This window comes from Acetobacter papayae, from assembly GCF_047721125.1.
Lineage (GTDB): Bacteria > Pseudomonadota > Alphaproteobacteria > Acetobacterales > Acetobacteraceae > Acetobacter > Acetobacter papayae.
This window is the reverse complement of the sequence record NZ_JBDNWF010000001.1, coordinates 87,621-179,007: the sequence shown is the minus strand read 5'-3', so window position 1 is coordinate 179,007 and position 91,387 is coordinate 87,621. Positions and strand designations below refer to the sequence as shown.

The window sequence follows — 91,387 nt, the reverse complement described above, 5'->3', positions numbered from 1 at the left end:
ACGAGGTTTTTCTTTTCTTCCTTCCTGACGGAGCGGAAGCCAAAATCCGTTTCTTCCGCCATTACGTCGGCAGAAACAGGGGAGGGCGCATGAGAGTTGTCGGTCATGGGTTTCCTCTATACCCTGCTTTGTAGCCATGCCGGAACTCCCTGAAGTCGAAACGGTGATGCGCGGCATGTCCAATGCGCTGCAAAACCGTGTCATCCAACACGCAACCGTCCATCGCCATGACCTGAGATGGCGGATTCCCGCCAGTTTTTCGCAAACTGTCAGTGGTCGCCGTATTATGGGCTTCCGGCGACGGGGGAAGTATATTCTTGTCCGACTGTCGGGCGAGGTCTCGATCCTGCTGCATCTAGGCATGTCAGGTAAGATCGTTCTCGATTCTGAATCCACCCCCGCGCCGCACGAACATGTGACCTTTCTCATGCACGAAGGCGACCGCGTGGCTTATGTCGACCCCCGGCGTTTCGGCGCGCTGGGACTGGTGGAAACAGCCGCAGAGGACACACACCCGCTATTATGCGGCATGGGGCCGGAACCTCTGGAGCCACAGTTTACCACCGCCACACTGCTGGCAGCCTGTGCAGACCGCAAGGCACCACTCAAATCAGTGCTGCTGGACCAGAAAATCGTAGCGGGACTTGGCAACATCTATGTGGCCGAAGCCCTCTACCGGGCTGACCTGCACCCGGCATTACCGGCAGCCTCCCTCACGCGCCCTGCGGCGGGCAAGCTGGTGCGGGCCATACGCGCGGTCCTTAATGAAGCGGTGGAGGCCGGTGGGTCCAGTCTACGTGATTATGTCCGCCCCGAAGGAGATATGGGGTATTTCCAGCACGCATGGCGGGTATACGGGCGCGCAGGCGAACCCTGTCCACGCTGCCCCGGCCCACCTGCATGCGCGGGCGTGGAACGCATGACCCAGTCAGGCCGCTCAAGTTTCTTCTGTCCACGTCATCAGAAAAGCGGATGAAAGTGTGCTGGCGCACCGAACACGCTTGACGTGACATGCCTGCCTGCATTACAGAGCCGCTTACTCTTGTGGCCGACATGATTGGCCGCCTTCTTTTATATTCAGTGCTGGACAGAACAGAAACTCATGGCGAACATCGCTTCGGCGCGTAAGCGCATCAGACAGACCGCGAAGCGGACTGCACGCAACACGGCCCGTAAATCCCGCATGCGTACCTTCATCAAGAAGGTTGAGACGGCAATCGCCGCTGGCGACCATGACAGCGCGCGTGAAGCCCTGCGCGTTGCACAGCCTGAAATCCAGCGCGCCGCCACCAAGGGTGTGATCCACCACAACACCGTGGCACGCAAGATTTCTCGCCTGTCCGCTCGCGTGAAGGCTCTGGCAACCGCCTGAACCAACATGGCGGGCCAATAGGCCGGCATGCTTGAGATGCACAGCAAAGCCGAATCATCACATGATGATTCGGCTTTGTTTTTTCTCAAACACCCTTGGGCGAATTCTCCCCCAAAAGGGGCCAGTTTTTCGTTGCCCGAGGCTGCACCGCCGCCTATTCTGGCTGAATGTTTTTTCGGTTACAGGGACACTCCGCGCTGGCGTGGCCGCGCTGGTAAATACCCCCCAGAACCGTTGACCTGAACACCGCGCCGCAACCGGCGTGTTCTATCACCCTTGAACACGCGCGGGATTCGCGCCCCTTACACTGCTCGGGAGCAAAAATGACAATCGGGGTGGACGATGACGAAAGCGCCTTTTCCGGACTGCACAGTGGCGAAGGACTTGAGGAATCGTGGCTGCGTATCTGCGCCCGCCTGAAGGATGAGGTTGGTGAAGTCGAATACCGGACATGGCTGACCAAAATTGCCCTTGGCCCTGTCGATGGTGACGAAATCACGCTGCTGCTGCCAACCCGCTTCCTGCGCGACTGGGTGCGTAGCCAGTATGGTGACCGGCTGAGCGACCTGTGGCACCAGGAAGTGCCTTTCCTGCGCCGGGTTGAGCTACAGGTTACCCGTGCGGGCGACCCGGCAGCCCCCACACCGCCCGCAACCCACCTCAGCTCCCCGGCGCAGCCCGAAGACAGCGCCCCCGCGCGCCCGGCCGCACCGGATAACCGTAGTGATCTGGTAACCGCACTCGACAGCCGCTTTACCTTCGATACCTTCGTGGTGGGTAAACCGAACGAGTTCGCCTATGCCTGCGCCCGGCGCGTGGCCGAAAAGCCTTCCAGTGCGGGCTTTAACCCGCTCTTTCTTTACGGCGGCGTCGGCCTAGGCAAAACGCATCTGATGCATGCCATCGGCACGGAACTGCTCAAAACCGGGCAGGTCTCGGTGGCCTATATGTCGGCCGAAAAGTTCATGTACCGCTTTATCGCGGCCATTCGCTCGCAATCCACCATCGAGTTCAAAGAACAGCTCCGCTCCGTTGACGTGCTGATGATCGACGATCTTCAGTTCCTCATCGGCAAGGACAATACGCAGGAAGAGTTCTTCCACACGTTTAACGCGCTGGTGGATGCGGGGCGCCAGATCGTTGTCTCTGCCGACAAGTCCCCCTCTGATCTCTCAGGGCTGGAAGACAGGCTACGCACACGACTGGGCTGCGGCATGGTGGCGGATATTCATGCCACCACGTTTGAACTGCGTATTTCCATTCTTGAATCCAAGGCAGCATCGTCTGGTGTGGTCGTGCCCGCCAAGGTGCTGGAATTTCTGGCGCATAAAATCACATCCAACGTCCGTGAACTGGAAGGCGCGCTTAACCGGCTGATCGCCCATGCCAATCTGTTCGGCCGCCCCGTGACGCTTGAAGCCACGCAGGATGTGCTGCACGACCTTCTCAAGGCGCATGACCGGCGCGTGACCATTGAGGAAATCCAGAAGAAGGTTGCCGAGCACTGGAATATCCGCCTGACCGACATGTCCTCCGCACGGCGCGCGCGCAATGTCGCCCGCCCGCGTCAGGTCGCCATGTATCTGGCCAAGCAGCTTACCAGCCGCTCCCTGCCTGAAATCGGTCGCAAATTCGGTAATCGTGACCATACCACCGTCATGCACGCCGTCAGCCGCGTGAGTGAACTGATGGAGCGCGATGCGGCTTTTGCGGAAGATGTGGAACTGCTGCGCAGAATGCTGGAAAGCTGAAAAAAACTTCGCCCCCTCAGGGGGATTGACTGATTATTGCCGACTGTTACTTTTTTGTGGGATGATGCCGCGCGCTCCAGCCAGAGAGCGCGCCTATGTGCAGGGAACGAGAACCAGATGAAATTTTCGGCGGAGCGCACGACGCTGCTCAAGGCATTGGCTCATATCCAGAGTGTTGCGGAAAAGCGCAACACCATCCCCATTCTGGCCAATGTTCTTATTCAGGCGGCGCAAGGGCAGCTCAGCCTCAAAGCCACAGATATGGAAATCGAGGTTGTGGAGCACGTGCCGGCCAGTGTCAGCCGGGAAGGGGCCACAACGGCTCCCGCCGCCGTGCTGTACGAAATCGTGCGCAAACTCCCCGATGGTGTAGCCGTTGAGCTGGACCAGAACGGCGAGGACGGCCAGCTTAACCTGCGCGCCGGGCGCTACGCCACACGCCTGAACGTGCTGGGAGTGGATGATTTTCCGTCCATGGGGGCAGGGGACTTCCCGCATAGCTTCAATCTGGCTTCCGCCACTCTGCGCGGGTTGATCGACCGGACCCGCTTTGCCATTTCAACCGAAGAAACGCGCTATTACCTGAACGGCATTTACCTGCATGCCACAGATGTCGAGGGCGAAGCCCTGCTGCGTGCGGTGGCAACAGATGGGCACCGTCTGGCCCGCGTGCAGGCACCGCTGCCCGCCGGGGCTTCGGGCATTCCCGGCGTTATCATCCCGCGCAAGACCGTTAGCGAACTGCGCAAGCTGCTTGACGAGGCCCCGGAAGAAATCGCCGTAGCCCTGTCCGAAACGCGCATCCAGTTCACGGTCGGGGCGGTTGTTCTGACGTCGAAGCTGATCGATGGCACCTTCCCCGAGTATGAGCGAGTTATCCCGCGCAACAACAACCGCGTACTGCGCGTGGGCAAAAAAGATTTCTCCGATGCCGTGGCCCGTGTGGCGGCCATCAGTCAGGAACGCTCACGCCCGGTCAAACTGGCGCTGGAACCCGGCCTGCTGACCCTGTCTGCCTCCAGTGCGGAGCAGGGCATGGCTAAGGAAGAACTGGACGATAACCGGATTTCCTATACGGCTGAAGCGCTCGAAATCGGCTTTCAGGCACGTTACCTCAACGATGTGACGGATCAGGTTGAAAAAGAAGTCGAGTTCGTTTTTGCCGATAGTGCATCCCCCACCATCGTGCGTGATGTGGATAGCCCGGCAGCACTCTACGTGCTCATGCCCATGCGCGTGTAAGCCTGAAACGACACAGCACACCCCATATGAGCACCAGCCCATCCATTTCCCATGAATGGGCTGGTGCATTCGGGTTCAAGACCAGCGGAAAAGCAGGGCCATGCCAAGGCTCCTGAAACTGGCACTTACGCAATTCCGCAATTATGAACGCCTGACATGGCAACCCGATAGCGCCCTTCTGGTGCTCACCGGCACCAATGGCAGCGGCAAAACTAACCTTCTTGAAGCCATATCCCTTCTCTCGCCGGGACGCGGGCTCCGCGCAGCGCCCCTTGCCCAGCTCGGTCGCAATGGCAGCGAGGCATGGGGAGTATCCGCCAGTTTTGAAATTGATGGCAGCCCGGTTGAAATCGGCACGGGCGCGCAAGCTGGAGCAGACGGCTCACGCCGCAGCTTTCTGTTCAATGGCAGACAGAGCCGCAGTGCCGCCGGGTGGGAGGAGGCTCCATCTGCCGTATGGATTACTCCACAGATGGACCGGCTATTCAGCGAAGGGGCATCGGGCCGCAGGCGTTTTCTGGACAGGCTGGTCATAGCCGTAACCCCTCAGCACGCGCGCGAACTCGCTGCATATGACCGCGCCATGAGCCAGCGCAACCGCCTACTCCAGACCCGGTTTGGCGAACAGTCCTGGCTGGGCGCGCTGGAAGCCACCATGGCGCAACATGCCGTGGCCGTAGCAGCCGCGCGCAATGATGTGGTGTATCTTCTCTCACACTACGCCAGCACGGCACTAGGCGCTTTCCCGGCTATACAACTGCGCATGGACTGCCCGATCAGCGACAGGCTTTTGCAACACCCCGCCCTTGCGGTGGAAGACTGGCTCCGCACCCGGCTGGAAAGCCTTCGCGATCAGGACCGCACGCGCGGGCGCACAACGTCTGGCGTGCACCGGAGCGATTTCGTGCTCTCGGACCATCAATCAGGCCAACAAGCGGCACTGGCTAGCACTGGCCAGCAGAAAGCCCTGCTACTAGGGGTTATTCTGGCTCACGCACGTCTGGTGGAAGACCGACGCAATGCAGCGCCCCTGCTGCTGCTGGATGAACCCCTTGTGCATCTGGATGCCGGACGCCGCGCAACCCTGCTCGAAAGTGTGCGCAGCTTCCGCACAACAGTCATTCTGACGGGCACGGACGTAGAACCATTCGCCGAGCTGAAATCCCATGCTCGTTTCAGCGTTCTGCATCAGGGCGCTTTTTTGCCAAGCTGAACAAAAACACGCCGTATGTGCTGGTCGCCACTGACTGCGCGCGGTATAAGATTTTGCAGGTTTCTGTTCTTTCCTTACGGAGCGTACCGTTCTTATGTCAGATGTCTCTCAGCCTATGCCAGCAGCAGTTTCAGACGATTACGATGCTGCCTCGATCTCCGTGCTGAAGGGACTGGATGCGGTTCGTAAGCGTCCGGGCATGTATATCGGCGATACCGACGACGGCTCTGGCCTGCACCACATGGCGTTTGAAATCATTGATAACGCAGTGGATGAGGCGCAGGCCGGTTTTGCCTCCCGCTGTGTTCTGACCCTGAATGCCGATGGCAGCGTAAGCGTACGGGACAACGGGCGCGGCATTCCCACCGACATGCACCCCGAGGAAGGCATAAGCGCAGCAGAGGTCGTGCTTACGCGCCTGCATGCGGGCGGCAAGTTCAACCAGAACTCCTACAAGGTTTCCGGCGGCCTGCACGGCGTGGGTGCCGCGGTGGTCAATGCCCTGTCCGAATGGATGGATGTGCGGATCTGGCGCAACGGGCAGGAGCATTTTATCCGCTTCACCCATGGTGAGCGTGTAGCCCCGCTTGAAGTCGTTGGCGCGTCGAGCGAAGAAACCGGCACGGAAGTGACCTTCAAGCCCAGCGGCGAGACCTTTCCCCGCACCGAGTTCGATTTTGCCATCCTCGAACGTCGTCTTCGCGAACTGGCCTTCCTGAACTCAGGGCTTGAAATCATCCTGCGCGATGCACGCACGGCCACCGTGCGCGAAGAGATTTTCCATTACGAAGGCGGGCTGGAAGCCTTTGTGAACTGGCTCGACCGTTCACGCACATCGCTGATCACCCCGCCCGTTACCGGCAGCCTTGAAAATGCTGAAAACGGCATCAAGGTTGAGTTCGCGCTGAGCTGGAACGACAGCTTTCATGAAACCATGCTGTGTTTCACCAACAATATCCCCCAGCGTGACGGTGGCGCCCATCTGGCAGGCTTCCGGCAGGCCCTGACCCGCGTTGTCGGAAAATATGCTGAAAGTCTTGCCAAAAAAGACGCTCAGTCCCTGCAGGGCGAAGACATGCGCGAAGGCCTGACGGCTGTGCTGTCGGTCAAGGTACCCGACCCCAAATTCTCGTCACAGACCAAGGACAAGCTGGTTTCTTCCGAGGTTCAGCCGGTCGTTCATTCCGCCGTGGCCGATATTATCGGCCACTGGTTTGAAACCCACCCCAAAGAAGCCAAGACCGTCATCTCCAAGGTGCTGGACGCCGCCTCCGCCCGTGAGGCCGCCCGCAAGGCACGCGAACTTACCCGCCGCAAAGGCGTGCTGGACGTGTCCTCCCTACCGGGCAAGCTGGCGGACTGTCAGGCCCGCGACCCTTCCAAGGCCGAACTCTTTCTGGTCGAGGGTGATTCCGCAGGCGGAACCGCCAAGCAGGGACGTGACAGGCGCTTTCAGGCCATTCTGCCGCTTAAGGGCAAGATCCTGAATGTGGAACGGGCACGCTTCGACAGAATGCTCGGCTCGGCGGAAATTGGCACCCTGATTACGGCTCTGGGCACAGGTATTGGCCGGGGCGAGCCAGAACAGGGTGGTTTTTCCATCGAAAAGCTCCGCTACCACCGTATCGTCATCATGACCGATGCTGACGTGGACGGCTCGCATATCCGCACCCTGTTGCTGACGTTCTTTTTCCGGCAGATGCCCGAACTCATCGAGCGCGGCTATCTGTACATTGCCCAGCCGCCTCTCTACCGTGCCAAGCGCGGCAATGATGAAACCTACCTGAAGGACGATGCAGCCCTTGAACGCTACCTGCTCGACAAGGCGCTGAACGGGTTCAGTTTCGTTTACTCCAGCGGGCGCACCGTTGCAGGCGATACGCTTGAGGCCGATATTCCCTTTATCCGGCAGGCCAGTCAGGTCATCAACCGTCTTGCGGGCCGTATCCCGGCTTGGATTGTAGAGCAGGCAGCCCTTGCCGGTGCGCTCAATGCCGATCTCTCCATCCTTCAACCTCGCGTTGCCACCCTGCAGGAACGGCTGGACGCTGCATCCCCCGAAGGGGAAAAAGGCTGGAAAGTCACAGCCAGCGCCGACGGGCTTGAGCTGGCCCGCAATGTGCGCGGTGTTGGGGAAATGTACCGCATCGACCCCACAGCCCTTGGCAGTGCGGATGCCCGCTGGCTCAGCGCACAGAGCGACAGACTGCACGAAGACTTTGCCAATGGTGTGCGCCTGAAATCAGAAACGGTGGAGCACGCCCTGTCTGGCCCCGCCGAGCTTTTTGCACGCCTGCTCTCGCAGGGGCGGCGCGGTCTGGCGATCAACCGCTTCAAAGGGCTGGGCGAAATGAACGATGAACAGCTGTGGGAAACCACGCTGGACCCATCCATGCGCACCCTGTTGCAGGTTCGCGTTGGTGATCTGGAAGAAGCGGGAGATGTCTTCACAACCCTGATGGGCGACGTGGTGGAACCCCGCCGTGACTTTATTGTTGGTAACGCCCTCAAGGTGGCCAATCTGGACGTCTAAAACGTAAAAGGCCCGCCTCTTATAAAGGCGGGCCTTTTACAAAAAACCTTATGCGGACAGAAACCGCCACCACCTGATTAATCAGGTGGTGGATTTTATCAGGTCATCAATCTGCCTGAAACGCTGCAAAAGAGCGGGCATGCTGGCTAGCGGCAGCATGTTAGGCCCATCGCTAGGCGCATGGTCCGGGTCCTGATGGGTTTCGATAAACAGGGCGGCGACACCAACTGCCAGTGCCGCCCGCGCAACAACCGGGGCAAATTCACGCTGACCGCCTGAAGCGCCGCCAAGCCCACCCGGCTGCTGCACCGAATGCGTGGCGTCAAACACCACCGGGTAACCATCCTGCGCCATAATCGGCAGGCCACGCATATCATTGACCAGCGTATTATAGCCAAAACTTGTACCGCGTTCGCACAGCATAATGTTGCGGTTGCCCGTAGCAGCAATTTTTGCCGCTACATGGGCCATATCCCACGGGGCCAGAAACTGGCCTTTCTTGACATTGATCGCAGCACCAGTTTCCCCCGCCGCGATCAGCAGATCGGTCTGCCTGCACAAAAACGCCGGGATTTGCAGCACGTCGACAGCCTGCGCCACCTGTGCGCACTGCTCAGGAGCGTGCACGTCCGTCAGCACCGGAATACCGTAGGTTTCGCGCACGCGGGCAAGGATATCCAGCCCGTCACGCAGGCCAATGCCCCGCTGACTGCTCAGGCTGGTGCGGTTGGCCTTGTCGTAAGAGCTTTTATAGATCAGGCCGATACCGAGGCTTTCGCACTGTTCTTTCAGTGCTGCTGCGGTTTCCAGCGCGTGCACGGCGGATTCAATCTGGCATGGTCCTGCAATCAGCACAAAAGGCTGATCGTTGCCAATGAGCAGATTGCCGACCTTTACGGGCTGGCCGACAGGAGCTGTCATACCAGACGCGCTTTGTTGAGAGATGCCCCCACAAAACCGGCAAACAGCGGATGCGGCGCAAACGGACGGGACTTCAGTTCAGGATGATACTGCACCGCCACAAACCACGGGTGATCGGTATATTCCACAACTTCAGGCAGAATCCCGTCAGGGGAAAGGCCGGAGAACTTCAGACCGGTCTTTTCAAGCTGTTCGCGGTAATGGATATTCACCTCATACCGATGCCGATGACGCTCACGGATAGCGGTGGCACCATATACCTCGGCTGCCCGGGTGCCAGGCACCAGCGCTGCGGGATAAGCACCCAGACGCATGGTGCCACCCAATTCACCACCTTCGCTCCGGCGCAGGCGCTCATTGCCACGTGCCCATTCCGTCATCAGGCCAACAAGGGGTTCATCCGTGCGGCCGAACTCGGTTGACGAGGCATCGGGTAGGCCAGCAAGATTTCTTGCGCATTCAATAACCGCCATCTGCATGCCAAAGCAGATACCAAGGAAGGGAATACCCTTTTCACGCGCAAAGCGAATGGCCTCGATCTTGCCCTGTGAGCCTCGCTCACCAAAGCCGCCGGGCACGAGAACACCATGGACATCGCCCAGAGTTTCTTCCAGCAGGGCCGGGTTTTTCTCGATTTTTTCAGAATCGATCCACTGCAGCGTCACCTTGACCCGGTGGGCAATCCCACCGTGTAGCAGCGCTTCGTTCAGCGATTTGTAGCTATCGAGCAACGCTGTGTATTTGCCGACGACTGCAATACGCACTTCGCTTTCAGGGTGGCGGATAGCATCGACAACGCGGCGCCAGTTTTCGAGGTCGGGCTCGTCCTGATACGGCAGGCCAAAGTAACGCAGCACCTCGTTATCCATGCCTTCGGCATGATAGGAGAGGGGGCAGGCGTAAATCGTATCGACATCGCGGGCAGCGATAACAGCTTCAGGCCGGACGTTACAGAAGCTGGCGATCTTGCGCCTTTCCGTGGGCGGAATGGGCCTGTCACACCGGCAGAGCAGGATCTGGGGCTGGATCCCCACATTCTGCAGTTCCTTGACCGAATGCTGTGTGGGTTTTGTTTTCAGCTCACCTGCCGATGCAATCCAGGGCAGGAGCGTCAGATGCACAACCATAGTCTGGTCCGTGCCCAGATCATTACGCAACTGACGGATGGCCTCAAGGAAAGGCAGGCTTTCAATATCACCCACCGTGCCGCCGATTTCGACCAGAACAAAGTCCAGATCATCGGTATTGGCGACGACGATATCCTTGATGGCATCGGTAATATGCGGAATGACCTGCACGGTCGCGCCCAGATAATCCCCCCGGCGCTCACGCAGGATCACATCGGAATAGATCCGCCCCGTGGTGGTATTATCCTCCTTGCTGGCATTCACTCCGGTAAAGCGCTCGTAATGCCCCAGATCCAGATCGGTCTCGGCGCCATCTTCGGTCACGAACACTTCACCATGCTGGTAAGGGCTCATGGTGCCGGGGTCCACGTTCAGGTAGGGATCAAGCTTGCGCAGACGCACCTTGTAACCTCGCGCCTGCAGCAGGGCGCCCAGAGCGGCGGATGCGATCCCTTTTCCCAGAGAGGACACCACGCCACCGGTAATAAAGACAAAACGTGTCATGAGCGAACTTCCTACACGGACAGGAGTGGGTGGATAATGGCAAACGAGATTTGGCCCCCACATGCACGGATGCACACGGAGACCAGAACCGATAGACTTATACCCCACCCGTGCCAGCAGGTGGAGCACATGTTCAAGACTTCAGGGCTTGGGCGCTGCCGGTGCGGGCTGCGGTGCAGAGACCGCACCCTGCGGCGGCTGCGCCAGAATATCATGCCCGACACCACTCACGCCACCGCGGTAGAGCAGGGCGAGTGTCAGGGATAGCAGCATGAACAGCCCAGCCAGCACAGCGGTGGTGCGGGTCAGCAGGTTGGCAGTACCACGACCGGACATGAATGCCCCCATGCCCTGGCTGCTGCCAATACCCAGACCGCCCCCTTCGCTGCGCTGAATCAGCACAACGCCAATCAGAGCTACGGTGACACAGAAATGCAGGATCAGCAGGGCTGTAGTCATATCAGGTTCCAGATTCAGTGCAGCGGGTCAGGAGGCCGAAGCCGCGCCCACGATGGAGAGAAACGCATCCGCGTCCAGGCTGGCGCCACCGACCAGAGCGCCCGCCACCTCGGGAATGGACAGGATGGACGGCGCGTTCCCCGCGTTTACGGACCCTCCATACAGGATTTTGACAGCTTTTCCAGTCTCTCCGAACTGACGAAGCAACTCAGCACGCAAGAAAGCCATTGTCTGGGCGATCTGCTCCTCTGTTGCAGCCCGTCCCGAACCAATGGCCCAGACCGGCTCATAGGCCAGAACACCGCTAAAGCCTGCGGGCAGAGAGCCTTCGATTTGCCAGCCCAGAACATCCTCATGCTGCCCGGCATCACGCTGTTCAGCCGTTTCACCAATACAGATGACAGGCACCAGCCCCGCAGCGATGGCAGCTACGGCTTTTTCCCGCACTGTTTCATCGAGTTCGGCATGACCCTGCCGCCGCTCGGAATGGCCGAGGATGACATACGACACCCCAAGATCCGCCAGCATGGGGGCCGAGACATCACCCGTATAAGCTCCGCTGACAGCCTGATGGCAGTCCTGCGCGCCAAGGCCGATGGCTGAGCCTGCTAGCAGGTCAGCCACGGGAGCAAGCTGCGTAAAGGGCGGGCAGATCACCACGTCAGCACTACCCTGCGGCAGCCGGTCAACAAGGCTCGCCACCAGTGACTGTGCGGCCTGCCGTGTGCCATTCATTTTCCAGTTGCCGACGATCATCTGCCTGCTCATACCCTGCTCCCTGTCGCGCGTTAATTCAGCCATGTCTGTCGTTGCGCCTATCTGTGACATCCGCACAAATGCACGGGCCACGCTGAGGCTATCCCTGACAGAACAGGCCATGAACCACAACCGCCGCATCCTGCGCCACGGTTATGGCTGGTCAAGCGCCACGCCTGCGCTTATGGTGCCGCGCCTGAATATGATAATGGCATAGTGTTTGACAAGCGGTGGATCCCCGAGGCGATGATTTCCTACCTGCGGCGAGTTTTTGTTGAATCGTGGCTGGGCCGTGTGACCGCAGCCTTTGTCTTCCTTGCCTTTGTCGGCTGGGGTGCGGGCGATGTCGTCGGCCATCTGGGTGAAGGCCCCGATGTCGCGGCCCGTGTCGGTAAGCAGACCGTCACTGCGGGGGCACTGGCCTCCGCCCTGCAGGCTGAACTGCCCGCAGCGGCGCGCCAGGCCGGGATGAGCGATCCTTCTCAGCTTTCGCCCATCATGCGCCGCCAGATGGCGCTGCAGATTCTCCAGCGCCTGACTGGCCGGGCCGAGGTGCTGGACGCCGCACGGACAATGGGCCTGATTGTCCCCAACTCAGCCGTGCGGGATGAAATTTTCTCGCTCCCCAATTTCAAAGGGCCAAACGGGCAGTTTGACCGCGCGACCTTCAATACTGTTCTTCAGGAACGCCACCTGAGCGAAGAGCATGTGATCCAGCTTGTGCGCGATGACCTGACAGTCCGCGCTGTCCTGCTGCCCATGGCCGAAGGCGCAAGCGTGCCGGACATCATGCTCCAGCGCTTCATCACCTTTGGTGCGCGCACGCATGTGGTGGATTTCATCCGCGTGCCGTTCGCTGCACAGCCAACACTCCCCGCACCAGATGAGGCAGCGCTTCGCCGCTATTACGCCAACCATCCGTGGCTATTCCGCGTACCGGAACTGCGCCACGCCCGGATTGTCGTCCTGTCACCCCAGACCGTTTCGGATACGCTGACGCTGGACGAAAACCGGATCAAGCAGATCTATGATGAGCAGGCCAGCCGTTTCAACGCACCTGAATCGCGTGATGTTCAGCTCATTACCTTCCCGACACAGGAACAGGCACAGAGCGTCAGCACCGCATGGGCTGCATCCGGTGACTGGGCTGCCGCCCAGAAAGCGGCAGGCAACGCCGCTTCGGTGGAAATGCCGGGCACGCGCGCGGCCGCCATTCCTTCCGAAATCCTGCGCACAGCTATTTTCAGCGCTCCGGCAGACAGCGTCAGCAGCCCTGTGAAAACAGAAGCAGGGTGGGCGGTTTTCCGGGTTTCGAACATCAAACCGGCTCAGGTCACGCCTTTTGCCACAGCGCGCGAGCAGATTCTTGATGAATACCGCAAGGCCGCCACACCTTCGGCCATCAGCGAACGCCTGCGGCCTCTGCAAGATGCAATCGCAGCCAAAGGGCTTGATGCCATTCCCGACACGCTGGGGGCTGCCGCCATTTCCGGCACGCTCAACGCGCAGGGCCTGACAGCCGAAGGCACACCCGCACCGATTCCGGCATCAGGCCCCCTGCGCAATGCGATCATTCATCAGGTTTTTGCCCAGAAGGAAGGAGCTCCTCCGTTCCTGAGCGAAGGGCCTGATAATAGCTGGTTTGCCGTGGCCGTGGATACAGTCAAGCCATCCGCCCCGCTGAGCTTCGAGGAAGCCCGCCCGCAGGTTCTCGCCGCATGGCAGGCTGAAAACCGCCGTCACGCGGCCGATCTGGCGGCTACCGCACTCTATACGGCCGCCAAGGCCAAAGGGGCTCTGGGCACAACGGCTATCGCCGGTGCGCAGACTACCCGCGGCGCTTCGTTTGCTCTGGCTGCACCCAACAAGAACATCCCCGCTGAACTCATGACGGCCCTGCCGAACATGAAGCCCGGTCAGGCATTCATGGCGGAAGACGACAATGCATTTTTTGTCGCCGTCGTCACGCGGGTGTTCGTACCCAACCCGCCGGCACCCGAGCAGGCCATCAGCAAACTGCGTGCGAGCCTCTCTCAGGCTGTGGGGGAAGATATCGCGGCAAGCTATATCAATGCCCTGTCGCGCAACACTCCGCCCCGCGTCATTCAAACGGGCGTTAACACCGCTCTGTCGGAAGCCGGGTTTGGCGGCAACACACCATGACCATGAAGCTCCATTCCTCCGACTCTCCATCACGCAAGGCGTGCGAGGCGGCTTGGCATAATGGTCAGGCTTCGGTGGTGTTCTCGGTTGAGGCAGCGGATCTGCTGACGCCGGTTTCCGCCTATATCCGTCTGACACACCTGCATGCCGGGGCAGGGCGGCACAGCCTGCTGCTTGAAAGCGTGGAAGGCGGCATATCCCGTGGCCGCTATTCCGTTATAGCGCTGATGCCAGACCTGATCTGGACCTGCCATAATGGCTGCGTGAGTGTAGAAGCCGATGGCCACACTACTACAGCGGTTGAGCGCCCTCTGGACAGCCTGCGCCAGCTCATTCAGGAAACCCAGCTTACCCTGCAGCCGGGGCTCCCCCCCATGATTGCGGGACTGTTCGGGTATCTTGGTTACGACATGGTGCGGCAGATGGAGCATCTGCCAGACGCCCCGCCTGATGACCTGAACCTACCCGAAGCCGTGCTGATGCGGCCCGGCCTGTTTGCCGTTTTTGATACAGTCACCGACGAGCTTATTCTGGCAGCCCCCGTGCGCCCTGCGGCAGGTGAAACCTGTGGCACCGCATGGGATCGCGCGCATGCCCTGCTGGCCCGCGCGCGCAACTGTCTGGCAGGGGCATTGCCCACACAGCCGCCAACACCTGATGTGCCACCTTACCGCGAGCCGGTTTCAACCTTCACGCATGACGAGTTCTGTGATTCCGTAAGGAAAATACAGGACTATATCGCGGCAGGTGACGCTTTTCAGGTCGTACCCAGCCAACGCTTTTCCACGGCGTTTCCGCTGCCATCCCTCGACCTTTACCGGGCGTTACGGCGGATCAACCCGGCTCCGTTCCTGTTCCATCTTGATTTTGGCGGCTTTTCGCTCGTTGGCTCATCACCCGAAATTCTGGTGCGTCTGCGCGCAGGTAAAATGACGGTTCGCCCTCTGGCAGGCACACGCCCACGCGGCGAGACCGCAGAAGAAGACCAGCAGCTTGAGCAGGACCTTCTGGCCGACGAAAAGGAAATAGCCGAGCATCTGATGCTCATCGACCTTGGGCGCAACGATGTGGGCAGGGTCAGCCAGCCGGGATCGGTCGCGGTCACGGAACGGTTCGTCATTGAGCGTTTCAGCCACGTCATGCACATTTCCTCCAACGTGGAAGGCACGCTGCGGCCAGAGCTTGATGCGCTCGACGCCCTTGTGGCAGCTTTCCCGGCCGGAACCCTGACCGGGGCACCTAAAATCCGCGCCATGGAAATTATTGACGAAATCGAGCGCACGCGCCGCGCCACCTATGCTGGCTGTATCGGCTACTTCGGGGCCGGTGGCGACATGGATACCTGTATCGGCCTGCGCATGGCGGTTATCAAGGATGGTGCAATCCACGTACAGGCTGGCTGCGGCGTGGTGGCGGATAGCCACCCCGAAAGCGAATACGAAGAAACCCGCCACAAGGCACGAGCCGTTTTCAGGGCTGCGCAAACCGCCATGGAGCAGGCGCGCGAAGAGGCGGGCAGGGGATAATACCTCGCCCGTTTCGTGTTAATTGACCGCGGCAGTTTAAAAGGCCATCATTTCACCATGATCCTTCTGATCGACAATTACGATAGTTTTACCTTCAACCTTGTCCATTATCTGGGCGAGCTGGGGGAGACGTGTGACGTTGTTCGCAATGACGCCCTGAGCCCCCATGAAGCCCTTGCCCTGAACCCGCAGGCCATCGTTCTTTCCCCCGGCCCGTGCTCCCCCAACGAGGCTGGAATCTGCTGTGACCTGATTGCTGCTGCCGCTGGCAAAGTGCCTGTTTTCGGTGTCTGCCTTGGGCATCAGGCAATAGGGCAGGTTTTCGGTGCCGAGGTCGTGCGCGCCCCCACCCCCATGCATGGTAAGATCAGCCCTGTCTATCACGAGGGCAAGGACGTGTTCGCGGGCCTTCCCAGTCCTTTCAAGGCCACGCGCTATCATAGCCTGACACTGGAACCCGCCAGCATTCCCCCGCATCTGGAAGTCACTGCGTGGACGGAAGATGGCGTGATCATGGGTGTGCGACACCGTGAACTCCCGATATCAGGCGTGCAGTTCCACCCCGAGAGCATTGCCTCTGAATATGGGCATGACCTGCTCCGTAATTTTCTGACCATCGCCCGGGAATGGAATGCCGGACAGGCTCATGTCTGACATTCTGAGCGAGGTTACGGCTGACAGCCACGCCCTGTTTACGGCAGTGCTTGAACGGCTGGCCAAACGAGAATCCCTCAGCGCTACACAGGCCGAAGAGGCTTTTGGCGTAATCATGGACGGCGCGGTGTCATCCGAACGCATTGCCGCCTTTCTGATGGCATTGCGTGTGCGTGGAGAAACGCCCGACGAACTGCTGGGGGCCGTAACCGCCCTGCGGCAGCGCATGAACGCGGTGCCAGACCTACCAGACAACACCGTGGATGTCTGCGGCACGGGGGGGGACAATTACGGGACGCTGAATGTGTCCACCGCTGTTGCTTTTGTTCTAGCGGCTCTGGGCATTCCTGTCGCCAAGCATGGCAACCGGGCGGTTTCATCGCTTTCCGGTGCATCGGATGTGCTGGGTGCGCTTGGCGTACCCCTTCTGGCGGACGCCGCATCCCTTCGTAGCCAGATGCAGTCACATCGAGCCATTTTCCTTGCCGCCCCCAACCATCACCCAGCCATGCGGCATGCGGCGCAGGCACGCAAGGCGCTGGGGCTGCCCACTCTGTTCAACCTTGTTGGCCCGCTGGTAAACCCCGCCGGGGTCCGGCGGCAACTGGTAGGGGTGTTTTCTCCTTCATGGCTACGGCCCGTGGTGGATGTGCTGGGCAGACTGGGTTCCGAACGAGTATGGGCCGTATGCGGCCTGCCGCGCATAGGCCATGGCGGCATTGATGAAATGACGCTGGCTGGCCCCACGCAGGTTGAAGCCCTTGAAAATGGGCGTGCTTATTCCTTTGCGGTTGAGCCGGAAATGGCGGGGCTTGCATACGCGCCAGTGAGTGCCATACAAGGAGGAAACGCACAGCATAACGCGCAAGCGCTTGATGAGCTGTTGCGTGGTGCGCATGGGGCTTACCGGGACACCGTCCTGTTAAACGCGGCCTGCGCCCTTCATGTCGCGGGGCGCATCAGCCTTCTGCACGAAGGGCGGCTTGACCCGCATGCGCTGAAAAATGGTGTGGCGGAAGCCGCGCGCTCGCTGGATAACGGGGCCGCTCTGGCGGTTCTTGATGGGTTACGCGCGGCCGGGTCTGCCGCTCGGCCCGAAAGATAAACAGGACAATCATGAGCGATACACCCAACACGTCCACGGTTGCACCTTCAGACGCCGTTTGCGCCGCCGGAGCCGACGAACTGCCTGATGTTCTGGCCCGTATCTGCGCCAGAACGAAACTGGAAGTCGAACACCGCTCCACCCTGCTGCCCCTGAAGGAAATTTCAGCGAAGGTGCAGGAGCAGAAAGACGCACCCCGTGGCTTTGGACGCGCCCTGAAAGAAAAAGCCGCAGACCGCGCCGTGGGGCTTATCGCCGAAATCAAGAAGGCTTCTCCTTCGGCGGGCATCCTTCAGGAACATTACGACCCGGCTCAGGTCGCACGTAGCTACGAGCAGGCCGGGGCTGCCTGCCTGTCGGTTCTGACGGAAAGCTCATGCTTTCATGGCTCGAATGACGACCTGATCACAGCACGAGCCGCCTGCGCGCTGCCTGTCCTGCGCAAGGATTTCATTCTCGACCCGTGGCAGGTTTATGAAAGCCGCCTGATCGGTGCTGACTGCATCCTGCTGATCATGAGTATCCTGAGCGACGAAAAAGCGCTGGAACTGGTTGACCACGCCAAAGGGCTGGACATGGACGTTCTGGTAGAAGTTCATGACGAGGAAGAACTGAACCGCGCTCTGGCGCTGGATACTTTCCTGATCGGCATCAACAACCGCAATCTCAAGACACTGGTGACGGATATCAACACCACCAGCCAGCTTGCGCCGCTGGTGCCGCCTGACAGGATCATCATCTCGGAAAGTGGCATCAAGACCCATGCCGAAATCGAGCAGCTTTCCGCACAGGGCGTAACAGGTTTTCTCGTTGGGGAATCCCTGCTGCGTCAGCCCGACCCCGGAGAGGCCGCGCGCAAGCTTCTGGGCACGGACTGACATGACACAGGCACGGCTGACGCATCTGGACATGGCTGGCCATGCCCGGATGGTGGACGTTTCCGCCAAGCCCGCAACACATCGCAAGGCCGTGGCGTGCGGGGAGATTCTCATGGCCTCCCGCACGCTGGACATGATCCAGTCGGGCGATATGCCCAAGGGCGATGTGTACGCGACAGCGCGTATAGCGGGGATCATGGCGGCCAAGAAAACCGCCGATCTTATCCCATTATGTCACCCTCTGAGCCTGAGCAGCATCAGCGTGGATTTTGCTGCTGGGAATGACAAGGTCGTGATTACCGCCGTTGTTACAACAACGGGGGCGACAGGTGTGGAAATAGAAGCGTTGACGGCTGTGTCAGTCGCAGCACTAACCTTGTATGACATGTGCAAGGCAGTGGATCGCGGCATGCAGATCGACAACATCAGGCTGTTGCACAAAAGCGGGGGACAGTCAGGAGAATATAACGCCAAATAAAGGCGCGGCCCAAGAACCGGATTTTCATGCACTTAACAAAGACGCAGGATAAAATGTCTGTCTTCTCCCAATCAAAGCCAGGTGTCGCATTAAATGGTTGAGTATAGTTAAGGACTCCATTCATGGGTACAACAGACAAACAGGTGGGCAAAGCGGGCCGCAATGAGCCCTCTCTGACCCGCGACCAGTTCATGCAGGCTTACCATGACATGCTGCTGATCCGCCGTTTCGAGGAAAAGGCCGGGCAGCTTTACGGCATGAGCCTCATCGGTGGTTTCTGCCATCTCTACATCGGGCAGGAAGCCGTTGTGACCGGCATCCAGATGTGCCTGCGCGATGGTGACAAGCTCATCACCTCCTACCGCGACCACGGACAGATGCTTGCCGCAGGCATGGAGCCGCGAGGCGTCATGGCGGAGCTGACCGGCCGCGCCACGGGATATTCCCATGGCAAGGGTGGCTCCATGCACATGTTCTCCCGTGAGAAGAATTTCTACGGCGGACACGGCATCGTGGGTGCACAGGTTGCGCTGGGCATCGGGCTTGCCTTCGCCAACAAATACCGCGGAACGGATGAAGTCGCCGTTGCGTATTTTGGGGATGGTGCAGCCAATCAGGGGCAGGTTTACGAAAGCTTCAACCTTGCAGCGCTGCACAAGCTGCCCTGTCTCTTCGTGCTTGAAAACAACCGTTACGGCATGGGCACCTCGGTCGAGCGCGCTTCTGCCTGGCACGAGTTCTACAAGAACGGCGAACCCTGGGGCATTCCCGGCAGGCAGGTGGACGGTATGGACGTTGCCGCCGTGCATGAAGCCGCCGCCGAAGCCGTGGCGCATTGCCGTGCAGGGAAGGGGCCTTTCCTGCTGGAAATGATGACCTACCGCTACCGTGGCCACTCCATGTCAGATCCGGCCAAATACCGTACGCGTGAAGAGGTTGAAAACGTTCGCAAGCACCACGACCCGATCGAACACGTCAAGCATATCCTTCTGGAAGCCGGGGTGGAAGAAGCTGCCCTGAAAGCCATGGATACCGAGATCAAGGCCATCGTCAACGACGCCGCGGACTTTGCACAGACAAGCCCGGAACCTGATCCTTCTGAACTGTTCACGGACGTTGTGCTGGAGGCCTGAAAGATCATGGCGACTGAAATTCTGATGCCCGCGCTTTCCCCCACCATGACGGAAGGAAAGCTTTCACGCTGGGTGAAAAAGGAAGGAGACACGGTCTCCGGCGGCGATATTCTGGCCGAAATCGAAACCGACAAGGCTACGATGGAAGTCGAGGCGATTGAAGACGGCGTGCTCGGCCGTATTCTGGTGCCCGAAGGCACCGAAGGGGTTGCGGTCAACACGCCTATCGCCGTTCTGGTGGAAGAAGGCGAGGCCGTGCCGGATCAGGCAGGCCAGACGGCACCCGCAGCCACACAGGCAGCGCCCGCCGCGGTACAGCCTGTATCGGCAACACCTGCTGCTGCGGCGCAGGCTCCCCTAAGCTTTGTTTCGCATGAAGACAAGGACTGGGGCCCCACACAGGAAATTACCGTGCGCGAAGCGCTGCGTGACGCCATGGCGGCGGAACTGCGCCGCGATGGTGATGTCTTCCTGCTGGGTGAGGAAGTTGCCGAATATCAGGGTGCCTACAAAATCTCGCAGGGGCTTTTGCAGGAATTCGGTGAGAAGCGCGTCATTGACATGCCCATTACCGAACACGGTTTTACAGGCATGGCCGTTGGCGCAGCCCTGACCGGGCTGAAACCCATTGTCGAGTTCATGACCATGAACTTCGCCATGCAGGCGATCGACCATATCATCAACTCGGCAGCCAAGACGCTCTACATGTCTGGCGGGCAGATGGGTTGCCCCATCGTTTTCCGTGGCCCCAATGGTGCCGCCGCGCGCGTGGGTGCCCAGCACTCGCAGTGCTACGGAAGCTGGTATGCGCATGTGCCTGGCCTCAAGGTTGTCGCCCCATGGTCGGCAGCAGATGCCAAAGGCCTGCTGCGTGCCGCCATTCGTGACCCCAACCCGGTTGTGGTGCTCGAAAACGAAATCCTGTACGGCCACAAATTCCCATGCCCGGTGGATGAAGACTTCATCCTGCCTATTGGCAAGGCGAAGATCGAACGGCCCGGCAAGGATGTGACGATCGTATCCTTCTCCATCGCGGTGGGGATCGCTCTGGAAGCTGCCGAGCTTCTGGCGGCGGAAGGCATCGAGGCCGAAGTCATCAACCTGCGCAGTCTCCGCCCGCTGGATACCGCAACCATTGTCGAGAGCGTCCGCAAGACCGGCCGCCTTGTGACGGTGGAAGAAGGCTGGCCGTTCGCGGGAATTGGCTCCGAGGTTGCCATGCAGGTAATCGAGCATGCGTTTGACTGGCTGGATGCGCCGCCCGCACGCGTTGCTGGTGTGGATGTACCCATGCCGTTTGCCGCCAATCTGGAAAAACTGGCGCTGCCACAGCCCGAGCACGTCGTCAAAGCCGTGCGCGGCCTGATCTGAGAGGCTGAGACGATGGCAACTGAAATTCTCATGCCAGCCCTTTCCCCCACCATGACGGAAGGCAAGCTGGCGCGGTGGGTCAAGAAAGAAGGCGACACCGTTGCATCAGGCGATGTGTTGGCGGAAATCGAAACCGACAAGGCGACGATGGAAGTCGAAGCCATTGAGGAAGGGATTTTAGGCCGCATTCTGGTGCCCGAAGGGGCCGAAGGGGTCGCGGTCAACACGCCTATCGCCATTCTGGTGGAAGAAGGCGAGGCCGTTCCGGCTGAAGGGGCGCTCAAGTCTTCGGCCCCCACGGCTCCTGCTGTGCAGAACAGCCCGGTGGCCCCTCAGGTACCAGCCCCCACGCCTGCGGCGCCCGCACCGGTAGCCGCCAAGGCTGCAACCGGCGCTCGTATCGTGGCGTCCCCGCTCGCACGGCGTATTGCCCGACAGAAGGGGCTCGACCTTGCGAACATCAAGGGCTCCGGCCCTAATGGCCGTATCGTCAAGCGGGATGTGGAAAACGCCCAGAACGCACCCAAGGCTGAAGCCGCTGCACCTGCCGCTGCCCTGCCTGCTTCGGGTAGCAGCCGTCTGGTGCCGCACACCACCATGCGCAAGGTCATTGCCCGCAGGCTGACTGAATCCAAGGCCAATGTCCCACATTTCTATGTTTCCATAGATGTGGAACTGGACGCCCTTATGGCGCTGCGTGCCCAGCTTAACGCACTGGAGGAAGGCGAGGGGGAAGACGGCGTCAAGCTCTCCGTCAATGACATGCTCATCAAGGCTTCGGCTGTAGCACTCAAAAAGGTGCCCACGGTTAATGCCTACTACACCGAAGAAGGTATACTCCTGCATGAGGATGCCGATATCTCCGTCGCGGTGTCTCTTGATGACGGGCTGATTACCCCGATTGTCCGCAAGGCCGATGCCAAGAGTCTGCGCGAGATCAGTCAGGAAGCCAAGTCGCTGATCAGCCGCGCCCGTGCAGGCAAACTCAAACCGGAAGAGTTTCAGGGCGGCACGTTCTCGATCTCGAACATGGGCATGTATGGCGTCAAGGACTTTGCCGCCATCGTCAACCCGCCGCAGGCCGCGATCCTTGCCATTGCCGCAGGTCGTAAACAGCCTGTCGTATCGGGCAACGAGATCAAGATCGCAACGGTCATGACCGTGACCCTGTCGGTTGATCATCGTGCCGTTGACGGCGCAACCGCCGCACAATGGCTGAACGCGTTCCGCACGGCTGTGCAGTCGCCCCTGTCTCTTGTGCTTTAACCAGCACGTAGCGGAGAATCTGATACCATGAGCCAGACCGATTTTGACCTGGTTGTTATCGGTGGCGGCCCCGGCGGCTATGTGGCTGCGCTGCGCGCCGCACAGCTTGGCCTGTCCACTGCTGTGGTTGAAGCCAACCACCTTGGGGGCATCTGCCTGAACTGGGGCTGTATCCCCACCAAGGCGCTGCTGCGCGCCTCGGAAATCAATCATCTACTGCATGACCTTGATGGCTACGGCTTCAAGGCCGAAGCGGTAAGCTTTGATTTTAAAAAAATTGTTGCCCGCTCCCGCGCTGTATCCAAGCAGCTTTCATCGGGGGTTTCGCACCTGCTCAAGAAAGCCAAAGTCCCTGTTTTTGAAGGATTTGGCAAACTCGATGGCGTAACAGCCAACGGCAGGCGCAAGGTGCTGGTCAGCAAGAAAGACGGCGCGCCCCAGACCCTGAACGCCAAGAACGTTATTCTGGCGACAGGGGCCAGAGCCCGTATCCTGCCGGGGCTTGAGCCGGACGGACAGTTTATCTGGTCCTACCGCGAAGCCCTTGTGCCGGAAGCAATGCCCAAGCGCCTGCTGGTCATCGGCTCGGGGGCCATCGGCACGGAATTTGCCTCGTTTTACCGCAACATGGGCGCGGCAGTGACTTTGGTTGAAGTCGCCCCGCGTATCCTGCCTGTGGAAGATGAGGAAATCAGTGCCATTGCCCATAAAGAGTTTGAAAAACAGGGCATAAGGATACTCACCAACGCCAAGATTGGCTCCCCGCAGAAAGGGGCCGATAGTGTCAGCATCACGGTAGAAGCGGGCGGAAAAACCGAAACCATCACGGTGGACAAGATTATTTCCGCCGTTGGTATTGTGGGAAATGTCGAAAACATCGGCCTTGAAGGCACCAAGATCAAGGTTGACCGCACCCATGTCGTAACCGATGCGCTCTGCCGCACGGGCGAGGCCGGGGTGTATGCCATTGGCGATCTCGCAGGCGCACCATGGCTGGCACACAAGGCCAGCCACGAAGCCGTCATGTGTGTTGAGGCCATTGCCGGGAAAACCGTGCATCCTATTGATGTTACAAAAATTCCCGGCTGCACCTATTGCCGCCCGCAAATTGCATCGGTTGGTTATACGGAAGCCCGCGCCAAAGAAGCCGGATACAAGGTGCGTGTGGGCAAATTCCCGCTGCTGGCCAACGGTAAGGCTCTGGCCATGGGGGAACCCACCGGCCTGATCAAGACCGTGTTTGACGATGCAACGGGCGAATTGCTGGGTGCGCACATGATCGGTGCGGAAGTAACGGAAATGATTCAGGGTTATGTCATCGCCCGCACGGGCGAACTGACGGAAGCGGAACTGTCGGAAACGATTTTCCCACACCCCACCATTTCTGAATCCATGCACGAGGCCGTGCTGGCCGCTTATGGTGGCGCACTGCACTTTTAGTCACACGCCAGACCCGCATGGGCGCATCTCCCGCGCCTGTGATGGCGGCAGGCCCCAACTCCGGGGTTTGCCGCCTTGACGGGGCAGGTGGGGCGTTCCAGTTCTGTAAGGCTATTGTTCAAGATTGGGCAGGACCATGCCAACGCGCGTCATAATCGATCACCGTAAAAAAGACGTAGTCAAACTGCGCCACCCGGAAAAGGCACATCGGCCTGATAACCCGATTGCCCGCAAGCCTGAGTGGATCCGCGTCAAGGCGCCCAATCACCCGACCTATCATGAAACCCGCGCCCTCATGCGTGACAACAAGCTTGTCACCGTCTGCGAGGAAGCCGCGTGCCCTAATATCGGGGAATGCTGGTCGCAACGGCATGCCACCATGATGATCATGGGGGAAATCTGCACGCGGGCCTGCGCGTTCTGCAATGTCAGCACCGGTATGCCACTACCTCTGGATACGGATGAGCCCAACCGCGTGGCCGAAGCCGTAGCCCGGCTGGGCCTGCGCCATGTGGTGATAACCTCGGTGGACAGAGACGATCTGGCCGATGGTGGGGCTGCGCATTTCGCGGCCGTAATCAAGGCCATTCGCGCAGCGGCCCCCGAGACGACCATAGAAATCCTGACCCCTGATTTTTTACGCAAAAACAAGGCACTGGAAGTCGTTGTTGAAGCACGGCCAGATGTCTTCAACCACAATCTGGAAACCGTGCCCCGGCTTTATCCCACAATCAGGCCCGGTGCGCGTTACTATCAGTCGCTCAGGCTGCTCGACCGCGTGAAACAGCTTGATCCGTCCATTTTCACCAAATCCGGCCTGATGCTGGGGCTGGGGGAAGAGAAAATGGAACTCGCACAGGTCATGGACGACCTGCGTGTGGCGGATGTGGACTTCATCACCATGGGGCAGTATCTGCAACCAACGGTCAAACATGCGCCGGTTGCACGGTTTGTTACGCCGGACGAATTTGAGGACTATGGTGGTATGGCGCGGGTAAAGGGCTTCCTTCAGGTTAGTTCCAGTCCGCTTACCCGCTCATCCTACCATGCGGACAGCGATTTCGCTGCCCTGCGCGAGGCACGCGCCGCACGCCTGAAGGAGATGCGATAATGCCTAAACACGCAGAAAAGCGTGTTCTGTCTTACCAGCCAGAGCAGATTTTCGATCTGGTAGCCGATGTCGGCCGTTACCCCGAATTTCTGCCCTGGTGCACGGCCGCCAGGGTGCGGACGCAAACTGCCTCCGAACTTGTGGCTGACCTGACTATCGGGTTTGGCCCTTTTCGCGAGAGCTTCACGTCGCGCGTCACACTTGAACGCCCCGGCACCATTACTGTGCGGTATGAAAAGGGGCCGTTTCGTTACCTGCGCAATGTCTGGCGCTTCAGCCCCGACCCACAGGGCTGCCTTGTCGAATTTTTTGTCGATTTCGAATTCAGCTCCCGCATTCTGCAAATGGCCATTGGCGTCGTCTTTACAGAAGCCACACGGCTGATGGTTTCGGCCTTCATCAAACGGGCGCGTGATATTTACGGGCCGCCGCAGAGTGCTATGGTTGGCTCATCCATACCGGACAGCAAGCCCGCGACCTGAAACCGCGAAGGGAAGCCCCTCATGCGTGTCGTATCAGCCCTAACACCGGCTCTGTTCGCCGTGCTGGCCTACGCAGCTCCGGCGCATGCCGTCCCTGATCCCGCGCCTTATCCTGCTGCACAGCAGAACAGCCCGTGTGGAAAGGAAGAAAGGGCGGATAATGAAACAGACGCCCTGAACTGTCGAAGCCTTGACCATATTCAGGCCAGACTGGCCGCCATGGCGCAGGCACGTGCACCGCAAGGCAGCGTCATTGCCGCGGGCACCGGTATGGTGGCACCTGAAAGTATCACTACACCCCAGCTACCCGGCACAGGGCATTGGCATTCCAGTTCAGAGCGTCCCTGAAAGACAGTCGGCCACCATAGTCAGAGCATAGCGTGCCGCCTGCAGGCGGATTTGCTCCCGTGAGCCCGGAAAAACCTGTTTTGTCGCTTTCGCTGTGGCGTTTTTCCTGTCAGCCACGGCAAACCAGACCAGCCCTACGGGCTTTGCGGCGCTGCCGCCGCCGGGACCGGCAATACCTGAAATAGCAACACTCAGCCGCGCCAGTCTGGCAGCAGACAGTGCCCCATGCGCCATGGCCAGCACGGTCGGCTCACTCACAGCACCATGCCGCGACAGCGTTTCATCAGACACCCCTAACAGGGCCTGCTTCATGGTATTGGAGTAAGTCACCAGCCCGCCTTCCGTCATATCGGAAGAACCGGGAAAATGTGTGAGAGCGGACACCACCAGCCCGCCCGTACAGCTTTCTGCCGTTACCACCCGCGCCGCAGCCGCACGCAACAGCCCCAGAACCCGCTCGGCCTCCAGCAGCATCGCCGCATGGAGCGTTGCCTCGTCAGCAAGAGGGACTGGGAGGTGGGGATCATGCATTATTTGCGCACCGTCCGCAGGTATGGCAGCGCCCTAAAGGCTTTCACGCAAGCAGCGGCCATTACCCCGGCCACGATATCATCCCCCATAATGCCAACCGCATCATGTCGCCTGTCCAGTGTGCCGACCGGGCCGGGTTTGGTAATGTCAAACAGGCGGAACAGGCCGAAAGCCAACAGAGGCAGAAACCACGCATGCCCGGATGCGGGAGAAGCTTCCGCTGGCTGCGCCGCAGCTTCCTTGTCGTCAGCCGGAAGGCAGCCGAGCAGCGCCAGCCACATACCGGCCACTTCATCAATAACAATCCAACCGTGATCCTCGCCATCTCCCGCACGATTGGCCGCCCACCAGCCCACAACACTTGCCGCCACAGCCGAAGAGGCCAGCAGGCGCGGACGTTTGAGCATGGGAATACCCAGAACAAGAGCGGCAAAAGACCCCACGGTGCCGGGAGCACGGGGCGACAGTCCACACCCACCAAACGTGGCGATAAAGCGTGCCGGTGTCATTGGTTCTCTCCCATAGCTCTGTAAATAATCATGTTTTCCCATACGCGTTGAACGTAGTTCCGGGTTTCCGCCAGCGGAATGCTTTCAATCCAGTCAAGCATCACATCATCCTTGGCGCCATCGCTTGCCGGGTTGCCCATTGTACCAAGCCAGCGCCCCAGACGCCCCGGCCCACCATTATAAGCGGCGGCAAGATAAGGCACGACAGGCCCGAAGCGCCCCTGAATATGCTCAAGATACGCAACACCCAGCCGAATGTTGCTCATGGGGTCATGCAACCCTGTTGCACTGGCGGCGGAAGGGGCCAGCCCAGCCTGCCGGGTCATGTCCGCCGCCGTGGAAGGTTTAAGCTGCATCAGGCCAATGGCGTTGGAAATACTGACCGCATCGGGATTGAAGCTGCTCTCCTGCCGGATAAGGCCCGGCACCAGCCCTGCAGGAAGCCCGTTCTCGGGAATGGAGTAGGGATCTGGCCAGCCTGTGGGTAGCAAAATGCCATCGCGCCCGGCCTTGCGGGCAGCGGTTACGGCAATGTCAGGCAGGCCAAGCCGCTGGGCAAGAGCCGAAAGCCCACGCAGGGCCGTATCCCCAGAAGTCTGGCCTGCGAGCATGAGCAGAAAATCGCGCGCATGGGGCCTATCCCCCCATGAAACCAGCAGGGCTGCGGCCTGCGCCAGTTCGTTCGCATCCAGCGCCTGATCCTCGACGCCACCAGTCAGAGCCAGTTCATGCAGGCCGCGCCGGGTAATATTGGCCACGTAAGAGGGCTTGAGCAGGGCCTGATCCTGCCCTTCCAACTGCGCACCTGCCAACTGGCCATAAAAAGTGGAAGGGAAAGCGGCTGCCTGCTTCAGTGTTGCACGGTATTCACCGTCATTACCGGCCTGCTCATACGCACGGGCCAGCCAGTATAATCCCCGGCTTTTGCTGATAAGCGAGGAAGACTGCGCCAGAGGCTGAAAAAACGCCACTGCGCGGGGGGCATCATGCCCGAAGCGCAGGGCAATCCACCCGCACAGAAACAGGGAATCCAGCCGTCCCGTACCACCAATAACCGGATCATTCGCAACGGTCAGGGCATCAGACGCGCGCCCGGTTTGCAGGAGCTCACGCGCCAGTGCTTCACGCTCGCGCCAAAACTGGGCAGGCGGGGCGGCCTGTTCTGCTGCATTGCCTGTCGCTGCCCATAGAGCCACGGCTTCATCATAACGTTGCTGCTGACGTAGCCAGCGTGCGTGATCGAGAAACAGAAAACTGTCAGCCGCAACCGATGCAGGCAGCGCGTCTGCCTGTTCCTGCGCATCGGCTGCATTGGTACGAAAAGCCAGACGTGCACGGGCCAGAGCCTGCCTGTCAGCCGCCAGATAGGGTAATGTCCTCCGCGCGGCTTCTGTCAGACCGGCTCGCTCCTCACGGTCAAATCGTATCCATGAAGCCGCCGGGGTCAGCGCAGCGGGAAACTGGACCGTAAGCAGGCGGGCAGGGGTCGCTGCATCGTTACCGTTCTGCCATGCACGTGCGGCTTCATCTGTCAGACGGGCGGCCAGATCAGGAACCTGCTGCGCGCAATACGCCAGCGCAGACGCCGTGTTCAGGCTCTGGCTACTACATACACCCCGCACAATGGCCGGGTTCGATTCCAAAAGCAGAGCCTGCTCCATACGCGCACTGATCAGCGACCGGCGTGGCCATACCGGGCCATTGGCCAGAAAATCCGCATAATCCTGCACACTGGCCCGATCCGGCCCAACCAGCCGGAGCCAGAAATGCAGGCGGTCCGTCAGGCTGCCACTTGTCGCTCCAGCCGTTGGTACGGAGAGATCAAGCTCTGGGGCAGCGTAAAGATCGTCCCCATCAGCCGCCGGCGCCGGATCATCCGCCGCCACCGCCAATACGGGGGCACCCAGAAAAGCGACGGTCAGGCCAATAGCAGCCCAGCCCCGCCAGCATGCGGCACGCAAACATGTCATGCTCAGACGTCACCCTGTTTCCTGTTCGGGCGCAAGATACTGTGCATCCCGATACGTGTCAGTGCCCGATATGGCCCCAGATCTCGCCACCGCCTTTGACAATCAGTTCCAGCGCAACACCCAGAACAATGAGCAGGCCAACCCACGCAATCCATTTATAACGCTCAAGCAGGCGGGCGATCAGCGATGCGGCAAGCCCCATCAGCAGCACGGAAAGGGCCAGCCCCATAACCAGAATACCCGGATGTTCGCGCGCAGCCCCCGCCACGGCCAGCACATTGTCCAGGCTCATGGATAGGTCGGCTATCACGATCCGCGTAATCGCCTTGCCCAAACCACCGGGAGTGGGGCCATCAGTCCCATGCGCGCCGGCATTGTCGTGCATTTCGCGGTACATCCGCCAGCATACCCACAGCAGCAGTAATCCGCCCGCCAGTGTCAGCCCGACAATGGCCAGCAGCCTGACCGCCACCAGCGCCAGCAGAATACGGATAACGGCAGCAAACCCCACCCCGATAAAGATGGCCTTCTGCCGTTCCTGCGGGGTGAGCGAACGCACCGCCATGCCGATAACAACCGCGTTATCTCCGGCAAGGGTCACATCAATCAGAACAACCTGCAAAAATGCGATAACAGCGGGCAGGCTAACAGATTGCAAAAGACCTGACACGGCGGCTCCAATTCGTGATTTTTGGGTGCAAATCCGCACCTCAAGAACAGAGAAATCCGGCAAGCAGGCGAAAAAGTCAAAGTTTTCCGCTTTGATGGCAGACGCCCGCACGGAAATCCGCTAGAGAGGCGCCACCGTTTGGACCTTCATGTTCTGATAGTAAGGAAACACGCGTTATGGTGCCGCGCTATACCCGCCCCGTCATGGCCGCCATCTGGTCACCCGAAAACCGTTACCGCATCTGGTTCGAAATCGAGGCGCTCGCCTGCGAAGCCATGGCGGAATACGGCACGGTTCCCAAAGATGCCGCCAAGGTTGTGCGCGAGAAGGGCAACGCCGCCATGGCCGCCTTTTCCGAGGCCGACCTCGCCCGGATCGACGAGATCGAGGCCGAAACCCGCCACGATGTCATTGCCTTCCTGACATGGCTGGCTGAAAAAGTCGGGCCGGAAAGCCGCTTCGTGCATCTGGGCATGACCTCGTCCGATGTGCTGGATACCTGTCTGTCCGTGCAGCTTGTGCAAGCTACCGACCTGCTGCTCAAGGATCTGGATGACGTTCTGGCCGCACTCAAGGCCCGCGCGTTTGAACACAAGCACACGCTCACCATCGGGCGCAGCCACGGCATTCATGCCGAGCCGACCTCTTTCGGCCTGAAGCTGGCCGGGCATTACGCCGAATTTGCCCGCAACCGCCAGCGCCTTGAAACCGCACGGGCCGAAATCGCAACCTGCGCCATTTCCGGTGCCGTTGGCACCTATGCCCATCTCGACCCGCGGGTTGAATCCTTTGTGGCCGAACGGCTGGGCCTGCAGGCCGAGACCGTTTCCACGCAGGTTATCCCGCGCGACCGTCATGCTGCCTTCTTCTGCGCTCTGGCGGTTATTGCCAGCGGCATCGAGCGCCTGGCTACGGAAGTCCGCCACCTCCAGCGCTCCGAAGTGCGTGAGGCCGAAGAATTCTTCCATCCGGGGCAGAAGGGCTCTTCGGCCATGCCCCACAAGCGCAACCCGGTGCTGACCGAAAACCTGACCGGTCTTGCGCGCCTTGTGCGCTCGGCCGTCATTCCCGCGCTGGAAAACGTGGCCCTGTGGCACGAGCGTGACATCAGCCACTCCTCGGTTGAGCGCAACATCTGCCCCGATGCCACAATCGGGCTGGACTTCGCACTCGCACGCCTGTCGGGCATGATGTCCAAACTGGTGGTTTACCCCGACCGCATGGCCGCCAACATCGAAAGCCTCGGTGGGGTTGTCCATTCCGGTGAAGTGCTGCTGGCACTCGCCAAGGCCGGACTGTCGCGCGAGGACGCCTACCGGATCGTGCAGCGCAACGCCATGGAAACATGGACGAAGCTCGGCACCCCCGAAGGCAAGACCTTCCGCCAGAATCTGGATGCGGATACCGAAATTTCGGGCCGTGTCAGCGCCGATGTGCTGGATGCCGCCATGGACAGCCGCCAGCACCTGCGTGCGATCGACGCACAGTACGAAAAAATCTTTGGTGAAACCGGGCCGCAACACTAAACACGGCACAGGCACCGCGCGGCGTATCGCCCGCGCGGTAATCCTGCTATGAAAGCCGGACGCACTTCCAGCATACCGCCACGGCGGGTTTTTCATATCTTCCAGTCGGCCCCGGCCGGTCTGGTCTGACACGACAGGTAAGGATCATCATGGCCCGCCGCAGGCAGCTTTATGAAGGTAAAGCAAAAATCCTTTTTGAAGGCCCCGAGCCGGGCACGCTTGTGCAGTATTTCAAGGATGACGCCACGGCCGGAAACGGCGCAAAAAGCGGCGTTATTACCGGCAAGGGCGTGCTGAACAACCGTATCAGCGAACATCTGATGCTGCGCCTGCAGGAAATCGGTATTCCCACGCATTTCATCCGGCGTATCAACATGCGTGAGCAGTTGGTCAAGGAAGTCGAAATCATTCCGCTGGAAGTGGTGGTACGCAATATTGCTGCAGGCAGCATTTCAAAGCGGTTCGGCATTCCCGAAGGGCAGCGCCTGCCTCGCCCCATCGTTGAATTCTATTACAAGAACGACGAACTGGGCGACCCTCTGGTGTCGGAAGATCATATTATCGCTTTCGGCTGGGCCTGTGCACATGACATGGAAGACATTACGGGCATGGCCATGCGCGTGAACGACTTCCTGTGCGGCCTGTTCAGCGGCATTGGTATCCAGCTTGTCGATTTCAAGCTGGAATTCGGCCGCTGCTGGGAAGGTGAGGAAATGCGGATTGTGTTGGCGGACGAAATTTCGCCCGACAACTGCCGCCTGTGGGACACCCAGACCAACGAAAAACTGGATAAGGACCGCTTCCGCCGTGACCTCGGCAATGTCAAGGAAGCGTATCAGGAAGTGGCGCGCCGCATGGGAATTCTGCCCGAAAACGGGGCAGGGGGCGACATGAGAGGCCCGGAAACGGTACAGTAAAAGCCGCGAGCGGCAACGGGAGCGAAGAATGAAGGTACGTGTGACCGTCATGCTGAAAGACGGTGTTCTGGATCCGCAGGGCAAGGCCATTGGCCATGCGCTGCATACCCTTGGCTTTGGCAACGCTCAGGATGTGCGCGTAGGCAAGGTGATCGAGCTTGATCTGCAGGGTAGCACTGCGGAAGACGCCCGCAAAACAGCTGAAGATATGGCAAAAAACCTGCTGGCCAATCTGGTTATCGAAGATTACGCCATCGAGGTGACCGCATGAAGCGGCTTGCCCTGTTCTGCCTGACAGGCGCCCTCGCCAGCCCGCTGGCGGTCCCGACCCTGTTCCATGAGCAGGCCAGGGCACAACGTATAACCCCCATGCAGACAGACAGCTTTGCCCGCATCTGCTCGCGCCCGACCGGGCACAGCCTGTGCGATGCGTATCTGAGCGGTCTGGCTGATGGTGCAACGCTTTCTAAACTCAACAGCAGTGCCGCGGGTGATGCCAATGCAGCCGCCGCGTTCTGTGTTCCTGTATCGGAAACGACCGCATCCATCCGCGGCAAGGTTCTGATCTGGCTGAAAGCCCATACCGATGCCCTGTCCCACCCAGTGGGCGAGAGCGTTTTCAAGGCTTTGCATGACACCTATCCGTGCGGGGCAAAACCATGAAAGCTGCTATTGTCGTCTTTCCCGGCACTAACCGTGAACGGGATATGGCCCTTGCACTCAAACGCGTAACCGGCTCGGTCCCGCGCATGATCTGGCACCACGAGACCGACCTCTCGGGGCTTGATCTGGTAGTTCTGCCGGGTGGTTTCAGCTATGGCGATTACCTGCGCTGCGGTGCCATGGCGGCCCATTCGCCCGTCATGGGTGCGGTGCGTGCGTTCGCGGCCAAAGGTGGGCATATTCTTGGGGTGTGCAACGGCTTTCAGATCCTGACTGAATCTGGGTTGCTGCCAGGCGCACTCCTGCGCAACGCCAATCTGCGCTTCCTGTCGCAGGACTGCTACCTGCGGGTTGAAAACGCACAGACCCCCTTTACCCGGCTCTGGACGAAGGGCGATGTATTCCGCACGCCACTCGCCCATGGCGACGGCAACTATACTGCCGACGCGGCAACGCTTGAACGTCTGGAAGGCGAAGGCCGTGTGGCATTCCGCTACGCAAGCGCCACGGGGCATGTGCAGGCCGATGACGTGGCCAGCAACCCCAATGGCAGCCTCAACAGCATTGCCGGCGTTCTGAGCGAAAACAATCGTATCTGCGGCATGATGCCCCACCCGGAGGATCTGGTTGATCCGCTCATGGGCGGTGAGGATGGTCTGCCTCTGTTTAAAGGTCTGGTGGAGGCCGTAGTCCGGTGAATAAACCCGCAACCGTTGATGTCGCCCTTGCTCGTGAATTTGGCCTGACAGCCGAGGAATACGGGCGTGTGCTCACAATCATGGGCCGTACCCCAACACTGACCGAACTGGGTGTGTTCTCGGTCATGTGGTCGGAACACTGCTCCTATAAATCGTCACGCAAGTGGCTGCGCAACCTGCCGACCACCGCCCCGTGGGTTATCCATGGGCCGGGTGAAAACGCAGGTGTTGTCGATATCGGTCAGGGTTATGCCGCCATCTTCAAGATGGAAAGCCATAACCACCCGTCCTTTATCGAACCCTACCAGGGTGCCGCCACAGGCGTTGGGGGTATCCTGCGCGATGTGTTCACCATGGGGGCGCGCCCTGTCGCAAACCTGAACGCCCTGCGCTTTGGTAGCCCCGAAAACCCTGTCACACGTCGCATCATTGATGGCGTGGTGCGCGGCATTGGCGGTTATGGCAACTGCGTGGGTGTGCCCACAGTCGGGGGGGAAATCAACTTCCACCCGGCTTATGATGGCAATCCGCTTGTAAATGCCATGACGGTGGGCATTGCGCGTACGGACAAGATCTTCCTCTCCGCTGCTGCGGGTGTGGGCAATCCTGTCGTGTATGTCGGCTCACGCACGGGCCGCGATGGTATCCATGGCGCCACCATGTCTTCCGCCGAATTTGATGAAGATGCGCTGTCCAAGCGCCCCACCGTGCAGGTTGGTGACCCCTTCATTGAAAAACTGCTGATCGAAGCCTGCCTGGAACTGATGGCAACCGATGCTATCGTCGCCATTCAGGATATGGGTGCGGCGGGCCTTACGTCCTCTTCCGTTGAAATGGCGGGCAAGGGTGGTGTGGGTATCGACCTTGATCTGGACGCAGTGCCCCAGCGCGAACCCGGCATGACAGCCTATGAAATGATGCTGTCGGAAAGCCAGGAACGGATGCTGATGGTGCTCCGCCCGGATCGCACGGACGTAGCCCGCAAAATCTTTGAAAAATGGGAACTCGACTTCGCCATCATCGGCCATCTGACCGAAACCGGTCACATTGTCGTGCGCCATAACGGGCAGGTGGAAGCCGATATTCCGCTGGCCCCGCTGGCGGATCAGGCCCCGATATACGACCGCCCGGCAATAGCCCCCGTGCCCCCCGCACCGCTGGAACCCGTACACGCGCCGCTGTCGCTGGACGCCATGCTTCTTGAGCTTGTCGCCTCGCCCGATCTGTGCTCGCGCTCATGGGTGTGGAACCAGTATGACAGCACCGTAGGCGGGCAGACCGTGCGCCGCCCCGGTGCGGCTGATGCCGCAATTGTGCGGGTGGATGACACGGAAATCGCTCTGGCCGTCACCACGGACTGCACACCACGCTACTGTCAGGCAGACCCGAAAACGGGTGGTGCGCAGGCCGTTGCCGAAGCATGGCGCAATATCACGGCCACGGGCGCACGCCCTCTGGCCGTGACGGATAACCTGAACTTCGCCAACCCCGAAAAGCCCGAGATCATGGGGCAGTTCATCGCCGCGATCGAAGGCATGGCGGAAGCCTGCACCGTGCTCGACTTCCCGGTCGTGAGCGGCAATGTCTCGCTCTATAACGAGACCCGCAACCCTGACGGCTCCACCACCGCCATTCTGCCCACACCGGCTATTGGTGGCCTTGGCGTTCTGGAAAATGCGGCGCAAGCAATCGGGCTTGGCATGCAGGATGGCAAGGATGTGGTTCTACTAGGGGCAACACAGGGAGCGCTCGGGCAGTCCATCTGGCTGCGTGAAATCCTTGGCCGTGAAGATGGCCCGCCACCACCTGTCGATCTGGCGGCCGAACGCCGCAATGGTGACTTTGTCCGCACGGAAATCCTGTCCGGTGCCATTACCGCGTGCCATGACCTTGCCGATGGCGGTATTCTGGTTGGCCTTGCGGAAATGACCATGGCGGGCGATGTCGGTTGCGTAATCGACAGCCCGGATTCTGGTATCCGCCCCGAAGCCTTCTGGTTTGGTGAGGATCAGGCCCGTTATCTGGCCTGTGTGGATGATGGCGCGGCCCTGTGCGCCCGTGCGGCAGCGGCAGGTATTCCTGCACGAATTATTGCCCGTTCCGGCGGCAAGGATTTGATTTTGCCGAGCGGCGTCACCATATCCATCGCACGACTAAAAAACGCGCATGAAACATTTTTTCCTGCACTGATGGACGCCCGTTAAGGCAGGAAAAACAGAAGGGGGAGAGGCAACATGGCAATGAGTGCCACGGAGCTGGAAACATACATCCGCGCGGCGTTCCCGGATGCTCAGGTCAAGATTGATGACCTTGCGGGCGACGGCGATCACTACGCGTGCAGCATTGTCAGCGAGGCATTCCGGGGCTTGCCCCGTGTGCGGCAGCACCAGCTCGTTTATGATTCCTTACAGGGCCATATGGGCGACAAGCTCCACGCCCTGGCACTCAAGACAGCCACTCCCTGACCCATTCGGGTTTACCCCTTGCAAGGACATGACCAATGACTGATTCCGCTACACAGGCAATCCAGCAGGAAATCGACAGCAACCCGGTTATGCTGTTCATGAAAGGCGATGCCGACTTCCCGCAATGCGGTTTTTCGGCCCGTGTCGTTCAGATCCTCAACCATCTGGGTGTGCCGTTCAAAACCGCGAATGTTCTGGCTGATCCCTCCATCCGTCAGGGTATCAAGGATTTCTCCAACTGGCCGACCATTCCCCAGCTTTACGTCAAGGGTGAGTTTATCGGCGGCTGCGATATCGTAACGGAAATGTTCCAGAGCGGTGAACTGCAGACCCTTCTGGCAGAAAAAAACATCGCCTGTAACGCATCTGCCTGATTTTCAGGTTGTCATGCACACTCCGGCCTGTATAGTTTCACACAGATCGTGAAAATGGGATAAGGCCGGAGTAATGACGCGGTTTGTGTTGGGGCGTGTATCACTTGTGCTCTGCGGTATGGCGGTTGCTGCTTTTGGCTTTCAGCCCGCTGCACGCGCACAGAGAGTTATTTCCGACCTTGAAGCCAGCAAGCTAACATTTGCAGCGCTAACAGCACCGCCGCCCGTTTTTCATGCTCACGCACATACTGCCCATCATGGTGTATCGTCCCATTCCGTAACTCTTGCTCATGCGGGCAAAGTTCATGGCATGGTTCATCTTGTCAGCTATCATGCTCCCAAGCATGCCGTGCACGTCAAAAAGACCCATCACCGCACCTGATTACGGTTACGGTTTAATCCTGTATGCGATTCTGCGGCTCACGATCACATTTGCCGCAGAATATCTTCGACCCACTCCATAGTCCCGGCACTGTCCATCGCTATCAGGTCAAACCTGAGTTCCTCGTAATGCCATGCGCCATTACGCTGGAGCAGACATTCAGCCGCCCTGTACAGCCGTCTGGATTGCACGGGTGACAGACAGGCCAGAGCTTCTGCCATTGTCTGACGTTTCTTCACCTCAATAAACGCCAGAATACCAGCACAATCCGCCACGATATCGACCTCTCCACGAGGTGTACGGGCGCGGCGCAGCAGAATACGCCAGCCTCGGGCCTCCAGCATGGCGCAGGCCTTACTTTCAGCTTCAATGCCATCCTGCTGGGCCTGCACACCGCGCGCGCGCCGAGCGGGCGAAACCGCTTTGCGTTGTCCCTGTACATGATACATGGTGTTTGTTGCTTTTCCTGCCGAGCGGAAGTCCCGATCAAACGCCATGCTATCCGTTTTTTCCCATCCCCTACTGCTTCTCGCCCTGATGATACTCCAGCTTGTGCTGGTCGCAACTGTTGTTCTGCACATCCTGCTGACCAAACGTGACACGGCATCGGCCATAGGGTGGATGGGCATCTGCATGCTCATGCCCATTCTGGGTTCGGTGCTGTATGTCATGTTCGGCATCAACCGCGTAACGCGTCTGGCGCGTAAGCTGGTTGGCACGCGCTCGGGCGGGCGGCCCGGCATTTCACGGCTTTCCTCATGGAACCGCGAACTGGAAGGACAGTTCGCGCCATTGGCACTCATGGTGGGCAAACTGACCACCCGCCCCCTTGTCTGCGGCAACACCATCACCTGCCTGCATGATGGCGATGGCGCTTATCCGCCCATGATCCGCGCTATCGAAAATGCGAGCAAAAGCGTCATATTGTGCTCCTATATTTTTCGCGATGACCAGACAGGGCAGGCATTCGCCAAAGCTCTGGCAGACGCACATGCACGTGGCGTGTGTGTGCGCGTACTGGTTGACGGTATTGGCAGTGGGTATTTTCTTTCCCCCATTTACCACCGCCTGAGACGGGCAGGGGTGCCCTGTGCGCGCTTCATGCATTCCGTCTGGCCGTGGCGCATGCCGTTTCTCAACCTGCGTAATCACCGTAAAATTCTGGTCGTCGATGGCCATATCGGCTTCATGGGCGGGCTGAACATCGCGGATGAAAACCGCGTATCCCGCAAGCCCCGGAACCCTGTATCTGACACACATTTCATGATCGAAGGCCCAGCGGTACATCAGTTGGCTGCAACAGCCGCATGGGACTGGTATTTTACCACCCATGAAACACTGGATGCTGACCTGTTCAGCGAAGCCCCCAGCGGCAAGGGCGAAACACTAGCGCGTATTGTTACGGCTGGGCCGGATACGGATCTGGAAAAAATCGAATACACCATGTTGCAGGCCATTACTCTGGCGCGACGCAGTGTACGCTTGATGACCCCCTATTTTCTGGCGGGCGAACGTTTTCTTTCAGAACTGGAACTGGCAGCCTTGCGGGGTGTGCAGGTAGATATTGTCATTCCCGAACGCAGTAACCATCGTGTCCTTGACTGGGCCTGTGCAGCCAATATTGCCCCCTTGCTGCATTCGGGCGCGCGTATATGGCTGGCAGCGGCACCTTTCAACCACTCCAAGCTGATGGTCGTGGACAAGGCGTGGTCTTTCTTTGGCAGTTCCAATCTTGATATCCGCAGCCTGCGGCTGAACTTCGAAATCAATATGGAAGCCTACGATACCTCTCTGGCCGATAGTCTGGATACGTTCATTAACAGCCACCAGAACCGCAGGCTCACCCATTATGATTTGGACAACCGCTACAAGCTGGAAATAGTACGCGACGCCTTTGCCCGCCTGTTCATGCCCTATCTGTAAGAGCTGTAATACGGGCAGCCCCTTCTGCCTGAGCCGGCTGAAGCATGACCGCAATGGGCCTGTGATCCGAGGCAAAAACCGGCAGAACCCGTGAGCCAAGGCAAATCATGCCTTCGGTCAGGCAGCGATCGATCCTGATCGGCAGAACCTCGGCCATGTTATGCGTGGGCGCTTTTGGCCCCACATCCCGAAAGCCCGGCACCAGCGTTGGCCCCACCAGATTGAAATCACCCAGAATGGCGCAGGGTGCTGTTAGCAGAGATGCCACTCTGCGTAACTGCCGCCGGTTCAGCACCTGCCCATGGGAAAGATGCACATTGGCCAAAGAAAACTGTCTGTATTCGATAATCTGTGCATGCCGTTTGACCATCACCCCCGAAGGGATTGTGCAAGCCCGCGGCGGCCGGCTGAAAGGCTGGCGGCTCCAGCAGGCCAGACCATGAATGCGACCGGGCAGAGGCGCGCGGCTATAATGTCCGCCCACCAGTAGCGGCAGGGCATCAATCTCGACTGTGGCTTCCTGCATGAGCAGGATATCGGGATTTTCACGCGTGATCAGGGCCGCCACATCGTGAACGGTGGCACCAGTCCTGCGCAGCAAATTCCAGCTTATGACTTTAAGCGCAGCCCCTTCATACCCGGGGTTCTGGCGCGCGCGACGGCGCTGCGCCCATTCTACAAGATTTACAAGCCTGCGTTTCATGGAGCGGTATTCCTCCTGCCGTCAGCCGACAGCAGCAGCAGCGCATCCCTGGCGGCGAATTCCATTGTGACGGAAAAGCCAATGGCCAACAGGATAGGGCCAAGGAAAATGCCAACCCCGCCAAAAGCCAGAATGCCCCCGATCACGCCCAGAACAGTCAACAGATAAGGCAGCTTGGACCCCCGTACGATAAAAAGCGGCCGAATGACATGATCCGCCCCGGACACAAATATAATGCCGTAAAGCAGCAGCAGAATACCATGTCCCGGATGATGTGCCACCAGCAGCCAGATCGCGGCAGGCCCCCAGACCAGAGGCGCGCCGACCGGAAACACGGCAAGAAACGCGGCAAGAATACCCAATACCACCGGCTCCCCCACGCCTGTCATCCACAGTCCTATGCCGGTCAGTATCCCCTGAATGATGGCGGTACCCAGAATACCATAAACCGTGCCGCGCACCGTGCTGCCCACAATATGCAGGTAACGCCCTGCCTGTGGGCCTGCTATGCGCAGGATAACCGCCTGAAGCGTGTCCCAGAGCACGGAGCCGCCAATCCAGAAAAAGAATGAAATGAACAGCGCCATGACAAGATGCAAGGCCCCGTTGGCAAACTGCATCAGCACACCCAGCAGGGACTGGATGATGCTGCCCGCATAGGGCCGGAACTCTTCGGCAAAGGCGTTGACGTTCTGCTCCCACAAGGCCCAGCGATGACTGATTTCAGCGCCAAAAACCGGCAGGGTGGCGAGCCAGTGGGGCAGGGGCGGCAGGTGGTTGATTTCCCCCACCAGCGCCATCAACTGGGCGGCCAGCCTTGGCCCGGTGGAAAAGCTGGCCGATGCCAGTGCAGCCAGCGGCAGCACAACCCCCACAGCACACAGGCAGGTCATGACCAGACTGGCGGCACTCGCCCCCATGCGCCTACGCAAGTGCTGGAACAGTGGCCATGTCGTATAGGTCAACACCCCAGCCCATAGCAGTGCTGAGGAAAACGGTGCCAGAACAAGCACACAGCCATACCCGACGGCCCCCAGCAGCAGGAATCGCAGGACATGTTCTGTTGTTATGATCCGTTCATTCGCCATGACAGTTACTAAAGCACGGCACCTCAAAGACCGCCAGCATGGCAAGAAAGCCGGTTCACGCCTGCGGTGGATCATCTTATGGTGCGAACACCCGAAACAGGAAAACGGTTACAGGCTGGCCATGTCCCTTCTCGTTCAGGCGGATGAACTCGCAACCCTGCTCCGCTCACCCACGCCGCCGGTCGTGTTTGACGCCACAGCCCTCCTGCCCGGAGAAGGGGGAAACCCCGCCGAGCGTTTCCTGCATGAACATATTGCGGGCAGCCTGTATTTCGATATCAATATTTTTTCCGACCTGCAGGGCCTGTTCCCACACACCGTGCCGTCCGCCGCGCGTTATGCCAGCCTGATGGGAGCGCTGGGTGTCGCGCGGACAGACCCTGTCGTTTTTTACGATCAGGGCAACACCGCCTCGGCCTGTCGGGCATGGTGGCTGGTCACGCTGTTCGGCCATGACACCGTGCACATCCTTGATGGCGGCTTGCCCGCATGGCTCAGGGCTGGCCTGCCGGTTTCAGACAGACCCACCCCACCGCGCCCTGCCACCCGCTATCATGCCCACACGCATTACAGCCGCATAGCCGGGCTGGGCGACATGTGCACGATCGTGGCGACTGGCGAGCGGCCCATTCTGGATGCACGGAGCGAAGCACGTTTTTACGGCACAGCCCCCGAGCCCCGGCCCGGCGTCCGCTCCGGGCATATGCCAGGTGCGCATTGCCTGCCTTATAAAACAGTGCTGGACGGGCAGGGGCATTTCCTGCCGCGACAGGCCATACAGGCCCTTTTCCAACAAATGGGTCTCAAGCCGCAGGACAGGCCCGTAACCACCTGCGGTTCAGGCATGACAGCCTCAGTCCTGAGCGCTGCCCTGTCCCTTGCGGGATTAGAAAACAGCGCTCTCTATGATGGTTCATGGGCCGAATGGGGCAGCATGCCCGACCTGCCGGTTACCACCGAACGCACCCCCAACCAGTAAACACCACGGCAGAAACGGAGCATGAGACATGACTGATCAGAACAGGGTGGCCGAAGGCTGGCTCAAACTCGGCACGACCCTGTCCCACGCGGCACGGCCCACGCCGGATGAACGCGGCTGCTACGTCAACCCACCTGTCACGCGCGGCTCCACCGTTGTGTTTCCCTCGCTGGACGCCATGCAAAGGCAGGGTGCAGCGCGTTATGACCATGAGAGCATTTATGGTGCCATGGGCTCGCCCATCCAGCACGAGCTGGAAAAAGCGATCGCCACGCTAGAAGGCGGCACGGACTGCCAGATCGTCAGTTCCGGCCTTGCCGCATGCACGCTGCCGCTTCTGGCTTTTCTGAGCGCGGGCGACCACTGCCTGTTCTCGGACAGCGTTTACGGCCCCACACGCCGTTTTGCGGAAAACATACTGCGCCGTTTCGGGGTAGAGATTTCGTACTTCCCCCCCATGGCGGACGAAAAAGAGCTGGAAACGTTCATCACTCCCAGCACACGGGTGATTTTTACCGAAAGTCCCGGCAGCCACACCTTCGAGGTGCAGGACATCCCCATGCTGGCACGAGTTGCACACCGCAACGGGGCCAAGCTGTTCGTGGATAACACATGGGGATTTGGCATTTTTGCGCCGTTTGCCCATGGAGCCGACTTGTCCATTCAGGCCCTGACCAAATACCCGGCTGGCCATTCCGATGTCATTGCAGGCGCCATTACCGTTGCGGACCGCAAAACATGGGAACAACTGCGCGATACCGCTATCCAGACAGGACAGGTCGCCGGGCCGGATGACTGCTGGCTGACCCTGCGCGGCCTGCGCACCATGGGAGTCAGGCTGGCGCAACAGGCCCGCTCGGCCCTTGATCTGGCAATATGGCTGCAAGAACAGCCCGAAGTCGCTCAGGTTCTGCACCCGGCCCTGCCGGGCTGTCCGGGCCACGACCTGTGGGCGCGTGACTTTACCGGTGCGGGCTGCCTGTTCGGTGTTGTGCTGGAGCCCCGTTATACCGGGCAGGACATGGAGCGCATGATCAACAGCCTGCACCTGTTCGGGATCGGGGCCTCATGGGGTGGGTATGAAAGCCTCGTTCTGCCGACCACGGGTGGTATTCAGCGAGCATTCCCATCCCCCATGGGGCAGGCCTGTGCCTTCAGGCTTCAGATCGGGCTTGAACAGACCACCGATCTTATGGCGGATCTGAAGCAGGCCTTCACGCAGCTCCGCCGCGCCTGATACTCAGCCCTGAAGCCGCACCCGAAAGGTTGCGGCTTCAGCCACATGGCCGGGTTGTATCTCAACACTACCAGCCAGATCGGCAACCGTACGGGCCACGCGGGCCAGCCGCGTATATCCACGCGCCGAGAAGCGGAATTTTTCTGCAACCGACTGCGCCAGTTGCGCGGCATCTCCTGCCAGCCCAGTCTGCTCGATTGAAATTTCCGCGTTTTTACGCCCGTCCTGCCGCTGGTTTTGCATATCCCGCGCCGCCTCGACACGCTCACGCACCTGAGCGGTTGTTTCACCCACGGCATCGCGCATGTAGCCCAGCGGCTCATAAGGCTGCATACCCACATGCAGATCAATGCGGTCCAGCAGAGGGCCAGACAGCCGCGCCGCATAGTCCTGCCCACAGCGCGGTGCTTTACCGCACTCACGCGTGGCATCACCCAGATACCCGCAGCGACAGGGATTCATGGCCGCAACAAGCTGAAAACGGGCAGGGTATGCAACATGCGCTGCAGCCCGCGCTATGGTTACGCGCCCAGTTTCCAGCGGTTGCCGCAGGGCCTCCAGCGCGGCACGGGAAAACTCCGGCAGTTCGTCAAGAAACAGCACGCCCTGATCCGCCAGACTGATTTCCCCCGGCCGGGCACGGCTGCCACCACCGACCAGAGCCGGCAGGCTCGCGGAGTGATGCGGGTCACGATAGGGAGGACGAAAGAGCGGACGCCCCTCCACCAGCAATCCCGCGGCACTGTAAATGCGCGACACCTCGAGGCTTTCACGCGGGCTCAGGTCGGGCAGCAACCCGACAAGCCGTGCTGCGAGCATGGATTTCCCGGCACCCGGTGGGCCAGACAGCAAAAGCGAGTGGCCACCAGCCGCGGCAATTTCCAGCGCGCGCCGTCCTGTTTCCATGCCCCGCACATCCGCAAGGTCTGGCACATTCTGTTCGGGGGCGGGCAGTCGTGGTGTAAATACGGGAGAAGGCAATGGCTGCATGCCATTGAAATGGTTGATCAAGGCCAACAGGGTTGGTGCTGCCAGAATGGCAATGTCACCACCGCATAAAGCTTCCTCACCCTGTTGTGCGGGGCAGACAAGCCCCAGACCGAGGGCTGAGGCTTCAAGCGCTGCTGATAACACGCCAGATACCGGATTGATCCGCCCATCAAGCGACAGCTCACCCATGGCGGCATAACGCCCGGCTTCCTCTGCGGGCACAACTCCCATGGCAGCCAGCAGCGCCAGCGCAATCGGCAGATCAAAATGCGATCCTTCCTTGGGAAGGTCGGCTGGAACAAGATTGATAAGAATACGTTTGGCGGGCAATGCCAGCCCAATGGAGGTAAGGGCGGCCCTTACGCGCTCACGCGCTTCACCCACGGCCTTGTCAGGCAGACCCACCACCAGAAAGGCAGGCAGGCCACTGGCAACCTGCACTTCAACCCAGACGGGCCGCGCCTCTATGCCTGAAAAGGCAAAACTGCGGATACGGGCATTGATCAGTCCCGTACCCGCATTCATGTCTTATTTGCCCTTGTAGATCAGACGAGCGCGGATCGTGCCCTCTATCTCACGCAGGGAGTGGAGCAGACGGTCGTCCAGTTCGGTATCTCCAGCGGTATCGGCCTCGATCACGACATAACCGATTTCGCTATCGGTCTGGAGGAACTGCGCCGTCACGTTGCAGCCTGCCCGCAGGAAAACCTCGTTCAGCTTCATCATCATGCCCGGCACGCTGTGGTGCACATGCATGAAACGCGCGCCGCGCGGGCTGGCGGGCAGCTGCACACCGGGGAAGTTGACCGCGCCGAAGGTCGAGCCGACATCGGAGTATTCGACCAGCTTGCGGGCCACTTCAACGCCGATACGCTCCTGCGCTTCCACCGTGGAACCGCCGATATGCGGGGAGAGAATGACATTTTCCAGCCCCATGATCGGGGTGGACAGACGATCCCCAGCGCCCTTGGGCTCCTTGGGGAACACGTCAATGGCCGCGCCGAGCAGATCACCACTTTTCAGCGCTTCGGCCAGAGCCTCCAGATCAACCACATTGCCACGGGCATTGTTGATCAGGAACGCGCCTTTTTTCATGGCGCGTATCTGGGCTGCACCCATCAGGTTGGCCGTTGTGGGCAACTGCGGCACATGCAGGCTGACCACGTCACTCTGGCCCAGAAGGTCTTCCAGCGTTTCCACCGGCTGGGCGTTACCGTGCACCAGCTTGTCCACTACATCGTAGTACAGAACCCGCATGCCGAAAGCTTCCGCCAGAACGGAAAGCTGTGAACCAATGGAGCCATAACCTACGATACCGAGCGTCTTGCCACGCACTTCCCAGCTATTGACGGCAGATTTGTTCCACTCCCCGGCATGGCACTCCACCGAACGCGGGAAAATGCGGCGCATGAGCATGACAATCTCGCCCATGACCAGTTCGGCCACCGAGCGGGTGTTGCTGAACGGTGCGTTGAACACCGGCACGCCATTGAGCCGTGCCGCGTCAAGATCCACCTGATTGGTGCCGATGCAGAAACACCCGATAGCCATGAGACGATCCGCCGATTCAATGACTTCTTTCGTCAGCTGCGTCCGTGAACGGATACCGACGATATGAACGCCTTCCAGCGCTTCACGCAGGGCGTCGCCTTCCAGAGCACCTTTCAGCCGCACAACGTTGTCGTACCCGCAGGCCTTGAGCAGTGCAACCGCACTGTCATGTACGCCTTCGAGCAGGAGAATACGGATCTTGTCCTTGGGGAGAGACAGGTGCGTGCTTGTGCTCATCTGGAATGACCAATAGCTGTTATGTCAAAGCGCAGGCCTATCGCAAATCACGGCGGATGAACAGAGGGGGCCATGTCGTAATGGCGAAATATCCGCCACAACACAGCCTCCACCCGCAGGCCAATGCAGGCTTTACGCGCCGGAACGCAACGCTTCGCACGCGGCAGCGTGCAGGGCAGGAGTGGCGGCCGCCAGCACCGTTCCATCTCCCTCAAACCGCAGATCAGAGCCATCCCAGCGGGTCATGACACCACCTGCTCCCTGCACGATCGGCACCAGCGCTCCCCAGTCCCACGGCTTCATGTCGCATTCGGCAATCAGGTCGAGCTGGCCGAGAGCGAGCAGACCATAGGCATAGCAGTCCCCCCCCCACGTCATACGCCGCGCGCGGGATTTGAGCGTTTTCCAACCATCATGCGGAGCGACTTCCAGCATTTCGGGAGAGGTGCAGGACAATTCCGCCTCACCAAGGCTGACATTGCGCGTGCCGACACGCCCCCCCAGCGAGGAGGTAAAAACCGTCTCGCGCCCGTTTACGCCCATCCAGCGCTCCTCCAGTATTGGCTGATCCAGCAGCCCCAGAAGCGGCTTGCCTTCATGGAAAAGAGCGATCAGTGTGCCAAAACTTGGCCGTCCCGTTACAAAGGCCCGTGTGCCGTCAATCGGGTCCAGCAGCCACTGATACGGGGCCTCGGGATTTGCCTGCCCGAATTCCTCGCCAAACACACCATGCTGCGGCAGACGCTCGGCCAGAATGGCGCGCATGACACGCTCGGCGCTGCGGTCAGCCACAGTCACGGGGCTTTCATCCCCCTTGCTTTCCACCGCAATACCCCTGCGGAACCACGGGCGCACCACGCAACGGACCGTATCGGCCAGAGCGTTGGCCACTTCGACGTAAAGATCGATTTCCTTGGTGGTCATGCTTTGATGTCCTGAAGAATTAGATAAGGGGGAGGCCGCCTCAGTCCGGTGGCTGACGGAGTGTTCGCAAATACGCAATAATATCGGCCCGCAAGGCTGGGTCTGTCAGGCCGTTCAGGGACATGCGGGTGCCCGGCGCAAAACGGTCAGGGCTACTCAGCCAGTCGGACAGTGTCTGTTCTGTCCACGTCCGGCCTGCGGCACTGTGGCGCAGGGCACCGGAATACGCATAACCCGGAGCGGATGCTATAGGCCTGCCCACCACACCAAAGAGGTTCGGCCCCGCGCCATCGCCGGCACCCGCTTTGAGTGCATGGCAGCCCCCACAAACCTGCTCCACCATGCGCGCACCGTGGCCCATATCGGCCCGTTCCAGATAAGGCGCGATATCAACGGCACCGTGGCCGGGCAGAACCATGGCCAGCCGGGCAGGGGTGGTATCAGGCACCAGACCACGGGCCACACCATAGGCGCCCGCCATCACCCCGACACTCAGCACCACCGCAACCGCGACCCTGTTCAGCCCCCTGCCATCCATGTTTGTAAAACGCCCCTCTGTTCACCCGTTGCGTTTGCCATACAGCTTTTCTAGAGTGCTGGCCGCCTTGTCTTCGGCTATAAGCCGCGCCACGTTCTGGAGCAAGCCGATGCCGTCCCCACCACTGACCATCATTCCCGCAAGACTGGCCTCCACCCGCCTACCGGGAAAACCACTGGCGGATATTGCCGGTCGCCCCATGATCGTACATGTGCTCGAAGCGGCACTACAGGCGCAGATTGGCCCAGTGATTGTCGCCGCGGCCGAGCAGGAAATCTGCGATGCAGTGACCCAGGCGGGCGGCACCGCTATCCTGACAGACCCAAATCTGCCTTCTGGATCGGATCGGGCATGGCAGGCGGCCTGCCTTGCAGACCCCGAAGGGCAGCACGATATCATTATCAACCTGCAAGGCGACCTGCCCACGTTTCCGCCCACAGCCCTGCGCGCCGTGCTGGGTGTCATGGATGATCCGGCCTTCGACCTCGGCACACTGGTAGCGCCTATAACCTCTGATGAGGAGCGCGATGCGCCGTCCGTCGTTAAGGTGGCCTGCTCTTTTGCTGCGGAGCAGAGCCACGCGCCGGGTCTGTATTTTTCACGCCAGCCCATTCCGTGGGGGGCTGGGCCGCTGTGGCACCATGTCGGGGTTTATGCTTGGCGGCGCACGGCACTGGCACGTTTTGTCAGTCTGCCGCCCTCCGGGCTTGAAATGCGCGAGAATCTCGAACAGTTAAGAGCTTTGGAAGCGGGCATGCGGATTGGCTGCACCCGTATGGATACGGCCCCTTTCGGGGTGGATACACCAGCAGACCTAGAGCGGGCGCGCCGCATGATCGGAGCACAAAAGTCATGACACAGCAGGTCATAGCCTTTCAGGGGACACCTGGAGCCTATTCAGACCTAGCGTGCCGCAACGCACGGCCCGGATGGCGCACCCTGCCGTGCCGCAGCTTTGCCGAAGCCATGGCCGCCGTGCATGAAGGCCGGGCGGAACAGGCCATGCTCGCCTGCGAAAACAGTCTGGCCGGGCGTGTGCCCGATATCCACTCGCTGCTCCCCGCATCGGGGCTGCATATCGTGGGCGAACACTTTCAGCGGGTCGAACATTGCCTATTGGTCGTGCCGGGCACCCGCATGGAGCAGATCCGCCGTATCCATACCCACCCCGTGGCCATGGATCAGATCCGCGTGCTCCTGCGCGATAACAACCTTATGCCTGTGCCTGAATTCGACACGGCAGGGGCAGCCGAACTGGTAGCTTTGTGGAAAAAACCCGAGGACGCCGCCGTGGCCTCAGCACTGGCGGCCGAACTTTACGGGCTTGAAATTCTCAAACGCAATGTTGAGGATGCAACCCACAACACCACCCGTTTCTATATCGCCTCACGCCAGCCAACACGCCCCCTCGTGCATGCCTCGCATGTCATGACCACACTAATTTTCAGTGTCCGCAACACGCCGGGGGCTCTGTACAAAGTGCTGGGAGGGTTCGCCACAAACGGGGTAAACATGACCCGTCTGGAAAGCTACATGGCAGGCGAGACATTCGCCGCCACACGCTTTCTGATGGACGTGGAAGGCCACCCCGAAGACGCCCATCTGGGCAAGGCTCTGGCCGAGCTTGAATTTTTCGCCAAAAGCGCCACTATTCTGGGCGTTTATGAACAGTCGCCCTTCCGTCACTCCACATCAGCCGAAGGACAGGACATGCCGCGTTCCTCACCGGAGGATGCCACTTCAGGATCGATTACAGCCCATGTCTGACACGTTCTTTTCCGGCTCCATTACGGCTCTCATTACGCCCATGAACCGGGATGGCAGCCTTGATTTCGTCTCCTTCGAAAAGTTTGCGGACTGGCAGATCCGCGAAGGGACGTCTGCCCTTTGCGCTGTGGGCACAACTGGCGAAAGCCCGACCCTGAGCCATACCGAGCACCATGCCGTGGTGGAACGTGCCATCAAGGTGGCTGCGGGGCGCGTACCGGTTATTGCCGGGGCCGGCTCCAACAGCACGGCCGAAGCAACCGATCTGGCAATCCATGCACAAAAAGCCGGGGCGGCTGCGGTGCTGGTTGTCGCGCCGTATTACAACAAGCCTACGCAGGAAGGGCTTTACCGCCACTTCATGACCATTGCGGACGCCATTTCCATACCGGTCATTCTGTACAACATACCCGGCCGTTCGATAGTCGATATCAGTGTCGAGACCATGGCGCGCCTTGCCAGACATGCGAACATTATCGGGGTGAAGGACGCCACGGCCAATCTGCTGCGCCCCCTCCAGCTCCGTCAGGCGCTCGACCGGCCTTTCAACCAGCTTTCGGGTGAAGACGGCACGGCCGTTGCGTTCCTCGCCTCCGGTGGTGATGGCTGCATCAGCGTGACCTCCAACATTGCCCCGGCACTCTGCGCCAACGTGCAGAGCGCATGGAAGGAAGGCCGCGTACAGGACGCCATGGCCATTCAGGACCGTCTGCTGCCCCTGCATGACGCCATGTTCTGCGAGAGCAATCCGGCTCCTGCCAAATACGCCGCCAGCCTGCTCGGCCTTGCGGGCGAGACCTGCCGCCTGCCGCTGGCACCGCTGACAGAGCCTTCACGCGAAAAGGTGCGGGCAGCCCTTGTCGCTACGGGCCTGCTTGACTGATCATGTCGCAAAAATCTGGTAAAACCGCTAAAAGCTCCATGATTTCGCACGGCATGGTTGCCCAGAACCGCAAGGCGCGGTTCAACTACGCCATTCAGGAAACCATAGAGGCCGGGCTTGTGCTCAAAGGCCCCGAAGTCAAAAGCCTGCGCCTTGGGCGCGCCACGATTAGCGAAGCCTTTGCTGGTGAGCGTGATGGAGAACTATGGCTGTTCAACAGCTATATCCCCGAATATCAGGGTGGCGTGCTCTCGCGTTTTGATAGCCGCGCACCGCGCAAGCTCCTGATGCACCGCAAGGAAGTGCGCAAATATATGGGGGCGATCGCCAAACAGGGGGCAACCCTTGTGCCGCTCGACATCCATTTCAATGCCCGTGGCGTAGCCAAGGTTACACTCGGTCTGGGGGTTGGTAAAAAAAGCGTGGATAAGCGCCACGCCATAGCCGATCGCGACTGGCAGCGCGACAAGGCGCGGCTGATCCGTAACAAGGGCAAAGGCGACTACTGATCCCCATTGCCCCATTCGCGGGCAGCCCGCTTTACAATGTCAGGGTCAACGCAAAGCGGGCTGAAACGGGCTCAAGCGGGTGCACGGTCGCTCCCGTAACCGGTTTGGCCGTGGGCGTAATACGATATTCGTAGCCGTATTCAATCGCATTATCGTGGGAATTGGTCAGGTTAAACAGCGAGACCGTCAGAGTCAGATGCTTGCTGAAGCGATAACCGACATCAAGATTAACCTCCTGATACCCCTTGGAGCGCAGGCTGTTATCTTCCAGCAATGGGTAACTACCCAGCCAGCGTAGCTGCATACCGCCAAACCACGGCCCCTTGTTGTCAACCAGCACCCCGAATGACCAGATGATATTGGGCGCATTGGCCACATACAGCCCATCAATCCCATAATAACCGGGATTATTAGTGCGGTACCGGGCGTGCGAATAGGCAATGTCGGTATTCAGTTCAAGCCAGGGCAGGGGATTGTACTGGGCTGAAAACTCTACCCCCTGACGGCGGCTGGGTGGGCCGGCTTCATTCACCCCTTCATCCGGGTCGTAAATCAGTTCCGAATCAAAATCGATCCGCCAGAAGGAAAGCTGCGTGTTGAGATGCCGCAGCGGCGTGGAGCGGATACCCACTTCCTCTGAAAAGGCCTTGGTCATCACCGAGGTCTGCACCGAACCCGCGGTAAAACGATCCCCCGAAAACGTACCCACCACACCGCGCAGGTCGTTGGAATGGAAACCTCGCCCCGCACTCAGATAAAGTTCCGTTTTATGCCAAGGCCCGAAAATCAGGCTGCCTTTTGGCTGAAACAGCGCCTGACCGACATGGCCGGAGGCCCCCGTTACCAGACTGAGATCCGAGCCCTGATAATATTCCTCACGCAGCCCCACAACAGTACGCATCCAGGGGAGCCAGCGGGTCGTATTCTGCACATATCCAGCAACACGTCCTTCCTGCACGGAATCCGCGTTGCAGACGTAGCTTCCTCCTCCATAAGGGCTATCCGGGCAGGTAGCGAGGACAACACGCTGGCGGGTGTGGCGCCGGTCGATAAAAATCGTGTCGTAACGCCCGTCAATACCAAAGACAGTCTGGCTGGGAACATGATTAAACAGCGTATCCTGACGGGTATAGCTCAGCGTGCCCCCAACCTTGGTGCGCGTTTCATCCTGCTCGAACTGATCTCCATCAACAGGGTCTACCAGATAATGGGTAAAATCATTCCATAGGGTCAGACGGTCATGGGTGGCATAAAAACTGGCCTGCCATTTTTCATGCTCATCGCCCCGCTGGCAATGGCCCGACAGGCTGTAGCGCTCAGAAAACCCGCCATCGGTCGGGTTAAGTGAGCCAAAACGATCAATCAGCCCGGTCTGGATAGCTTCAAGCGGCTGGTCATTGGTGGCGCGCCATTGCCCCCGGTAATACATGCCGGTGAGGTCAAACCCGTTTGTTGATGTACCGTGCAGATAACGTGCCATGGATTTGATGGCGCGAAAATTATCTGGGTAACGCCACGGACCATCGGCATGGTCGGTTTCAAACGCGCCGAGCAGTTTATCACCATTCTGGAAATGCGCTGTCCCACCAGCCATCAGCCGTTCATTACCGAAAGTATCGCCACTACCACTCATCATGGTCGGCAGGTCACGCACCAGCCGGATACGGTCCGAACCTGCCACACCAAAATCACCCGTTGCGGCATTGAACGGGCCTTTCGTGTAATCGATCGTCCCCATCATTTCAGGGATCAGAAAATTGAGGTCCGTATAACCCTGCCCATGGGCATGTGTGACTTCATTGACCGGCATATCATCCACAAATGTTGCCAGATCAGTGCCGTGATCGAGGTTGAACCCACGCATGAGAAACTGGTTGGCCTTGCCTTCACCGGAATGAACAGTGACGACAAGGCCGGGCACGGATTCCAGCAGTTCTCCCACACGATACGCAGGCCGGAGCCTGAGTTCATTCTGGGTAATCGTGCCCTGTCCGGCCGAAACCGCTTTGCCCAGCAGGTCCAGACGAGAGGCGGTTACGGTAATGGTTTCATCCACATGTTTTTTTTCGGCCAACTTCTGCCCACTTGGCTCTGGAGAATGCCCTTGGGCCCCCAGAACGGATGATGCCATAAGAATCTGAGCAAAACCCGCCGCAAGAACCGGACACATACACCGCATGAAAAAATCAGCCCCACCACGGACCCTGCACATATTGGAACGACATGCAGGGCGCCATCACGAATCATACCTATTTATAAATAGTTCATACTTTCTGTAACAGCAATCTCCACGAAAGGGCCGGGCGCCATGGAACGGATTACCATTACGATTGACGAAGACCTGCTGGCCACTGTGGATGGGCTTATGAACCGGCGTGGCTATACAAGCCGCTCTGAAGCTATCCGCGATCTAATCCGCGATGCCGCATCACGCGAGAACATCCTATCGCAGGCAGGAGAATGCGTTGCTGTTCTGGATTATGTATACGACCACGAAACACGTGCTCTGGCCCAGCGCCTGACCCATGAACTGCATACCCATCATGATCTTTCGGTCGCGACCATGCATGTGCATCTCGACCATGAACGCTGTCTGGAAACCGCTATCCTGCGAGGCCCTGCACCCGCCCTACAAAAACTGTCAGATACAGTCATTACCCAGAGGGGGGTATCGCATGCCAGCCTTCATATCATTCCGGTCGAACCACATACGCACGCGCATGCGAAAGACCATTCCAGCGAGGTATAAACCCGCCTTACAGGCATAAAAAAAGCCCCGGCCTGAGCCAGGGCTTTTTCCTGATAACCGCTACGGGTTAAATCAGTCGCCGGAAACTTCAGCAGCTTCCGGGCCTTTCTGACCCTGAACAACCTTGACGTTCACGCCCTGACCTTCGTTCAGAGCGCTCAGGCCCGAACGCTCCAGTGCGGAAGCGTGAATGAAGATGTCCTTGCCACCACCTTCAGGCGTGATGAAGCCAAAGCCCTTGACGGCGTTGTACCACTTGACGGTGCCACGCGTTTCTTCAGCAGAAGACAGGTCCGGAGCCGGACGTGCTGCGGGGCGTGCGCCGAAGCCAGGACGAGCCGCACGGGGGCGTTCCGGCTGGGCAGTGCTTTCATCAACGGAAATGACTTCAGCAACCTGCCGGCCTTTGGGGCCCTGACCAACGCGGACAACCAGAGTCGCACCAGGGTTTACACCCTGTACACCAGCCTGAGTAAGCGCGTTAGCGTGCAGGAACACGTCGCCAGAGCCGTCAGCCAGTTCGACGAAACCGAAACCCTTTTCGCCGTTGAACCACTTTACAGTTGCACCGACTTCCGGACCGGAAGGGACAACCTGCGGTCCGCCAGCACCACCACCGGTACGGCGCGGCGCAAACCCTCCGCGATCACCGAAGGAAGGGCGCTCACCGAAAGACGGCATGGACATGTAATCGTCGTCAAATCCGCCGCGGCGAGGAGAACGGGGGCTGCGGTCGGTCCTGTTACTTTTCAAGGGTCTAGATCCTGGTGTACGGAGAAGCGAGTTCTCGTAAATTGAAAAACGAGCAGGTTACTTGAACGGGTTGACAGGTCCGGCCGATTTAAGCCAATAACCCCGCCAGCCGCTCCTGAAAGCTGCAACATGCCCTCTGCGTCCGTAGCACAGCCATCAGCGGGCCGCTACAGGAAAGCATGAAATCGGGCACGGCTTCACTCAACTTTTCCAATTCTCACATTTTTGTGATCAAGGGTGCCAGCCCCCTTTCCAAGGGCCATCACCGCAGACACAGCAGACGCCCGCCCCCGGCGTCAGGAAAAGACTTCCTTAGCGTATCGCACTCCCCTAAAGAAAATCTCATCCAAGGCTGTCCTCATACCAGAAAAATCAGGAGAAACGCCGCATGCCTGCCGGAATCAAAACCTCGTCCCGCGTAACGCACATGGCTGCGGCCTGCCTTTCTCTGGTGTGCAGCACAGCCGCCACATCTCTTCTGCCCGGCGTAACCTCATCAGCCAGCGCGACCCCCGCTCAGGACAAACGCGGCACATGGACCCTTCAGGGCGAAAACGACGCCATCACCACGCTCAAGGGAACATCCGACCAGTACTATACTAGTGGGCTGCGTTTTAACTGGACCTCGGGCACCGATACGCTGCCAGCACCCATTGCTGCTATTAATAAGGCAATCTGGGGCGATGGGGTGCAGCGAATCAGCCTCGGCGTGCAGCAGATGATCTTTACCCCGCGCGATACGCAGCTCAGCAGCCCATGGGCCGCCGGACAGCCCCATAACAGCCTGCTGCGTGACCGGCCCTATAGCAGCCTGCTGCTGGGCACGATCAACCTGATCAATGATACCGACCGCTCCCGCAGTGTTTTTGGTGTTCAGTTTGGCGTCATGGGGCCTGCGGCACAGGGCCGCCAGTTGCAGAACGGTTTTCATAGCCTCATTGGCGACACCCCGAATCAGGGCTGGTCGCACCAGTTGCAGAACCAGATCATCTTTCAGGTGCAGGGCGGACGCACATGGCGGTTGCCCCTTGTGCAGCTTGGCGGGATCGAACTCGACACGCTGCCCTCAGCCTCGGCCGCCATCGGCGATTACCAGATCTATGGCCGACTGGGTGATATTTTCCGCATAGGGCAGGGGCTCGATAGCGATTTCGGCACCCCCACCATCCAGTCCTCCGTCACTGATGGCGGCGATGCCTATAAATCCCGCCGTCCCGTATCCTGGTACGTGTTTGGTGGCGTGTCGGGAGAAGCCGTCGCCTATGATGCCTCGCTTGAAGGCAACACAATGCGCTCGAACTCCCTGCATGTGGACAAGAAATGGGACGTGGGTGAAATCCATGCCGGGGCTGCCGTCATGTTCCGTGGCCTGCGCATTTCGTTCAGCCAGACATGGCAGACTCAGCAGTTCGACGGCGCAAAAAGTGGGCTGTTTAACTATGGCTCTCTAATGGTTTCGACTAAGTTCTGATTTTTGTGCACAAAAAATGTTCATTTGCTTAAAATGAAACCAAAAATTTAGCATTCCAGTGCCCGTTTTGTGGTTTTTGCGTCACTGCCCTTCCAACCTGCCTATCAGAAAGGCGTTGGCGCGTTCTTTGAAGTGGCATGGCGCAAAACCCGCCTCTAAGCTCAGAAACATCGAGAGATTGACCTGATCTTCTGGGGGAATGAAAAGCCATGCCGTATAGCTCTGAAGCAGCACGCACCTGTCAGATCATTCCGTTCCAGATGGAAATCCTGTCTCGGCACACGGATTATCTGTCCCGCTGGCTTGATGCCAGCATGCCCATGGGCATCTGCAACGCCGATATTTTCTCCACCGAAGAAAAACAGGCTGGCACCTCATCCGCCTATGTCGTGATCTGGGTGCGCGAAACCGCCGACCCCGCTTACAAGGTCTATTCCCGCGGCAATCGCTGGATTGTCATGGATGCCATCAGAGACAACACGCTGGGCAGCTTTTCGTCCTTTGCTGACGCGCTGAACATGATCCGCCCAGTTCTGCCGCGTGAAAAAGGTATCGTGGCCGCCTGATCGTCTCTCCCCCGGACGTACCGGCCCTTTGATCCGCCCTTTCCCTGACCGGGGGAAGGGCGTTTTTCTTTTCTTAACAGCGCTGCTTCATCCGCAGGGAATGCAGGTATTTTCAATTCGGGGATTGCCTGAGGCCGCATCTCCTGCTGCAACAGCAGCGCAGCCTGCTCCATACACAGGGTCAGGTTCAAACAGATACAAAGGAACCTGTGATGACCACCTTGACGCTCGCCTATCCCGAATCCACCGTGCATGAGGCGACCGCGGCGGCCATCATCCGTGTGCTGGAAGCAAACGACGTCGAACCTGAAATCGTTACCGGGCCTAAATCCATTCTGGCCACAATGCTGAAAAATCAGGAAATCGATCTGTATGTCTCCGCATGGCTGCCTGATGAGGACGGAGCGCTCCTGACGCCGGGCGTGCTCCCTCTGGGCACACTGTTCCACCCCGAAATCTGCTGCTGTATTCCCGGAGAAAACGCGGCCTATACCTCTTTGGCTGATCTTGCACAGGCTGGCCCGGAACTCTCGCGCACCATCATCACGCCCGCGTCTCTGGTCGCCCATATGGAAAAGGTGCTGGACGTCTACGGTCTGGCCGCGGCGGGCTTCACGCTGGCCCCCAGCCCGGATGCCGAGGCCATTGCGGCCCTCAATACCATTCTGACCCGCGGCGATCTGGCCATCATGCCCCTGTACCAGCCCTGCTTCCTGTTCCATCAGGGGGGCTTCCGTATCCTGACTGATCCTAAAAAAGCGCTGGGTGAAGAGCAGACCGCCCGGCTGCTGCTGCGTCAGGGCCTGCGCGATGAGCTGGAACAGGATCTGGTGGATGAGCTGGATGAGTTACTGCTGAGCGCCAAAATCATCAGCGCCATGGACTACGCCATGCATGTTGAAGGCATGAACGCAGATGAGGCCGCCGAAGCGTGGCAGCGTGGCAGACTGCTCCCGCGCTGAGGGAGGGTAACACCATGACTGCCCCTGACGACCTGTTCGATTCCAGCCTCACGGCTCAATACGAAGCCTATCCCTATCCCGAACGCTCGGCAAAAGAGGAAAGCAAGCGGTTGCTGATCGGCAGCCCGAGCCACCTGCGCGAAATCGACTACTGGGTATTCGGCGCACAACGCCCGACCAGTCGCCCCCTTCGGGCCCTTGTCGCAGGATGCGGCACGGGCGATGGCGCCATCATGCTCGCGACCCATCTGGCCCGCGCGCAGCGCCCCGGTGAAGTCGTCTGCCTCGACCGTTCCAAGGCCGCGCTGGCCATTGCCCAGGCCCGCGCGGATGTACGCCAGCTTACCAACATACGCTTTATCGAGGGCTCGCTGCTGGAGTTGCCTGCACTCGAACTCGGCCTATTCGATTACATCGACTGCTGCGGCGTTCTGCACCACCTACCCGACCCGGACAGCACATTAACCGCTCTGGAGGCCATGCTGGCACCGGGTGGGGGTATGGGACTGATGGTATACGCCCCCTATGGCCGCACGGGCGTATATATGGTGCAGGATGCCCTCGGCAGCCTCGCCCCCGTAACAGACACCCCCGAAGCCCGGCTGGACATGGCCCGCCGCATCATGCGGACTTTGCCCGCCACCGCGTGGCTGCGTCAGAATGGCAACTTTGGCGATCATCTCTCCGGGGGAGATGCCGGTCTGTACGATCTGCTGCTCAACCCGCGTGACCGTTCCTATACCATCACGGCTTTCATGGCGCTGCTGAGCCGCGCCGGGCTGGAACCCACCTGTCTGATGGAACCCGCCCGGTATAACCCGGCCCTGTTCCTGCCTGACCCGAAACTGCGCGCAAAGCTGGCGGAGTTACCGCCTCTGGAGCAGGCCGCCATTGCCGAGGAACTGACCGGCAATATGGCAACCCACGTTGCCTATGTCGTGCGCAAGGGAGCAGCCCCCACACGCCCGGACCCGCTGGATTACGCCAGTATTCCTATCATGCGCGAAATACCCGGTGTGGAACTGGCCAAGCAGATGCGGCCGGATAACACGCTGCCCTTCGCATTCGGCACGCTGCTGGTGCCTATTGCGCTCCCCCCTCAGATACGCGGCATTCTGCCGCTGATCGATGGAGAGCGCACGGTGGGCGATCTGGCACAGGCACTCGAAACCCGTGGGGTAGGCGAGGAAAAATTCCGGCAGGTCTGGCGTGAAAGCTTTGATACGCTGGAAAGTCTGAACCGGGTTCTGCTCCGCTCTCCCGCCTGAATGTAACGTCCGATACGCGCATATTGTGCCACACGGGCACAGGCCGTATCGTGCGTCACCTCAAAGCGCCGGAGCCACTGGCCGTTCCATGACGGACACGCCCATGGCGCTTCATCCGCTCAAAGAACACAGTGAGACAGCATGGCCGTTTACGCATTTGTATTCCCCGGACAGGGTAGCCAGTCCGTTGGCATGGGGCGGGATCTGGCCCAGGCCTTTCCATCCGCCCGCGCCGTTTTTGAAGAGGTGGATGATGCTCTGGGCGAAAACCTGTCGAAAATTATTTTTGAAGGGCCAGCAGAAAACCTGACCAGCACGGAAAACACCCAGCCCGCGCTGATGGCTGTTTCCATGGCTGTGCTGCGTGTGCTGGAAAACGAAGGGGGGCTGGATCTGACATCAACTGCCACCCTGCTGGCCGGACATTCTCTGGGTGAATACGCAGCTCTTGCCGCTGCCCGCTCGCTAGGCATTGCCCAGACTGCCAAACTGCTGCGCCTGCGTGGTCAGGCCATGCAGAAAGCCGTGCCCGCCGGGGAAGGCGGCATGGCCGCCCTGATCGGGGCGACACTGGAACAGGCGGAAGAAATCTGCGCGCAGTCAAGCAAGACCGCTCTGGTGGAAATTGCCAACGACAATGGCGGTGGGCAGATCGTACTATCCGGCAAAATGGCGGGCATTGATGCGGCCATAGCACTTGCCAAAGAGATGAAAATCAAGCGCGCGGTCAAGCTGCCTGTTTCTGCTCCGTTCCATTCCTCGCTAATGAAACCGGCGGAAACCATCATGGCCGAAGCGCTGGAGCAGGCCACGATTGCCGCACCGGTTGTACCGGTTATCGCCAATGTCACCGCCCTGCGCGAAACCGATGCCGACACGATTCGTAAGAATCTTGTCCAGCAGGTGACCGGCCGCGTGCGGTGGGAAGAAAGCGTGCGCGCCATGGTAGAAATGGGCGTGGACAGTTTTGTTGAAATCGGCGCAGGCAAGGTTCTTTCGGGCCTGATTCGCCGGATTGCACCCGATGTCACGACAGCATCCGTCGGCACGCCGGATGACATCGAAGCCTTTCTTAAATCATTGTAATAAAACGGATAAAAAAACATGTTCAGACTGGATGGCAAAACAGCGCTGGTCACGGGCGCATCGGGCGGGATCGGCAGCGCGATTGCGAGCATCCTGCATGCTCAGGGCGCGCGCGTGGTTCTTTCCGGCACACGGGAATCCGTAATCCAGCAGCAGGCTGATGCGCTGGGTGAGGGCAGGGCCTTTGCCGCTGCCGCCAACCTGAGCGACGCGGCCGCCGCCGATGCGCTCGTTGCCAAAGCCGAAGAAATCGCCGGTGCGCCGCTGGATATTCTGGTCAACAACGCGGGCCTGACGCGCGACACGCTGGCGCTGCGCATGAAGGACGATGACTGGAATCAGGTGCTGGACGTTGACCTGGCAGCTCCTTTCCGCCTGTGCCGCGCCGCACTCAAGGGCATGCTGCGCCGCCGCGCGGGCCGCATTGTCAACATTGCCTCCATCATTGGTGCGACTGGCAATGCGGGACAGGCCAACTACGCAGCCGCAAAAGCCGGCATGGTTGGCATGAGCAAGTCTCTGGCACAGGAAGTCGGCTCCCGCGGCGTCACGGTCAACGTGGTAGCTCCGGGCTTTATCGTCACCCCCATGACGGACGCCCTGCCGGATGCACAGCGTGAAAAACTGCAGGCTTCCATTCCGCTCGGCCGCCTTGGCCAGCCTTCGGATGTCGCCTCGGCCGTGCTCTATCTGGCTTCGGATGAAGCTGCGTGGATCACCGGCTGCACCTTGCATGTAAACGGCGGCATGGCCATGATCTGACACAGCCGAAAGCCGATGTGCGCCCCAGATGCGAGAGGGCGTGCAAAAATCTTTCAGATGTGGCAGACAGACAGCGCAAATAGCGCTACGTCAGGCAGGAGAGAAAGCAATCCATCCGGTTTGCCTTGGCGTAACATGGAAAAACGTGCTAAGCGCCCGCAACTCCCGCTGCTAAGGCAGAAAGTTGGCCGAGATCATTGGCCCTTTCCGCCATGCACGGAAGATTGAGGGCTAACCAAGCACCTGAACAACCTTGCCGCTCTGCGGTCAGGCATATGGGATAGAAAGACAGATGAGCGAAATCGCTGATAAGGTTAAGAAAATCGTGGTCGAGCATCTCGGCGTCGAGGAAAGCAAGGTCACTCCTGAAGCATCGTTCATCGATGATCTGGGTGCGGACAGCCTCGATACCGTCGAGCTGGTGATGGCGTTTGAAGAAGCCTTCAATGTCGAAATCCCCGAAGATGCGGCTGAAAAGATCACCACTGTCAAAGACGCCATCGATTATATCGAAAAGCAGAAAGTAGCCTGATTCGGGCCTTAATCTGCGGGTAAGTTGGAATGTGGCCCCCTGATTGTCAGGGGGCCATGGACGTGTCGAACAGGGAGCGGGCTGGTTTGTTGCTGTCGGCCGGATTGAATTCGGAGCGGAGACGCGTTGTCGTCACCGGCATGGGCATCGTCGGGCCGCTCGGCCTCGGTGTCGAAAATGTATGGTCGCGCCTTACGGCGGGAGAAAGCGGGATCGGACGGATCACGCAGTTCGACCCCAGTGATCTGCCAGCGCAGATTGCAGGCGAAGTGCCACAGGGCCCAACCAGCGAGGGTAAACTGACCCTTGAGGAATGGGTGCCTGTCAAAGACCAGCGTAAGATGGATCGCTTCATTCATATGGGGCTGGTCGCTGCGACCGAGGCTGTAGAGGATTCCGGATGGAAACCTCAGTCCGAGGAAGACAAGTGCCGTACCGGCGTCATGATCGGTTCGGGCATTGGCGGTCTGCAGACCATCTATGATGCGTCGATTACCGTGCATGAAGGACGGGCACGGCGTCTTTCGCCGTTCTTTATTCCTTCTGCCCTGATCAATCTGGTTTCTGGCCATGTTTCGATCAAATACGGTTTTCAGGGCCCCAACCATTCGGTTGTCACGGCCTGCGCCACAGGTGTGCACGCCATTGGCGATGCCGCACGCCTGATCATGTTCGGCGATGCCGATGTCATGGTCGCGGGCGGTGCGGAAGCGACCGTCTGCCCTCTGGGTATTGCCGGTTTCTGTTCGGCGCGCGCTCTTTCCACCGGGTTTAACGAAACACCCCAGACCGCCTCACGGCCATGGGACAAGGACCGCGATGGCTTTGTCATGGGCGAAGGCTCGGGTGTGGTTGTTCTGGAAGAATACGAACACGCCAAAACCCGTGGCGCCAAGATTTATGGCGAAATCATCGGCTACGGCATGTCTGGCGACGCCTATCACATCACCGCTCCGGCTGAAGGGCATTATGGTGCTTACCGCGCCATGCGTGCCGCACTCCAGAGCGCAGGGCTGAACACGTCTGATATCCAGTATGTCAATGCTCATGGCACCTCCACCATGGCCGATGACATGGAACTGGAAGCAGTCGAACGCCTGTTTGGGGATGATGCCCGTACGCTGGCCATGTCTTCTACCAAATCGGCAACAGGCCATCTTCTGGGTGCTGCCGGTGCGGTTGAAGCCATTTTCTCCATTCTGGCTATCCGCGACAACGTGGCACCGCCGACGCTGAACCTCGACAATCCTTCACGCGAGAGCGTGATTGACAGAGTAGCGCATACCGCGCAGCAGCGTCAGATCAATGTTGCGCTGTCCAACAGCTTCGGTTTTGGCGGCACCAATGCCAGCCTGATCGTGCGTGGCGTCTAAGCGCACGAAAAAACCAAAAGCATCCGCCCCGCGTGAGAGGAAGAATTTCCTTCTGCGCGGGGCGATTCTGTTTGGTGCGGGTGTACTCCTGTGCGCAGGAGGTACCGCCGGGTTTGGCTGGCATGACTATACACGCTCCGGCCCGCTGGCTGTCGGGCAGGATGTTGTCATCCCCCATGGCGGTTACGCTTCAACCGCAGCCGTTTTACAGAATGCCGGCATTCTGGCTGATGACTGGTGGCACGGAACGCTCTTCCATGTCGCAGTTGTGCTGACACGCCATAACGGACAACTTCATGCGGCAGAGTTCCATTTCCCTGCTGGTGTTTCCCTTCGAGAAACCCTGTGGATTTTGCGGCATGCCAAGCCTGTCCTGCACAGGCTGACTATCCCCGAAGGGCTGACGGCCAGCCAGATCAGCGCCCTTATCAGCAATGCCCCCTTCCTGACAGGTAATGTGCCTGCCTTTGGTGAGGGGGCCATTCTGCCACAGACATACAGCTATCTGCGAGACAGCACCCGACAGGCACTTGTGGCACAGATGCAGCTACGCCTTCATACAACCCTGCAAGAAATCTGGCAGGCACGCTCGCCCGACACTCAGATACTGCACACGCCTGAAGAGCTTCTTGTTCTGGCTTCATTGATTGAAAAAGAAACGGCTGTTCCTGATGAACGCCCCCTGATTGCCGGGGTATTCCTCAACAGGCTTGCCAAAGGCATGAAGCTCCAGACTGATCCAACGGTTATCTACGCCATAACTCACGGCAATCCGCCGCTTGGCCGCCCACTGACACGATCAGACCTTCAGACACCCAGCCCCTATAATACGTATCTGGTCCCCGGCCTGCCGGCTGGCCCCATCTGCGCACCGGGAACACAGGCCTTAGAAGCAGCAGCCCATCCGGCACGAACCGATGCCCTGTATTTTGTCGCAAATGGCTCAGGGGGGCACAGTTTTGCTGCCACCCTGTCTGAACATAATCAGAATGTTAGCGAGTTCAGAAAAAAGCACTGACTCATAGCCAGTGCTTTTTTACCGATATGACCGGATTAACGGTGGCTCGAACTGGTCGGGCTAAGACTTTCCTGACGGATACCGCCACCGGCAGAACTGGGCTCAACCGCATCATCAAAGCTATCGTTCGCGGCAGCGGTACTCCGGCTGGCGCTTGATGTTGGCGTGGTTGCGGTGGATGCCGTGGAATAACGCATCAGTATCCGGCGCAACGGATCAGCCCCCGGATTATTGACCCGCATGGTCACAACAATCTCTTCAGGCCCGACCGTCTGGCTGTAATATTCACGGTTTACATCGCTGTTAACCGTCAGCTTGCTACCACCGAGCGAAGCCCCCGCGAACACACCCTGCGAGCGCTGGGCAACAAGAATATCCGTGTTGCTGGCCCCCGCATTGGCACTGGCCACGGCCGTGCTCATATTGGCAAAAGAGGCCCCCGCATTGGACCCAAGCTGCAACTGGCTATCCAGCAATGCCTGCAAGCCCCTGTCTGTCATGATAAAAAACAGGATCTGCGAACTCTGGACCCCGAACTGGATCCCCACCGAGGCCGTGCTGAGCGTGTAAAATGCCGGGTCTGACCACGAGCCACGGGCATCGCGCGCCAGCAGAACACAGCTTCCGTGCGCGCCCCCGAACCCGATGGAAACCCGGAACATGGCAGGGCAAACCATAACCGCCCGCGCCTTGCTCAGATTGGTGCTAAGGACGGAGCGCTGGCTGCTGTTCCCGAAAATATCCTCAACACTCAGGGCTGCACGATCAACCGTGGCCTGTGGTGTATCCGATGCCCGAGCCTGTTCCTGCGTCCCGGCAACCAGTGTTGTCGCACCCGCAAGCGCAAACACGACGGACAAACGGGTAAACTGTTTCATGGCCGTTTTCCTCCATGGTAACCGGCATCTTTGTTGCATCAGAAGAGAGCATGGTTTTATGGCGGCAGAAAGGCCTTGCCGTATTTTTCCTTCTATTCCAGAGGAATACCCACGGCATCAGACAGGGTTTGGGCAATATGGGGGTTAGCCGCCATGATTACGGCCCCGCCTGTCAGCCCGCCATCACGCAGAAAGGGAGAAACCCGTGCTCCGGCTTCCGCCAGCAGGGGCAGGGCTCCGGCTACATCCCACAGATTGATGACAATCTCGATATAGCCGTCCAGCCGCCCGCTTGCCACATCGGCCAGTGCCAGCGCGCCGCAGCCACCTGAACGAGGCATGGCTCCCAGTTCCATGATCGCATCAATCTTTTCCATGAAAACCGGCTTAGGCACGCGCCCGCTCCAGCCCATTTCAATCATGGCACGCGAGGGCTCCGCCACGCGAGAGGCCTGAATGGGCTTGCCATTCAGGAAAGCACCATGGCCACGTAACGAGGTATAAACCTCCTGCAACGCAGGGGCTTCAATAACGCCCGCAACAGGCTCATCGCCATCAAGCAACCCAAGCGAAACGCACCACCGGCTACGGCCACGCGCATAATTGGAGGTGCCGTCAATCGGGTCCACAACCCAGCGCAGGCTGCCTGTGCGGGTTACGCCACCTTCTTCACCCTCGAACCCGTCATCGGGAAAAAGCGCCTTCATGCGCCCGGCAATAAAGGCTTCTACCGCGCCATCAGTCTCGGTCAGCCAGTCCTGTGCGGCTTTCAGCTCGCCCTGCGGGCCACCCGGTTGCGGCCTCATGGCCATGGCCATACGCGCGGCATCCCGCACAACGGATCGGGCGGCTTCCAGTCGGCAGGCCAAAGCGGGGCTGGGGGCGGTCATGATACAAAATCTCCTGCTTCTTGGTTCGGGCCGGGGCACGATAGCGGGAAACCAGTATTATAAAAGCCCTGCGGCCGGAATGTCTGTCAGGCTCGATAGCAGGATTTTGGCCACCGCCTGTGCAGCCACAACCAGCTTTGCGGTTTTTGGCGTATCCAGCTTTCTAACCGGTCATTGATCGCCTGTGTCAGCAGGCGGGTATCTTCCTGTTTATTCCCTGTATCTGGCAGGGTCAGGGGCGCTTCCACCACCACGCGCAAGCGGGCAGGGCCCAGACGCACCACATAACCCGGAATAACCGGACAGCGGTACCGCAGGGCCATGGCAGCAAGGGCAGGGGCTGTCATGGCGGGTTGGCCGAAAAATGTCACCTCCAGACCATCGTTCATTTTCTGGTCCACCAGCATGCCAAGCCGCCCACCACGCGCCACATAAGCCAGCGCTTCACGCGCGCCTTTTGCGCCTTTGGCAAACAGTGGCACAGTCTTGCCACCCATGGCACTGTCACGCAGGGTGCGAATAAGCGCATCTACCCGCGGGTTTCCTGCCGCACGGTAAAACGAGGCAAACGGCACGCCATGCCGCGCCACCGCTGGAGGCAGCATTTCCCAGTTGCCAATATGCCCGGATACGAACAACACCGGGCCACCATGGCGAGCCTGCTCATGCAGATATTCAGCCCCCTGAACCTCAAAGCCCGGACCGGATGGGGTATTCTCCTGCAGGCTGGCAATATGGGGCAATTCCCCTACCGTGCGCCCCAGATTTTCCCATACTCCCCGCACGATGGCACGCCTTTCGCGCAGGGGCAGTTCCGGCATGGCCAGTTCCAGATTCCGCTCGGCTACATGGGAGACCGGCAGCAAAGGGCCAATAGCCCGCGCCAGATTGCCTGCGAAGGTTGAGGCGGTTTCAGGCTTCATCTCTCCTAGAAACGCCAGCAGTGCTTGGGCAACACAGGCCTCAAGCCATTGCCCCGTTTTATGAAGCCACGTTGCCATACGGCTCTCCTTCAAGAAACCGATCCAAAATCCATTCAGGATCAGCCTCATCCCGCCAGATTAAATCCACCCCCACACTGATAACCCGGGCCTGAAATTCCGACGGCAAACGCACATGGTCCTTGGGCGTGGTAACCAGCACGGCACCATGCCTCCGGGCTTCTGTCTCCAGCCTTGCAAGATCGCGCACGGTATAGGGATGGTGGTCGGCAAATATGCGCGTCCCGACAAGGTTTACCCCCGCGTCACGTAGGGTATCGAAAAACTTGTCCGGCCGGCCGAGCCCCGCAAACGCGATACAGGGCTTACCCATCACCGCCGCAACTTCAACTGACTGCTTGAAAAACGCCTGAAAAACCGGCTTTCCACAGGCTTGTAACCTGGGGAGCAAGCCTGTCCTGTCCGCACCGGTCAGCAAGATGGCCGTACTGCGCGCCAACGCATCCGTCAGAGGTTCACGTAACGGCCCGGCCGGTAATACATGCCCGTTGCCAACGCCGGCTCCACCATCGATAACCAGTAGGGACGCTGTCTTGCGCAATCCCGGATTCTGAAATCCGTCATCCATCAGCAGGCAGTCCGCCCCTGCCTCAATGGCGCGTTCTGCGCCCCGCACACGATCTCCTCCTACCCAGACCGGGCATATACTGGCCAGCAGCAGCGGTTCATCCCCCACATCGGCCGCTCCGTGCCGCATCGGATCAACCCGCGTACCATCAGGCACCCGCCCGCCATATCCGCGCGCAAGGATATGCGGTTTTTTCCCCCGCCGGATCAGCCTTTGCGCCAGTTCCATAACCACTGGGGTTTTGCCCGTTCCCCCCACGCTGACATTGCCACAGCACAATACGGGCACAGGGGCGCTCCAGCCCGCTTTTTCCTGCCTTTTGCGGGCAGCACGGATCACCAGTGCCTCAACAGGCGAGAGCAGAGCAGGCAGCAGACGTGCCGCAGGATTGCGCCAAAAGCCAGGTGGTTTCAGCATGACCATGCCAACGCCACAACCCGGTCCGCCAACTGATCAACCAGAGACTGATCCGCCATGGCGATCTCCTGCGCGGCATGGCCCATTTGTTCACGCAGGGCTTGATTACCCACAACACGGCGTACCCAGCCTGCCAGAGCCTGTGTATCCGGCACATTGGCCACGGCATCGCCAAAATGCTGATAGGCTTCGGTAAAATTACCCGTAAGCGGACCGGTGGCAATCGCGCAGCCCAACCGGGCCGGTTCATAAGGGTTGTGGCCGCCCCCTTTACAACCCGGCAGGCTATTGCCCATGAAAACGCATGACGCCAGCCGGAAAAACAACCCCAGTTCGCCCAATGTATCCGCCACCCATATCTGATCCTGCGGCTGCGGAAGCTGCCCTAGCTGTCGCCGGGGGGCTCCACCGGCCATGGCTGCAATATCGGCACCACGTTCGGGGTGGCGGGGCACGATAATGGTCAGTAAATCTGGTATATCCCGCGACAGGATGCGGGCCACATCGATAATCGCCTGCTCTTCCCCCGCATGCGTGGAAGCCGCCAGCCAAACTAGCCGCGCGCCCAAGCTGGCGCGCAAACGCTGAAGCTCTGCCTGATCTACCGGCAGGGGGCGCGCCGCGCGTTTGAGATCGCCCGAAGGCAGAACAGAGGACGCTCCAAGAGCAGACAGACGCCCGGCATCCTCCGGGCTTCTGGGGCATATCCACGCAAAACGCTCCAGCATGGCTCGTGCTACCCCCGGCATGCGCTGCCAGCGTTTAAAGCTCCTGTCCGACATGCGGCCATTGACCAGCGCCACGGCAATATTGCGTGCATGGCACAGGCCAATCATGGTGGGCCAGAGTTCGCTTTCCGTAAACACTACGGCCTGCGGCTGCCAGTGGCGCAAAAAACGTCCCCCCCAGCGCGGCACATCAAGCGGCATGAACTGATGGATCACACGCGCATCGGCCAGTCTCTGGGCAACCGTATGGGCAGCCGTAACGGTGCCGGTTGTCAGCAGCACATGCATATCCGCACGCAGAGCCAGACATTTCTGCACAAGAGGCAGCAAGGAGATAACCTCACCCACACTGGCCGCATGAAACCACACCAGCGCCCCATCCGGGGGGGAGCGGGACGCATGGCCCATTTTCTCACGCACACGCTCGGGCAGTTCCTTACCCCGCGCCAGCCGCCAGCGCAGAAACAAAGGCAGAAGCGGGGTAAGAACCCGACCAGCAACGGCCCATATGCGCGAAGGTGTCAGTGCAAGCGGCGCAAGGGCCTTGGGCGGGTTCTCTGTATCCATGGGGGTGGCTCTGAGCCGCTCCGCACTGCCCATCGCATCATTCAGAGCCTGTTCCAGCACAAGAGCCGGGTCGGCCCCATCCGGCAGGCTATCAAGAAACAGCGGATCACCGCAGGAGAGCACACCCCGGCCAAACGGCAGCGGGAGCACCATTCGGTCCCATGTTTTCAGCTTCAGGCCATGGCAGACAGCGCCAACTGGCACCACAGGCGCTCCGGCCAGACGCGCCAGAGCCAGCACCCCCTGTTGAACCTTACGCCTTGGCCCTCTGGGGCCATCGGGGGTTATGGCAACAAGACAGCCATGCCGTAGGCTGCGGCGCATCTGCCGCAGGGCATTGGCTCCGCCCTTGTTCTTGCCTCGTGTATCGCTTGATCCGGCAATGGACCAGATGCGCCATGGCGCCACGACATCGGCAATCAACCGGCCATCCTGATTGCGGCTTATCAGAACCCTGAGCCGGAGAGCCGGGTTGTGTGGCTCCGCCCACCACCACAAGGCAGGCGAAAGCGGCAGCATTTCGTGCCAGAAGGCCACAACCGCTACGCGGCCTTCACGCCCGGTCAACCAGTCCTGTGACTGGGGTGAGAGAGCGATTGTCCAACGCGTGGTTCGCAGGGCAAAGCCCAGATACGCACGCAGCCCTGCCACCAGACCGGCACGCAGGGCCGAACGAACGGGGCCTGTCATGATACGGACCCGCCTTATGCCCTCAGGAAAGCAGCCATCTCCTGAGGCCGGTGCCTTCAGGTTTTTCGTCCAGCACGGAAGGCTGGTACGCCACGGTAAAGCGGGTATGCGCCTCCTGCCAGAAAACTGGGTCGCTCTCCTGCGGAATCTCGACCTGCGAAACCCCACAACGCAGCAGGAACTCATACTGGTCGGGCAGAATATGCCCTGCTGCCCGTACTGTGCCTGTGTAACCCAGATGCTCACGCAGGGCGCGGGCCTGACTGAAAGCCCTGCCATCGCGGAAGGAGGCAAACGTCACACACACAAGGTCCAGACGGGGCAGGGCTTCGCGCAGGCTTTCAACCCGGTCCGCCGGTTCCAGCACCACGCCAAGACGGCCCGCACCATTACGCCCCAGCCCTTCAGCCAGACGGGAGAGCGGCACCAGCACATCGCCTTCCGGCAGGGCTACGCCTTCCTGTGCAGTCTGCCAGCCGTTTTGCGTAATCTGGCCGTTCTCAAACAGTGGCATAGGCTGCGTCCTTGAATGGCGCCGCGCCAAGACGGCGGCAGGTCTCGATAAAACGCTCACCCGGATTACGCCGGACGAGATAGGTGTCGATTATACGGGCAATAGCGTCCACTGTCTCGTCTTCGGACATGGCAGAGCCCAGAATCTGGCCGACGGATGCATCATCCCCCGTGCTGCCGCCAAGCGTGATCTGGAAAGCTTCCTCGCCACGCTTGTCTACCCCCAGAATACCGATATTGCCGGCATGGTGGTGCCCACACGCATTGATGCAGCCCGAAATATTCAGCCTGAGCTGGCCGATTTCCTGCTGCAGCGTGTTGTCAGCAAAACGCGCGCTCAGTTTCTGCGCGATAGGGATAGAACGCGCATTGGCCAGAGAGCAGTAATCCAGACCGGGGCAGGCAATGATATCGGTCAGCAGTCCTACATTGGCCGTGCCCAGCCCGTTGGCCTGCAACACTTGCCAGATCTCGAACAGGCGATCCTGCCGAACATGGCCCAGCACGACATTCTGCATGTGGGTAATGCGCAGTTCGCCAAAACTGTACTGATCCGCCAGATCAGCCAGCAGGTCCATCTGCTCGGCCGTTGCATCACCCGGAATACCACCCGCAGGCTTGCATGATACCGTCAGGCTGCAATAGCCGGGCTGCTTGTGCGGGTGGGTGTTGGTGCCAACCCATGCGGCGAACTCGCGGTCCGCACGGCACTGGGCGGCCAGAGCCTCAGAACCATCGGCCAGCGTTTCGAAAGCCGGTGCGCCAAAACGTGCGCGAATGGCATCAACAACCTCGGCCGGCAGACGGTAACGGCTGCGATCCATGGCGGCGAATTCGGCATTTACCTTTTCAAGAAATGCTTCACGACCAAGGGCCTGCACAAGAATTTTGATACGCGCCTTGTACATATTATCGCGGCGGCCATACTCATTATAGACACGCAACACGGCCTCAAGATAGGCAATCAGGTCTTCTTCAGGCAGATCGTCGCGTAGGCTGACGCCGACAATGGGTGTACGCCCAAGTCCGCCGCCCACAATCACCTCGAACACGGCACGGCCATTAGCCCCGACACGGGCAATCAGCCCGATATCGTGGAAGCGGGCTGCCACACGGTCCTGTGCACTGCCGGAAATGGCAATTTTGAACTTGCGCGGCAGGAAGGTGAATTCAGGATGCAGGGTAGACCACTGCCGCAGAATTTCCGCATGCACACGCGGGTCAAGCACCTCGTCACGCGCGGCACCGGCGAACTGGTCGGATGTCACGTTGCGGATGCAGTTACCGCTGGTCTGGATGGCGTGCATCTGGGCATCGGCCAGCACGTCCAGAATTTCGGGCGTATCTTCCAGCTTGATCCAGTTGAACTGGATATTCTGGCGCGTGGTGAAATGCCCGTAACCCCGGTCATAACGCCGTGCAATATGGGCGAGGGTACGCATCTGCCCGGCACTAAGGGTGCCATACGGAATAGCTACGCGCAGCATGTAGGCATGAAGCTGAAGGTACAGACCGTTCATCAGCCGCAGGGGCTTGAACTCGTCCTCGCTCAGCGCACCGGACAGGCGGCGGGCCACCTGATCACGGAACTGCTCGACGCGCTGTGCCAGAAAAGCGCGGTCAACCTCGTCATAGGCATAACGCCCGACCGGAAGCGTGGACTGAAGGAGCTGGGGCATGGTTTCTTGTCCTGCTAACGGTTTTCAGGCCTGTTCCGCCTGCGCGGGGGGCTGCCAGGCCGGGGTGAAGGCGGCATGCACACTGGGGCCAAACGCACGAATGCGTTCGCGGGTTGTCAGCGGCTCGGGGCCGGATGAAGACAGTTCGACCTGCACACCATAAACCCCCACAACCTCATCTGCCGCGGCACGGGCGTTCTGGTTTGCCAGCCGCTCGGGCATGCTCTCATTGGTAAAGGTTGCAGCGTTTTTAATGGTCAACTGCCACGCGCCCTGCGGGTCAAGCCAGACAATCCGTCCGTCCAGCAGCCGGTTTGCCGTGACAACGCTCAGCCCGTCTTCATCGCGGCGATTGTTTCTGCGATCCACTTCCGTCCCTTTCTGGCCCGTTCCTGCCATAGAAAATACAAAAAACAGATGATATTATCAATATATCACGAACAAAAAACGTATCATGTCGCACGCCTTACAGGCAGGCGAGACCATTACGGAACAACCGCGCCCGGCTGATATCCAGCGCAGTGCCCTCAAGGGCATGCTCCACACCATCCTGCGGCAGAAAGAACGGAATGCTGTGCTCTGCATTATTGAGCACATAATGCCGGTAGCCATTGCGCGCCCCACGTGGCAGCGCCTTCCATGGGGCATCCTGCCCCGGCTGTGCAGGAACAAGCTGGATTTCATACGGCCGTATCATGGCGACAGCAGGGCCATCGACCACGGAAGTCGGCACGGGAAAGGGCTGAACGAGCGGGTTATGCGGCACCATGCGCCCGGCCTGAACATCGCCGGGGAAGGAAACGGCCTCGCCCAGAAACTCCATAACAAACTCGGTTGCCGGGCTACGGTCCAACTCCACGGGAGAAGCATCCTGCACGATCTGCCCATCCTGCATGACCACGATCCTGTCGGCCACATCCAGCGCCTCTTCCTGATCATGGGTGACAAGGATGGTCGTCAGCCCCAGCCGGTCATGCAGGTCTCGCAGCCACGAACGGATCGAACGCCGCACAATCGGATCAAGCGCGCCAAAAGGCTCGTCCAGCAGCAGCACACGCGGGCCGGTAGCCAGTGCGCGGGCCAGCGCCACACGTTGCCGCTGTCCGCCGGACAGACGGGCAGGGTAGGCACTTCCCAGTTCAGGGATCTGCATCAGGTCGAGCAGTTCCTTTACCCGCTCATCAATCCGGGCGCGGGCAGGGCGGCGGGCGGCGGGCAGCACGTCCAGACCAAACGCGATATTGCGCGCAGCCGTCATGTGCGGGAACAGGGCATAGTTCTGAAAAACAAAGCCTATCTGGCCCGCGCGTGCGCTCACATCCTCCATGACCTGACCATCCAGACTGACCGTGCCACTCTGGTAAGGATCAAGTCCAGCAATGGCCCTGAGCAGTGTTGTCTTGCCTGCGCCCGAAGGGCCAACAAGGGCCACAAAAGCGGAATCCGGCACGTCGAGCGAAACCTTCCTCAGTAGCGCCTTGCGCCGACCGGGAGCAAAACGCTCAACAGCGCTGACTTCAATACTCATGCCTTTCTCTCCCGCAGGCGCGCGATCCATTCCGGGGCTGAGCGCAGCAGCACGGCTCCCATGGCCATGACCCCCAGCAGGGCTGCCATGGTGAAAGCTGCCACCGACTGATAGCCATTGTACAAATTCTCGATATGCAGCGGCATGGTTTCAGTCTCGCCCGGAATATGGCCAGATACCACCGACACCGCACCAAACTCGCCCAGCGAGCGCGCCGTTGTCAGCAGCACACCGGATAAGAGCGCGCCACGCACGCCGGGCAGAGTGACATGCCACAAAACCTGCCAGAAATTGGCTCCGGCCAGCACAGCGGCCTCTTCCGCATCACGCCCCTGCAACTCCATAACGGGCAGCAGCGTACGCACCACATAGGGCAGGGTAACGAACAGCGTGGCCAAAATAATGCCCGGCACCGCAAAGGCTATGTGGATATTCCACCGCTCCAGCATGGGGCCGAACCAGCCCTGTGCACCAAACAGCAGCAACCACACCAAACCTGACACCACAGGTGAAATGCTCAGCGGCAGTTCCAGCAGCACCAGCAACGCCTGTCGCCCACGAAAACGAAAGCAGGCCAGCAACCATGCCGCCAGAACACCAAACACCGTATTAATGGCGACAGACACCACCGTAACGCGCAAAGTGAGCCATATGGCAGATAGGCCGTCCGGGTCTGACAGGGTGGCGAGTGACGCCCACAATCCGTCCTTGAGGGCCTCGCTCAGCACCATGGCTGGGGGTGCTACCAGCACGAGTAAAATGAACAGCCAAGTTGCTACCCACAGCACGTAACGCATCATGCGGGCTCACTCCACAAGGCAAGCCGCTTGCGCATCATCCCCACCAGCAGCAGCACCAGAAGCGACGCCACAAGCAGGATAAGAGCAATGGCGGTCGCTCCAGCGTAATCAAACTCCTGCAACCGCACGACAATCAGCAGAGGTGCAATCTCGCTCTTGAAAGGCTGATTACCTGCGATGAAAATGACCGAGCCATATTCCCCGATCCCCCGCGCGAAGGCCAGACCGAACCCCGTAACAAGAGCGGGCAGAAGCGGAGCGACAATCACCCGCGTAAAGACCTGCCATGGCTTGGCCCCAAGCAGCTTGGCAGCTTCTTCAAGCTCATGGGGCAGGTCGCGCAGTACGGGCTCAATAGCACGCACCATAAACGGCAGCCCCACGAACATGAGGGCCACCACAATACCCAGCCGGTTGTATGAAACGAAAATCCCAAGCCGTGATAGAGGCTCGCCCAGCCAGCCATTCGGGCTGTACAAAGTCGCCAGCGTAATGCCGGAAACCGCCGTGGGCAGAGCCAGCGGCAGGTCGATCAGGGCATTGGCCACATGCCGTCCCGGCAAATGTCCACGCACCAGCGCCCAGGCCAACATGAGCCCGAAAGGCAGGTTGCAGGCCGCAGCCGTGGCCGCGCAGGAAAAGCTGGTCCAGAGAGCGGCAAACATGCGTCCATCGCGCAAGGCTGTGAGCATGGCACTTACGCCATCCTGCCATGGCCGCACCAGCAGCGTGGAAAGCGGCAGAAGAATCAGCAACCCCGCCCAGAGCAGGGTTGTGATCAGGGACAGCCGATACCCCGGCAACGCCCGGTTCGAGCGTAGCAATGCAAGAAAAAACTGTTTCATGTTACGGCGCGCTCGTTCCGGCTTTCCCTTGATAGATGATAGCCAGCCATCAGGTTTGACAACAAGAACGCAACGCGCCCGATCCGTAAGAACCGGGCGCGCCCGTTAGTGCCAGAACCGGAATGCTTCAGCCCCGCTTGCGCTGCCCCGCACCCGTACGGACCGTGGCTTCCACAAAGGTCACCAGTTCGCCCGCCGCCGCATCGACAGCCTGCGCACCGGTTTCTACCCGCAATGCAGGCGAGTGCGGTGCCTCGTAGGGAGCATCAATGCCGGTAAAGCTGCTGATCTTGCCTGCACGGGCGGCGGCATAAAGCCCCTTGGGGTCACGCTGCTCGCATACATCAAGCCCGGCATCGACAAAGATTTCGGCAAAGTTTTCACCGATAATCCGTGCAGCCAGCTCCCTGTCAGATTTCAGCGGCGAAATCAGCGTTACAAGCACGACCTGCCCGGCATCGCGCAGGATACGGGCAACCTCGGCGGCACGGCGCACATTTTCCGTGCGATCCGCTTCGCTAAAGCCCAGATCACTGCACAGCCCGGCACGCAGCGTATCACCGTCCAGAACGGTTACGTCCACACCGGCGGCAAACAGGCGGTTTTCAGCCGCACGCGCCAGCGTTGTCTTGCCCGCGCCGGAAAGCCCGGTCAGCCAGAACACTGCGCCCTGATGGCCCTTGATCCGCTCACGATCCTGCACGCTCACATGGCTCGCGCTGGGGTGAATGACCTTTTCGCCCGGTGCAATCTCGGCAGGGCCCATCAGCGGCGCGCCGCCAACGATACGCTGCTGCCGATCCACCAGCACGCCACGTCCATCGGTTGTACCGGGGGTGAAGGGGTCGAACTGGATGTTTTCCGAAGCAGAGAGGATGATCTGTGCGAAGCCTTCGGGCGGCACTTCCTCGCCGGGATTTTCCGTAAGGTCTTCGAGGTTCACCACAGATTCAATGGCCGTCACGGTCACGGCATGTTCTGCCGTCGCCAGACGCAGGCGGAAGCTCTCGCCAACGCGCAGGGGCTCCTGACGCAGCCAGAACAGGCGCGTACGCACGCGCGATGCTTCAACCGGTGCCGTTTCGCGATGGTGCAGCAGGTCACCACGGTCAGGGATAACATCCGGCTCAAGCGTTACCGCGACCGACTGCCCTGCATAGGCCGAAACCTGCGGAGCCGTGTGCCAGCCTTCGATAGAAGCAATGCGGGCAGGGGTTTTCTGTGTGCCGATCACCACCGTATCGCCAACACGCACGCGGCCGCGTTCGATACGGCCCGCAACGTAGCGCTTGTCGCCAAAACGGTACACATCCTGCACCGGCAGGCGCAGAGCCAGCTCAGCGCGGGAAGCAGGCGTGGGTACAGCCACCAGCGCTTCGGTCAGCGTCGGGCCTGTATACCAGGGCATGTTCTCGGAGCGGGCGGCTATATTATCGCCATCACGCGCGGAAGCCGGCACGAACAGGGCGGCTTTGAGATCCAGCCGGGTCAGCAGATCCGTTACATCGGCTTGCACGGCTTCAATCTTGGCCTGATCAAAGTCGAGCAGATCAACCTTGTTGAGCAGCACGATGATATGGCGGATACCGATCAGATGCAGCAGCATGGCGTGGCGGCGTGTCTGCTCACGCGCACCTTCCGAGGCATCCACCACCAGCACGGCGGCTTCGGCATCGGCAGCACCTGTGATCATGTTGCGCAGAAACTGGCGATGTCCCGGCGCATCCACAATAACGTATTCACGGCCCTTCAGGTTAAAGGGGATACGTGTGGAATCAACGGTTACGCCCTGATCACGCTCGATCTGAAGGGAGTCGAGCAGAAAGCTCCACTCAATCTTGAGGCCACGCTTTTTGGACGATTCAATAATCTGCGCGACCTTGCCGTCCTGCAGGTTATCCGTGTCATGCAGCAGGCGCCCGATCAGGGTGGATTTGCCATGATCGACATGCCCGACAATAACGATAGGCGTTGCCGCATCCAGGCTGGTGGTGGTGTTCTTGGTCATGTTCGCTTCAATCCCGGTCGGCACGTAATCAGAGATAGCCCGCCACTCGCAGGCGTTCGAAGGCATCCTCGGACTCATGATCCATGGCGCGGCCCGCACGTTCGGATGTTTTGGTCGTTTCCAGTTCCTCGATCACTTCCGCCACGGTGGAGGCATTGCTCTCAACCGGAGATGTAATATCGGAATCACCCAGCGAGCGATAACGCTTGCCGTCTTTGGCGAAATACAGGTCAACCAGCGGAATGCCTTCACGCTCGATGTAGCGCCAGATATCGATTTCACGCCAGGACAGCAGGGGATGGACACGGATATGCATGCCTTCCTCGTGCGGGGTGGCATACTGGTCCCAGAACTCGGGCGGCTGGTTACGGATATCCCATTTATGGCTCGCGCCACGCGGGCTGAACACGCGTTCTTTCGCACGAGTGCCCTGCTCATCACGACGGATACCCGCGATTACGCCCTGCAGCTTGTGCTTTTCGATCATGGTAGCCAGACCCGCGGTTTTACGGGCAGCGGAACGCGCGGCCGGCGGCAGGGAGGGGTCCATCTCTTCAACCGGCGGGCAGTCACCCAGCAGCAGGTCCAGTTCCCATTTTTTGGTGTACTCATCGCGGAACTGGTACATTTCGGGGAATTTCTTGCCCGTATCCACGTGCATGACGGGGAACGGCACACGCCCCATGAACGCCTTCTTGGCCAGCCAGACCATGACGTTCGAATCCTTACCCAAAGACCACAGCATGGCCAGCGGCTTGAGCTTGCGATAGGCTTCCCTCAGAATGAAAACGCTCTGAGCTTCCAATTGATCAAGATGATCCATAGTATCCGTAACCCCGTTCTCGGGCTGCATGAAGAATGAAAACGTGCACTGGGCACCCAGATATTCAGACCGTCAGAAGACTAACTGACATGAATACCACACTCGGTCTTGTTCAGTCCCGCCCAGCGACCACCCCGGGCATCCTCCCCGCCACCTACAGGTGCGGTGCAGGGCTCGCACCCGATTGACGGATACCCTTCACTCACCAGTGGGTGAGGGGGCAGGCCGCGCCGTGCCATTTCGGCCTGAATTTCATCAGCGCTCCAGTAGGCCAGCGGGTTGATTCTGATCTGGCCATCCTCGCGACGTTCCACAACGTCCATCTGCGAACGAGTAGAGGCCTGACCGCGCTTGCGGCCCGTCACCATGGCCTCATACCCCAGAGAAGCCAGACGCAGGGGCTCCACCTTACGCAAGGCACAGCACGCATCAGGATCGAACGCCCAGAGTTCGCCCGTGGGGTCGTTCTGGGCTACGCGCGCGGGATCTGGATCAATATCGACAACATTGGTCAGACCAAGAAACGCCGCCAGATCACGCCGGTACGCTATAGTTTCCGGGAAATGGCGGCCAGTATTAAGGAACAGTACACGCATGGCAGGATCGGCCTCGGCCACCATGGCCAAAAGCAGAGCAGATTCCGCACCAAAAGAAGATAAAACCGCCAGTTTCTCGCCAAACTGGGCCTGCGCTGCGCGCAGCAACGCTACGGGATTATCCCGCAATGCCTCAAGTTCGAGCACCTGATCGTCTCTTTCAAAAACCGTGGCCACGCCTTATACACCGCTTCCGAACGATTGAATGAAAATAATTAAACTCTTCATACAGACACATTCATATCCCAACAACTCTTATTTTCACCATCAATGCAGGCTTGCGCCCTACAATTAACGACAGATGAATGTTGTTTACCAAACCATTTAGCGCCCCTAATTTTGTTGGCATAATATATCTTATGCGCTAATTGGCCGCGTTCCAGCTAAACAGGATGACCGGCGCGGGTGTGCCCGCAACACCATGCTCAACGCCATTCCAGACCCGGCGATACCCCATTTGGGCATTACATGCTGGTGCTGCCCACACAGCCGAGCTATATTCAGGCTCCTTTCTTCATATTCTGGTTCGGTTTGCTGTTATGGCTGATGGTTCATCCCCCCTTTCTCACTCCCCTGCTCCCGCGCCCACGCGCCACGACTGGAGTGTGTCGGAAATCCAGGCCCTATTGAACCTGCCCTTTCCTGAACTGATGTTCCGCGCGCAGACAGTCCACCGCGCGACGTTCGACCCGACAGAAATCCAGATTTCCACGCTGCTGTCGATCAAGACCGGCGGATGCCCCGAAGACTGCGCTTACTGCCCTCAGAGCGCGCTGCATGAAGACAGTGTAAAAGCTGAAAAGCTGATGGCTGTCGAAAAGGTTCTGGATGAGGCCCGCAAGGCCAAAGCCGCCGGGGCTGGACGGTTCTGCATGGGGGCTGCATGGCGCTCGCCCAAGGAGCGCGATCTTGAGACCGTGTGCGCCATGATCGAAGGCGTAAAGGAACTCGGGCTGGAAACCTGTGTAACCCTTGGCATGCTGGACGACACGCAGGCCCTGCGCCTGAAGGATGCCGGGCTGGATTACTACAACCATAACCTTGATACCTCTCCTGAATATTACGGCGAGATTATTTCCACCCGCACCTATCAGGATCGGCTCGATACGCTCTCCAGCGTGCGTGATGCCGGTATCAATGTCTGCTGTGGCGGCATTGTTGGCATGGGCGAAGGTGAGAGCGACCGTGCGGGGCTGATCGCCTCGCTCGCCAACCTGCCGACCCACCCGGAAAGCGTTCCCATCAACCTGCTTGTCCGTGTTGAAGGCACGCCTCTGGCCAAGGCGGATGAAGTCAGCCCGCTTGATTTCGTACGCATGATCGCCGCTGCGCGTATTACCATGCCCAAGAGCCGCGTGCGACTGGCCGCCGGGCGCGAAAACATGACGGACGAAACACAGACCCTGTGCTTTCTGGCCGGTGCGAACTCCATTTTCTATGGCGAACGCCTGCTGACCACCCCTAACCCGCAGGCCCAGCGTGACCGCGTTCTGATGCAGAATCTGGGCATGCACACCACCGGTATCGGCCTGTAACCCGCCCCGGACAGGATGAGCTATACCGTCAAGGAGATTTTCCTCACCCTGCAGGGTGAAGGAGGACAGGCAGGGCGCGTTGCCGTGTTCTGCCGCTTTACCGGCTGCAATCTGTGGTCGGGCCGGGAGCAGGACCGCGAAAGCGCCCAGTGTCGCTTTTGCGATACCGATTTTGTCGGCACCGATGGGGATAATGGCGGCCGGTTTGAAACCGCCGCCGCACTGGCTGGCATGATTGACAGCTTCTGGCCCGCCAACGCCGAAGGCGGTGGCCGTAAACTGGTGGTTTTTACAGGGGGAGAACCCCTGCTCCAGCTTGATGCTCCACTGATTGCCGCCATGCACGCGCTGGATTTTGACATTGCCGTTGAAAGCAATGGCACCCTCCACGCGCCTGAAGGCATAGACTGGCTGTGCATCAGCCCCAAGGCTGGCACGCCTTTGCTCCAGACACAGGGGGCGGAACTCAAGCTGGTCTACCCACAGCAGGGACTGGACCCGGCAGATCTTGCTCAGCTTGATTTCCGCCTGTTCTGGCTACAACCTATGGATGGTGCGCATCAGGCCGAGAACCTTCAGGCTGCCATCCGGTATTGTCTGGCGCACCCACAATGGGGGCTGTCCCTGCAGACCCACAAACTAACCGGAATTCCCTAGCCATGCCGCTTGCTGAAAGAGATCAACACGAGGCTGCCATTGTGCTGTTTTCCGGCGGGCAGGATTCAGCCACCTGTCTGGCATGGGCATTGGCGCGTTTCAATCGCGTTGAAACACTGGGCTTCCATTATGGACAGCGCCACGCGGTGGAACTGGAATGCCGTGCGGCCCTGCGTGAAGGCATGGCAGCCAGCAACCCGCTCTGGCGCGAGCGCCTTGGGCCCGACCATACTCTGCCACTCGACGCCCTGCACATGGTCTCGGAAACAGCACTGACCCGCGAAGCGGAAATCACCATAACCGAAAGTGGGTTACCCAACACCTTTGTGCCGGGCCGCAACTTGCTATTTCTGACCTTTGCCGCAGCACTGGCCGCACGGCGCACAATCCGGCACATTATTACCGGCGTGTGCGAAACCGATTATTCCGGCTATCCTGACTGCCGCGATGACACAATCAAATCGCTTCAGGTCTCACTCAACCTAGGCATGGAGCGGCGTTACGTTATCCATACCCCGCTCATGTGGCTGAGCAAGGCGGAAACATGGATGCTAGCGGAAGAACTCGGCGGGCAAGACCTTGTTTCCCTGATCAACCGGGAAAGCCATACCTGCTATACCGGCCAGCGCGAAACACTGCATCCATGGGGCTATGGGTGCGGCACCTGCCCCGCCTGCCACCTACGGCAAACCGGATGGGAAGCCTATCAGGCCAGGAAAGCCGAACATGCCTGAACTTGTTTTTACCCGCCGCTTTTCCATGGGCCACCGCCTGATCCACGGGGCATCGGAAAGCTGTGCCCTGCCCCATGGGCATAATGAACTCGTGACCGTGCGGTTGAACGCCACAACCCCTGCCCGTCTTGATGGCTTGGGCAACATGGCCATTTCATTCCAACGGGCCAAAGGCACATGGCACCGCTTTGTGGATGAAAAGCTCGATCATGCCCTGCAACTGGCGCAGGATGATCCTTTGCTGGACTGGTTTCTAGTGCACGAGCCCGCGCGCGCACGTCGGATTGTCGTAACCCCGGGCGACCCTACAACCGAGCTTATGGCCTGCCTGCTCATGGCCAAAATCAATGCATTCCTGAAGCACGAGGGGGGTGTACTGCACTGCACGGAACTTTCCTTGCAGGAAACGCCGACTAATACCGTTTGTTTTTCGGGCGACCCCGAAGAGTTCATCCCTCAAACGGATTTCTCCCGCACACCATGGTGGCAACGGGCCGATATGAGCATTTCGGATCTGACCTGAACACTCTTATGTGAACACCCTGCCCGACCCGCAATAAAGCGCACCGGCACAGGCTGGAAAAGGTGCGAAAGCCGGGTCCATCACAAGAACCCGGCCTCCCATACGCTGCTAGAGCGTGAGCCCCAGAATTTTCGTGGTCCGATCGAACTGCTGCTGGCACAGAGCCGGGTTGTTAGCCAGCTTCTGCCCGAATGAGGGCACCATGGCCTTAAGCCTGTCGGTCCATTCGGGCATTTTGGAAGCAAAGCATTTCTGCAGAACGTTGAGCATGATCGGGGCCGCCGTGGAAGCGCCGGGCGAAGCACCAAGAAGGGCTGCCACCGAACCATCATCACTGGCGATGACTTCCGTACCGAACTGAAGCACGCCACCTTTCTGCGGGTCCTGCTTGATAATCTGCACACGCTGGCCAGCCACCACCAGCTCCCAATCCTCTGCCTTGGCATCGGGAATAAAGTCGCGCAGGGCCGCAATCCGGTCTTCCTGCGACTGCATAACCTGCTGGATCAGATATTTTGTCAGGGGCCAGTTATCACGCGCAACGGCCAGCATTGGCCCGATATTGCCCGGCCGCACAGAAAGCGGCAGATCCATCAGCGAACCCTGCTTGAGAAAGCGGGTAGAGAACCCGGCATACGGCCCGAACAGCAGCGCAGGCTTGCCATCAATCATGCGGGTATCAAGATGCGGCACGGACATGGGCGGCGCACCAACCGAAGCCTTGCCATAAACCTTGGCGCGATGCCGGGCAATCAGCGCCTTGTTGGTGCAGCGCAGGAACTGCCCGCTGACTGGGAAGCCACCAACACCCTGCGCCTGCGGAATGCCGGTTTTCTGCAGCAGGGTCAGAGCCGCACCACCACCACCGATAAAGACAAAGCGCGAGCGCACGATACGATCGGTATTTTCACGCAGGTCACGCACTTTCAGCCGCCACTGGCCATCTTCATCGCGGCGGATATCCTGCACATCGTGCCGGGTATGCAGCACGCAGCCCTTTGTGCCGGACAGATAGCTGAACAGCAGGCGTGTCAGCGCGCCGAAATTGACATCCGTGCCCATCAGGCTGCGGGTGACGGCAATAGGCTCACCTTTGGGCCTGTTCTGCATGATCAGCGGTGCCCACTGGGCAATCTGCTGACGGTCTTCCGAATAATCCATACCGGCAAATAGCGGGTGAGCGGACAGCGCCTCGTGCCGCTTACGCAGGAAGGCCACGTTATCGGCCCCCCAGACAAAGCTCATATGGGGAACAGCCGTCAGGAAATCGCCCGCGGCAGGAATAACGCCATTTTCGACCAGATAAGCCCAGAACTGCCGCGAAACCTGAAACTGCTCATTTACCGCAACAGCCTTGGAAATATCGACCTTTCCATCTGCACCCTGCGGTGTGTAGTTGAGCTCGCACAGGGCTGAATGTCCTGTGCCTGCGTTGTTCCAGGCGTTTGAACTTTCTTCCGCAACAGTATCGAGCCGCTCGTAAATGCTGATTTTCCAGTCAGGCTGAAGCTGACGGAGCAAAGTCCCGAGTGTGGCGCTCATGACGCCACCGCCAATCAGGACAACATCAACAGAAGAGGCAATATCGGTCGAGTTGGAACTCATCATGGTCTCCGCATTGCCACTCAGCCCCGCAAGGACAACATTCAGCGGACTGGCGGCTTTTATTTTTCGCCACGGGTTCCTGCTCTTGCAGCCACAGGTAACCGGCGGCCTAATTGCTAGCTGCATTACTGCGCGCAGTATAGGCTTATATCCATCGCGCGCCTGCTCACCTTAGCGAGATTACAGCGTTTGTTGAAAACCCTGCCCCTGCGCGCGCGTTACTCTACGATCTGACTGGGCTGTGACGCAGGACCCACCATGGTTCTGCGCAAGCGGGCCGGTTGCTGGCACATATGAGAAAATGGAAAGCGCAGTATGACAATTACCAAGCATGGCAGCGCACACTGGAAAGGCTCCATCCGCGAAGGCCACGGCACGATCAGCACTGAAAGCGGTGCGTTGCAGGCTGTGCCCTATGGCTTTGCCACCCGCTTTGAAGGCAAGGCAGGCAGCAACCCGGAAGAGCTGCTGGGGGCCGCCCATGCCGCCTGTTTTTCCATGGCGCTTTCGCTCATTCTGGGAGAAGCCGGGCTAACAGCCCAGTCTATCCAGACAGAAGCTGCTGTTCACCTCAACAAGACGGATGGTGGGTTCGGCATTACCCAGATTGACCTGACCCTAAAGGCTAACGTGCCGGGAACCACTGCCGAGCAGTTTCTGGCTCTGGCCGAAAAAGCCAAGGCGGGCTGCCCCGTTTCCAAGCTGTTCCGCGCCGAAATTACCCTTCGCGCCGAGCTGGAAGGCTAGTTTCAGCCTCCCGTCTGCCCCCGATGCCGCAACAGATGGTCTGCCAGTACGCAGGCCATCATGGCCTCACCCACCGGCACAGCCCTGATCCCCACGCACGGATCATGCCGCCCTTTTGTCACCACCTGCGTTTGCTGCCCTGAGCGGGTAATGGAATCCACAGGGGTCAGCATCGAGCTTGTGGGCTTAACGGCAAAACGCGCTACCACTGGCTGCCCGCTGGAAATCCCGCCCAGAATACCACCCGCATGATTGGCCCCAAAAGTAAGCTGGCCATCCTTGCTATACAGGGCATCGGCATTTTCTGGGCCAGTCAGGGATGCGGCGGCAAAACCATCGCCAATTTCCACACCTTTGACGGCATTGATGCTCATAAACGCCGCAGCGATATCTGCATCCAGCTTGCCGTAAATGGGCGCACCCAAGCCCGCTGGCACGCCTTCAGCCACAACCTCGATCACCGCACCGATAGAGGAACCCGCTTTGCGGATATCATGCAGATACGCTTCCCACGCAGCCACAACACCCTCATCAGGCGAGAAGAACGGATTGCGTTCGACTTCAGCCCAGTCCCAGCGGGTGCGGTCGATGTCGTGCGGGCCTAGCTGCACGAGCGCACCACGAATTTTTACGCCTTCGCCCAGTACCTTACGCGCTACAGCCCCAGCCGCGACACGGCAGGCCGTCTCACGCGCGGAGGAACGACCACCACCCCTGTAATCACGGATACCGTATTTCAGGTCATAGGTCAGATCCGCATGACCGGGCCGGTAGCTCTGGGCGATGTCTCCATAATCACGTGAACGCTGATCGGTGTTTTCGATCATAAGAGAAATGGGCGTGCCTGTCGTTTGTCCTTCAAAGACACCCGAGAGAATACGCACCTCATCCGCCTCGCGCCGCTGCGTGGTAAACGCCGACTGGCCGGGCTTGCGGCGGTCCAGAAACGGCTGGATATCCGCCTCGCTCAGGGGAATACGCGGCGGACAGCCATCAATGACACACCCGATGGCAGGCCCGTGGCTTTCGCCCCAGGTGGTGACACGGAACAGATGACCGAACGTATTGTAGGACACGGCTAAACCTCAGTCAGAGGCAACAGAAAGATCAGGAGCGGAAGGGTTTTTCATGCCCACCATATGGTACCCGCAATCGACATGGTGCACCTCGCCCGTCACGCCCGAAGACAGGTCGGAGAGCATATAAAGCCCTGCCCCGCCTACTTCCTCCAGCGTCACGTTCCGCTCAAGCGGGGCGTTGTACTGGTTCCATTTGAGGATATAGCGGAAATCACCAATACCACTGGCGGCCAGCGTCTTGATCGGGCCGGCGGAAATCGCATTGACGCGAATGGCGTCACGCCCCAAATCAGCTGCCATATAACGCACGGAAGCCTCAAGCGCTGCCTTGGCCACGCCCATGACATTGTAATGCGGCATAACGCGCTCGGCCCCAAGGTAGCTCAGCGTCAGCAACGAGCCGCCTTTTTTCATCAGCCGCGCTGCGCGCTGCGCCACCGCCGTGAAAGAGAAGCACGAAATATCCATGGCGGTCAGAAACGCTTCACGCGGGGTATCAACATACCGACCACGCAGATACTGCTTGTCCGCCCAGCCAATGGCATGCACCACGAAATCCAACTCACCCCATTCTTTTTCAAGAATGTCGAAAGTGGCATCGATAGCAGCATCGTCCGTTACATCGCACGGCAGCACCAGCTTTGCGCCAATACTTTCCGCCAGCGGCTGCACGCGCTTGCCCAGTGCATCGCCCTGATAGGTAAAGGCCAGTTCGCCACCCTGCGCCGCAACGGCGGAGGCAATGGCCCAAGCAATGGACTTGTCATTGGCAACTCCCATCACCAGGCCCCTCTTGCCCTTCATCAGAGTGCCCTGCGCGGCCGGTACAGTGTGGGAAGAAGACATGCGATAACCTCAGCCTATGCGAGTGAAAACCAGTGGGGTGTTGCGCCGTGGTTGGTCGCACACCCGGAGCGGTGAAACAAGCCCGAACGCTACTCCCATACTTCAAAGCAGCCCTTCACGGGAGTATGAGTGAAGTAGAAACCGCAGCATACGAGTAAACGCCATGACGGATACCCCCTCGCCTCTTTCCGCTCCCCCGCGCGATGACCTGCCGCTGATCGACCTGCAAGCGGACCCTTTCACGCTCTTTGAAAGCTGGATGGCCGAGGCGGAAAAAACCGAAATAAACGACCCGAACGCCATGGTGCTGGCCACAGCAACACCAGATGGCCGCCCCTCCGCCCGTATAGTCCTGCTCAAAGGTGCGGACCGGCGTGGCTTTGTTTTCTACACCAACCTTGATAGCCGCAAGGGTAATGAACTAGCAGCCAATCCGCATGTGGCGCTGCTGTTCCACTGGAAAGGCCTGCGCCGGCAGATCCGAATCGAAGGCCCTGTCAGCCCTGTGAGCCCTGCCGAGGCGGACTCCTATTTTGCGAGTCGTAGCCGGGTCTCGCGTCTGGGAGCCATTGCCTCTGACCAGTCCCGCCCGCTGGCCTCCCGCGCGGTGTTTGAAGAACGCCTGCACAATGCAGAGGCCCGCTATGGTGAAGGAGCCATTCCGCGCCCCGCCAACTGGTCCGGCTACCGCGTTAGCCCCGAACATTTCGAATTCTGGCAGGAACGCCCGTTCAGGCTGCATGACCGCGCAATCTGGGAGCGGGCAGATGCAGGCTGGCAGGTCACACGCCTTTATCCCTGAGCCACAGCCCTGCCCGATCAGCCCCCACTCTGCCAGCCGGAAGAGAACCCGGCTGGACATTGATCCAGCGCAACGTCGATGATGGTCTGGCGTAATAAGATGTAAACACGGCCCGAAGGAAGGAAGCCCCATGAAAGAAGTGCGAAAAATCCTGCTGCCCATGCCCAGCGTCTCCAATGGAGAGGCGGCCCTGACACGAGGCTATAATTTCGCACGGCGTTTCGGCGCGCATCTGGCCATATTACATGTCAGAACCGACGGACGGGACATTGCCCCCCTTGCGGGCGAAGGCCTGTCCGGGGCGATGGTGGAAGAACTCATGCGCTCGGCGGAGCACGAAAGCTCGCGCCATGCCCATGATGTGCACACGCTTTTCGAGCGCTTTGCCGCAGCTAACCCTGATGTGCCGCTGGTTTCGCGTCATTCGGCCAACGGCCTGCCTTTCCCCAGTGTCAGCTTTACCGTTCTGCGCGGCGTTGAAAGCGAGATCATTCCCTCCCACGCCCGTCTGTCCGATTTTACGCTGGTGCCGCACCCGGATTCAGGCCGCGAGGTTTCCTCTTCCGAAACATTGCATGCCGTGCTGTTCGATAGTGGCCGCCCCGTAGTGATGGCGCCACGCACGCCTCCCGTGGGGCTGATCAAGCGCGTGTGCATCGGGTGGAACGGCACGGCGGAATCCTCCGCCGCGCTGCATGGCGCACTAGCATGGGCCGCCGAGGCCGAGGCCGTGCGCGTTCTGCACTGCGAGGACTACCAGCGCCGTGGCCCCAGCGCACAGGACGTGCTGGACTATCTGGCCCTGCACGGCATTGAGGCCGATGCGGTGGAGTTCCCTCCGGTGGATCGCGATGTCGGTAAAGGACTTATGGCCGCCTGCACGGATTTCGGCGCCGACCTGCTGGCCATGGGGGCGTATTCTCACTCACGCCTGCGCCAGCTTATTCTGGGTGGTGTTACCCGCCATGTTCTCGAACACGCGGACCTGACCGTTCTGATGAGCCGCTAGCCTGAATGCGGGGCGGCATCACCGCCCCGCTTCATGGCCTTTTTACGCTACTGGCTGGTTGTTCGCCCGTGGTGGGTCTGGCAGGTCGATGCTCAGGCCGTCATATGCAGGCTCCACCCCATCGGGCAGAATTGCACAGAGTGATGCCCAGTCCATGGCAACCCCCATATGGGTCAGGATCGTGCGCCGGGGCTTTATCCGCTCACGCCATTCCATCACCCGGTCAAGCCAGGCATGAGCCACATGGGGTGCGAGCTGAAAACAGTCCACAATCCAAGTATCCACACCTTCCAGCACATTCAGGCTCTGCTCTGAAAGCTCCACGACATCCGTGCTGTAGGCAAAATTCCCGCATCGCACGCCGCTAGAACCAGCATAACCGTGCTGCTGCTCGATAAACGTGAAGGCATAACTGCCTATCGCGGTTTCCTTGCCGATTTCGAAAGGATGAGCCTCCAGCACCGCCCGGAAAAAACCCGGCGGCTTCCATGGCTTGAACACGAAACTGAAGCGCTGTTCAATTTCGGCCAGAACCTCGGCCATGCCATAGGCCTTAATAGGCTGGCCTATCACTCGGTTGACGGCACGCACCTCGTTAATGCCATCGACATGGTCGGAATGGCCATGCGTATAGATAATGGACTGAAAGCGGCTGATACGCTGCGCCAGAAGCTGCGCACGCAGGTCTGGCCCGGTATCGATCAGCACGGCCTCGCCATTATCCATCTGCAAGAGGATAGAGGAACGGGTGCGCCTGTTGCGGGGTTCGCTAGGGTCGCAGTCGCCCCAGTCCCCTCCGCCGTCTTCACCACCGACCATGGGTACACCAGCAGAGCCGCCGCAGCCCAGAACAACCACTTTCATAAACCCGCTCCCTAGATTGCCTTACGGAACAGGCGAAAGAAATTGGCCGTTGTCAGGTCTGCAAACGCGCTTTTATCCATGCCCCGCTCCTGCGCCAGACGCTCGGCCGTATAGGCCACCCATGCGGGCTGGTTGCGTTTACCGCGCCTAGGCACCGGCGCCAGATAGGGGGCATCCGTTTCCACGACAATCCGCTCATCCGGCACGCTCTGGGCCACTGCACGAATTTCATCGCATTTGGGAAAGGTTGCTATGCCCGAAAAGCTGACATAACCGCCAAGTGCCAGCACCCGCTGCGCCAGTTCCGGCCCGGATGCAAAGCAGTGCAGAAGAATAGGGAACGCACCTTTGGCGTATTCATCTTCCAGCACTGCCGCCACATCGTCATCCGCCTGACGGGCATGGATGATCACCGGCACATCCAGCAGACGTGCCGCTGCGATATGACGGCGAAAACTCTCCTGCTGCAACGGGCGTATGGCGTCCTCGCCATGGAAATAGTCCAGTCCGGTTTCACCAATGCCGATTACCTCTGGCCTGTCGGCCATGGCGGCAATCTGCTCAGCCGGGGGCAGATGTTCTTCATCCACATGGTCAGGATGAGTGCCAATCGTGCACCAGACACGCAGGTCCGGTTTATCATGGCCTGCCAGCGCAAGCTGTTCGCCTGCACGTGACAGGCGCGTGCCGATCGTAACCAGACCGGCAAGCCCTGTCTGCCGGGCCTCATCCAGCAGGAGGGGCAGTTCCTCATCGGAAAAATGATCGAGATGGCAGTGGGTATCGATCAAAAAGCCCTGACCCACTCCATTTGCGACGCTACTCATGGCGTTGCTTCCGGCTCGACATAGCGGGGGAACAGTCCCTGTGGTGCAGGAAGCGCGCGCCCTGCAGGCAGAGGCACCTCAAGTGCGGCAAGGCTCCGCTCGTCGGGCTGCACAGCAAGCTGGTCGAGCATACGCTCCATGGTCTGAGGCATGAAAGGCTGAAGAACCGTGGCAATACCCCGCAGCGCATCCAGCAGCACCCGCAGGACACTGGCCATGCGCACCGTGTCAGTCTTGCGCAACGCCCAAGGTGCCTGATGGTCGATATACGCATTGCAAGCGCGGATAACCTTCCAGACATCCTCCAGCGCATCCGTCAGGGCACTGCGTTCCAGTTGCGTTGCCATAAGCTGGGGCAGCACCGCCACCTGTGCGAGAAGCTGCGTATCCTCAACCGTTGGCTCACCCCGCGCAGGAATCATCGCCTCGCAGTTTTTCGCAACCAGTGAGAGCGTGCGCTGGGCAAGGTTGCCCAGATCATTGGCCAGCTCGACATTATTGCGCGTAATCAGCGCCTTGCGCGACAGATCGCTATCCCCGCCAAAGGGCACTTCACGCAGGAGGAAGAAACGCACCGCATCAAGGCCGAACTCACGCACGAGATCGCGCGGGTCAATAACATTGCCGATCGACTTGCTCATTTTCTGGCCTTCGACCGTCCACCAGCCATTGGCGAAAATCCGGCGGGGCACATCAATGCCCGCAGCCATAAGGAACGCAGGCCAGTAAACAGCGTGAAAGCGTGCAATGTCCTTGCCGACAAGATGCAGGTCCGCTGGCCAGTAGGCCGCCCGTGCACCATCCATGTCAGGAAAGCCCAGCGCGCTCAGGTAATTGGCCAGCGCATCAAACCACACATACATGACATGGGCCTCATCCCCCGGAACGGGAATACCCCATTTAAAGCTCGTGCGGCTGATTGACAGGTCTCGCAGTCCCTGACGGACAAAGCTGATAATCTCGTTACGCGCGCCATGTGGGCCCAGAAACTCCGGGCACTGCTCATACAGTTCCAGCAGCCGGTCCTGAAACGCGGAAAGACGGAAGAAGTAAGAGGGCTCCTTGACCCACTCCACCGGAGCGCCCGTGGGTGCCAGCTTCTGGCCATCTGGCCCGGTGGTCAGTTCGTCCTCACCGTAGAAACATTCATCCCGCAGGGCGTACCAACCTTCATACGCGCCAAGATAAATGGCATCGTTCTGCGCGACACGTTCCCACAGGGCCTGCGCGCCGGTCACGTGGCGCGGCTCGGTCGTGCGGATAAAATCGTCATACGAAATGGCCATGGAATCAGCCATATCGCGGAAATCAGCGGCAATACGGTCAACAAAGGCCTGCGGCTCAACACCGGCGGCCTGTGCTGCCTGCTCCACCTTCTGCCCATGCTCGTCCGTGCCGGTCAGAAAAAACACATCATGACCGGCCAGACGGTGGAACCGCGCCATGACATCCGCCGCGATAGATGTATAGGCGTGCCCGATATGCGGCGCACCGTTTACATAATAGATGGGAGTAGTAACGTAAAAACGACGGGTCATGCTTGGCTCGCAATCGTCATGGCTTCGAGTAGGGCTTCCTGTTTATCCAGGTTGAAACGCTCTGTTTCACCATATAGGCGTACAAGGGTCTCCCATGCACGCGCACAGGCAAGACCATGAGCGCTTCCACTCAGCGCGGCCTGTCTGGCCACCACCTGAAGCCGATCTGATAACAGGCTGAAAAACAGATCGAAACCATATTCCTTGCGCAGAACCATTTCCGCGACTTCATAACCTTCCAATGCGCTGAAACCTGCACATACGCGCTCGACACAACGGGCGATTTCCCCCTGCGTATCGGCCAGCAGGGCAAGTGCGCGGCCGGGGGCCCCATGGGCCAGCGCAGTCACGCGCTCCAGCTCAGCCGGATCGGCCTCAGGCGCTATAGTGCGCAGTACCGCCACCATGGTGCGGGCATCAAGCCCTCCGAGCGCAAGCCTGCGGCACCGGCTGCGAATAGTCGGCAACAGACGTCCGGGGGCTGAGCTTGTCAGCAGCAGGATTGTGGCGGGCGGGGGCTCTTCGAGTATTTTCAGTAGCGCATTGGCCGCACTGCGGTTCATCCATTCTGCGCCATCGACAATAACAACGCGCCAGCCACCTTCCGCTGCGGTACGGCGCAAAAACGCATTGATGGGCCGCACATCGTCCGCAACGATCTCGGAGCGATAGCGCTGGCGCTTTTCATCAAAACCGCGCTCAACCACCAATAGGTCGGCATGGGTGGCAGCAGAAACGCGCCGGCCTGCCGGGCTGTCCGCCTGCGTGGCACCCAGCAACAGACGCCCCAGCGCAAAGGCAAACGTGGCCTTGCCAATACCGGGCGGGCCGGTAATCAGCCACGCATGGGGCATACAGCCCCGCTCCAGCGCCTGACGGAATGCGTCAAGCCCGGTCCCGTGCCCCTGCAATGCCAGCGAGGCAAGGCGTGGGCCTGTAATGGCGGCTGTCTCCCCCATGCCCGGCCTCACGCCTGACAGACCAGAGCCAGAATATCCTCCACAATCCGGTGGCTGATCTGCCCGGCCTCTTCCTGCGCCGTGTTCACACGCCTGACCCGTTCAGGCTCATGGAGGGCCATGGCCTCAAAACCCTCCGCCACACGCGCATGAAAGTCTTCATCCGCCTGCTCGTATCGGTCCGGGCGTCCTGCACGGGCGGCAAGCCTCTGGCGGGCAATGGCGCGCGGCACTTCGAGCAGGAAAGTCCTGTCCGGCCGGAGGGCCAGCATAGCGGTCAGGTTATGGATCAAGTCCAGAATATCCGCCTGCCCCGCCGCACGGCCATAGCCCTGATAGGCCAGCGTGGAATCGGTAAACCTGTCACACAGGACAATCTGCCCTGCTTCAAGCGCAGGCAGGATCACACGATCCACATGGTCGTAACGTGCGGCGAAATGCGCCAGAATTTCGGCCCGCAGAGAAAGCGGATTATTGCCGAACAGCAGGAGCTGGCGCAGGTCTTCCGCGCCGGGAGAACCTCCTGGCTCGCGCGTAATCAGCACGTCATGCCCGCGTTCACGCAGGGCTTCGCCCACCAGCCGTAACTGGGTGGACTTGCCTGCGCCTTCACCGCCCTCAAGCGTTATAAACACACCCTTGTACATACCCGTTACAGATGCAGCCTGCGCGCGGCCCGCCCGACAAGGCCAAGAGCAGGCACGGAGCTTGCGGCTTCAACCGG

92 protein-coding genes (1 of these 92 running past the window's edge) are annotated in these 91,387 nt (G+C 59.6%); 52 read left to right on the top strand and 40 right to left on the bottom strand.

The window, feature by feature from the left end:
• Positions 1-136 precede the first annotated feature (136 nt).
• From mutM to gyrB, 6 genes are all read left to right on the top strand, one after another.
• The gene (gene mutM / locus ABF757_RS00850) at positions 137-976 is read left to right on the top strand and encodes a bifunctional DNA-formamidopyrimidine glycosylase/DNA-(apurinic or apyrimidinic site) lyase (RefSeq protein WP_415480513.1); all 840 of its coding nucleotides are present in this window, start codon (positions 137-139) and stop codon (positions 974-976) included.
• Positions 977-1,102: 126 nt separating this feature from the next.
• Entirely contained in the window at positions 1,103-1,372 is a 270-nt protein-coding gene (rpsT, locus tag ABF757_RS00845; RefSeq protein WP_025859679.1) for a 30S ribosomal protein S20, read from the top strand.
• Positions 1,373-1,695: 323 nt separating this feature from the next.
• Positions 1,696-3,123 carry a chromosomal replication initiator protein DnaA gene (gene dnaA, locus ABF757_RS00840; protein WP_415480512.1) on the top strand — a complete coding sequence of 476 codons (1,428 nt, stop codon included), beginning with the start codon at positions 1,696-1,698 and terminating at the stop codon, positions 3,121-3,123.
• Positions 3,124-3,240: 117 nt separating this feature from the next.
• The gene (gene dnaN / locus ABF757_RS00835; protein ID WP_025859676.1) at positions 3,241-4,365 is read left to right on the top strand and encodes a DNA polymerase III subunit beta; all 1,125 of its coding nucleotides are present in this window, start codon (positions 3,241-3,243) and stop codon (positions 4,363-4,365) included.
• 100 nt (positions 4,366-4,465) lie between these two features.
• Positions 4,466-5,578: a DNA replication/repair protein RecF gene (gene recF, locus ABF757_RS00830; protein ID WP_415480511.1), complete on the top strand. Its 1,113-nt coding sequence runs from the start codon at positions 4,466-4,468 to the stop codon at positions 5,576-5,578.
• Between the two features lie 94 nt (positions 5,579-5,672).
• Positions 5,673-8,111, top strand: coding sequence for a DNA topoisomerase (ATP-hydrolyzing) subunit B (gene gyrB / locus ABF757_RS00825; RefSeq protein WP_415480510.1), 2,439 nt, complete (start codon positions 5,673-5,675; stop codon positions 8,109-8,111).
• An 81-nt stretch (positions 8,112-8,192) separates the two neighbouring features.
• On the opposite strand, the gene kdsA is transcribed toward gyrB, so the two are convergent.
• From kdsA to tpiA, 4 genes are all read right to left on the bottom strand, one after another.
• Entirely contained in the window at positions 8,193-9,032 is an 840-nt protein-coding gene (kdsA, locus tag ABF757_RS00820) for a 3-deoxy-8-phosphooctulonate synthase (protein WP_415480509.1), read from the bottom strand.
• Positions 9,029-10,663, bottom strand: a complete 1,635-nt coding sequence (locus ABF757_RS00815) for a CTP synthase (protein ID WP_025859673.1) — start codon at positions 10,661-10,663, stop codon at positions 9,029-9,031. Before ABF757_RS00815 ends, kdsA begins: the two co-directional genes overlap by 4 nt.
• 141 nt (positions 10,664-10,804) lie before the next feature.
• Entirely contained in the window at positions 10,805-11,122 is a 318-nt protein-coding gene (gene secG / locus ABF757_RS00810; RefSeq protein ID WP_025859672.1) for a preprotein translocase subunit SecG, read from the bottom strand.
• A gap of 27 nt (positions 11,123-11,149) precedes the next feature.
• A complete protein-coding gene (gene tpiA, locus ABF757_RS00805; RefSeq protein WP_415480522.1) occupies positions 11,150-11,890 on the bottom strand; it encodes a triose-phosphate isomerase in 741 nt (246 codons plus the stop codon).
• A gap of 234 nt (positions 11,891-12,124) precedes the next feature.
• Between tpiA and ABF757_RS00800 the strand changes: the two genes are divergently transcribed.
• From ABF757_RS00800 to ABF757_RS00740, 13 genes are all read left to right on the top strand, one after another.
• Positions 12,125-14,041, top strand: coding sequence for a peptidyl-prolyl cis-trans isomerase (locus ABF757_RS00800; RefSeq protein WP_415480508.1), 1,917 nt, complete (start codon positions 12,125-12,127; stop codon positions 14,039-14,041).
• Positions 14,038-15,567 (top strand): anthranilate synthase component I, encoded by a 1,530-nt coding sequence (gene trpE, locus ABF757_RS00795; RefSeq protein ID WP_415480507.1) that lies wholly within the window; start codon positions 14,038-14,040, stop codon positions 15,565-15,567. The genes ABF757_RS00800 and trpE overlap by 4 nt, the downstream gene beginning before the upstream one ends.
• A 57-nt stretch (positions 15,568-15,624) precedes the next feature.
• Positions 15,625-16,221, top strand: coding sequence for an anthranilate synthase component II (locus ABF757_RS00790; protein ID WP_415480506.1), 597 nt, complete (start codon positions 15,625-15,627; stop codon positions 16,219-16,221).
• A complete protein-coding gene (trpD, locus tag ABF757_RS00785) occupies positions 16,214-17,326 on the top strand; it encodes an anthranilate phosphoribosyltransferase (RefSeq protein ID WP_415480505.1) in 1,113 nt (370 codons plus the stop codon). The genes ABF757_RS00790 and trpD overlap by 8 nt, the downstream gene beginning before the upstream one ends.
• A gap of 11 nt (positions 17,327-17,337) precedes the next feature.
• A complete protein-coding gene (trpC, locus tag ABF757_RS00780) occupies positions 17,338-18,204 on the top strand; it encodes an indole-3-glycerol phosphate synthase TrpC (protein ID WP_025859670.1) in 867 nt (288 codons plus the stop codon).
• 1 nt (position 18,205) lies between these two features.
• The gene (gene moaC / locus ABF757_RS00775; RefSeq protein WP_025859669.1) at positions 18,206-18,682 is read left to right on the top strand and encodes a cyclic pyranopterin monophosphate synthase MoaC; all 477 of its coding nucleotides are present in this window, start codon (positions 18,206-18,208) and stop codon (positions 18,680-18,682) included.
• Between the two features lie 122 nt (positions 18,683-18,804).
• Entirely contained in the window at positions 18,805-19,815 is a 1,011-nt protein-coding gene (gene pdhA, locus ABF757_RS00770; RefSeq protein WP_025859668.1) for a pyruvate dehydrogenase (acetyl-transferring) E1 component subunit alpha, read from the top strand.
• A 6-nt stretch (positions 19,816-19,821) separates the two neighbouring features.
• Positions 19,822-21,186, top strand: coding sequence for a pyruvate dehydrogenase complex E1 component subunit beta (locus ABF757_RS00765; protein ID WP_415480504.1), 1,365 nt, complete (start codon positions 19,822-19,824; stop codon positions 21,184-21,186).
• 12 nt (positions 21,187-21,198) lie between these two features.
• Entirely contained in the window at positions 21,199-22,452 is a 1,254-nt protein-coding gene (locus tag ABF757_RS00760; RefSeq protein WP_415480503.1) for a pyruvate dehydrogenase complex dihydrolipoamide acetyltransferase, read from the top strand.
• Between the two features lie 27 nt (positions 22,453-22,479).
• Positions 22,480-23,892 (top strand): dihydrolipoyl dehydrogenase, encoded by a 1,413-nt coding sequence (lpdA, locus tag ABF757_RS00755; protein ID WP_415480502.1) that lies wholly within the window; start codon positions 22,480-22,482, stop codon positions 23,890-23,892.
• 136 nt (positions 23,893-24,028) lie between these two features.
• Positions 24,029-25,003 (top strand): lipoyl synthase, encoded by a 975-nt coding sequence (lipA, locus tag ABF757_RS00750; RefSeq protein WP_415480501.1) that lies wholly within the window; start codon positions 24,029-24,031, stop codon positions 25,001-25,003.
• A complete protein-coding gene (locus ABF757_RS00745) occupies positions 25,003-25,485 on the top strand; it encodes a type II toxin-antitoxin system RatA family toxin (protein WP_415480500.1) in 483 nt (160 codons plus the stop codon). The genes lipA and ABF757_RS00745 overlap by 1 nt, the downstream gene beginning before the upstream one ends.
• 21 nt (positions 25,486-25,506) lie before the next feature.
• On the top strand, positions 25,507-25,833 hold the full coding sequence (locus ABF757_RS00740; protein WP_415480499.1) for a hypothetical protein: 327 nt from the start codon (positions 25,507-25,509) through the stop codon (positions 25,831-25,833).
• Here ABF757_RS00740 and ABF757_RS00735 read toward each other — a convergent pair.
• From ABF757_RS00735 to ABF757_RS00720, 4 genes are read right to left on the bottom strand one after another with little or no spacing between them, the layout of a single operon-like run.
• Positions 25,819-26,364, bottom strand: a complete 546-nt coding sequence (locus tag ABF757_RS00735) for a CinA family protein (RefSeq protein ID WP_415480498.1) — start codon at positions 26,362-26,364, stop codon at positions 25,819-25,821. The genes ABF757_RS00740 and ABF757_RS00735 overlap by 15 nt on opposite strands.
• Positions 26,364-26,873 carry a phosphatidylglycerophosphatase A family protein gene (locus ABF757_RS00730; protein ID WP_415480497.1) on the bottom strand — a complete coding sequence of 170 codons (510 nt, stop codon included), beginning with the start codon at positions 26,871-26,873 and terminating at the stop codon, positions 26,364-26,366. The genes ABF757_RS00735 and ABF757_RS00730 overlap by 1 nt, the downstream gene beginning before the upstream one ends.
• A complete protein-coding gene (locus ABF757_RS00725) occupies positions 26,870-28,843 on the bottom strand; it encodes a lytic transglycosylase domain-containing protein (RefSeq protein ID WP_415480496.1) in 1,974 nt (657 codons plus the stop codon). The genes ABF757_RS00730 and ABF757_RS00725 overlap by 4 nt, the downstream gene beginning before the upstream one ends.
• Positions 28,844-28,901: 58 nt before the next feature.
• On the bottom strand, positions 28,902-29,513 hold the full coding sequence (locus ABF757_RS00720; protein ID WP_025859665.1) for a YjbE family putative metal transport protein: 612 nt from the start codon (positions 29,511-29,513) through the stop codon (positions 28,902-28,904).
• 176 nt (positions 29,514-29,689) lie between these two features.
• On the opposite strand from ABF757_RS00720, the gene purB reads away from it, so the two are divergent.
• The 9 genes from purB to ABF757_RS00675 all read left to right on the top strand — a co-directional run bounded on the left by purB (position 29,690) and on the right by ABF757_RS00675 (position 36,538).
• Positions 29,690-31,039: an adenylosuccinate lyase gene (gene purB / locus ABF757_RS00715; protein WP_415480495.1), complete on the top strand. Its 1,350-nt coding sequence runs from the start codon at positions 29,690-29,692 to the stop codon at positions 31,037-31,039.
• Between the two features lie 149 nt (positions 31,040-31,188).
• Positions 31,189-31,956: a phosphoribosylaminoimidazolesuccinocarboxamide synthase gene (purC, locus tag ABF757_RS00710; RefSeq protein WP_207852583.1), complete on the top strand. Its 768-nt coding sequence runs from the start codon at positions 31,189-31,191 to the stop codon at positions 31,954-31,956.
• A gap of 28 nt (positions 31,957-31,984) precedes the next feature.
• The gene (gene purS / locus ABF757_RS00705) at positions 31,985-32,227 is read left to right on the top strand and encodes a phosphoribosylformylglycinamidine synthase subunit PurS (protein ID WP_415480494.1); all 243 of its coding nucleotides are present in this window, start codon (positions 31,985-31,987) and stop codon (positions 32,225-32,227) included.
• Positions 32,224-32,619: a Rap1a/Tai family immunity protein gene (locus tag ABF757_RS00700; RefSeq protein WP_025859663.1), complete on the top strand. Its 396-nt coding sequence runs from the start codon at positions 32,224-32,226 to the stop codon at positions 32,617-32,619. The genes purS and ABF757_RS00700 overlap by 4 nt, the downstream gene beginning before the upstream one ends.
• The gene (purQ, locus tag ABF757_RS00695) at positions 32,616-33,317 is read left to right on the top strand and encodes a phosphoribosylformylglycinamidine synthase subunit PurQ (protein ID WP_415480493.1); all 702 of its coding nucleotides are present in this window, start codon (positions 32,616-32,618) and stop codon (positions 33,315-33,317) included. The genes ABF757_RS00700 and purQ overlap by 4 nt, the downstream gene beginning before the upstream one ends.
• Positions 33,314-35,521, top strand: coding sequence for a phosphoribosylformylglycinamidine synthase subunit PurL (purL, locus tag ABF757_RS00690; protein WP_415480492.1), 2,208 nt, complete (start codon positions 33,314-33,316; stop codon positions 35,519-35,521). The genes purQ and purL overlap by 4 nt, the downstream gene beginning before the upstream one ends.
• A 30-nt stretch (positions 35,522-35,551) precedes the next feature.
• The gene (locus ABF757_RS00685; RefSeq protein WP_025859661.1) at positions 35,552-35,782 is read left to right on the top strand and encodes a BolA family protein; all 231 of its coding nucleotides are present in this window, start codon (positions 35,552-35,554) and stop codon (positions 35,780-35,782) included.
• 35 nt (positions 35,783-35,817) lie between these two features.
• Positions 35,818-36,156, top strand: a complete 339-nt coding sequence (grxD, locus tag ABF757_RS00680; RefSeq protein ID WP_025859660.1) for a Grx4 family monothiol glutaredoxin — start codon at positions 35,818-35,820, stop codon at positions 36,154-36,156.
• A gap of 73 nt (positions 36,157-36,229) precedes the next feature.
• Positions 36,230-36,538, top strand: a complete 309-nt coding sequence (locus ABF757_RS00675; RefSeq protein WP_415480491.1) for a hypothetical protein — start codon at positions 36,230-36,232, stop codon at positions 36,536-36,538.
• A 44-nt stretch (positions 36,539-36,582) separates the two neighbouring features.
• Here ABF757_RS00675 and ABF757_RS00670 read toward each other — a convergent pair whose 3' ends face one another.
• The gene (locus ABF757_RS00670) at positions 36,583-37,035 is read right to left on the bottom strand and encodes a YraN family protein (protein WP_415480490.1); all 453 of its coding nucleotides are present in this window, start codon (positions 37,033-37,035) and stop codon (positions 36,583-36,585) included.
• Between ABF757_RS00670 and ABF757_RS00665 the strand changes: the two genes are divergently transcribed.
• Entirely contained in the window at positions 37,034-38,461 is a 1,428-nt protein-coding gene (locus tag ABF757_RS00665) for a phospholipase D-like domain-containing protein (protein ID WP_415480489.1), read from the top strand. The genes ABF757_RS00670 and ABF757_RS00665 overlap by 2 nt on opposite strands.
• Here ABF757_RS00665 and ABF757_RS00660 read toward each other — a convergent pair.
• Together ABF757_RS00660 and ABF757_RS00655 are read right to left on the bottom strand one after the other, a co-directional pair.
• On the bottom strand, positions 38,445-39,164 hold the full coding sequence (locus ABF757_RS00660; protein WP_025859658.1) for an endonuclease/exonuclease/phosphatase family protein: 720 nt from the start codon (positions 39,162-39,164) through the stop codon (positions 38,445-38,447). The two genes, ABF757_RS00665 and ABF757_RS00660, sit on opposite strands and share 17 nt — an antisense overlap.
• A complete protein-coding gene (locus ABF757_RS00655; RefSeq protein ID WP_025859657.1) occupies positions 39,161-40,252 on the bottom strand; it encodes an AI-2E family transporter in 1,092 nt (363 codons plus the stop codon). Before ABF757_RS00655 ends, ABF757_RS00660 begins: the two co-directional genes overlap by 4 nt.
• On the opposite strand from ABF757_RS00655, the gene ABF757_RS00650 reads away from it, so the two are divergent.
• Positions 40,251-41,231, top strand: coding sequence for a sulfurtransferase (locus ABF757_RS00650; RefSeq protein ID WP_415480488.1), 981 nt, complete (start codon positions 40,251-40,253; stop codon positions 41,229-41,231). The genes ABF757_RS00655 and ABF757_RS00650 overlap by 2 nt on opposite strands.
• Before the next feature lie 28 nt (positions 41,232-41,259).
• A complete protein-coding gene (gene metC / locus ABF757_RS00645) occupies positions 41,260-42,468 on the top strand; it encodes a cystathionine beta-lyase (RefSeq protein WP_415480487.1) in 1,209 nt (402 codons plus the stop codon).
• A 3-nt stretch (positions 42,469-42,471) separates the two neighbouring features.
• Here the strand turns inward: metC and ABF757_RS00640 are convergent, their stop codons facing one another.
• The 4 genes from ABF757_RS00640 to ABF757_RS00625 form a co-directional block, all read right to left on the bottom strand.
• The gene (locus ABF757_RS00640; RefSeq protein ID WP_415480486.1) at positions 42,472-43,983 is read right to left on the bottom strand and encodes a YifB family Mg chelatase-like AAA ATPase; all 1,512 of its coding nucleotides are present in this window, start codon (positions 43,981-43,983) and stop codon (positions 42,472-42,474) included.
• 3 nt (positions 43,984-43,986) lie between these two features.
• Positions 43,987-45,246 (bottom strand): phosphoglycerate dehydrogenase, encoded by a 1,260-nt coding sequence (gene serA / locus ABF757_RS00635; protein ID WP_025859655.1) that lies wholly within the window; start codon positions 45,244-45,246, stop codon positions 43,987-43,989.
• A 132-nt stretch (positions 45,247-45,378) separates the two neighbouring features.
• Positions 45,379-46,170 carry an inositol monophosphatase family protein gene (locus tag ABF757_RS00630; RefSeq protein ID WP_415480485.1) on the bottom strand — a complete coding sequence of 264 codons (792 nt, stop codon included), beginning with the start codon at positions 46,168-46,170 and terminating at the stop codon, positions 45,379-45,381.
• 40 nt (positions 46,171-46,210) lie between these two features.
• Complete coding sequence (locus tag ABF757_RS00625; RefSeq protein WP_415480484.1) at positions 46,211-46,708, bottom strand: c-type cytochrome; 498 nt, start codon at positions 46,706-46,708, stop codon at positions 46,211-46,213.
• Positions 46,709-46,817: 109 nt separating this feature from the next.
• On the opposite strand from ABF757_RS00625, the gene ABF757_RS00620 reads away from it, so the two are divergent.
• Genes ABF757_RS00620 through smpB form a run of 4 tightly spaced genes read left to right on the top strand, consistent with a single transcriptional unit; the run spans position 46,818 to position 49,867 of the window.
• Positions 46,818-47,564: a 3-deoxy-manno-octulosonate cytidylyltransferase gene (locus tag ABF757_RS00620; RefSeq protein WP_415480483.1), complete on the top strand. Its 747-nt coding sequence runs from the start codon at positions 46,818-46,820 to the stop codon at positions 47,562-47,564.
• A complete protein-coding gene (locus ABF757_RS00615; protein ID WP_415480482.1) occupies positions 47,561-48,475 on the top strand; it encodes a prephenate dehydratase in 915 nt (304 codons plus the stop codon). Before ABF757_RS00620 ends, ABF757_RS00615 begins: the two co-directional genes overlap by 4 nt.
• Positions 48,468-49,358: a 4-hydroxy-tetrahydrodipicolinate synthase gene (gene dapA / locus ABF757_RS00610; protein ID WP_415480481.1), complete on the top strand. Its 891-nt coding sequence runs from the start codon at positions 48,468-48,470 to the stop codon at positions 49,356-49,358. Before ABF757_RS00615 ends, dapA begins: the two co-directional genes overlap by 8 nt.
• 2 nt (positions 49,359-49,360) lie before the next feature.
• Complete coding sequence (smpB, locus tag ABF757_RS00605; RefSeq protein WP_415480480.1) at positions 49,361-49,867, top strand: SsrA-binding protein SmpB; 507 nt, start codon at positions 49,361-49,363, stop codon at positions 49,865-49,867.
• A gap of 31 nt (positions 49,868-49,898) precedes the next feature.
• Here the strand turns inward: smpB and ABF757_RS00600 are convergent, their stop codons facing one another.
• On the bottom strand, positions 49,899-51,941 hold the full coding sequence (locus ABF757_RS00600) for a TonB-dependent receptor (RefSeq protein WP_415480479.1): 2,043 nt from the start codon (positions 51,939-51,941) through the stop codon (positions 49,899-49,901).
• A 234-nt stretch (positions 51,942-52,175) separates the two neighbouring features.
• On the opposite strand from ABF757_RS00600, the gene nikR reads away from it, so the two are divergent.
• Positions 52,176-52,616 (top strand): nickel-responsive transcriptional regulator NikR, encoded by a 441-nt coding sequence (gene nikR, locus ABF757_RS00595; protein ID WP_415480477.1) that lies wholly within the window; start codon positions 52,176-52,178, stop codon positions 52,614-52,616.
• A gap of 72 nt (positions 52,617-52,688) precedes the next feature.
• On the opposite strand, the gene ABF757_RS00590 is transcribed toward nikR, so the two are convergent.
• The gene (locus ABF757_RS00590) at positions 52,689-53,369 is read right to left on the bottom strand and encodes a cold-shock protein (RefSeq protein WP_035370250.1); all 681 of its coding nucleotides are present in this window, start codon (positions 53,367-53,369) and stop codon (positions 52,689-52,691) included.
• Between the two features lie 388 nt (positions 53,370-53,757).
• Here ABF757_RS00590 and ABF757_RS00585 point away from each other — a divergent pair, with 388 nt between their 5' ends.
• The 9 genes from ABF757_RS00585 (at position 53,758) to mltG (ending at position 62,407) form a co-directional block, all read left to right on the top strand.
• Positions 53,758-54,840: a lipid A deacylase LpxR family protein gene (locus ABF757_RS00585; protein WP_415480476.1), complete on the top strand. Its 1,083-nt coding sequence runs from the start codon at positions 53,758-53,760 to the stop codon at positions 54,838-54,840.
• 209 nt (positions 54,841-55,049) lie between these two features.
• Positions 55,050-55,406: a hypothetical protein gene (locus ABF757_RS00580; protein ID WP_415480474.1), complete on the top strand. Its 357-nt coding sequence runs from the start codon at positions 55,050-55,052 to the stop codon at positions 55,404-55,406.
• A gap of 212 nt (positions 55,407-55,618) precedes the next feature.
• Complete coding sequence (locus tag ABF757_RS00575; protein WP_415480473.1) at positions 55,619-56,368, top strand: glycine betaine ABC transporter substrate-binding protein; 750 nt, start codon at positions 55,619-55,621, stop codon at positions 56,366-56,368.
• A gap of 14 nt (positions 56,369-56,382) precedes the next feature.
• Positions 56,383-57,636, top strand: a complete 1,254-nt coding sequence (locus ABF757_RS00570; RefSeq protein ID WP_415480472.1) for a class I SAM-dependent methyltransferase — start codon at positions 56,383-56,385, stop codon at positions 57,634-57,636.
• 141 nt (positions 57,637-57,777) lie between these two features.
• The gene (fabD, locus tag ABF757_RS00565; RefSeq protein ID WP_415480471.1) at positions 57,778-58,722 is read left to right on the top strand and encodes an ACP S-malonyltransferase; all 945 of its coding nucleotides are present in this window, start codon (positions 57,778-57,780) and stop codon (positions 58,720-58,722) included.
• Between the two features lie 18 nt (positions 58,723-58,740).
• Entirely contained in the window at positions 58,741-59,484 is a 744-nt protein-coding gene (gene fabG / locus ABF757_RS00560; protein WP_415480470.1) for a 3-oxoacyl-[acyl-carrier-protein] reductase, read from the top strand.
• A 292-nt stretch (positions 59,485-59,776) separates the two neighbouring features.
• Positions 59,777-60,016 (top strand): acyl carrier protein, encoded by a 240-nt coding sequence (locus tag ABF757_RS00555; protein ID WP_025859646.1) that lies wholly within the window; start codon positions 59,777-59,779, stop codon positions 60,014-60,016.
• A gap of 62 nt (positions 60,017-60,078) precedes the next feature.
• Positions 60,079-61,389, top strand: coding sequence for a beta-ketoacyl-ACP synthase II (fabF, locus tag ABF757_RS00550; RefSeq protein WP_415480469.1), 1,311 nt, complete (start codon positions 60,079-60,081; stop codon positions 61,387-61,389).
• Entirely contained in the window at positions 61,379-62,407 is a 1,029-nt protein-coding gene (gene mltG / locus ABF757_RS00545) for an endolytic transglycosylase MltG (RefSeq protein ID WP_415480468.1), read from the top strand. The genes fabF and mltG overlap by 11 nt, the downstream gene beginning before the upstream one ends.
• A 35-nt stretch (positions 62,408-62,442) precedes the next feature.
• Here the strand turns inward: mltG and ABF757_RS00540 are convergent, their stop codons facing one another.
• The 14 genes from ABF757_RS00540 to ABF757_RS00475 form a co-directional block, all read right to left on the bottom strand.
• Positions 62,443-63,285: a lipid-binding SYLF domain-containing protein gene (locus tag ABF757_RS00540; RefSeq protein WP_415480467.1), complete on the bottom strand. Its 843-nt coding sequence runs from the start codon at positions 63,283-63,285 to the stop codon at positions 62,443-62,445.
• 92 nt (positions 63,286-63,377) lie between these two features.
• Positions 63,378-64,175 (bottom strand): inositol monophosphatase family protein, encoded by a 798-nt coding sequence (locus ABF757_RS00535; RefSeq protein ID WP_025859644.1) that lies wholly within the window; start codon positions 64,173-64,175, stop codon positions 63,378-63,380.
• An 86-nt stretch (positions 64,176-64,261) separates the two neighbouring features.
• On the bottom strand, positions 64,262-65,176 hold the full coding sequence (locus tag ABF757_RS00530) for a lysophospholipid acyltransferase family protein (protein WP_415480466.1): 915 nt from the start codon (positions 65,174-65,176) through the stop codon (positions 64,262-64,264).
• Positions 65,157-66,158, bottom strand: a complete 1,002-nt coding sequence (gene lpxK, locus ABF757_RS00525; protein WP_415480521.1) for a tetraacyldisaccharide 4'-kinase — start codon at positions 66,156-66,158, stop codon at positions 65,157-65,159. The genes ABF757_RS00530 and lpxK overlap by 20 nt, the downstream gene beginning before the upstream one ends.
• Positions 66,155-68,146: a glycosyltransferase N-terminal domain-containing protein gene (locus ABF757_RS00520; RefSeq protein WP_415480465.1), complete on the bottom strand. Its 1,992-nt coding sequence runs from the start codon at positions 68,144-68,146 to the stop codon at positions 66,155-66,157. The genes lpxK and ABF757_RS00520 overlap by 4 nt, the downstream gene beginning before the upstream one ends.
• A 22-nt stretch (positions 68,147-68,168) precedes the next feature.
• Entirely contained in the window at positions 68,169-68,660 is a 492-nt protein-coding gene (locus ABF757_RS00515) for a DUF934 domain-containing protein (RefSeq protein WP_415480464.1), read from the bottom strand.
• A complete protein-coding gene (locus tag ABF757_RS00510) occupies positions 68,647-70,338 on the bottom strand; it encodes a nitrite/sulfite reductase (protein ID WP_415480463.1) in 1,692 nt (563 codons plus the stop codon). The genes ABF757_RS00515 and ABF757_RS00510 overlap by 14 nt, the downstream gene beginning before the upstream one ends.
• A gap of 24 nt (positions 70,339-70,362) precedes the next feature.
• Positions 70,363-70,707, bottom strand: a complete 345-nt coding sequence (locus ABF757_RS00505) for a DUF2849 domain-containing protein (protein ID WP_415480462.1) — start codon at positions 70,705-70,707, stop codon at positions 70,363-70,365.
• 97 nt (positions 70,708-70,804) lie between these two features.
• Positions 70,805-71,866, bottom strand: coding sequence for a sulfate/molybdate ABC transporter ATP-binding protein (locus tag ABF757_RS00500; RefSeq protein ID WP_415480461.1), 1,062 nt, complete (start codon positions 71,864-71,866; stop codon positions 70,805-70,807).
• Complete coding sequence (locus ABF757_RS00495) at positions 71,863-72,666, bottom strand: sulfate ABC transporter permease (RefSeq protein ID WP_025859643.1); 804 nt, start codon at positions 72,664-72,666, stop codon at positions 71,863-71,865. The genes ABF757_RS00500 and ABF757_RS00495 overlap by 4 nt, the downstream gene beginning before the upstream one ends.
• Positions 72,663-73,511 (bottom strand): sulfate ABC transporter permease subunit CysT, encoded by an 849-nt coding sequence (gene cysT, locus ABF757_RS00490; RefSeq protein ID WP_415480460.1) that lies wholly within the window; start codon positions 73,509-73,511, stop codon positions 72,663-72,665. Before cysT ends, ABF757_RS00495 begins: the two co-directional genes overlap by 4 nt.
• A 127-nt stretch (positions 73,512-73,638) precedes the next feature.
• Positions 73,639-75,519 carry an adenylyl-sulfate kinase gene (gene cysC, locus ABF757_RS00485; RefSeq protein WP_415480459.1) on the bottom strand — a complete coding sequence of 627 codons (1,881 nt, stop codon included), beginning with the start codon at positions 75,517-75,519 and terminating at the stop codon, positions 73,639-73,641.
• Positions 75,520-75,547: 28 nt separating this feature from the next.
• Positions 75,548-76,342 (bottom strand): sulfate adenylyltransferase subunit CysD, encoded by a 795-nt coding sequence (cysD, locus tag ABF757_RS00480; protein WP_415480458.1) that lies wholly within the window; start codon positions 76,340-76,342, stop codon positions 75,548-75,550.
• Positions 76,343-76,422: 80 nt separating this feature from the next.
• Entirely contained in the window at positions 76,423-77,115 is a 693-nt protein-coding gene (locus ABF757_RS00475) for a phosphoadenylyl-sulfate reductase (RefSeq protein WP_415480457.1), read from the bottom strand.
• A 362-nt stretch (positions 77,116-77,477) separates the two neighbouring features.
• Between ABF757_RS00475 and bioB the strand changes: the two genes are divergently transcribed.
• Genes bioB through ABF757_RS00455 form a run of 4 tightly spaced genes read left to right on the top strand, consistent with a single transcriptional unit; the run spans position 77,478 to position 80,387 of the window.
• Entirely contained in the window at positions 77,478-78,473 is a 996-nt protein-coding gene (gene bioB / locus ABF757_RS00470) for a biotin synthase BioB (RefSeq protein WP_025859642.1), read from the top strand.
• Positions 78,474-78,488: 15 nt separating this feature from the next.
• Positions 78,489-79,130 (top strand): 7-carboxy-7-deazaguanine synthase, encoded by a 642-nt coding sequence (queE, locus tag ABF757_RS00465; protein ID WP_415480456.1) that lies wholly within the window; start codon positions 78,489-78,491, stop codon positions 79,128-79,130.
• Between the two features lie 2 nt (positions 79,131-79,132).
• Positions 79,133-79,864, top strand: coding sequence for a 7-cyano-7-deazaguanine synthase QueC (gene queC / locus ABF757_RS00460; RefSeq protein WP_025859640.1), 732 nt, complete (start codon positions 79,133-79,135; stop codon positions 79,862-79,864).
• Positions 79,857-80,387 carry a 6-pyruvoyl trahydropterin synthase family protein gene (locus tag ABF757_RS00455; protein ID WP_415480455.1) on the top strand — a complete coding sequence of 177 codons (531 nt, stop codon included), beginning with the start codon at positions 79,857-79,859 and terminating at the stop codon, positions 80,385-80,387. The genes queC and ABF757_RS00455 overlap by 8 nt, the downstream gene beginning before the upstream one ends.
• Positions 80,388-80,495: 108 nt before the next feature.
• On the opposite strand, the gene ABF757_RS00450 is transcribed toward ABF757_RS00455, so the two are convergent.
• Positions 80,496-82,118: a malate:quinone oxidoreductase gene (locus tag ABF757_RS00450; RefSeq protein ID WP_415480454.1), complete on the bottom strand. Its 1,623-nt coding sequence runs from the start codon at positions 82,116-82,118 to the stop codon at positions 80,496-80,498.
• A gap of 189 nt (positions 82,119-82,307) precedes the next feature.
• Here ABF757_RS00450 and ABF757_RS00445 point away from each other — a divergent pair, with 189 nt between their 5' ends.
• Complete coding sequence (locus ABF757_RS00445) at positions 82,308-82,739, top strand: OsmC family protein (protein WP_415480453.1); 432 nt, start codon at positions 82,308-82,310, stop codon at positions 82,737-82,739.
• 2 nt (positions 82,740-82,741) lie between these two features.
• On the opposite strand, the gene aroC is transcribed toward ABF757_RS00445, so the two are convergent.
• The gene (gene aroC / locus ABF757_RS00440) at positions 82,742-83,815 is read right to left on the bottom strand and encodes a chorismate synthase (RefSeq protein WP_415480452.1); all 1,074 of its coding nucleotides are present in this window, start codon (positions 83,813-83,815) and stop codon (positions 82,742-82,744) included.
• Positions 83,816-83,824: 9 nt separating this feature from the next.
• Positions 83,825-84,664: an enoyl-ACP reductase FabI gene (gene fabI / locus ABF757_RS00435; protein ID WP_025859637.1), complete on the bottom strand. Its 840-nt coding sequence runs from the start codon at positions 84,662-84,664 to the stop codon at positions 83,825-83,827.
• 163 nt (positions 84,665-84,827) lie between these two features.
• On the opposite strand from fabI, the gene pdxH reads away from it, so the two are divergent.
• Positions 84,828-85,466 (top strand): pyridoxamine 5'-phosphate oxidase, encoded by a 639-nt coding sequence (pdxH, locus tag ABF757_RS00430; protein ID WP_415480451.1) that lies wholly within the window; start codon positions 84,828-84,830, stop codon positions 85,464-85,466.
• A gap of 130 nt (positions 85,467-85,596) precedes the next feature.
• Positions 85,597-86,475, top strand: a complete 879-nt coding sequence (locus ABF757_RS00425; protein ID WP_025859635.1) for a universal stress protein — start codon at positions 85,597-85,599, stop codon at positions 86,473-86,475.
• Positions 86,476-86,517: 42 nt separating this feature from the next.
• Here ABF757_RS00425 and ABF757_RS00420 read toward each other — a convergent pair whose 3' ends face one another.
• The 6 genes in view from ABF757_RS00420 to ABF757_RS00395 are tightly spaced (at most 26 nt apart) and all read right to left on the bottom strand, a layout consistent with a single transcriptional unit that may run on beyond the window.
• Positions 86,518-87,339 (bottom strand): MBL fold metallo-hydrolase, encoded by an 822-nt coding sequence (locus ABF757_RS00420; protein WP_415480450.1) that lies wholly within the window; start codon positions 87,337-87,339, stop codon positions 86,518-86,520.
• A gap of 11 nt (positions 87,340-87,350) precedes the next feature.
• A complete protein-coding gene (locus tag ABF757_RS00415) occupies positions 87,351-88,166 on the bottom strand; it encodes a TatD family hydrolase (protein WP_415480449.1) in 816 nt (271 codons plus the stop codon).
• The gene (gene metG, locus ABF757_RS00410) at positions 88,163-89,704 is read right to left on the bottom strand and encodes a methionine--tRNA ligase (protein WP_415480448.1); all 1,542 of its coding nucleotides are present in this window, start codon (positions 89,702-89,704) and stop codon (positions 88,163-88,165) included. The genes ABF757_RS00415 and metG overlap by 4 nt, the downstream gene beginning before the upstream one ends.
• Positions 89,701-90,645: a DNA polymerase III subunit delta' gene (locus tag ABF757_RS00405; RefSeq protein WP_415480520.1), complete on the bottom strand. Its 945-nt coding sequence runs from the start codon at positions 90,643-90,645 to the stop codon at positions 89,701-89,703. Before ABF757_RS00405 ends, metG begins: the two co-directional genes overlap by 4 nt.
• A 26-nt stretch (positions 90,646-90,671) precedes the next feature.
• A complete protein-coding gene (gene tmk / locus ABF757_RS00400) occupies positions 90,672-91,310 on the bottom strand; it encodes a dTMP kinase (RefSeq protein ID WP_415480447.1) in 639 nt (212 codons plus the stop codon).
• 5 nt (positions 91,311-91,315) lie between these two features.
• Positions 91,316-91,387, bottom strand: partial view of a D-alanyl-D-alanine carboxypeptidase family protein gene (locus ABF757_RS00395; protein WP_415480446.1) — the 3' portion only. The gene runs 1,146 nt beyond the window's last position; only the last 72 of its 1,218 coding nucleotides appear in the window; its start codon lies off the right edge, out of view; its stop codon occupies positions 91,316-91,318.

Coding starts and splice junctions, on each gene's coding strand:
- rpsT (WP_025859679.1), top strand. CDS start 1,103: ATGGCGAACATCGCTTCGGCGCGTAAGCGCATCAGACAGACCGCGAAG.
- ABF757_RS00420 (WP_415480450.1), bottom strand. CDS start 87,339: ATGAAAGTGGTTGTTCTGGGCTGCGGCGGCTCTGCTGGTGTACCCATG.
- ABF757_RS00655 (WP_025859657.1), bottom strand. CDS start 40,252: ATGGCGAATGAACGGATCATAACAACAGAACATGTCCTGCGATTCCTG.
- tmk (WP_415480447.1), bottom strand. CDS start 91,310: ATGTACAAGGGTGTGTTTATAACGCTTGAGGGCGGTGAAGGCGCAGGC.
- ABF757_RS00455 (WP_415480455.1), top strand. CDS start 79,857: ATGCCTGAACTTGTTTTTACCCGCCGCTTTTCCATGGGCCACCGCCTG.
- ABF757_RS00495 (WP_025859643.1), bottom strand. CDS start 72,666: ATGATGCGTTACGTGCTGTGGGTAGCAACTTGGCTGTTCATTTTACTC.
- dapA (WP_415480481.1), top strand. CDS start 48,468: ATGTCTGACACGTTCTTTTCCGGCTCCATTACGGCTCTCATTACGCCC.
- queE (WP_415480456.1), top strand. CDS start 78,489: ATGAGCTATACCGTCAAGGAGATTTTCCTCACCCTGCAGGGTGAAGGA.
- ABF757_RS00540 (WP_415480467.1), bottom strand. CDS start 63,285: ATGAAACAGTTTACCCGTTTGTCCGTCGTGTTTGCGCTTGCGGGTGCG.
- cysT (WP_415480460.1), bottom strand. CDS start 73,511: ATGAAACAGTTTTTTCTTGCATTGCTACGCTCGAACCGGGCGTTGCCG.
- ABF757_RS00615 (WP_415480482.1), top strand. CDS start 47,561: ATGACACAGCAGGTCATAGCCTTTCAGGGGACACCTGGAGCCTATTCA.
- metG (WP_415480448.1), bottom strand. CDS start 89,704: ATGACCCGTCGTTTTTACGTTACTACTCCCATCTATTATGTAAACGGT.
- fabI (WP_025859637.1), bottom strand. CDS start 84,664: ATGTCTTCTTCCCACACTGTACCGGCCGCGCAGGGCACTCTGATGAAG.
- ABF757_RS00815 (WP_025859673.1), bottom strand. CDS start 10,663: ATGACACGTTTTGTCTTTATTACCGGTGGCGTGGTGTCCTCTCTGGGA.
- metC (WP_415480487.1), top strand. CDS start 41,260: ATGACTGATCAGAACAGGGTGGCCGAAGGCTGGCTCAAACTCGGCACG.
- ABF757_RS00800 (WP_415480508.1), top strand. CDS start 12,125: ATGATTTCCTACCTGCGGCGAGTTTTTGTTGAATCGTGGCTGGGCCGT.
- ABF757_RS00665 (WP_415480489.1), top strand. CDS start 37,034: ATGCTATCCGTTTTTTCCCATCCCCTACTGCTTCTCGCCCTGATGATA.
- queC (WP_025859640.1), top strand. CDS start 79,133: ATGCCGCTTGCTGAAAGAGATCAACACGAGGCTGCCATTGTGCTGTTT.
- pdhA (WP_025859668.1), top strand. CDS start 18,805: ATGGGTACAACAGACAAACAGGTGGGCAAAGCGGGCCGCAATGAGCCC.
- trpE (WP_415480507.1), top strand. CDS start 14,038: ATGACCATGAAGCTCCATTCCTCCGACTCTCCATCACGCAAGGCGTGC.
- lpdA (WP_415480502.1), top strand. CDS start 22,480: ATGAGCCAGACCGATTTTGACCTGGTTGTTATCGGTGGCGGCCCCGGC.
- lipA (WP_415480501.1), top strand. CDS start 24,029: ATGCCAACGCGCGTCATAATCGATCACCGTAAAAAAGACGTAGTCAAA.
- ABF757_RS00570 (WP_415480472.1), top strand. CDS start 56,383: ATGACTGCCCCTGACGACCTGTTCGATTCCAGCCTCACGGCTCAATAC.
- ABF757_RS00515 (WP_415480464.1), bottom strand. CDS start 68,660: ATGCCACTGTTTGAGAACGGCCAGATTACGCAAAACGGCTGGCAGACT.
- ABF757_RS00530 (WP_415480466.1), bottom strand. CDS start 65,176: ATGGCAACGTGGCTTCATAAAACGGGGCAATGGCTTGAGGCCTGTGTT.
- moaC (WP_025859669.1), top strand. CDS start 18,206: ATGACACAGGCACGGCTGACGCATCTGGACATGGCTGGCCATGCCCGG.
- kdsA (WP_415480509.1), bottom strand. CDS start 9,032: ATGACAGCTCCTGTCGGCCAGCCCGTAAAGGTCGGCAATCTGCTCATT.
- purS (WP_415480494.1), top strand. CDS start 31,985: ATGAAGGTACGTGTGACCGTCATGCTGAAAGACGGTGTTCTGGATCCG.
- fabD (WP_415480471.1), top strand. CDS start 57,778: ATGGCCGTTTACGCATTTGTATTCCCCGGACAGGGTAGCCAGTCCGTT.
- ABF757_RS00500 (WP_415480461.1), bottom strand. CDS start 71,866: ATGAGTATTGAAGTCAGCGCTGTTGAGCGTTTTGCTCCCGGTCGGCGC.
- dnaA (WP_415480512.1), top strand. CDS start 1,696: ATGACAATCGGGGTGGACGATGACGAAAGCGCCTTTTCCGGACTGCAC.
- ABF757_RS00535 (WP_025859644.1), bottom strand. CDS start 64,175: ATGACCGCCCCCAGCCCCGCTTTGGCCTGCCGACTGGAAGCCGCCCGA.
- ABF757_RS00510 (WP_415480463.1), bottom strand. CDS start 70,338: ATGCCCCAGCTCCTTCAGTCCACGCTTCCGGTCGGGCGTTATGCCTAT.
- recF (WP_415480511.1), top strand. CDS start 4,466: ATGCCAAGGCTCCTGAAACTGGCACTTACGCAATTCCGCAATTATGAA.
- cysD (WP_415480458.1), bottom strand. CDS start 76,342: ATGGATCATCTTGATCAATTGGAAGCTCAGAGCGTTTTCATTCTGAGG.
- ABF757_RS00450 (WP_415480454.1), bottom strand. CDS start 82,118: ATGCAGCTAGCAATTAGGCCGCCGGTTACCTGTGGCTGCAAGAGCAGG.
- ABF757_RS00700 (WP_025859663.1), top strand. CDS start 32,224: ATGAAGCGGCTTGCCCTGTTCTGCCTGACAGGCGCCCTCGCCAGCCCG.
- ABF757_RS00685 (WP_025859661.1), top strand. CDS start 35,552: ATGGCAATGAGTGCCACGGAGCTGGAAACATACATCCGCGCGGCGTTC.
- ABF757_RS00730 (WP_415480497.1), bottom strand. CDS start 26,873: ATGACACCGGCACGCTTTATCGCCACGTTTGGTGGGTGTGGACTGTCG.
- purB (WP_415480495.1), top strand. CDS start 29,690: ATGGTGCCGCGCTATACCCGCCCCGTCATGGCCGCCATCTGGTCACCC.
- ABF757_RS00580 (WP_415480474.1), top strand. CDS start 55,050: ATGCCGTATAGCTCTGAAGCAGCACGCACCTGTCAGATCATTCCGTTC.
- secG (WP_025859672.1), bottom strand. CDS start 11,122: ATGACTACAGCCCTGCTGATCCTGCATTTCTGTGTCACCGTAGCTCTG.
- ABF757_RS00765 (WP_415480504.1), top strand. CDS start 19,822: ATGGCGACTGAAATTCTGATGCCCGCGCTTTCCCCCACCATGACGGAA.
- ABF757_RS00520 (WP_415480465.1), bottom strand. CDS start 68,146: ATGACAGGCCCCGTTCGTTCGGCCCTGCGTGCCGGTCTGGTGGCAGGG.
- ABF757_RS00675 (WP_415480491.1), top strand. CDS start 36,230: ATGACGCGGTTTGTGTTGGGGCGTGTATCACTTGTGCTCTGCGGTATG.
- ABF757_RS00740 (WP_415480499.1), top strand. CDS start 25,507: ATGCGTGTCGTATCAGCCCTAACACCGGCTCTGTTCGCCGTGCTGGCC.
- ABF757_RS00735 (WP_415480498.1), bottom strand. CDS start 26,364: ATGCATGATCCCCACCTCCCAGTCCCTCTTGCTGACGAGGCAACGCTC.
- pdxH (WP_415480451.1), top strand. CDS start 84,828: ATGACGGATACCCCCTCGCCTCTTTCCGCTCCCCCGCGCGATGACCTG.
- mutM (WP_415480513.1), top strand. CDS start 137: ATGCCGGAACTCCCTGAAGTCGAAACGGTGATGCGCGGCATGTCCAAT.
- trpC (WP_025859670.1), top strand. CDS start 17,338: ATGAGCGATACACCCAACACGTCCACGGTTGCACCTTCAGACGCCGTT.
- purC (WP_207852583.1), top strand. CDS start 31,189: ATGGCCCGCCGCAGGCAGCTTTATGAAGGTAAAGCAAAAATCCTTTTT.
- ABF757_RS00745 (WP_415480500.1), top strand. CDS start 25,003: ATGCCTAAACACGCAGAAAAGCGTGTTCTGTCTTACCAGCCAGAGCAG.
- ABF757_RS00625 (WP_415480484.1), bottom strand. CDS start 46,708: ATGGATGGCAGGGGGCTGAACAGGGTCGCGGTTGCGGTGGTGCTGAGT.
- ABF757_RS00660 (WP_025859658.1), bottom strand. CDS start 39,164: ATGAAACGCAGGCTTGTAAATCTTGTAGAATGGGCGCAGCGCCGTCGC.
- nikR (WP_415480477.1), top strand. CDS start 52,176: ATGGAACGGATTACCATTACGATTGACGAAGACCTGCTGGCCACTGTG.
- gyrB (WP_415480510.1), top strand. CDS start 5,673: ATGTCAGATGTCTCTCAGCCTATGCCAGCAGCAGTTTCAGACGATTAC.
- ABF757_RS00650 (WP_415480488.1), top strand. CDS start 40,251: ATGACAGTTACTAAAGCACGGCACCTCAAAGACCGCCAGCATGGCAAG.
- smpB (WP_415480480.1), top strand. CDS start 49,361: ATGTCGCAAAAATCTGGTAAAACCGCTAAAAGCTCCATGATTTCGCAC.
- ABF757_RS00575 (WP_415480473.1), top strand. CDS start 55,619: ATGACCACCTTGACGCTCGCCTATCCCGAATCCACCGTGCATGAGGCG.
- ABF757_RS00585 (WP_415480476.1), top strand. CDS start 53,758: ATGCCTGCCGGAATCAAAACCTCGTCCCGCGTAACGCACATGGCTGCG.
- ABF757_RS00725 (WP_415480496.1), bottom strand. CDS start 28,843: ATGACATGTTTGCGTGCCGCATGCTGGCGGGGCTGGGCTGCTATTGGC.
- fabG (WP_415480470.1), top strand. CDS start 58,741: ATGTTCAGACTGGATGGCAAAACAGCGCTGGTCACGGGCGCATCGGGC.
- ABF757_RS00620 (WP_415480483.1), top strand. CDS start 46,818: ATGCCGTCCCCACCACTGACCATCATTCCCGCAAGACTGGCCTCCACC.
- ABF757_RS00445 (WP_415480453.1), top strand. CDS start 82,308: ATGACAATTACCAAGCATGGCAGCGCACACTGGAAAGGCTCCATCCGC.
- ABF757_RS00760 (WP_415480503.1), top strand. CDS start 21,199: ATGGCAACTGAAATTCTCATGCCAGCCCTTTCCCCCACCATGACGGAA.
- ABF757_RS00415 (WP_415480449.1), bottom strand. CDS start 88,166: ATGAGTAGCGTCGCAAATGGAGTGGGTCAGGGCTTTTTGATCGATACC.
- dnaN (WP_025859676.1), top strand. CDS start 3,241: ATGAAATTTTCGGCGGAGCGCACGACGCTGCTCAAGGCATTGGCTCAT.
- ABF757_RS00630 (WP_415480485.1), bottom strand. CDS start 46,170: ATGACCACCAAGGAAATCGATCTTTACGTCGAAGTGGCCAACGCTCTG.
- bioB (WP_025859642.1), top strand. CDS start 77,478: ATGGCTGATGGTTCATCCCCCCTTTCTCACTCCCCTGCTCCCGCGCCC.
- cysC (WP_415480459.1), bottom strand. CDS start 75,519: ATGACCAAGAACACCACCACCAGCCTGGATGCGGCAACGCCTATCGTT.
- ABF757_RS00425 (WP_025859635.1), top strand. CDS start 85,597: ATGAAAGAAGTGCGAAAAATCCTGCTGCCCATGCCCAGCGTCTCCAAT.
- tpiA (WP_415480522.1), bottom strand. CDS start 11,890: ATGAGCAGGCAGATGATCGTCGGCAACTGGAAAATGAATGGCACACGG.
- ABF757_RS00640 (WP_415480486.1), bottom strand. CDS start 43,983: ATGAATGCGGGTACGGGACTGATCAATGCCCGTATCCGCAGTTTTGCC.
- purQ (WP_415480493.1), top strand. CDS start 32,616: ATGAAAGCTGCTATTGTCGTCTTTCCCGGCACTAACCGTGAACGGGAT.
- trpD (WP_415480505.1), top strand. CDS start 16,214: ATGTCTGACATTCTGAGCGAGGTTACGGCTGACAGCCACGCCCTGTTT.
- serA (WP_025859655.1), bottom strand. CDS start 45,246: ATGAGCACAAGCACGCACCTGTCTCTCCCCAAGGACAAGATCCGTATT.
- ABF757_RS00790 (WP_415480506.1), top strand. CDS start 15,625: ATGATCCTTCTGATCGACAATTACGATAGTTTTACCTTCAACCTTGTC.
- ABF757_RS00670 (WP_415480490.1), bottom strand. CDS start 37,035: ATGGCGTTTGATCGGGACTTCCGCTCGGCAGGAAAAGCAACAAACACC.
- grxD (WP_025859660.1), top strand. CDS start 35,818: ATGACTGATTCCGCTACACAGGCAATCCAGCAGGAAATCGACAGCAAC.
- ABF757_RS00555 (WP_025859646.1), top strand. CDS start 59,777: ATGAGCGAAATCGCTGATAAGGTTAAGAAAATCGTGGTCGAGCATCTC.